Here is a 115,343-nt window from a genome sequence, read left to right on the forward strand (position 1 = left end):
CGTGGTGCGGCGGGCGAAGCAGGCGTGGTGAACATCTCGGGTGGCACCGTTCAGGTCAACAGCGGGAATACTGCTGCCAATACGAATATTAGCGGATTGGCGGTAGGTCTCAATAATGTTGGCAATCTCTACAGCGTCATCACGATCAGTGGTTCGGGTCAGTTCCTCACGCCCTCGCACACCGTCAAGCTGAACGACACGAATTTCGGCAACGCAGCCGGCGGCTCCGCGTCCAACACGTCTGTTTTGAACATGAATGGTGGCACGCTTCAGACCCTGGGCTTTGGAACCGCGGTCAACGCGGGGGGCGGTAACAACTTCGCCGTGCTCAATTTCAACGGAGGTGTACTCAAGGCGGGCACCGCGGGCAACACCTCGTTCATGAGCAGTCTCGGAGCGGTGAACGTCTACAGCGGCGGTGGAACCATCGACAACAACTCCCAGGCGATCACGATTGGCCAGGCTCTCCTGGCAGCTTCGGGCACAGGGGTCAGTTCGGTCGCTCTCTCTTCCGGAGGAGCCGGTTACATCGTTCCGCCGCGCGTGGTCTTCGTCGGTGGCGTCACGACGAGTGGCTTGTTGGCCAATACGGCCACTGGATACGCGACGATCGATCCGATCACGGGCGCGGTCACGGGTATCGTCATCACCAATCCCGGCAGCTACACGTCGACCGCCGGCTTGACCGTGCAGTTGGTGGGTGGCGGCACAGGCACTACAGGAGCGACGCTCGGCGCACTGACGACCAATGGTGGCAATACCAGCGGTGGTCTGACCTTCCAAGGCGCGGGCACGACGACGCTCACCGGCGCGAGCACCTACACCGGCGGCACCACGATCAGCGCGGGCACCCTGGCGTATGGAGCCTCGAACGCTCTGGCGGATACCGGTGCGATCAATGTCAACGGCGGCACGCTCAGCCTCGGCGCCTTCTCCGATACGGTCGGCGCGGTCACTCTCACCAGCGGAGCGATCACTGGCTCCACCGGCGTGTTGAGTGGTTCTTCTTATGCGCTGCAAAGCGGCACTGTCAGCGGCATCCTCGGCGGCACCGGTTCGACTTTGAGCAAGTCCACGGCGGGTTCTGTCACCCTCTCCGTCGCCAACACCTACACCGGCGCGACGCTCGTCAATGGCGGCACGCTGACCTTGAGCGGCACCGGCTCGATCAACAGCAGCAGCGGCATCACGATCAATGGCAGCGGCGCAAAGTTCCTGCATATCGGCTCGGTGGCGAGCACGCCTGCGATTACGCTCACGCAGGGCACCCTCGACGGCACGGGCACAGTCGGTGCGGTCACCGTTGGCGCCGGTACCGGCGGCGTCGTGACCAACGGCAACGGTTCGACCGCGAAGCTGACCATGAGCTCGCTCACCTTCGCCGGCGGCGGCACGCTGACCCTGAACCTCGCTGGCGGTGCGACAACTACGGAAGCCCTGACGGTGACCAACGCGTTCACCACTTCCGGAATCGCCGGCTCGGTCACGGTCAACCTGGTGCCCGTCACTGCCTTCAACAACATCACTTACAACCTCCTCGGTTACGGCAGCTTCTCGGGCAATCTCTCCGACTTCGTCGTGGGCACTGGATTGACGAGCCGCCAGACCGGCACGTTTGGCCTCAGTGGAAATTTCCTTACCCTCGCCATTTCCGGCGATGCACCGAAGTGGACCGGTTTGGATAACGGCAACTGGGTCGTCGGTACTACAGGACCGAACAAAAACTGGAAGCTGATCACCGGCGGCACCGCCACGAACTACATCGAGGGCGACACCGTCTTGTTCGACGACTCCGCGACGGGGACAACGACGATCGATATTTCGGCCGCCAATGTCGCTCCGACGCTGACCACCTTCAATAACTCGACCCTGAGCTATGTCATCGGCAGCTCGGGTGGTTTCGGGATTAGCACTGGCGGCCTCGTGAAAAACGGAACGGGTAGTGTGACGTTCACCAACGCCAACAGCTTCACCGGTGTGACGACGATTAATGCTGGCTCGCTCAATCTCCAGAATAGCTCTGCCCTGGGGGCGACCGCTTCCGTCACCGTCGCCAGCGGGGCGGCGCTCGAACTCCAGGGCGGTATCTCGGTGGATGCACGCCCGCTCACGATCAGCGGCGCCGGCCTTACGGCCAGTCCGGCGGGCGCTCTGCGCAACGTGAGCGGCACCAATTCTTTCGCAGGTCTCGTGACGCTCGCTGCCAATTCCACCATTGAGTCGGATGCGGGCACCCTTTCCCTGACCAATGCGGGGACGATCACCGGTTCGGGCTTCACCCTCACGCTGGCCGGCTCAGGCAATGGCAGCATCGCCAGCATTATTGGCACCGGTGCGGGCTCGGTCATCAAGAATGGCACGGGAAAGTGGACGCTTTCCGGTGCGAATACCTACACCGGCGGGACCGTGATCAACGCCGGCACGATCATTGTGGGCAATGCTTCCGCACTCGGTACAGGTACGCTGACCTTTGGCGCCTCCAGCAACGGCACGCTGACTCTCAACGGCAATTCCATCACCGTAGGCGCACTGAACGGCGACAACACCGCGACGATCAACAACAACAACGCCACGGCGGCCACGCTCACCGTCAACAAAGCCGGTGGCACCGATACGTTCGCTGGAACCCTCACCGATGGCACACTCAACACTCTCGGTCTTACCAAGAGCGGTGCGGGCACGCTGGTGCTGAGCGGCACAAATTCCTACAGCGGCGCGACTACGATTTCAGGCGGCACGCTGCAGTTCAATGCTGACGTCGCGATGAGTTCCGCTTCGCCTCTGACCATCGCGAACGGAGGGACGCTCAGTCTTGTTGCGGATGCGAACACCACTTTCACGCCAGGCAGCACGACTGGCTCGGCTGGCGCTGCGACCATCGCGGTGAACGAGATCACCGGCGCCGGCGCGGGAAAAACTCTCACGCTTGCCGGCGCTTTTACCATTGGAACGGCCAGCGGGAACAGCCTGACGGTGAGCAGCACCTCCGGCGATACGCTGCTGCTCAGTTCCCAGTTGGCTTTGGTGAACGCCAGTGGGCCTAATTCAACCATCAACTTAAGTGGTGCCAACATGACGTTGAACGCGGGGGTGAATTTCAATAGTGGCACAAACGGCCCTTTCCTTACGGTAAATGCGAATAGCAACACGTTGGTGATCAACGGCAGCTGGACGACAGGTGGTAATCGGTGGTCGGGAATCGTGCTCAACAGCGGCACCTTGACCATGGCGAATGGGCAAAATGGCGGCGGTAGCTTCAATAATGGTGTCTACGCCACTCTGAACGGGGGAACGCTGAACCTCAACAGCGCCAATGCCATCGGCGGTGCTCTTGCAGGCAACAACTTCACGATCAACGGCGGCACATTGGATAACACCAGTGGAACGGCTAAAACGTTGTCGACCAACCCGGTTCTGACGTGGAACGCCGATTTTGTTTTCAGCACGTCGGGCGGCACCAGCGCGAACGACCTGAATCTCGGTACCGGCGCGATTAGTTTGGGCACCACTGCGGGAACCAGCCGCACGATCACGACTAACGGCACGGCGACACTGACGCTCGGCGGCGTGATCTCCAATGGCACGACGGCGACCGGCCTGATCAAGGCCGGCACGGGAAACCTGGCACTCACTGGCGCGAGCACTTACACTGGCGTCACGACGGTGAGCGGCGGCGAGCTGATCGTTAAGGGTTCGCTGAATGGTACGGTGAACGTCAGCGTTGCCTCGGGCGCCACTCTGGCTTCGGGCGTTGCGGGTTCGATCACTACCGCGTCTGCGGGTAACGTTTCGGTGAGTGGCACGCTTGCTCCGGGAGACTTAGGGTCCGTGGGAACTTTGACACTCGCGCCTGGAACGGGTGGCCAGCTGAGCTTCCTCTCCGGCTCGACGGTCGATTTCACCATCAGCGGCGCGACCTCCGACGAAGTCAGCTTTTCGACCGCCGGCGATTGGCTGACCGGCAGCGGAAACGTGACCCTCAGCCTCAGCGGCATCACCGCGGCGGACTACGGGAATACTTACACCGTCTTCCATAATGCGAGCACCGCGGGTTTCTCGTTCGCCAGCATCTCCGGTTACGACTCGCTGGATTACACCGCCAATTTCACGCAAGTGGGCAACGACTATCAGCTTTCGTTCGCCGCCGTTCCCGAGCCCGGCATGCCGATCTCGCTCCTCGGCGGAGCCGGCGTGCTCTGCCTCCTGCGCCGCCGCCGCGGCCAGTCGCGTGCCTAAAAGCATTTCCAATTTGGCGGTCTGACTGGGGCGCCAAAACCAACGAACGATCGCGCGTCGGTGCTGTCACAACGCCGCCGCGAGGTCTTCACCCACCGGTAGCGGAGTCATTCAGGGGAGTGGCTCCGCTACCAACTTTTTTAGATCAATTCGCATTTCCGAATCGAAGTTTGGTCAACCACTGCCGCGACCGCGTTTTCCAGCCGCGCGGCTGCGCCGCTTTTTCGGGAACGGTCCCCAAGCGCCGGAGCACTATACACCTCATTCGCCGGCACGGCCCAGCCGGTGTGAGCCCACGGTGAGCCTTCCCGGCGATTTGCCATCGTCCACGTGCGGCGAATCTCGCGCGGGCGATTTTAAGCCGGCCATCGCGTATTGCGTTCTCGCGCCTTTCGTCATCATGGGACTTTGCCTCGCGTGTGTCGGCGATTTCGAGGCCGCGTTCCTTTTCGCTTTGCTGCCCGTCGTGCTTTTGTCTTGCGCGTGGACCGTAGGAACACGTCTCGGCCTGTAAGAATCGCTTTTCGCGAACGGCAAACGGCGGCACGCCCGGGCGGAAGCACGAGCTGTCACATGTCTATGTGACTTGGGAAGTAGCCGCCGCCGAACACATTATCCACGCATGGTTTTCCGCATACCCCCAGGGATGACAGCCAGCTCCCGCCGCGAAGCTTTCAGCCTCGTGGAATTGCTCGTCGTGGTCGCCATCATCGGCATCGTGACGGGCTTTCTCGCCCCGGCCTTTACCTCGATTAAGTCATCCAACGATTTGACGAACGCCGCCACCGGAATCGCCGGAACTTTGGAACGCGCGCGGGCTTATGCCATGGCCAATAATCTCTATGTGTATGTCGGCATCGCCGAAGTGAATGCCGACACCCCTGCGGATGCCGTGCCGCAAATTCCCGCCAACACCACGGCTGGCGGACGTGTTGCCGTCGCGACCGTTGCCGTCCGCGATGGGACGCGGGGCTATGACCTGACTTCGAATCTGCCTAATCCCGCGTGGACGAATTACAATAACGGCGCGTGGCTCGTTTCGCTCGATAAGCTGGAGGTTTACGAGAACATCCATCTCGCGAGTTCCCTTGGTAGCACGCCGGCGAATGGATCGATGGCCCGCCCTGCGGTGAGCGGCACCTATTCCTTGGGCGATGCCTCATGCCAGTCGGTCACTCCCTTTTCCTGGCCGCTGGCCACCGCCTTGCACTCCGGACAGTACGATTTCGAAAAGGTCATTCAATTTGACCCGCAGGGCGTCGCGAGGATTCAAACGGCGACGAATCAGGACACCATCGCCGCCCGAATGGAGATCGATGTTCAGTTGGCGCACGGCAGTTTGATTCCGCGGGTGCCGTCCACGCCGACGGGCGCAATCACGGCCATCCAGATCGACGGAATGACGGGCGCAGTTCGCGTCTACCGGCCATGAAGCAAGGAAACGATCGTCATTCTGGATTTTCGCTGGTTGAAGTGGCGCTCGCGCTGGGCATTGCAGTCTTTGCGCTCGTCGCGATCATCGGGCTGATTCCCGTCGGGTTGAACAGCAATCAAGCCAGCAGCGAACAAACGGTCGCCGCCGGGCTCGCCGCTGGGTTGGTGGCCGATCTGCGCACCACGCCTGTGGTGGTGCCGGCAGCGGAGGAGAATTCCCCGCGTTACCAAGTGCCTCTGCCTCTCTCGGGCAGCGTAACCCACTCCTTGTTTCTCAAGGAAGACGGCAGTGTGGCTGGAGGCATCGATGCGAATGCCGACCCGTCCCTTGATCCTCGTTATCGAGTCACGCTCTTCATCACGGCTCCGACCGACACTACGCAAAAGACCGCCACCACGGTCAGAATTTTGATCACCTGGCCGGCGATGGCCGACCCGAAAGGCGCGGTGGCGCCGGCGAAATACAGCGGGTCATACGAAGTCATCACAGCCCTCAATCGGAACTAGCGCATGAAGCGAATTTTCCCTCGATACCGTCATTTAGCCGCCTTCACCCTCACCGAATTGATCGTGGCCGTTTCGGTTCTCACGCTGATGATCACCTTTGTCGCCCAATTGGTGAATAACGCGACGCTCGTCACAACCTATAGCCGGAAACACGCGGATGCCGACAGCCAGGCACGACTCGTCTTCGATCGCATGGCGGGAGATTTCGCCAGTATGCCCAAGCGCACGGATGTGGATTATCTTTTTTCCAAGCAGGCTGGGAACGACCGCATGTTTTTTTATAGCGAGGCACCGGCCTACTACGATGGCTCGGCGAGCAATCTCGCCATGCGCAGTTCGTTGGCGCTGCTCGGTTATCGCATCAATTCCAGCTATCAGGTCGAGCGCCTCGGCAAGCAGTTGAACTGGGGTGGTGCCTCGAGCACGCAGCCGGGGAGTGCGGTCTTTCTCGCTTACCCCGCGCCGACCGCGACGACGCCGAAACCGACACCCCTTCCGGAAAGCCTGCTGGAAAACAATTGGGCCGGCGCCATCGGCAGCGCGCCCAATTACGATGGGACGGACGCGGATTTTCACGTTCTCGCGGATCAAGTCTGCCGGCTGGAGTTCTGTTTCCAGATGAAAGATGGAACTTATGTCCTGGATCCGACCGCCAGCGGGAGCCCGACCGTTCACAGCTTGAAGGATGTCTCGGCGATTGTCGTCGGGTTGGTCGTCCTGGATGCCGCGTCGCAGCAGATCGCGGATATCGGCAAAGTCAGCAAGGTGTTCGATGATCTGACGGCGGCGGATCTTTCGGCCAATCCGCCGGTCCTCATGGAAGCGCACTGGCGCCAGCAGTTACTCGCCCCCGGCTTCGCCCAAACTGCCGGTATTCCTCAAGCCGCTGCGTCCCAGATCCGCTTTTACGAGAAGCATTTCCCCCTCAATCCGCCTTAGAAGCCCCACCCATGAGCATGCAACGATCCGCACCGTCCGTCCGCCATCACAGCGGCATCGCCCTCGTCATTGTCCTGGCGTTTCTGGTTCTGCTTTTAGGATTGGTCGTAGCCTTTCTTTCCCGTGCGGTAACCGAGCGGCAGGTCTCGAACAGTAGTGCATCCCAGACCAAAGTGGATTTGTTTGCCCAAGGCGCCGTTGAAACCTTGATCGGAGATCTGAAGCAAGAGATCGCCGCTGGATCGAAGGCGCCCGCCGCAACTCCCAGTCCTGCTCCTAACACCGACCTCTACTTTCCGAAAACGAACGCTACGGTGGTGCCTTATCGCGTCGGTTTGCCAGCCACGGATCAGGCCCTTCCCAACCTTGTAAAACGCAGCTCTTATCAGCAGCCGTTTTACGCGGGCGCGGACTACGACACCGGCAATTATCCGGCCAGTAATCGAGCAGCAAACGTCTCGACGACCACCCTTTCGCAAAATTTCCGCTCCTGGAGCACAGCGCGGTGGAATAAGGCGCTTCTACTGCCCAAGCAGGATCCAACCAGTGATACCGATTTCACACCGGCCACAGGCGCCAACGGTTACACCGCGCCAGACTGGATTCTCGTAGCGCGCGATGGATCGAACCCGACGGCCTGGAATGCCGCCCTCGCCAGTGCGGCCGGCAATTCCTTTGTCGTGGGGCGCTATGCCTACAACATCTATGATGAAGGCGGATTGCTCGACATGAATGTGGCCGGCTTTCCCACCGGCGTAACCGCCGCGCAGGCCGGCGGCAAAAGCGCACTGGCCTTTGCCGATCTGACCCAACTCAAGGACACGACCGGCTCTTCCCTGTTCACTCAGGCGCAAATCGATGCCTTTATTGCCTGGCGTAACTACGCCACCACTCAGGCCCCCGCCGACTTCCCCACGCCCGCTTTCACCACCGCATCCGGACTCAACTACTTCAAAGCCGTTACCGCAAACACCAAAGGTTTCCTCACGACCAGCAATACCACGCTCTACAACAATCAGTCCGATCGCATGCTGGCTGGCCGCCAGCAATTGATGAAACTGCTCCTTTCGGGCATCGCCAGCCAGGACGCCGCCGCCAAGAAAGAACGCGCCAACCTCCAGAATGCCCTTCAGTATCTCGGCACCTTCAGCCGCGACCTCAACCAACCATCTTATATCCCCGCGGTGCAGACGGACCCTGCGGCACCTGTCGTGCTCGCGGCGAACCTCGGGGGCAACAACGCCTTCGGCGGCGACAAGTTCATCAATCCCAGCTTTCCGGCTGTGCGGGTCCCCACCTCCTTCACCCGGAACGACAAATCCACGGCGAAAGCAGGTGATCCGCTTGTCAACCAGCGATTCGCCCTCCAGCGCCTCGCTTGGATTACCTACAAGGGCCCGAGCGCGACCCGGGCGCAGGGCGACCCCGATATCCAGGTACTCATCAACAACGGCATCCCCTGGTCCTATCTCCAGCTTGGCACCGCTGCCTCCATCCAGAAGTACTTTGGTCTTACGTGGGATGGCGCAAACAACCGATGGCAATACGACATTCACAACGGCGGCAATACCGGCACCGGTATCATCATGCTCGTCGGCCGGCCGGCGGGCACGGTTGCGAACGCCGCCAAATACGTCCAGGATGCCAATCGTGAGCCCGATTTCTTCGAGCTACTGAAAGCCGGTATCACTGTCGGGTCGTTGGGCAAGGCGGCGGTGTCGTCCGCCACCGCGGTGAATAATGCCTCTTATATCCCTCCCGGCTATTTTGGTCCGCAAGTCCCCGCGAACCTGCGCTATAATTTCGATACTTCGGTGGATTATCATATCATCCAGATCGGGGCGAATATCCTCAGCGCGGTGAATCCGACGAGTTATCCAATGCGCATCACCTTTGATGACGGGAGCGCCCGCGGTGCATGGGAGTTTCAAGGCGTCACCGATTTGCCGTATCTTAGCTATGTCTTTAATGGCGTGCTTCGGACGAAGGCACCCATTTCAACTCCGCCAGTCAATTATGGGAATTATGCGGATCCCAATCCCTTTCAATATCCGAGGCCAGTCGCAAAAAAAATCCCTACTGATCCTGATCCAACCATTACTGATCCCGGGAAAGCTTATGCAATCCAGGTGCCCGCCGTGTGGAACCCTTATGATCCAAATGGAACGCAAAGCGTGCTGCGCCCCAGCAACTTCAGGGTCGTCATCGACAGCAATGATCCAGTCTCCCTTGCCAACGGAAGTCCAAACGAAAAGGTCTGGTGCGCTGCACAGGCGACCACGAAGACAACCGGCACCGCTGGAACCAATCAAGGTTTAGGAATCAGCCCCGGCGATTTCTCCTACAATGCAAGCACGAATCCCACTTCGACAACGGGCTCGCCGGTCAGCGATTCGGTTACCTTTACCGACACCACCAGCAATGGTTCTCTATTTCGGGAGCCGACACTCATTTTTAGGACATCCTATACCGGAGGCAGCGCTTCACGCACCGCGGGAAACGTCACCTCGATTGACGCCAATCCTCTTCCCACCGGAAACCCCAATCTGGACCCTGCCGGAACTCCTTTCGCCCCCCTCGTTTTGGGAAGCTTTCCGCTGGCGTTTAAGCAGAACAACAACCCCGACGTCCTGTGTACCGGAACAGCGGTCATCGGGCACGGATCTACAACCGCGGCTGGCAATAACCGGGTCTATTTCACTTATCGCCTCCAGTATCAGGACCCAAACAACGTCAGCAACTGGATCACCTATGATACCAAATACGCCCGGACGACGCAGGGGCTGTTCTCTTACCAATCAAGAGGCGGATTTTCGCCGTGTGTGATAAAAGGCCCGAACGGCTTTTCCCCTTTCAGTTGGGCGGCCGCCATCGATCCACGCTCAGCTCGCTTCGGGATGATGATGGGTATTATGAACTATGGGCGATCCCTCATGTATACCGCCGCGTCCCCGCCAGATAACGGCGGAGCCAATGGATGGGCTTATGATTCCGGTGGAAGTTCTGCGATCCCTCAAGGTATTACTTACCCAATTCGGCCGGATTTCTCCGCGGGCTTTTATTTTGCCGATGTGGATCGTGGCGATCTGCCCCCGGGAGGAGCGACGAAAGGTTCTGGCACCGATTTCCTGGATGGAATTTGGGCGCAAGATGTGCCTTTTCCTTCGTTTTCTGCCGGCTGGACGCGTCCTTTGATTAATACCCGAGGGACACATGGGCCATGCTTTGCCTATATGTTTGCTCCGGGGATGTATGCGCAGAACAATCCGGCTGTTCCATTCTATGTTGGGCGCTATAACAGTGACGCTCCTTACAATGACCCAACCTACGGCCCGGTCAGCCCCTCCTATTATGCTGACGCCGACGGAGTAGTCCGCCGCGCTTCCGGAGCGTATGTCCCGGTTGGCACCAATATCAGCGCCTCGTCACCAGTGGGATTGCCGACGACGGGTGTTCAGGGTTACCCGCTTAAACCGGCGTCCTTGATCACCCCGGCAAGCAAAGGTGCAGCGACGGACCCCGGATCGTTCGCCCAGTCCCAAAGCCGTCCGTTATTGCTTCATCGGCCGTTCCGGAATGTCGCGGAATTGGGCTATGTGTTTCGGGATCTGCCGTGGAAGAACCTCGATTTCTTTACACCGGAAAGCGGCGATGCCGCTTTGCTGGACCTCTTCTGCATCAACGAGACCAGCGATCCGAATGGCCTCGTTGCTGGGAAGGTCGATCTGAATACCCGTCAGGCGCCTGTGCTGGCGGCGATTGCCGCCGGGGCCTGCGTGGACGATCCAAAGATCACCAATACCACGATCGGTTCGCTTTCGAGCACCCTGGCGAATACTGTTGCGACCAACCTGACTGCGCGCACCTCCGACACGACGCCCGATTACGGCCCTCTTCAGAACGTCTCGGAGCTCGTTGGTAAGTGGAATGCGGCGGTCGCTTGCGCGCCACCAACTGGAGTTACTTATACGCCGGTCGTAGCGAGTGCCAACTGCGGTATCGATCTGGCGTCGCCAAATTATACGGACGGGAAACTCTCTTACATCGGATTCAGCGGCAATACGGTTGACACTTCCGGCAAGGATTTGAGCTCCGTCTTCACGCCAGCCAGTGCCGGCTCGCTGACGGAGAGCCTGGCCTACATCAAACGCCTCCGAGAGGCCCCGATCCGGGCGCTCGCCAATGTCGGCCAGACGCGGGTCTGGAATTTGATGATCGATGTCGTGGCGCAGACCGGCCGCTACCCTAAGTCGGCAAACGCCTTGGACAAATTCGTCGTCGAGGGCGAACAGCGCTACTGGGTGCACCTGGCTATCGACCGCTACACGGGTCAGGTCTTGGACAAACAAATCGAAGTCGTCAAAGAATGAAAACGTTTCCCGCTTTTTGTCTAGCCTTGGTCGTCACCGTCACGTTGCACGCGCAGCAGGCGGCGCCGGCACCCTCTCTTCCGGCACTTCCGCCCGGGCCCTTGCTCAAGCGCGCGCCCGATTACTCGACATGGACAGTCACCTGCCAGGGACATCCCATCGAGGGAAGGGAACCAGTGAAAGCCGCCACGACCGGTGAAGAAAAACCGAAAGACAAAGAGGGTAAAGAGCCGGTGATAATGGCTTCAACCGTAGTCAAGGCCGGTTCGACAATTTTGGAACTGAGCACGGACACAGGCGGGAAACGGACGGAGATCTGGCACGTCGGCGGCCTGATGGTGATGAAGCGGTCTGATGACGCAGAGCCCAGTGTCTGGCCCGATTCCGTGCAAGCGGACATTTACTCGGTTAACTTTGCGGTCGCCGACTTTGCCGGTCTCGACTGGATTTCACCGACTACCTATACGGGGATGGCGAAGTATCAGGGAAGAGATTGCATTCAGTTTAAAGGCGATGTGAGTCCCTTGAATCCCAAGGCTCGCGAGGAGGAAGCCATCGCCATTGGTCAGGCAATCGCTTTTGGACAGCCCGCGCCACAGGAAGTAAAAGTCGCCGCGGTCGCCTATATTGACCTCGAAACACGACTTCCCCTTTTCGTCACATTCGGGAAGGAAAAGCGTATCTATCAATACGGCACGCCTCCCACAGCGGAACTTACTTTGCCTGCGGAACTGGCCAGCGCCGTGAAAGAACGCGAGAAGCAGATGAAGAGGCTCTCGACCAGACCCGCAAAAGCTTATTGAGCACTTAAATGAAACTCCTCGCGCCGGCTTTCCGACGAGTTGGACGGATGACTCCCATTAATACTATGCAGCGGCTCACGGTCAACATGCTCAGGCTCGGTTTGGCTGGGTTATTTGCCTTCCTCGTCTTAAATAATACGATGCTTCGCGCTGCGGAGCAGGCAGGACAATCGATCAAGCAGGCTGACGATGGATCCGTCACACTAGGCGCGGCGGAGGTGAAAATTGAAGGCCCCAACGCCCAGTTGGAAGGCGGCGAGGTCAAGGACATCATGTGGTGGACGAGCGCGGACACGACTCTTCGCTGGACGGCAAGCGTGCGGATGCCCGGCCATTATCGCGTCGAACTGACTTATGCCATCATCGGCAACAATAACGGCAGTCCTTTGACCATCACGATCGGAGATCAGATCGTCAAAGCGGTACCGAGGGCAGGTAGTGGCTTTAACGATTACCAGACTGGCACAGCCGGTGAAGTCACGATCAGCAAGTCCGGCGATCTTCCGGTCATCGTCAAGCCGCTTTCGAAGTCCCACGAGTTTGTCATCACGATCCGCAGCGTTTGCCTGCTTCCTGCCGACGCGCCAAACGAGGCTAATGACATTGGAGGCAACGCCATCCAGCAATCCGCCGCTGGCTCCTTCAAACTCACCGCGGGCGAGGCGGACATCAATGGGATGAACGCCCAACTGGAGAGAAAGGGCGAAAAGAACATCGGTTTCTGGCGGGATGTGGGTACGTCTCTCATCTGGTGGATTCATTGCGAGAAGCCAGGCGATTACCGCGTGGAGTTGGACTATTCCCTCATGGGCAGTTACGAAGGCAGCAAGGTCGCCATCAGCGTCGGTGATTGGACGGTCAAAGCGAAACCGCAACCCACGAAGGCGTGGACGGATTACCAAATCGGCAACGCCGGCCAGGTCACGATCAGCAAGCCCGGCGATTTTCCAGTGGTCGTCAAACCCATCTCAAATCCGTTGGGATTCATCATGAATCTCCGCTCGATTATTCTGGTCCCGGCCGAGACGCCAACCGAAGCAATCGAAATCGCCGACAAACCTATTACCCAGGCCGCCGATGGCTCTTTGAAACTCACGGCTACCAACGCGGAAATCGACGGTCAGGCTGGAAGGCTGGAAGGCGGCGAGAAAAAATACATCGCATGGCGGAACAGCCCGGATGGGTTCATCAAATGGCCTGTAAGGATCGACAAGCCCGGCACCTTCAGTATCCAACCCACCTATTCACTGGCCACGAGCACCTCCACGCGGCAAGTCCAGATTGACGGTGAAGGACAGAAGGCTACCGTCACATTGCCGCCAACGGTCAGTGATAGCAGCAAGGTCAGCGTTACGGTCGCCGGACAGACGGTCGACAACACGCTGAAAGCGGGCAGCGGATGGGATGATTTTAAGACCGAGACACTCGGATCCGTCACCGTGACCCAAGGGGGCGATTTTGAAGTAATTTTCCGTTCGCCCGAACCGCTCGGCACGCTCGTGATGCACCTGCAATCCGTCTCTCTGGTTCCCGTCGGGAAAGAGTCATCTGAGGTCGAGGGCGACTAGCATTAACCACCGAATTTCGACCATGATTAATTTACGTACCCTGCTGCTGTTTTTCGTCCTGGCCATTTCTACTTATGGGGCCTCCGGGCCGATTCGCGTCCTCTTTCTTGGGCATGAGGACTTGAGAGTCCACAACAGTTGTTCGGCCGCGGCGTTGCTGATGGAGAAGCTCGGACGCGAGGCGATCTACTTCGATTACGTGACCACGCCCGACTGTCTGAATCGCGAAACCCTTAGCCACTACGATGCGCTAATGCTTTACGCGAACTACCCGAAAATTTCGCCCGACCAGTTCGCGGCCCTGAATGAGTTCGTCGAGAGCGGGCACGGCTTTCTGCCGATCCACAGCGCCAGCGCATGCTTCGGCAACGAACCGCGGTTCATCGCGCTGGTGGGCGCGCGCTTCAAAACGCACGCCACCGGTGTCTTCAAGGCGGCAATCGTGGACAAGGCCCACCCCATCATGCAGGGCGTGAACGAATACGAGACGTGGGACGAAACCTACATCCACGATCAGCATAACACGTTGGGACGGAAGCTTCTCGCCGAGCGAGTGGAAGGTGCAATGCGCGAGCCGTGGACCTGGGTGCGCGAACAGGGCAAAGGGCGTGTCTTCTACACCGCGAGCGGACACGACAAGCGCACGTGGGAAAATGCCGATTTTCAAAAGATGCTCCGCAACGCCATCATCTGGAGCGTAGGCGATACCCGCCGGAAGGATTGGGAACGCTTCCTGGCACAACGCGAACCGGAGAAGCGCGAGCCGAACCCGTATGTCGCCAATTACGAGAAGCGCCCTGAGCCGATCACGTTTCAACATCCGTTCAGCGTCAAGGGTTCGATGGACCGCACGCAGGTGCCGGCCGACATGCATCTCGAGCTTTTCGCCGCCGAGCCGAATATCATGAAGCCGATCGCCTTGGCTTGGGATGACCGTGGACGCTGTTGGGTCGCTGAGACGGCCGACTATCCGCACGGGGTGAGACCGGATGGCCAGGGAAATGACCGCATCGTGATTTGCGAGGACACCGATGGTGATGGCCGGGCGGACAAGTTCACGGTATTCGCCGATCATCTAAATCTCCCGACCAGCCTCGTTTTCGCCAATGGTGGAGTGATCGTCTCCCAAGCGCCGAAGCTGCTCTTTCTCAAATCCAGCAAGGGTGATGACCATGCCGACGTGCGTGAGGTGCTGATGGACGGGTGGGGCATCCGGGATACGCACGCCCAGGCCAATAACCTCCACTACGGTCTGGATAACTGGATTTATGGATGCGTTGGTTATTCGGGATTCAAAGGAACGGTGGGAAAGAAGCCGCTTAGCTTTACGCAAGGCACTTATCGCTTCAAAGCAGATGGCTCGACACTGGAGTTCCTGCATCAGTTCTCGAATAACTCATGGGGACAAAGTTTCAACGCGGCGGGCGATGACTTCGGCGGCACGGCGAACAACGCGCCGATCTTTTTCGGCGGCATCCCGGCGACGGTCGTCCCGGAGGGGATGCGCGTGATGACTGCAAAAAAGATCAACCTCGAAGACAAGGCGCACCCGATCACCACGAACTACCGGCAGGTCGATGTCTTTGGGGGCTACACGGCGGCGACGGGCAGCGCGTTCATTTACTCTTCGAAGCTCCCTCCGCGGATGCAAGGCAAGGCTATGGTCTGCGAACCCACGATGAAGTTGATCTCACTCATGGATGTGCGACCGAACGGCGCAGGCTATGTCGCAAAAGATGCCTTTAATCTCGTAGCGAGCAGCGATGAATGGATGTCCCCGGTCTTTGCGGAGGTCGGTCCGGATGGGGCGGTATGGTTTGTCGATTGGGAGAACTTCATTGTTCAGCACAACCCGACGCCGAGCGTGGCCCGCGGGGGTTTTGATGCCAAAACGGGGGCCGGCGGCGCACACGAGAATCCGCTGCGCGACCATTCGCGAGGTCGCATCTATCGCGTGGTGTGGGACAAGGCGCCGCAGCCGGCGAAAATCACTTCCCTTCGCGGCGCGAGCACCGCAGACCTCGTCAAAGCACTCGGCAGTGACACGCAGCAGTGGCGACTCACCGCACAGCGTTTGCTCGTGGATGGAAAGAAAATGGATGCCGTGGTGGCGTTGAAAAGGATCGTCGCCGCCAATGACGGCAACATCGCCGCGATTCATGCGCTATGGACGTTGCAAGGTCTTCAACAGCTCGACGATGCCACGGTGAAAGCCGCACTTTCTGCCAAAGACTCCGCGCTGCGGCGCAACGCCATTCGCGCGCTCAGCGCTGACGATAGAGGCTATAAATCACTTATCGGCACGGGTGTCATTTCTGATCCCGACCCAGCCACGCGGCTCGCAGCGATGGTGAAGCTTGGCGAAATGCCGACCACTCCGGATATCAAGAATCTCGTCGCCAAACTCGCGCCTGAACCGATCGTTCAGGGCGACGAATGGCTCAAGGAAGCGGCTCGCGTGCTCGTGCAAAAACACAAGGTGATCACCTACAAGGAAGGTCCGAATGTTCTCCCTAATCCCGGCTTTGAGATTGTGGGCACCAATGGTCTGCCCGAAGGCTGGAAGCGTCGCGACAATAACAAGAACGAAGGCACCGCGAGCGCCGAGTGGAGGGTGGTGAAGGATCAGCCACACAGCGGCGGCAATGCCGTGCGCTGTTTCACCCGAACCGAAGGCGACACCAGCCTGTTCACCGACGTGCCGCTCAAGCCAAATACGCGGTATCGTCTCTCCGGCTGGGTGAAGGTTCACGGTTTCACGGGCAGAGCGAGCTTGAACGACAATGGCACGCAAAACGAGACGGGCCGCATTACCGACAAAGAAGGCAATTGGACCGAAGTCGAGACATTCTTCGATAGCGGCAATCGCACGACCGCGAGCATCAACATCCTGCACGTCGGCAGGGGCGACACGCTCTATGACGACGTGAAGCTTTGCGAAGTCACCGCCGATACCGGCGAGGAGAAGCTCACGGCGGGCGATCCGAAACGAGGCGAGCAGATCTTCTATAAGCATCAGGTCGCCTGCGTGCTTTGTCACTCGCTACGCGGGCAGGGCAGCACGGTGGGGCCGCCGCTCGACGGCATCGCCAGGCGGGCCACCCCCGCTTACATCAAGGAATCGCTCCTTGAGCCAAACAAAGTGCTGGCCAAGGGTTACGAAAATCTCGGGACGTCTCCTATGCCACCCATGGGCTTGATTCTCAAGCCGCAGGAGCTCGAAGACATTCAAGCGTTTCTCCAAACGCTTAGATAACTCGCCGCATCTTCCGCCTGCGCGAAATCCCAAGCGACAGCACCCAAAGCATGATTGTTATAGCGAATTGCCCTCGTTGCGGCCAGGACATTGAATTATCTCAAGACCACTCGGGAATGGATTTTGATTGCCCGAAGTGCCAACAGCCGTTGAAAGCGCCTGATCTCGCAAGCTTCGCACCTCCTCGACAGGGCCCGCAAAGCGTGGAGAACTCCTCCAGAGGTGCGCACAAGCCTCGGCGATTTGTGCCGCCGAACCCGACGACGCCGAAGCGTCCGCGATCGGCTACTTCCATTCCGAATCCGGCACAGAAAATATCCGGAGGGAACAGGCGGCTTCTGCTCTTGTTCAGCCTGCTCGCGGTTGCCTCATACTGCTTTGTCACGTCGAAGGACGATGTGGCGCCGCAATTGGTGCGGGATCAAAGGGTAGCTTCCATCAAGGCACACTCGAATGCGAATCTAGCGCCTAAAACTGCAGTCGATTCCCGGCCTGCTACCACTCCGGTTCCGGTGGAAGATTCCTCAAAGAATTCCACGCCCGTGCCTGCTCCCGCCCCGGCGTTACCACAGACGGATCCGATTGCCTGGCTTTGCGATCACCGGGAGCGTGCGCCAAAGCAACTCGTTCTGCGAACGCCTGTGATTTTCGCGGTCACCGAGAACCATAAGGAAAGCGGCAAAGTGGAGGTTCCTGCGGGTGCGACCGCGCAGATAGTAGACTTCACAGCAACGACTGTGGACCTGCGGGTCGTCAATGCGACGGTTCGAATTCCGGTTGACATCACCAACCTGCGCATGCTCGCGCAGGCGGCGATGGAGGGGCGAACCCCCGCCGCTGTGGCTTCCGCAGAGGTTCAACCAATGCACGTAAACTCTCGCACGGCTGTCCTCTCGCGGCGATTCGCCCATCCCAGTGCTCCGCTCAATCTCGAGGATCTCAAAACGCTCAAAGCCAATTTGGACAAGGAACCATGGAAAAGCGGCTACGCTGCGCTGGCGGCGGATCCACACTCGCGAGTGGGAGGTCGAATGTCTGGACCGTTCGCGGAGGTGGGCCGGGCCCCCAACGTAAACCTAGGGCCGTGGCGGAATGACATGACTTCCATCTGGTGTCTTGCCCGGATGTGGTATTTTACCGGCAACAAGGCCTATGCTCAAAAGGCGCACGATATTTTAATTGCTTGGTCGACGACCCATAAGGTCTTTAGCGGTCGCGAGGCCACCCTGGATCTCGGCGATTATGCCTACAAGTTCGTTGGAGGAGCGGAAATTCTGCGGGGCACTTGGCCAGGCTGGACCGAAGCGGACACGGCCACGGTAAAAAACTATTTCGCCAAGGTCCTTTTGCCCGCCACGAACAAGTACGGTGAAAACATGTATGGCGCGGGTAACAAGGGCGCGCTTTCCATGGTTGCCGCCGCCTTGATGGAGATTTTCAATGACGATCCCGCCAAGCTGGAGGCCACCTTGTGGCAGTATCGTGCGCTTCCACACATCGGGATTCGTAATTCCAATCCTATTGGCGAGCTCGGCGACTCTCTTCGCGACCAAGGACACTTCCACGGCCAATTCCTCTCTCTTGCCATGTTGGCCGAGACGCTCTGGAAGCAAGGGATCGATCTCTATTCGGAGCAGGACAACCGCCTGCTCGCCGTGGGCGAATATTTCGGAAGAGTCAACTTGCAAGTTCCTACTCCCTTTCTCCCCTTCGGTACTACCGACGCATATTACACTGCCGATAATACCAACCATGGTTGGGATCATGGTAGGATGGTCCTCAACCTGGTCCACGGCGCGTATGTAGTCCGAAAGGGACTCCAAGCCCCCTATGTCGAGATGAGGCGCCAGCAGCTGCCTATCGACGGCGAAAGTTTCATGTTCGAAAAGGTGGTTGATCACTCCACCGCGCTGCCTCTTCCGGCCCTTTCGTTTCCCGGTACAGCTTCTGTTACCCGGGGCATGCATGATGTGGACATAGGACGTGCGGGGCCAGCCGGGACCAGCTCTTACTCCGGCGGGAACTGGAAGGTCAAAGGCTCGGGGGATCCACGCCACCCCGACCAGAGCTGTCATTTCACCTACAAGGCAGTTACGGGAAATTGCGCGATTATCGCCAAGGTTGAGTCGATCGAAGATAATAGCGGAAACGCCAGATCAGGCGTCATGCTTCGCGCCAGCCTCGACCCGAACGCCACTCGCGGCCTGATGTTAATCAACAAGAAAGGTCAGGCCGAACAGAACTTCCAGGGATTCAGCATCTACGGTGGGTCCAACTACGGCACCAAAGCTCTTGGCATCAATCAAACCTCCTATTGGGTAAAGCTTGAACGGGTCGGCAGGATCCTCGCTGGCTACATTTCCCAAGACGGAACCAATTGGGCGGCAACCGATGTGGGCCAGTACAACGAGATGCCCGAGACCGTCTATATCGGTTTGGCGGTATGTTCGGGAAGCAGCGGGGCGCTGAACTCAACCACCTTTACCCACGTGCAGATTACCGGTGGCGACGATGAGGCTCCGGCTACCATCCCTGCGCCTCCTGTGGCACTGCTGGCGTCGCCGGGCGAAAAATCGGTTCCCCTGCGCTGGCAGCCTTCACTCGGGGCGAGGTGGTATTTGGTCAAGCGCGCCACGACCAGTGGCGGGCCATACACGACCATAGCCAAAGCAACGGACTACTCCTATGTGGATACCTCTGTTACTGGCGGCGATAACTATTACTACGTTGTCAGCGCCGTGAATTCAGCCGGCGAAAGCGCCAATTCGCCCGAGGACACCGTCAAACCGGAGGGCTGGCGGCTCCGCTGAGCAACTGGAACTGACGGATATGAACGCTCCAAACATTCACCAGCGTCACCCTGTCCCCTGGCGCGAAGCAACCCGTCCTCGGCCACGGCTGCGGAATCGCGTTCGAAACTCCCGACGACTCGCCGCCTTCCACCGCATGCTCGCTAAGGGCCGGCTGAGACGACCAGAGCTTTCACTATAACCCAAAACCTAACCCACAACCTAACGCAGAACCCGCCCCCAAGAACATGAAACAAAAAAACTCAATTCTAACAGCCGTAGCATTCCTGCTTCTGCTAACGCTCGGATTGGCCCGGGCACAGGCTTATACTCATCCCTGCATTCCTGCGACCCTCGACGATATGGCCACCCTCAAGGCCAGCCTGAATCAGGAACCCTGGAAGTCTGGCTACGCTGCGCTCGCGGCCGACAGCCATTCCTCGCTGAACTACACCATGCAGGGCCCGTTCGCGACCGTCACCCGCAACCCCGACTCAAACCTCAACCAATGGCGGAGTGACATGAGTGCTGTGGATTGTCTCGCGCGCATGTGGTATTTCACCGGCAACACCGCCTACGCCCAGAAAGCCCACGACATCCTCATTGCCTGGGCGAACACCCAGACGAGCTTCGGTGGCCAGGAGTCCGGCCTCGACCTCGGTGACTATGCCACCTCTTATGCCGGCGGCGCGAGCATCCTGCGCGGCACCTGGTCCGGATGGACGGCTGCCGATACGGCGGCAGTTAAAAACCTTTTCCTGAATGTTTACTGGCCCGCGTGCTCGGCCGCGGGCAACACCGTTGGCCCCGCCAACAAAGGTTCTCTCAACATGAAGGCTGGTCTCGCGATCGCCGTTTTCTGCGCCGACACCACCAAGTTCAACCACGTTATTGACCTCTACCGCACCGTCCACAGCGCAGGCCTTTTGGATAGCCTGGCCACTGGCGAACTAGGTGAGACGGGCCGTGACCAAGGCCACTCTTTCGGTGAGCTTTTGAGCGACGCCTTCATAGCCGAAATCGCGTGGAAGCAAGGCGTGGATCTCTATTCCGAATTGGACAACCGGTTGCTTGCCTGCGGCGAATACTACGCCCGCAACACCCTCGCCACTGATAATCCTTTTGTTCCTTTTGGCACGATTGATTATAACTATTACGTCAACAATGCTGACGTGGGAACTTACACCGCGAATTCCTCCTGCATGTTCCTCCTTCAAAACGCGTATAAAAATCGCGAAGGCCTCGCCACCCCCTGGATGGACCGCAAAATCCAGTCCCAGCCGATTGATGGCGGCAATTGGATGTATGCCAAGACTGCGGACTTCACCACGGCCACTCCTGCGGCGGCCAATAGTTTTCCGGCGGTTTCACTGGCATCGGGCGGATTGACTTTGACAACCCTTGGCACGCAGACCGCGGGACGCAGCGCTTCTTATGCGAACGGCGTGTGGACGTTGACGGGACTCGGGGGCGGAGTCTGGAACGACGTGGGCAAGAATGACGATTGCCAATTTGCTTACCAAACGATGACCGGTGACTGCGCCATGATTGCCATGGTCACTTCCGCCCAATATTCGGGCACTAACAACGGCAAGGCGGGATTGATGATTCGCGACAATCTCATCAACACCGTTTCGCAGCGCGCTTGGATCGGAATCGTGCCCGCGGCCACAAACCTGCTCGAATCTCATCAGCGCGGCTGGACCGAAAACTGGGGAGGGTCCGGCTGGGACGACCGTTCGCAAGCGCTTCCTCCGGGCATGCCCTACTGGCTCAAAATCGAACGCCGGGGTAACCTTATTTGCACCTTCACTTCGCAGGATGGCACCAGTTGGGCGTCTACGATTTGTTCCTACTACGCCAACCTGCCGTCCACCCTCTACATCGGTCTGTTCGTTTGCAGTGGGACGGCGTCAACAAGCACCGCCACCTTCGCCAACGTGGCATTCACGGGCGGAAGCGGTGGCCTGGTGACGACTCCGGCCGCTCCGGCGACCTTGTTCGCTTCCGGCTCCAGCAAGGCCATTACCGTGCGCTGGCTGCCTTCTTTTGGCGCCACTAGTTATGACCTGCTGCGCTCCACGACCTCCGGCAGCGGCTATGCCGTCATCGCCAGTAATCTCTCCACGGCCACGACGAGTTATGTGGACGGGTCGGCGGCCGCAGGCACGGCCTACTACTATGTGGTTCAGGCGAAAAACTCCGCCGGCACCAGCGGCAATTCACCCGAGTTCGGCGCTGCTCTGCTCACGCCACTGGTCAACATTGCCTTCGGAGGCACGGCCAGTTCCAGCGTGACTGGTGCCCCCTCTTGGGAGGCACCCGCCCAAGCCTTCGACAGCAACCCCGGCTCAAAATGGTATAACGGCAACGCCACCAACCCCGGCCCCACCGGCTGGCTCCGCTACGACTTCGGCTCGGGCAACGCGCAGGTCATCAAGCGCTATACAGTTAACAGCGCCGACGTGGCGACGCGCGACCCGAAGGACTGGCAATTCCAAGGCTCGAACGACGGTTCGACCTGGACGACGCTTGACACGCAGAGCGGTCAGACCTTCGCCGATCGGTCGCTGCAGAACATCTACAACATCGGCAACACTACTGCCTACCGCTACTACCAGCTCAACGTTACTGCCAACAACGGCGCCGGCTCGCTAGCGATCGCCGAACTGGGTCTGTGGTCCGATACCGGTCGCACGATCCAGGACGGCACCTACCGCGTTGTCAGCCGCAAGAGCAACAAAGTCCTCGACCTCGTTAATGGCGGGACTGCCGATGGCACCGATGCCGTTCAATGGGGTTGGAGCGGCGGCAACAGCCAAAAGTGGACTATCACCCACCTAGGCAATGGCCAATATCAGGTCCAAGGTCTCGCCAGCGGAAAGCTGCTCGAAGTAACGAATGCATCCACTGCCAATGGCGCGATCGTGCAGATCTGGCCATCGAATAATAACAACTGCCAAAAGTGGACGATCACGCCGGCGGGCGATGGAGCCTACAGGCTTCTGAACGTGAACAGCGGCAAGGCTGCCGACGTCAGTGGCGGCAGCACCGCCGATGGAGCGGCCGTCATCCAGTGGCCTTACAGCGGCGCCACCAATCAGCTGTGGCAGCTGTCCATTTCTCCATAACACCTTCACCTCTTGCCCCGCGCTCCTTTGGAGCGCGGGGCGCTCTTTTCCGAACATGCTTTCAAATATGCTTCCTCCCCGCGGCATTGCCGTCGGAGTAGTTCTCGTGTGTGCGCTGGGCGTCACAGCGCACTACATCGGCACGCCTTTTCCGCTAACGTCGCCCGCCGCTTCCATTCCGACACATGCTTCTGCACGTCTCACGGAGTCCAGCCCGCCGCTCCTGTCTGAGCCGCAGCTCTCGTCCCTAACGGAGCTTCCTGGCGACGTTCCACTGTCATCATCCGGTGACGGAACTGATCCCCGCATCCTGCTAGAGCGCCGTTGCCTTGCTATCGCAGAACACGACCCATTCGCGGCGATGAAAATGGCGGTCGCCAACCACCTCCAAGAAGTCGATTCCGGTCTGTCCGCCAGCCTCATAGCCCAGTGGGCGACCCAAGACTTCGAGCACGCTTACGAGTGGACCAAAGCGCAGGAGCCCGATGCCTTGCGCGACGACATGCTCGCCCGCCTCGCCTATTTGCGGGCGCAATCCGATCCCGTAGCCGCCGCGCGCCTGGTGGCCACCGACATATCCGCCGGTCCCGCCCGCGACGAGGCGGTCATCTCGGTTATCCATCAATGGACGCTCCAAGACGCGCGGGGTGCGGCGCTTTGGGCTCAGTCTCTCCCCGACGAATCCCTCCGCCAGCGCGCCTCCGACGAAATCGCGGGCCTCGCCGCAGCCCCTTTCCCCGTGAAAGGGGCCCGATGAAACCGCTGCCGCGAGGGATACCTCTATTACCATCTCGGTAACTATTACTATGTTGTTACCGCCGTCAATTCCGCCGGCGAAAGCGTCAACTCGCCCGAAGACAACGCCAAGCCGCAGGGCGGGCGGCTCCGCTGAGCGGCTGGAACTGACGGATATGAACGCTCCAGACATTCACCGGCGTCGCCCAACCTTTGGCGCGAAGCAACCCGTTCTCGGCCACGGCTGCGGGACCGTGTTCGAAACTCCCGACGACTCGCCGCTTCCACCGCATGCTCACCACCCGCTAAGGGCCGGCTGAGACGACCAGAGCTTTCACTATAACCCAGAACCTAACGCAGAGCCCGCCCCCAAGAACATGAAACAAAAAAACTCAATTCTCACAGCCGTAGCATTCCTGCTTCTGCTAACGCTCGGATTGGCCCGGGCACAGGCTTATACTTATCCCTGCATTCCTGCGACCCTCGACGATCTGGCCACCCTCAAGGCCAGCCTGAATCAGGAACCCTGGAAGTCTGGCTACGCCGCGCTCGCGGCCGACAGCCATTCCTCGCTGAACTACACCATGCAGGGTCCGTTCGCGACAGTTACCCGCAATCCCGACTCGAACCTCTGGCCATGGCGGAATGACATGATTGCGGTGTTCAACCTCGCACGCATGTGGTATTTCACCGGCAACACGGCTTATGCCCAAAAGGCGCACGACATCCTCCTCGCATGGGCGAACACGCAGACGAGCTTCGGGGGGCAGGAATCCGGCCTCGACCTCGGCGACTACGCCTTCCGCTACGCAGGCGGAGCGAGCATCCTGCGCGGCACCTGGCCCGGATGGACGCCCGCGGATACGACCACCGTCCAAAACTATTTTCTGAATGTCTTTTGGCCCGCTTGCTCAGCCAGCGGCAACACCCCCGGCGAAGCCAATAAGGGCTCTCTCAACATGGTCGCCGGTATGGCGATTGCCGTTTTCTGTGACGATACGGCCAAGTTCGACCATGTGATCGACGTCTACCGCACCTACCCGGGCTCCGGCCTGCCCAACAACCTGCCCACGGGCGAGATGGGCGAGACGGGCCGTGACGCAGGCCACTGCCAAGGCGACCTCCTGTCCAAGGCGCTCCTCTCGGAAATCGCCTGGAAACAAGGCGTGGACCTCTTCTCCGAATTGGACAACCGGCTGCTCGCCTGCGGCGAATACTACGCCCGCAATACTCTCGCCCTCGATAATCCGTTCGTCCCTTACGGCACCGTTGATTACACCTACTATGTCAATGCGGCGGGATCCTACACGGCCAGTCGCTCGATGCTTTATATCATCCAAAACGCCTATAAAAATCGCCGCGGCCTGCTGACTCCTTGGATTGACCGCAAACTCGAACAACAGCCGGTGGACATGGACAACTGGATGTATGCCAAGACCGCCGACTTTACGACCGCCACTCCGCTGCCGGCGATTGTTCGCCCGGCGGTTTCACTGGCCTCGAGCGGCCTAACCCTGACCACCCTTGGCACCCAGACGGCGGGAAGCAGCGCTTCTTACGCGAACAATGTGTGGACGGTCAGCGGCCTCGGGAACGGAGTCTGGAACGCTACGGGTAGGGCTGATGACTGCCAATTCGTTTACCAAGCGATGACCGGCGACTGCGCCCTGGTTGGTCAGGTCACCTCATTCACATCTTCTGGAACCCAAAATGGCAAGTGCGGGTTGATGTTGCGCGATAATCTGTCCCCCACCGTTTCGGAGCGTGGCTGGATCGGAGTTACGTGGCAGAACTCCACAACCACCAACCTGATGGAATGCCGGCAGGATGGTTGGACGGAAAACTGGGGTGGAGCCGGCTGGAGCACACGTTCACAAGTGCTTCCTCCGGGACTGCCTTACTGGCTCAAAATTGAGCGCCGAGGTAACCTGGTTACCACCTACAGTTCGCAGGACGGCACCAGTTGGGCACCTATTATCAGCTCCTACTATGACAATCTGCCGTCCACCGTTTACATCGGCATGTTTATATCCAGCGGGACTACGACGGCCAACACCGCCACCTTCGCCGCCGTGGCCTTCACCGGTGGCGGCGGCGGCCTGGCGGCGACTCCACCGGCTCCGGCGGCCGTGTTTGCCGACGGCTCCAGCAAAGCCATTACCGTGCGCTGGCTGCCTTCCTTCGGCGCGACCGCTTACGACGTGCTCCGCTCCACCACTTCCGGCAGCGGCTATACCGTCATCGCCAGCAATCTTGGCACCGCCACTACCAGCTATGTGGACACGACGGTGGCCACTGGCACGACCTACTACTATGTGGTCCGGGCGAAAAACTCCATCGGCACCAGCGGCAACTCGCCCGAGTTCGGAGATTCTTTGCTTCCTTCGCCGATGGTTAACCTCGCCTTCAGCGGCGTCTCGTCGGCATTCGCCAACAGCGGCGCCGGCACCCAGGGCTCCGACCAGGCGTTTAACCGGAACCCTGGCTCCAAGTGGGTCGGTTCCTCGCCAACGGGCTGGATCCAGTATGACTTCGGGGCGGGCAACGCACAGGTGGTGAAGCGATATACGATCAACAGCGGCGACGTGCCCGCGAGCAATCCGACCAGCTGGAACTTCTGCGGCTCACAAGACGGCGTCAATTGGACGACCCTCGACTCTCAGAGCAACCAGTCTTTCGCCGATTGGTTCCGAGTGAATACCTATAACATCGGAAACACCACCGCCTTCCGATATTACCAGCTCCAGATTACGGCCAACAACGGGGACACCACCGTGCAACTCTCGGAACTCGGTCTGTGGGGCGACAGCGGACAAACCATTCCGAACGGCATCTACCGCGTCGTCAGCCGCAAGAGCAACAAGGTCCTCGACGTCGCGAACGGTGGGACTGCGGACGGCACGGATGCCGTTCAATGGGGCTGGAGCGACGGCAACAGCCAAAAGTGGACCATCACCCACTTGGGTAACGGTCAATATCAAGCCGTGGGCCTCGCCAGCGGCAAGTTGCTCGAGGTCACGGGGGCCTCCACTGCCGACGGGGCCATCGTCCAGATTTGGCCCTCGAACAATAACAACTGCCAGAAATGGACCGTCATACCCGTGGGCGACGGAGCCTACAAATTCCTGAACGTAAACAGCGGCAAGGCCGCCGACGTCAGCAGCGGTAGCACCGCCGACGGAGCGGCCGTCATCCAGTGGCCCTACCACAGTGGCGACAACCAGCAATGGACGCCCAGCCTCACTATCGGAACGACGGCTGGCAGCCTTGTTCACCAATGGAAATTCGATGAAACCAGCGGCACAACGGCGGCGGATTCAGTTTCAATCGGAGCCACTCCCGCCACGCTGGCTGCTGGAGCGACCTGGACGGCGGGCAAGGTTAACAACGCCGTCTCATTAAACGGCACCAGCACGAGCTATGTCAGTTATCCCAATGGTTTTATCAACACACTTGGAGATTTTACCATAGTGGGCTGGTTTAAACTGAATAGCGTCAGCTCTTGGGCGCGGATCTTTGACATCGGGTGGGGCACGTCGGCTTATATGTTCCTGGCACCGAGCAACGGCACTAATATTCGCTACGCTATTACCACCAGTGGCGGTGCGGGCGAACAGCGCATTGACGGCACTTCGATCCCTTCGACCGGCGTATGGCATCACTTTGCCGTAACCTTGTCTGGCACGCTTGGCATCTTGTATGTGGATGGAGTGGAAGTGGGCCGCAATAGCAACATGACTCTCCAGCCATCGAACTTGGGAAACACACCGCAAAACTACGTGGGAAAATCGCAATTCAACGATCCTTACCTGAATGGATTGGTTGATGACTTGCGAATCTATAACTACGGGTTAAGCGCGTCGGAAGTCTCTGCCCTTGCACAATAACCGGTAATTACGCAGCGGCAATCATTCAATGGCCCTACAGCGGTGACGCCAATCAGCTGTGGCTGTTTTCGATTACTCCATAAGACCTGACCCTTGCGCCCCGCGTTCCCTTCATCGGAGCGCGGGGCCATTTACAAACATGTTTTCGAAGATGCGTTCTGCTCACCGCCTTGCCGGCGGAATCGTTCCCGCTTGCGTGCTAGGCTTCGCAGTTTACTACATCGTTAGGCCTCTTCCGCCGACGTCGCCCGCCGCCACCATTGCGACAAACGCCTTTGCGCGCCATACGAAGTCCGGCAACCCGCTCCCGTCTGAGCCTCGGCCCCTAACGCAGATGGATTTCTCGGGCGACCTCCTGCCGTCATCATCTGGCGACGGAACTGATCCCAGCATCCTTCTCGAGCGCCGGTGCCTTGCTATCGCCGAACGCGACCCTCTGGCCGCGATGAAGATGGCCATCGCCAACCAACTCCAGGAGGTCGATCCCGGTCTGTCCGCCAGCCTCATCGCGCGATGGGCCGCCCAGGACTTCGGGCGCGCTTACGAGTGGACCAAAGCGCAGGAGCCCGGCGCCTTGCGCGACGACATGCTCGCCCGCCTCGCCTATTTGCGGGCGCAATCCGATCCCGTAGCCGCCGCGCGCCTGGTGGCCACCGACATATCCGCCGGTCCCGCCCGCGACGAGGCGGTCATCTCGGTTATCCATCAATGGGCGCTCCAGGACGCGCGGGGTGCGGCGCTTTGGGCTCAGTCCCTCCCCGACGAATCCCTCCGCCAGCGCGCCTCCGACGAAATCGCGGGCCTCGCCGCAGCCCCTTTCCCCGTGAAAGGGGCCCGATGAAACCGCTGCCGCGTGGGATACCTCTATTCTCTGCGGTCCTCGGCGTTAAAGGATGAGTAGGGTTGCAGTTTTGCCGTGCAAGGCGGAGGAAGTTTTCTGAGCGCACATCTTTTTCGCTTTCGCTCCACGTCGCGCCCAATAATCGTCGCCGTTGCCGGTAGTTCGCCGAAACGACACCAAAACGCCGGCCTTGCGCGGCTTTCATTCCCCCAGACCATGAATCCTCTTCCTCTCGATCACGTCCTTTCGCGACGTGAGGTCCTCAAACTCGCCGGTCTCGCCGCCGCAGGCATTTCGTTCCGCGGCGTTGGCGGCGCCGTCTCTGTGCACGCTGCCGAAACAAAAGCAGCTCCTGCCGCCGCGACCCTCGCGCCGCTGAATCATTTCCCGCGGATGGTGCAGGAGTATTTCGTCGGGCGCGTGCGCGAAATCCAGCGCCACGCGGACGAACGCCGGGCGGCGTTGCACTCGAAAGGCGACGCGGAAAAATACGTGGAGGAAGTGCGCGTAAAGATTCAGCAGTGCTTCGGCCCATGGCCGGAAAAGACCCCGCTCAACCCGCGTGTTACCGGCGTCGTCGAGCGCGATACTTACAAGATCGAGAAAGTCATCTTCGAGAGCCGCCCGGATTTTCCGGTGACGGCGAATCTTTATGTTCCCAAGGGCATCACGTCGCCCCGGCCCGGAGTGGTGGGGACCTGCGGCCACTCCGCGAACGGCAAGGCAGCCGAGGCGTATCAATCCTTTGCCCAGGGGCTCGCCCGTCTCGGTTATGTCTGTCTCATCTATGACCCCATCGGCCAGGGCGAGCGTCTGCAGTATGCGAATGCGGAACTGAAGTCGCGCCACGGCAGCGGTGTGAGCGAGCATCTCTACGCGGGCAACCAGCAATTCCTCGTCGGCGAATTCTTCGGTGCCTGGCGGTCGTGGGATGGCATTCGCGCGCTGGATTATCTGCTCACCCGGCCCGAGGTGGATGGGAGCCAGGTCGGCGTCACCGGCAATTCCGGCGGCGGCACCATGACCACCTGGTTGTGTGGCGTGGAGTCGCGCTGGAAGATGGCCGCGCCGAGCTGCTTCGTGACCACCTTTCTCCACAACCTCGAAAACGAACTTCCCGCCGATACCGAGCAATGTCCGCCACGAGCGCTCGCGCTCGGACTCGATCACTCGGATTTCATCGCCGCCATGGCGCCAAAGCCCGTGGAGTTGCTCACGCAGGAGAAAGATTTCTTCGATACGCGCGGCACTCAGGAAGCCTACACGCGCCTGCAGCAACTCTATCGCTTGCTCGGCGCGGAGGAAAACATCGGCCTCTTCCGGGGACCAACCTATCACGGCTACAGCCCGGAAAACCGCGAAGCGATGTATCGTTGGTTCAATCACGTCACGAAGATTTCCGATGCCAGGACGGAGCCGGCGCTGACCATCGAGAAAGACGAGACGCTTTGGTGCACGCCGCACGGCCAGGTTGCGGAAATGAAACCGCGCACCGTCTTTTCTTTTACCCAGGAACGTTCGCGGGCGCTCAAGCAGAAACGCGGCGCTGTGGACGGTGAGGCCTTGAAAGCCGCCGTGCGCGAAACGCTGCGCCTGCCAGCGCATGAAGGCGCGCCCGACTTTCGCATCCTTCGGCCTTCGAGCGGACGCCACTATCCGAAGAAATTCGCCGCGACCTACGCGGTGGAAACGGAACCCGGAATCCTTGCGCTCGTCTATCGCCTCGATGACGCGTCACTGGTATCGCGCCCACCGCGCGGAGTGAAGCGAGCGATTCTCTATGTCTCGCATCAATCGGCCGATGCCGAGTTGCGCAATGAGCCCCTGATCTCACAACTCATCGCGGCGGAGCCTGAGTCGGCCATCTACGCCTGCGATGTGCGCGGCATCGGCGAATCCCAGCCCGATACCTGTGATCCGAAATCCTTCCTCACGCCGTATGGGAGCGATTATTTTTACGCGATTCATTCCATCATGCTCGATCAGCCTTACCCAGGCCAAAAGACCCACGACGTCTTGCGGCTCATCGATTGGTTGCTGGCCTGCGGTCACGAGGAAGTGCATCTCGTAGGCAGGGGTTGGGGAGCAATTCCCGCTACCTTTGCCGCGCTGCTGGCCGATGGAGTGAAGCAGGTTACGCTGAAGAATGCGCTGACCAGCTACAGCGATCTCGCCGAATCGGAGGAATATCACTGGCCGCTGTCGTGTCTTGTCCCCGGCGTGCTGGCGAAATTCGATCTGCCCGATTGCTATCGCGCGCTCGCCGCGAAACAGCTCCAGCAACTGGAACCATGGGGCGCGCTGGCCGCGGAGGGCTAAGAGAATGTGAAAAAAGTGCCCGCGAATCACGCGAATGACACGAATGGAAAGATTTTTCCATTTGCGTCATTCGCGTGATTTGCGGGCCTATAGCCTCACCGCCGATTTCTTTCACCGTCTTTAAGACCATGTGGCGTGTCCTTTTACTTGTCTGTGTCCTGTCGGTTCGGGCCTTCGCCGAATCCCGCTATGAAGTCGTTCCCCATTGGCCGGTGCTGCCGGAAGGCCGGTCGCTCGGGGTCTGCGCGGGCGTGGGCGTTGATTCCCACGGCAACGTTTTCGTCTTTCATCGCAATGAACGAAATTGGACGGCGGCTTTCCCCGAGGAGCCCATCGCCGAACCGACGATCAGCGTTTTCGATGGCCAGAGCGGCAAGCTGCTCACCGAGTGGGGAGCAGGCGAGTTCATCATGCCGCATGGGTTGACGCTCGATCGTGAGGATAATGTCTGGCTGACGGATGTCGGCCGGCAGCAGGTCTTCAAATACGCCCACGATGGACATCTCCTGCTCACGCTCGGCGAACGTGGCGTGGCCGGCTCGGATCAAACACACTTCAATCTTCCCACCGACGTGGCCGTGCTGCCGGATGGTTCATTCTACGTGAGCGACGGCTACCGCAATACGCGTGTGGTGAAGTTCGACGCCGCGGGACACTATCAATTCGAGTGGGGCGGGAAGGGGACCGAGCCGGGAAAATTCCGTTTGCCGCACGGCGTCGCCGTGGACTCCCACGGGCGGGTTTTCGTCTGCGACCGCACCAACTCGCGCCTGCAAGTCTTCGACCCGAAGGGCAAATTCCTCGCCGAGTGGAAAGGTCCGCAGGTCGGGCGTCCCTATGGCGTGAGCGTGGCCGCGAATGACCACGTCTTCGTCATCGACGGTGGCGACCAATTGCCGAACCAACCCGAGCATGCGAAGGCCGTGGAACTCGATCCCGAGGGAAACGTCGTCCCCCGTTTCGGTTCCTACGGTCGCGACCCTGGGCAGTTTCAACTCGGCCACGACATCGCCGTGGCCCCGGATGGCTCGGTGTACGTCGGCGATGCCAAGGGGAAGCGCGTGCAAAAGTTCGTGCCGGTTCATCCCTGACCTCAGTCGGCACTCGGAGCCTCTCTTTCCGGCGCTCATTGGCTGAATTGGGGAGTCATCACACTTTGTGCGGGAAGCGGACGCTGCGTGCCGTCCATGGAAGCGGTTTGTCGCGATTCTCTGAGCACGCGATGAATCAATTCAAACTCTGGAAAGGGCGACCGAATCCCCCTCGGGGCCACTGTGACCGCCGCTTGGGGTGAATTTCGCCCTCTTCTCGGAGAATGCGACCGGTGTCGAACTCTGTCTGTTCGATGATGTTTCATCGCCCACGGAAACAGTTCGCCTGCCTCTATTCGAGTGCACGAATCACGTCTGGCATTGCCTCGTTCCGGACCTGAAGGAGGGGCAACTTTACGGTTACCGGGTGAATGGCCCGTATGAGCCGTCGCAGGGGCATCGGTTCAATCCGGCGAAACTGTTGCTCGATCCTTATGCGAAGGCGATTACCGGCCTCGTGAACTGGGGGCCGGAGATGTTTGGCTATGTCCAGGATGGCAGCGCCGACGCCGATCTACACCGCGACGCGCACGACAACGCCGCCTGCATGCCCAAGTCGGTGGTCGTGGACAATGCCTTCGACTGGGGCGACGATCATCTCCTCGATATCGCCCAGGCGGAGTCGGTGTATTACGAGGTTCATGTGAAGGGTTTTTCCAAGCTCTGCCCGCATATTCCGGAGGAGATTCGCGGGACGTACGCGGCGCTCGGTCATCCGTTTGCCATCGATTATTTCAAGAAGCTTGGGGTGACGGCCGTCGAACTCCTGCCGGTGCACCATTTTGTGAATGATGAATTCCTCGAGAACAAGGGGCTCACGAATTACTGGGGCTACAATACGATCGGCTTCTTCGCTCCGCATTCCTCCTATTCCAGTAGTGGCGTGGCGGGTGGACAGGTGCAGGAGTTTAAAGAGATGGTGAAAGCGCTGCACGCCGCGGGGATCGAGGTGATTCTCGACGTGGTTTACAATCACACGGGAGAGGGGAATCAACTCGGGCCGATCCTCAGCTTTCGCGGAGTGGACAACGCTTCCTACTACCGGCTCGTGCAGAACGATCGCCGCTACTACATGGATTACACCGGCACGGGGAATACGCTGAACACGCAACACCCCTGCGTGCTCCAGTTGCTGATGGATTCCCTGCGTTACTGGGTCACGGAGATGCATGTGGATGGTTTCCGCTTCGACCTTGCGTCCACCCTGGCGCGCGAGCTGCACGATGTTTCCAAGCTATCGGGCTTCTTCGACTGTATTCACCAGGATCCGATCATCTCCACGGTGAAGCTCATCGCCGAGCCATGGGATGTAGGCGAGGGCGGATATCAGGTCGGAAATTTCCCTGTCCTCTGGCAGGAGTGGAACGGAAAGTACCGCGACTGCCTGCGCGCTTATTGGAAGGGCGACATGGGGTTGCTGGGCGAGGTGGCTTATCGACTGACCGGCTCCGCGGATCTTTTCGAATCGGGCGGGCGTCGTCCCTATTCTTCGGTGAATATTCTCACCGCTCATGACGGCTTCACCCTCTACGACACCGTTTCCTACAATGAGAAGCACAACGAGGCGAACGGGGAGAACAATCAGGATGGCCACAATGACAATCGCTCCTGGAATTGCGGCGCGGAGGGACCGACGGATGACGAAAACATCAACGCCTTGCGCCGCCAGCAACTCCGCAATTTCCTCGCGACGCTGCTGCTTTCCCAAGGCGTGCCGATGATTGTCGGCGGCGATGAATTCGGTCGCACGCAGCAGGGGAACAACAATGCCTATTGCCAGGACAACGAGATCTCCTGGTTCAACTGGGAACACGCCGGCTGGCAGAAGCAACTGATCGCGTTTACCTCGCGGCTCATCGACGAGCGAAAGAAGCATCCCATTTTCCGCCGGCCCAAATACTTCCAGGGCCGGCGTGTGCCCCGGGCCGGTATCAAGGATCTCATGTGGTTCGACACCGATGGCAGCGAGATGAACAGCGAAGACTGGTCCTCGGCCAATCGTTGCCTCGCCATGCTCCTCTGTGGCGATGCGCTCGACGTGCGCAATCCCGAAGGAGAAGCGGTGCTGGACGATACCTTCCTTTTCCTGCTCAACGCCTATCACGAACCGGTCAATTTTGCGCTGCCGGGCAAGGAGCATGTGAATTGGGAAATGTTTCTCAATACGCATGAAGAGAGCGGTTTTCCCGCGGAACCCGCATCGCACAGTTCCGGCGATGAACTCGCGGTCGAGGGACGAACGATGTGCGTCCTTCGCCTGGTGAAGGGCACGCAGGATGACGCCCGCAGCGTGGCCTGGAAGCGCAGCCAGAAACTGGAACCGGTGGCGCCGCCCACTCCGCCGCGGCCTTCCAAACACGAGCCCATCGACCCAACCACGGTTGGACCACGCTTCCGGGCGAGGCACCAGGCGCCGCCGAAAATTTCCGATTTAGCGCAGGGCAAGACTGAGCCCGGAGATCCTCCGGTGAAATAGAGCTTCGTTGCAGATGCAGAATGGAACTCGACCGGCCAACGCGAAGGCAGGACGGGCGTTTCCATTCGACGACCTTCCTGCTAACGTGTCGCCAGTGATACTCTTGAAAATGCCCCTCACTCCCGCCTTCCGGTGAACGGACCGGTTGCGCACAGTTCTATCGCAATTCGCCAGTGGTCGCGTGGTGAGGAGTTGGCGAACAGTATCAGCCACGCGATTGGGTTCGTCGCCGCCGTCGTCGGAACGCCGTTTCTCTTCCTGGCCGCCGCTCACCATCCGAGTGTGCGTTCCTATCTGGGGATGGGAGTTTTCGCGGCGACGACGATGCTCCTCTACCTGAGTTCGGCGGTCCATCACTGGCTGTTGCCGGGGAAGGCGAAGGAGTTCTTTCTGATCATGGATCACGCGGCGATCTTTTTGATGATCGCGGGAAGCTACACGCCGCTTTCTCTCGGTATCCTTTGGGGCCCGTGGGGTTGGCTGCTCATGGCTGTGGTGTGGCCGCTGGCCATCTTTGGCGTGCTGTTGAAATGCCTGCGCGGGGTGCAGCCAAAGTCATTCACGATTTCGCTATATGTGCTGATGGGCTGGGTAGCATTGATCGCGTTCAAGCCGCTGCTCGCGCACATGCCAGAACCGGGGCTCTGGTTGTTGGTGGCGGGGGGCGTGGCGTACACGGGCGGATTGGTGTTCTATGTCGCGCGCCGTTTTCCCTACCATCATCTGGCGTGGCACATCGCCGTCCTTATCGGCACGGTTTTCCATTTCCTGGCGATCTGGCGATATGCTTTTTAGCTAGCTGAGTATTTTAGCGGGATAAATTGCCATCCTTTGGCTGGGTTTTCCCCAGTGTGACGTTGATTATGGAAAAGGTATCCACGTAGGTTTTGAACGGGAACGAGATAAGTTTTTCAGATGGAAAGCGATGATAAGTCGGGAGTTATATGTAGTGGCTCTTGGGATTAATTTGTCGTGGCATGTGTGAGCGGTGGTGTCGTTTTTGGCAGACATACTTTTCGCAAAGAATTATCTTTCCTCTACAGGGGAACGGGTGTGCAATTAGTGTTGTCGCGCATATTTTCAGGGACGTGCGACGTGCAGAATTTCACACTCCCCGTGTATGAAAAGCATGCGGTCTTCTGCCGGCGGATCCGCCACGAGGGGAAAGGTGTTGTCTATCGAGGTCGACGTATCGCTGCGCGCTGATTCGGCAGCGCTTCATCCCAGCGTCGAGTCAGTGCTCCGGAGTTGCGGGTCTTTCTTCAAAATCCATTTGCCGAATCGTAGTTGAGGAAAACGAAACTTATGAAAAGTAGCCTACGCTTTCTTTGCGGAAGTTGCAGTTGGCTTTGCACGATCGCGTTCGGAGTCCTGATCGTGAGCAGTCGAGCGGGAGAGCCGCCGAAGGAATTGCCCGAGAGCCTCGCCGCCCGGGAAGAGGCGCAAGCCTATTTTGAGGATAACCAACCGCGCAAGGCGGCGGCGGCACTGGCCGCGGCGGCAGCGCGCGATCCAGGGAACCGCGTGCTGGGAACGATGCTCTATGCGGCCGTTCGTGATCACGTGTGGAATCTCCCTGAGACGTTGCCGATCAAGCACGGCGGAGCGGTGGAGACGTTGGTCTTCAGTGCGGATGGAAAGAAGATCGCGACGGGCGCGGCGAGCGGAGAAGTCTTCATCTCCAGCACCGAACCGCTGGATGAAGCGGACGCGGCGAAGGAACGCCTGGCCCTGCCGAAGGAAGAAAGCGCCATTGTCGGTCTGTCGTTTACAAAGGACGAAAAGCGGCTGGCGGTGGTGACGAAGGAGGGAGGCCTGCGGATCTGGGATACCGCGGCGAAAAAGCCGGTGTTCGAAGAAGGCAAACCCGCGCAGCCGGTGACGGTGGCGCGGAGATCATCGCGAGGGGGAATCTTCGTCATCGCCACGGCGGGTGGAGTGATTCAGGCGGTGGATATCGAGGCGGGGAAAGTGATCGCGGAGTTTCACATGCAGGGAGGCGCGGTGACCGCACTTGCCATGTCGCGCAGTGGAATGAAGCTGGCCGCCGCGGGGAGCGATCATATGGTGCGGGTGTGGAACCTGGAGACGGCCAAGGAGATCGGGAAAGGCTTGCCGCACCAAGGCGCAGTGATCGCCCTCGATTTTTCCGCGGACGAGCGTTACGTGCTGACCGCCGGTGAGGAAAAGATCGCGCGGCTTTGGAATCCTGAGGAGGGCGTGATGGTGATGCCGGCCATGTCCTGTGGAGAAACGATCACGAAAGCGCGCGTCAGTCCCGATGGCAGCATGATCGGCACGCTGCTCGGCGACGGAAGCGTCCAGTTCTGGGATGCGCTCACGGGAGCGAAATTGCCCGTCTCCCTGCATGAAGAGGCGCCGATGAACGACTTCGTGTGGGCGCGCACCGGAATGCGCGCGGCCACTGCTTCCAGCGATGGGCACGCGACGATCTGGACGACGCGCAACGGCGCGCAGCGCGGCGAACGGATCCTGCACGGTGGGCCGGTGCTGGTCATGACCTTCAGCCCGGACGACAAGGTGCTCGCCACTGGCACAGCGGATGGCGAGGCGCGTCTTTGGCGCACGAATGGCGGCATGCCGCTGACCACGGTGCGGAATCACAATGCCCGGGCGCGCACCGCTTTCTACAGCGCGGACGGGCAACACCTCGTGACCGCTTCCGAAGACCACACGGCGCTGCATTGGATTTCGGGCCACGTCGATCCCTACGGTCCAGCGATGCAACAGCGGGGCAAGGTCACGTGTGCAGTTTTCAATGCGGATGCCTCGCGCATTCTGACCTCCGACACGAGTGGCGACGCGCAGCTGTGGGACGCCAAAAAGGGGAGAGTCGATGGAAAACCGTATCATCACTCTGCCGCGGTGAACTGGGTCGATTTCGCGCCGAACGAAAACCGATTGGTGACTGCGGCGGGGCCGCGCGCCACCGTCTGGAGCTTCACCGATCGCACCAAACCGCTGGCCGTGATCCAGCATCCGGGTAAAAAGAAATCGGAGTTGAAGTGTGCGCGCTTCAGTCCGGATGGGAAATTGCTGGTGACGGTGTCGACCGATGGCACGGCCCGCATTTGGGACGCGAAGACCTGGAGACCGGTGAGTGTGATCAATCGGCACAATGCGCTCTGGTGCGCCCGTTTCAGCCCCGACGGCAGTCGCATGGTGGTGACGGGGGATGACGTCCAGGCGGTGGTCTACGATACGAAAACGTGGAAGCCGGTCGGCACGCCGGTGCTGGCGCCCGGACCGGTCTTCTCCGCGGTTATCACCGAGGACAACCGTTTCCTGGCGATCACCTCATTGTTACTGGAGGCAGTGCAATTTTTCGAGATCGATAGCGGCCGCCCGCTGGGCGAAGGAGTGAACCTGCACACGCAGGCGACGTGCATCGACTATCTGGTGCAGGACAAGGTGGTGGTCGTGGCTTGTGATGATGGCACGGTGCGGGCGATCGAGGCGCCCTTTGTCGCGCAGGATGTGCCGGCATGGATGCCTGCTTTTGCGGAGCGGCTGGTCGGGTTGCATCGGACCGGGCCCGATACTTTTGAGCGCGTGCTCACCCATATGGCGCAACTGCACGCCATGGCGGACGATCCGGCGCTTCCCGCCGAGGCGGACTTCACGAAACTCGCGCGCTGGGAACTCGCCAGCGGCAGCGACCGCCATGGCATGCCGCGGTTTACCAGCACGCTGGCCGATAACATCGTGCATCGGGTGAACGAGCGTTCCCTCGGCGCTCTTTTCGAATGTTACGAGGCGATCTCGGCCGATGCACTCGTTCTGTCGGGAGTGAGTCTCTACCTTCCCAATGCACGTCACGGAGAATTCATTGCGGATATGGTATTGAAAATGCCGGACGCGACGCCCCTCGCGCGTTGCTACGCGGCCAGCACGCTGATCAATGCCGGGCGCGGCGTGGAGGCATTGGCGGTTGTGACCAAGGCCGTCGCCGACGCGCCGGGGGATGCGCGAGTTTTGCGTCGCGCGGCAAAAGTGGAGGCCCGGATGCAAAACATGGCCGAGGCCGTCGCGCTCTTCGACAAATCGCTGGAGATCGAGCCGGACAATTTCGAAACCCGCCGCGCCTACGGTTGGGTGTTGTACTATTTCCAGCGGCCCGCGCAGGCGGCCGTGCAATTCATGGCCGCCCAGGACCTGGCTGGCGAGATGGTGGACGACGTCATCGCCGGGCTTTGCTTGTGCGCGCGGGCTCAGAAAAACGATATGGAGGCGCTGGCCGACTATCACCGGCTGGTCGCTCTCGATCCCGCCTGGAAGGAAGCCAGTTACCTCAGCGACCTCCGTGGCTGGACCCAGGGGCAATTGGAGGAACTCGAGCGCGTGCGCCGCGCTTACGTCGCCAAAAAATAATATGAAAAGCATCGCATTACCCGCGCGCTCGCACGCGACCTTGCGGCAGAAGTTGATCACCGCGCTCATCATCCTGATGGCGAGCGCCCGGGCAATAGGGGGGGCCATCGACCTCGGAACCCCGACTTCGCGGACTCCCTACGATCAATATCTGGGCCCCCTTTGGGATGTATTGCACAGCCTCGGCGGCAATCAGCCCGACATGGGCACGGTGGAGCAACTCGTACGGGAGGGGCGGGCCTTCCGCTACGTCTTTAAAAAAGATCAGCCCTATGTGCCGCAAACACCGGCGGAAACCGAGTCGACCAAGAGCGGCGATTGCAAGGCGAAAGCCCTGTGGCTCGCGTCCAAGATGGGCTCGCGCAATGTCCGGTTCGTCGTCGGCAAAGCGAGCGTCGAGCGGAATGTCAACCATGCCTGGCTGATTTGGGAAGGCCCGCAAGGCTGGCTCATCCTGGACGCCACCATGTTCAGCAAGCCGCTTCAGCCCGACAGACTCTCTCCGTCGGATTACGTACCAAGTTTCTCCTATTCGCCTTCCGGCAGATACGCGCACGCGGTCGCTGCAATCATCGCCGGCAAGAAATACGGCGATCACCTCTAAACAAAACATCTATGAAACTCCAGCTGCCTCTGTCTGACATAGCCGCCCTTCTGGGTGGCGTGCTCGCTGTGGTGTCGTTCGCCGGCTGCGCCAGCTTCGATGCCTCGAACCAGGAATCGATGCTCACCGCCGCCGGCTTCAAGGAGCGGACTCCGCAGACGGCGAAACAAAAGGAACTCTACGCCGGTGCACCCTCCTACAAGGTCGAGCGCGTGGCTGTGAACGGCAAAACTTTCTATGCCTACAAAGACGAAAAGAAGGGGACCGCTTTCATCGGCGGCGAAGCGGAATATCAGCGCTACCAGCAGCTCGCCGTGCAGCAACGCATCGCACGGCAGAACTATGAAGCCGCGCAGATGAACCGCGAGATGGCGACGGGCTGGTACAGCGCCTATGGCCCGTATGCTTTCGGCCCCTATGGCTATGGGCCGCGTGTCCGGATGTGGTGAGGCCTTGCTCTGCGACGAAAATGAAACTCGCTTCGAAATCCGAAGCGAAATGTCGATTCACCCTGGTGCTGGATCAGCGGCGCCAGGTGAGGGGAGCGCGCAGGCGCTTTTCTGACGGAGAAGGGCGAACAAACATCCGGAGCGCCCTTTGCTGCGATACGAGTATACGCGGGGGTGTCCGAAGGCATCTTAACCGCATCACTTATTTACCATGCGCGTCGTTCCAGCCAGCAAGAGCCCCTGAAAATCGCGGAAAATGCCACCATCTCAAAACATCGATGCCGAAGCAGGCCTGCCACCGGCCGATTTCCTGCTTCCCGCCATTATTGATTCTTCCGAAGACGCGATCGTCAGCAAGAATCTCCATTCCATCGTTACGAGCTGGAACAAAAGCGCCGAGCGCATTTTCGGTTTCACGGCCGAAGAGATGATCGGACAGCCGATCAGCCGACTATTTCCACCGGATCGCATGGAGGAGGAGACGCATATTCTCAGCCGCATCACGGCCGGGGAGCGGGTGGAGCATTTTGAAACGATCCGGGTGCGCAAGGATGGAAAAGAGATCGATGTTTCCCTGACGATTTCACCGGTGCGGGACAAAACTGGCAAAATCGTCGGGGCGTCGAAGATCGCGCGTGACATCACCGGACAGAAAGACGCCGCGCGCCGGTTGGCGCAGGCCCACGAGGACCTCAAGCGCGCGGATCGCTTGAAGATCGATTTTTTGGCGACTCTTTCTCACGAACTGCGCACGCCGCTCACGGCCATTCTCGGCTGGATCCAAATCCTGAAAGAAGAGGCGACGCCTGCCGATCTCGCGCAGGGTCTCGAAGTCATCGAACGCAATGTCCGCCTCCAATCGCAGCTTATCGAAGACCTGCTCGACATGAGCCGCATTGAGGCCGGCAAGGTCAGCCTCGACCTGCAGCGCGTCGATCTATCTGCCGTGGTGAACGCGGCCGTCCAGACCGTCCGCCCTACGGCCGACGCCAAGGACATTCGCCTCACCTCGCTGCTCGCCGATGTGGATGGCGTGACCATGGGAGACAAGAATCGCTTGCAGCAGATCGTCTGGAATCTCCTGACCAACGCGATCAAGTTCACTCCGACGCACGGTCGCATTCAGGTCACCATGCACCGCGCCAAATCGAACGTGGAAGTGATTGTGTCGGACAACGGGCAGGGGATTGCCCCCGAGTTTCTCGATCACGTTTTCGACCGCTTTCGGCAGGCGGATGCTTCCACCACGCGCAAGCATGGCGGTTTGGGGATCGGACTGAGCATTGCCCGTCACCTTGCGGAATTGCATGGCGGCCACTTGAAAGTCTCCAGTCTGGGGCTTGGAAAGGGGGCGTCCTTCACGCTGAGTCTGCCGATGTTGTCGGCGCACCATCATACGGAGCCGCCGGGCGGCGAACATCCCAGCGCGACCGCGGAGACGCAGGCTGTCGGCCACCTCCAGGGAGTGAAAGTGCTGGCCGTCGATGACGACACGGATTCGAGAGGAGCGATCGAGCGGATTCTCGAGCGCAATGGCGCGGCGGTGCGCACGGCTTCTTCCATGGAGGAAGCGCTGAGCGAGTTTACGCAATTCTCTCCCGATGTGGTGTTGAGCGATATCGGGATGCCGGGGCACGATGGCTACGAGTTGATCGCGCGCCTGCGGGCGTTGCCAGGCGGGCGCACCGTGCCCGCGGTGGCCCTGACCGCGCTCGCCCGGAGTGAAGATCGCACCCGGGTCCTGCGCGCCGGGTTCCAGATGCATCTTGCCAAGCCGGTGGAATCGCATGAGCTCGTAGCGGTGGTGCAGAATCTCGCGGCGTTGCGAATGCCGCAGAATTGACAACGGAGGTGTCCTACTTGCGCAGCGCAAAGGCGAGCATGAGCACGGAGATTGCCAGGATCCACGAGCCGGCGACACGGATGCCGATCTGCAGCCACTGCTGTTTCTTCTCCGCGGCCAGCGAAGTGTAGAAGGCGAAATTCACCAGGTATACGAGCAGCCCGACCCAGGTGCCGGAGAGCGTTCCGAATACAGTCCACGCAGCGCCCTTTTCCACGCCGGAATCCAGGCCGATGGCAAGCGCGCCTGCGCCGAGCAGGATGGCTGGTACCGCGAACGGGAGTTTCTTTCCGAAGGCCACGATACCGCCGATGGCGAAAGCGATGCCCGAGAGAATGCCCGGATGGACACCGGCGATTCGCCCCGTAGTGGTAAGGGCGAGGCCGATGGCTGAGCAGCCGGCGAAGACTTTCAGCGGCGCCCCGAGCCGCAGGGGGATGTGCTGGCCCACGGCCAATCCCAAGGCGAGAAGGATGATCACGTGAGATGGCGTCAGGAGCGGATGCAGCGCGCCGGTCATGAAGCTGCTCATGCCCTGCACCGTCATATGGGCCTGGGCATGTGCTGGGAGCGCGAGCCCGGCCACGGGCGTGATCAGCCACGCGCGACGGCATGAGCCCGGACTACTCACGCCTTGATCGTTCCGGTAAGAAACAGGCACCCGATCACCGCGATGGCCGCGCCGCTCAGGCGCACCACCACGTGGCCCCAAGGCCAGCGAAGGAGCAGTCCCAGCGCGATACCGCTGAGATGGAGCAGGCCGGTGGCGATGACGAAGCCGATGGCGTAAGTCATCGCGTTTGCCGAGTTGGGCAATTCCGTGCCGTGGGCGTGGCCGTGAAAAATGGCGAAGAAGCCGACGATGGCCGCGGCAACCCATAGCGGAGGCCGGACGGCAAAAGCCACCGCCAACCCCAGCAACAACCCCGAAAGCGCGATGCATGTCTCCACCGCCGGCAGCGGCACGTGAAGCACGCCGAGGGCTCCTCCGAAAGCCATTACCACCGGGAACACGACAGGCAGCAGCCACATTGCCGGAGCGCGCAGATAGGCGCCCCAGAGGCCGACCGCGACCATGGCCACGATGTGATCGAGCCCGGTGAGCGGGTGTCCAAAACCGCTGACAAATCCACCGATGTTTCCCGCCGTGGAGTGCGCGCTGGCGTTGCCCTGCAGGAGCAGCAGGAGCGCGGTGGCGACAACGGCGGGGGCGATGGAGAAAGGCCTGGGCGGCTTCATGCGACGCACCGTATCCTGCCACCGTGCCCGGCGAAAGCGCGGATTCACCGGCCCCGCAAAGCGTCATCCCGACCTCGCAGTCGCGGGATCGGGATGACGGATTCGGGAAATGAGCCAATACGCGGATCGCGCGCCCATCTCCCTGCCGGCTGTGAAACAATATCCAGCCGACCTTTCTGCAAATACCACCGCCGAGCGGTTTATTTGCCGAGCATTTTCGCGACGATGAAAATGAGGATCGCGCCACCAATCCCGCCACCGAAAATCAGATAGAGGAGGGAATAGCCGGCGGCAGCCAACATCGTAGGGAGAATCAGCATAGCCATAAATAAAGAAAGTTAGTGAGTTAGTAGGTCCGGACGGTCGTCGTTTCGGTCGGCACCGCATGGTGGACCGTGGTTTCTTCCGTTGTGGTGGTTGACGTTACCGCTTCGTGGCGGTGATGGTGATGATGGTCGTGGTCCATGTCCTCGTCCTCGCACGCAGAGAAGAGAAGGATGGAAGAGGCGGCAAAGCACAGGATGAGCAGTGTCTTCATAGGGATAAATGTGGTTCACCACAGAATCGCTGACGAAGTGAGGGCTGCGTGTGCGGGCGGTTGGTACTTAATTAGCAATTAGTTAGGTCAGTGCTGGCCAAGGTTACGACCGCATCGATGGAGCAACGCGATTTCGGGGGCAAATCGATTCCTTTGCTGGTTATGATTCACACGCGCGAACGCCTGGCGGTTTTCATTGGTGACGTCTTGCACCGGCAAAACACCTGCCGCGTTTTCTCGCACGTTCTCTTCTCGTGCTGGCCGGTTCCTCCGGAAAAATTGCCGGAGGAAATTGCCAGCTTTGCCGTGGTCCACGGCTGGGAGGTGAGAGTCCACGAGCCGGCGGCGTACGGAGTCGTGGCGGATTTTCAGCGCGCGCAGACGAAGAAAAATTCCGAGGGCGCCGAGGATTGAGAGCGGTTGATATGTAATTTCCAAAAAACCGCCCACTTTTTACAAATCCGCGGTCGCCAAATGGGGCCGGGCTGCACTACTCTCCCGCCGCCATGAAGTTCATTCATTCGTGCCTGTTTGCCGGGTTGATGCTTGGTCTCGCGAGTTGTGCGCAGTATGCCACGGTCTCGGAGAGACGACCCCAATTTCGCCCCATCCGTTCGACGGTAGGCACGCTGGTCAAGGCGGAGCAAGCGATCGCGGTTGGCGTCGCCAAGGAGCGCAGTCATCCGCGGCAGGCTCTGGGTGATTTGCTGACTGCCGCGGACGAAGCGGCGCAGCAACTCGAGCACAATCCGCGCGACGCAGCGGCGCGCGATGCTTATAATTTCGCCGCGTCCCGGGTGTTCGAGACCATCCGCCGGGCCAAGCTCGACCCGTGGACGCAGCCGCTGCGGGTCCCGGCGCCGGGCGGCGATTACCTGCTCACGAATCGTCCGCCAAAGCAGCGGGTGGCCGACCCGAGTCTCTACGATTTCACGCCGGCTGATCAGTTTGATGTCAAGGGCACTTATGTGACCGAGCGTACGGTGAAGCCCGGAGTAGGGGCGCCGCTGGTCGCCGTGGGCAAAGCTCCGCGTCGGGATGCCGCGCAGCAGTTTGCGCCGGAGAGGACTTATTACGGGATCACCGCGGTGCTGCATTTCGAACCCGGACGCGACAAAACCGGAGCGCGCCACGTGGTGGTGGCGTTTGAAGATCCGCTCGCGGTCGAGACGACTTCGCTGGACGGCGGCATTTTTCCGCTGGCGGCGGATTTCACCGTGCCGCTGGCCGTGATGCTGGCGCGCGAGAACCCGAAAAAATTGGAAATCGCCCGGGTGTTATGGCCCGAGAGATACGCGGGCACCGCGCACATCGTCCGCCTGCAGGCTTATGACCCCAACAAGACCGTCGTCATCGTCACGCATGGCCTGATGGATTCACCGGCGACCTGGACGCCGATGATCAACAAGCTGCGCGGCGATCCGTTCATCCGCGCACATTACCAGTTTTGGTTCTACAGTTACCCCAGCGGTTACCCCTATCCGTATTCGGCGGCAATCATGCGCGAGCAGCTCGATGCCGCGGAAAAGCGCTTTCCGTTGCACAAGAAGATCGTGCTCATTGGCCACAGCATGGGCAGCCTCATCAGCCGGCTGATGATCACGGATAGCGGCGACAAACTCTGGATGGGAACCTTCCGCAAGCCGCCGAGCCAGACGCATTTTTCGCCGCATGCGCAGAAGATGCTGGAGGAGTCGTTGATCTTCAAACATCGGCCGGAAGTCGGCCGTGTTATTTTCATCTCCGGGCCGCATCAGGGCAGCGAAATGGCGACGGGCTGGGTCGGCCGGCTGGCCTCGCGGTTGATCAAGTCGCCGGCGATGCTCATGAAGATCGGCGGGGAAGTGAGGAATGCGATGTTGCAGGATTCCACCATCCTGCGACTGGGCAGCGTACCAAACAGCGTGGACACGCTTGCGCCGAACAATCGCTTCGTGAAGCTGATCAATACCGTGCCGCTGACGCCGGGCATCCCGTACCACTCCATCATGGGCGACCGTGGCAAGGGCGGGAATAAGGACCGCACGCCGCCGGTGAGCACGGATGGCGTCGTGCCGTATTGGAGCAGCCATCTCGATGGAGCGCAGAGCGAGTTGATCGTGCCGTCCAATCACAGCGCGCATCAGAATCCGCAAGCCATCGCCGAAGTGCGCCGCATCCTGCGCCAGAACGCCGGGGCCGCGGGAAACAACTAAAGTAGATTCCGTTGCCAATCCCCCTGGGCTGCCGTTAACTTTCGGCCTGCCCCATGGAAACCAAAACCAAAGAAAGCCCGATCACCCAGCGTACCCTCGACCTTTGCCAGGCGATCGTCGACCAGTCGGATTTTCAAGCGTTGAAGCAGAAGATCGATGATTTCATGAACAACGAGTTGCTGAAATTCGATTACCAGCAGCTCAACGGGCTCGGTGATCTCCTGCGGATGAAGCAAGGGCAGGGGCTCGAGCTGAAACCCGAGGAGATTGCGCAATTCGAGACGCTGCGGGAGAAGTTCATGAACGATCCGGTGGCGCAGGGATTTCTCGATGCGCAGGATCAACTGGCGCAACTCCACGAGACGGTGAGCCGCTTTCTCAACAAGACCTTCGAGCTCGGCCGCCGGCCGGAATACGAGGACGTGCACGATGGTTCGTGCGGCAATTGCAACTGCCACTAGAATTTATTTCTTCTCCTCGGGCAGAATCGGCGAATCCCAACCCGCGAGTTCTTCGGGCTTGATGTCCCTGGCACGTTTGGCGCCGCCGTGCCAGGTGGGGCGATACGGGCCGACGAGGCTGATGTCGTTGTCCGGCTTGATGTCGTTGTCCAGGCCCATGGTCCAGAGACAGGCATTCACCAGCAGACGGCGGAAGCCGTCGTTCACGAGATCGCCGCTGCCGCCGTAGGTAGTAGTGAAGACGCGGCCCATTTTGCCGGAAGCGCTTTTGTATTCGCGCACCCACGCGCCGGGCATGGGCGGCTTCGTTTCGTCGACCGGCGAAGTCGGCTCCATGCCGGTCAGCGGCTGGGCGTTCATGAGCACCTCGCTGCCTTCGATAGGATGAGCGTTGTAGGCGCCGACCTGTGCCCAGGCGTCTTTCACTCCGCGCAGGACGGGGTGGCTGGCATGCTCCGGCACGATCTCGAGGCGGGTGCTGGATTTGTGATTCGGCCCATAGTGACCGACCCAGGTTTCACCGAGGATCTGCCGGCCGAAGCCGTTTTTGAAATCCTCGCCTTTGAACTGGAAGTCAAACTTCGCATACGGACTGTCGGCCGGAATCTTGAAGCCGTGCGTCGCGGTGCGCAGGCCGATGACCGGGCCGCCGCGATCGAGATAATCGACGATGGGTTGCATTTGCTCGGGCGGCAGATTCTGGAAGCGGGTGAAGATAACGAGCAAGTCGGCGGTCTTGAGCGCCTCGGTACCGGGAATGTTGGAGTTGCCGTTTCGGATGTAGCCGGTCTGCGGATCGATGCCAAAGAGGACGGTGCATTTCGCGCCGTAGTGGCGGGCGAGGATGCGGCCAAGTTCCGGGAGGGTCTCTTCGGATTTGTATTCATGGTCGCTGGCGATGAGGACGACCTGCTTGCCCCTGGCGGGGCCATCGGTACCTTCGTAAGTGAGCGGAGCGGCCATGGAGCGCGATGTCATCATGGCGGCCAGGCCGGCGAGAAGTGGCAAAACGGGGAGGAAGAAGCGTTTCATAAGTGGAGAATGTTTTACTGTCCGAGCGCCTGGCGCAGGATCGGTTCGAAGATGGCAGTCTGGCGGACGAAGCCGAGGTCGTTCGGATGCGAACCGTCCGTCGACCCTTCCCCGTCGTCGCCGATCAGGTTATCTCCGGGAATATAATAGAGCTTCTTCACACCTTCCTTCTCCAGCGCCTCGAAGCTGTCGTGCAGCGCCTGGTGATTTTCATCGTGAAACTTCTGCCGCTCCGGGCGAATCCACGTGTTGGCCCAACGCCGGTCCTCGACGAGGATGATGGGCGTTTCCGGGCGCGCGGCGCGCAATTGCTTCACCAGCGGCGGGCATTTTTGCCGGACCTCGGTCGGGCTCATGTTGGGCTCGCAATCGATGACGTAAACCGCGGCGTCGATCTTGGTGAGCAGTTCGCCGACGGCGGCATCCATCTTGCCATTACCGGAGAAGCCGAGATTGATGACCGGGCGCTCGAGGTGCCGGCCGAGGATGGCCGTGTGCACCATGCCCGGGCGCGACGCGGCGGCGCCATGCGTGATGGAGGTGCCGTAGAAGACGATGGGTTTGGCCTCGCGCGGCTTGAGACCTTCGAATTGCGCGCCGGCACTGACGCCCACCTCCAGGGACTCGATGCCATTGTAGAGCGGCAGATAGAGGGCGTATTCGCGGGAGCCGGGAGCGAGACCGTTGATGATCTCGACACGCACTTCCTTCTTGTCCGGCTTGGCCACGCCGACCCAACGCCAGGCGCCGTGTTCATCCCGTGCATAAAGATCCAGGCCGCTGGCGCCGATGGCGGTCATGTTCACCCCGGCGAGGTGATCGGTCCGCAGGACGTAGTGCGCCCAGATGGCCCTGGCGTCGGTCTTGAAGCGGAACATCATTCCCGCGCTGTCGCGACTAAGCGTCCAGACGATGGGGGTGACTTTTCCATCCGCGATGGCGGGCAGGCGATCAAACCACCGCTCGCGTTCCAGGTCGCCCCAGCCGCGGCCTTCGACGCCCCATTTCGTGACGTCATACCAATCGAGCTTGGGCGCGGGTGTGGCCGCGGGGTGGGCGGGAGCAGGTTGGGCGTTCACGGAAGGTGCCGGGTTTTGGGCACGGAGGGCAACGAAAGAGACAGCGAGCCAGGTCGCGAGGAGAACGGGGAACTTCATGGTGATGAACCACCATGATGGGCGGTCTCACGGCGCTTGCCAACGATAGAGCGTCACGACCAATCGGCGGAATCTTCAAAAAAGAGGAATGGAGCAAATTCGACATCCAAGGAAGCTCCGGGGAGGAAGCGCGGAAGGGCTACCGCAGTCCGAGCCGCGGCTATCAACTATCAATTGTCCCCACGGCTCCACGGACTTCTCGCCAAGCCTCGAATATCGACTATCCGCTCTTCACTCGGCCGACGGGCGGAAAAGCAAGCGCGCGTAGCCATAAGCAATGGCTTCGCTAATCACCGACCGGACGCCTGCGCTGGTCTTCCACCAGTGGTCGGGATCGTAGTCGCGATCCGGGATGGCGATCATGCCGACCCTGGTCGCTGATCCGAAGGCCATCTGGTAGAGCAGGCGGCTGCGGCGCGCATGCGGGCCGATCGAGACCACGTTGACCTTGGCGAGGGAGATGCCCTCGGCTTCCAACCGTTTCTTCAAGAACAGCGCCGTGGTGTAGGTGCGGTCCTTGCCGACGAAAGGCGCGGGTACGGCGTGGACACTGCCGGGAGGCGCACCCGCCTGCTGGAGCTTCGCGGCGGTGAAGTCGGCATAGTTTCCGAAGCCGATATAAGGGTTGCCCTCTTCCAGAGGTTCGCCGGTGACGTAGATGCCCTGATAGGGCTGACGACGGAACTCTTCGAGGGTTTGCCGTGCGGCGTAGGCTGGAACCCAGCCCTCGACGACCAGCACACCGCCGGGGACGGAATCTTGAACGCTGAGAAACGCACACAAGCTGCGTCCAAAAACACACACGACGAACGAAGTTAAAACAAGCAACAGCGCCCAGCCACGCCAAGTGGGGACGATTAATGTTCGACTCTGGAGCAATCCGCCCAGCCAGAGGCGCGCAGAGGGGCTTGATTTGTGCTGGGGAGGGGTGATGGTGGTGGTTGAGACGTTGCCAGACGGCATGGGCGGTATCGCCTGTAACACGAATTGACGATGAGTGACGACAAAATCGTTCCCCAACCCCATCCTAAAGATTTAATTAATTTTATTGCGCACGAGGATCAAGCTGTGCGCGAATCCACGCACAATGCTGAGAAACGCCCCCCAGCTATTCCCCCGGCTCCCGCAACTCCCCCTCCGCACAAATCCCTCGCAATGAAGCTTGGTGAACTGTTCTCCGGTCAGTCGAAAACAGCGATCTTCATCGAGTGCCTCCTGTTCGCGATGGCGGTCGGCTATATCGATTTTCTGACGCCGTGGCAGTGGACGATGTCGGTCTTTTACGCGCCGCCCATTCTGCTCGCGGTGTGGTACGGGCCGCGCAAGTCGGGGTTGGTCATCGCCGTCTTGTGCGCCGTGATCTGGTATTTGGCCGGATTGAGGCAACATCCTTACCTGTCACTACATGCTTATGTCTGGGTGGCGTTCAACCGGATGGTTTATTTCCTTTTCGTCGCCATCGGTGGTATGGCCTTGAAAACGCAGCGCGACGAGATTCGTGCCCGCATGGAAGCGATGACCCGCGCGCGGACTCTCGAACAGGAGATCGTCCGCGTCGCGGAACGCGAACAGATGCGCATCGGGCAGGATTTGCACGATGGGCTTTGCCAGGATCTCGCGGCCATTGACTGTGCGGCCGCCTGCCTGAAATCGGATCTCGAGGGCCGGGAGATTCCCGAAGCGGCTGCGGCGGGAACGATCCAGAAACTCTTGCAGGATGCAATCGTCGAAGCGCGCAATCTCGCCCGCGGAATCTCCCCAGTGCACATGGATGCCGAGAATCTGCCCGCCGCGCTTGAAGATCTCGTCGCCTCCGCGAATCGCGCCAATCCGGCGACCATCACTTTCGATGTGCACGGTGAGATTACGATCGGAGATACCCAGACCGCGATTCATCTTTATCGCATCGCTCAGGAAGCATTGCGCAATGCCGTGCGGCATTCCGGGGCCAACCACGTCAGTGTCGAGTTGAACGAAGAAGGCGACCACTACACCCTCGTCGTTCGCGATGATGGCCGCGGGTTCGATGATTCCCCCGTTTCCCCCACCAGCACCAGCATGGGGTTGGGCACGATCCGTTATCGCGCCCGCCTCCTCGGTGCCACTTGCGAAATTGACAGCAAGCCCGATCTCGGAACTGTCGTCCGTTGTTCACTCCCCCTACATCATGCCAGTCAGAGCCCTCTCCAACATGCCGTCTAAAACCAGCCCAAAACCCATTAAAGTCGTCCTTGTCGAAGACCACCTCATGTTTCGTGAATGGTTGGGCGAGATGCTCGGCCGCGAGCCGGGGTTTACGGTCTGTGGCGAGGCGGACAACATTCAGCAAGGCCTGCGCATCATCCAGCAGACCGCGCCGGACATCGCCATCGTCGATATCACGCTGCGCGGTTCGAGCGGACTGGAGTTGGTCAAGGACATCAAGGCTCACGGGCTGTCCGTTCCCGTGCTCGTCCTTTCGATGCATGACGAGGCGCTGTATGCGGAGCGCGTCCTGCGTGCGGGCGCCAAGGGTTACATTTCCAAAAGCGAAGCTTCCGGCACTTTGACTGAAGCGATCCGCCAGGTTCTCGCCGGCAAGATCTATCTCGGCGAAAAAATGACGACCCTGATGCTGGAGAAGATCTCGAACCCGCGTGCCATTGGCACGACTTCGCGGATGGACCTCTTGGCTGACCGCGAGCTCGAGGTCTTCCAACTCATCGGCCGTGGCTATAATGGCCGCGAGATCGCCGAGCAGTTGCACCTCGGCGAAACGACGATCGATACCTACCGCGCGCGCATCAAGGAGAAGCTCCAGCTGCGCAACGCCGCCGAGCTCTACAGCCGCGCTGCCCAATGGGTGCAGGAAAACGGCGGATAGGGCGGATAGCCGCCTACCCATTCCCGCCCGTCCGCAACGCCTTCTCCAGAAAGGTATACGCCGCCGCGCGCGCGTCGTCGGTAAAATCATGCTCACTATCCGGATGCCGCACCACCAGCCCCTCGGGCGCCCCGAGGAGCGCATAGACCGTCCTGGCTGCCGCCGCGATACGATCGACGCTGGGCGGCCTGAAAATTGGCGTCGTGCAAAGGTGCGCTGAGCATCACGGGGCCGCGGGGCGAGGGCGGCAAGCAGTTCGTCGAAATCAAAAGGCATCTCCCTGGACCGTCCCTTAAACGCGGCGAGGCGCGGCATGTAGCGCGTGCTCGTCCAGCCGGTGATATCGCCGCCCTTGTAGTCGGCAAAGGAATCGAGCCCGCAGCTCGAGACGACGGCCTTGATACGGTCGTCAAATAGCGCGGTGTAGACGGAATTGTGACCGCCGAGCGAGTGGCCGATGGCCGCGTAATTGCCGCGCTGGACGAAGGGCAACGCGTCCAGCAAGTCGAGCCCGCGCTTGTTGTCCCAAATCGCTTTCATCGTGCCGCTGACGTAGCCGAGACCGGCGAGATCGGGCTGGTAATCGGCGAGCAGGGGATAAGCCGGCGAGAGCGTCACGTAGCCGCGCTCCGTCAACTCCACCGCGTATTGCCGATGTTCTTTTCCACCGAGACCAACCACTACTTTGCAGCCGATCTTGTTGTCGGTCGGATGCAGGCAGAGGACTGCCGCGGCCTTGGCTCCCGGTTCGTGCAGCACGCGTTTGGGGATTAGCAGATAAGCGGGCACCCGCGAGCCCGGCTCACTCGCGTAGGTGATCGAGCGCCGCACGTAGCTGCCGGCATCGACTTCCTCGCTGACCTGCACGTCGAGTGGGCAATGCTTCTCCGCTCCGGGCAGCGGTCCCATGATGGTCTGCGCCGCCGCCAGAATTGCCACGCGGCGCCGCTCCCAATCCGCGGCCGTTCGCACGGGCAGCCACGCGCCGCTGGCATCGGGATATTCCAGGAGCGGATGACGCGCCGGGCTTTCCGCGCGGGCTAGCGTGGCGCCACAGGTCATCCCCAGCACTTGCAGGAATGTGCGGCGTTTCATTTTTTGGCGGAGGAGAGGAATTCGAGCAGGTCCGCCATGTCCTGGGGAGTGAGGCCGGTTTCGATGCCATCGGGCATGAGCGAACGGCTCGAACGCTCGATCTGCACTACCTCACCGCGCGGAATGTCGCGCGAGAGTCCGCCCGGGGTGTGCAGCGAGATCGTGCTATCCGTGTCCGCCGCGACGATGCCAGCGACGCGCTCGCCGCTCTTCGTCTCGACGATCGCCATGTTGAACCCGGCGGTGATTTCACGCGACGGCTCGAGGATATTGCCCATCAGCTTTTCGCGCCCGGCGGAAGCCGAGGCGTCGAGCTCGGGTCCGACGCTGTTGCCTTCGCCATGGAAACGATGACACACCGTGCAGCGCGCGGTGAAGGTCGCGTGTCCCTTGAGTGGGTCGCCCTTCATGTTCAGTGCCGGACGATACGCCGCCATGACTTGCGTGCGAGAAGCAGCCGGGCCGAAGATTTCCACCGTCCGATCGCGGATCGCTGCCACCCGGCTTTCGCGCAGGGCGGCCAGGTCTTCCGGCGTCAGCTCGGATTTCGCGACCACATTCGCCGCAACGGCGTCCAGCAATGACGGCACCTGCTGCGGGCGGGTGCGCCAGAGCCGGATCGCTGCGCCTCGCGCTTCCGTGGGAATGCCCGGCCACGCGGTGGTGAGCACTTTCCCAAGCGTGGGCGGATTCAAGTGGGTGAGCGCCTCGAGCGCCGGCGTGGCCAGCGAGATCGGCAGGTGTTGCGCCAGCGAAGCGCCGATGAGCTCGACCGACTCCTGGGAACCCGTCACGCCGAGAATCGTGAAGTCCGACGGGCTGATGTTCGCCTGGTGTTTGATGTGATCGGCGGCCGTGCTGATCAGCGGCTGCAGCCTCTTGCCGGTGTCCGCTTTGGCGAGCGACGAGCCGCCGTGCGCGAGTCCGTCGGCCAGCGGTCCGAGCCATTCGGCCGGATGCTCCGAGCTCAGAGCGTAAGTGATCACCGCATCGACGTCCGCCGGTTGTTTGCGGGTGCCGATCGTCGTGGCCAGTTCGCGGGTGAAGGAAGGATCGATCTTCGCTCCGCCCGGCCGCACACAGGCCTGGAAGAGTGCGCCCGCCTCGTTGTTTCCTGCGGCCAGCAAGGCTGTGCGCGCCCAGGTGTCCGTCGCGTCGCGCTGGGCGAGTTGGAGAATGAGCCCCGGCTTGTCCTGCACGTTCAGCGTGCCGAGCGCCCAAGCCAGTTCGTAACGCACGAAACCCGACTCGTCTTTCCCGAGCGCATGCAGCGCCGCATCCACGCTTGCCGGTACCTTGCCGTCGGCGTAATGCGCGGTGGCAGTGTGAATGGCTTGTACTCGCACCTGGACATCCTTGTCCGCGAGCGTCTTGACCAGCACTTCATCGGAGAGATCGTTGTCACCGGCCAGCACGCGCAGCGCGGTGAGACGGCCAAGCGGAGAATCCGAATGCTCCGCGAGATCGAGCAACGCAGGAGTGACGCTGTGATCCTGCCGCTGGTGAAGCAGGCGGGCGGCGGTGTCGCGATGCCAGCCATTCGGATGGGCCAGCAAAGCGACGAGATCCTTGCTCGCCAGGTTGCCGAGCTTCGGCAGCGGACGCGGATTCGTGCCGTCCGGCACCAGCCGATAGAGACGCCCCTTGTCGTTGCCGGAATTCAGATCGAGGTGCGACTTGAGCGGCTCGGGAAGCGACCACGGATGCTCGATGACTTCGCGATACATGTCGCAGAACCACAGGGCGCCGTCGGGCGCATTGGTGAAGAAGACCGGCCGGCTCCAGTTGTCGCGGCTCGCGGCAAATTCGCTCTTCTGTTCGTCCGCCGCGCGCTCGGCGGTGAGGAGCACTTCGCCGTGCATCTTCTTGCGATGAATGAGATTGCTGCCGCAATCGGCGATGAAAGCGTCGCCCAGGTTCGACGGCGGAAACAGATCGCCGCGATAGATCGTGATGCCCGCCGCGCCGGTGAAATAACCGCTCGCACGTCCGCCGCCTTCGACGACGCCGGGCGAGGCCCCGCTGACCCGCCAGGCGGTGCGAATGACCCGCCACGGTTCATCCGGGCTGGTGCGGAAGACCTCCGCCTGCGGTCCATCGACGCCGATGTCCACGGCGGCGGGCGGCAGTGAAATGCCGGGCCGCAGCGCATTGAGGCCGTAGAGCAACTGGATGATGTGCCGGCTGTTGTTGCAGATGAATTTGCGCCCGGCGTTGTCGAAGCTCATGCCCCATTGCCCGCCGCCAACTTCCGCGCGCAGATGCAGGTCGCGCGGATCAAAGGAAAAATCGCGGCCGCGCAATTCGAGCGGCGGGTCGCTCTTGTGGACAAAGCTCGTGATGCGGCTCGCGTTGCCGCCGAGCGCGCCGTGGATGCGCTGGTCGGGGCCCCACTGCATGTAGTTTGGCAACGCCTGGACGTTGAGCCGCTCCACGAGATTGCCAAAGCCCGTCGCGACGAGCGCGTGCACGTCCGCATGGCCGTCGCCCTTGGTGTCCTTGAAATAGAAGAGATCGGGCGAGGCGAGGACGAAGACGCCGCCATCCCAGCACGTCACTGACGTCGCCCATGGGAGATGATCGGCGAAAATCGTCGCCTTGTCGTAGTGGCCGTCGCCCTTCGTGCTCTCGAGGAGCTTGATGCGGCTGAGCTTCTCGTCGCGCCGCTCGGAGTAGTCGATCATCTCGACGACGTAGAGCTTGCCGTTTTCATCGAAGGCCATGGCCACGGGGCTGACGATCGTCGGCTCGGAAGCCATGAGTTCGACGTGAAAACCGGGGCGGACGGTGTAGGTCGATGGGCCTTTTTCCGGCGGGGTCGGGGGAATGCGAGGCAGGTCGCCGGGCTTGATTTCGAGGTCCGCGGCGAGCAGCACGCAGGGGGAGAGAAGGAGCGACAACCAGTAGGGGGAAGGACGCATAAATGGTATTTTACTGCCAAATAAACCGCGAAGCGGAAAGATACTTTGTTGTTATTTATTTAACCTTTTCGCCAATCGTCTAAAGTCGATTCGCCGCACCCCAAAACTCTGTCGCCCTCCAAAACCATGCCTTCTTTCTCCCGCCGGAACTTCCTCTTCACTTCCGCTGCTGCGGCCGTCTGCACCTTGGTTCACGCGGAAAGTGCGCCTGCCGAACCGATTATCGATATTCACCAGCACACCGACTATTCCGGTCGCACCGATGAGCAGATGATCGCCCATCAGCGGACCATGGGCATCACCCACACCGTGCTGCTGCCGGCCGGGCGATTCTATGGACTGGAAGCGGGCGCCAGCGGCAACGATCGCGTCCAGGAAGTCGCGCGCCAGCACCCCGGCGAGTATTTCTTTTTTGCCAATGAAGTGCCGTACTTGAGCGATGCCCGGGACATCATCGTGGCGGCGTTGAAGGCCGGTGCGCACGGCATCGGCGAGCAGAAGTTCATGGTCGACGCGGATTCGCGTGCCGTGGCGATCGTCGCGGAGATCGCCCAGGAATTCAGCGTGCCGGTGCTGGTGCATTTTCAATACGGGCGTTACAACACGAGCTTCGAGCGCTTCCACACCATCCTGGAGAAATATCCGAAGGTGAATTTCATCGGTCATGCGCAGACCTGGTGGGCGAACATCGATGCGAAGGCGGATCAAACGGTGCTCTATCCGAAGGGCCCGGTTACGCCTGGCGGCATCACCGACCGTTTGCTGACCGACTATCCCAATATGTATGGCGACATGAGCGCCGGCTCCGGCCTGAACGCGATTCTGCGCGACGAAGATCACGCCCGCGGATTCTTTGCGCGGCACCAGGACAAGCTCATGTATGGCAGCGATTGTAGCGACTCGGTCGGGACCGGTGCGAAATGCAGCGGCTCGCAAATGCTCGCCACGATCCGCCGTCTCGCGCCGGACAAAGCCGCCGAGCGGAAGATCCTTTTTGAAAACGCGAAGCGTGTGCTGAAGTTGCCGGTGTGATTGAATGCCTCGCATGCAACTCGGCTTTGTCACCGCCATCCTGCCGGAACTTTCGCTCGAGGAAGTCCTGCGCTTCGCCCGCGACGAAGGCTTCGGCTGCATCGAGGTGATGTGCTGGCCATTCGGCAAGGCCGAGCGGCGCTTTGCCGGAGTGACGCATCTCGATGTGACGGGCTTCACCAAGGCTCAGGCGGAAGACACGCTCTCGCTCGCGCAAAAGTATGGCGTGGCGATCTCCGCGCTGGGCTATTATCCGAATCCTCTCGATCCCGACGCCGCGCATTCCAAGCGGGTCGTCGCGCATTTGCGCCAGGTCATTCTCGCCGCGGAAAAACTTGGGCTGAATGTGAATACTTTCGTTGGTCGGGACTGGACGAAATCGGTCGATGACAACTGGCCGCGTTTTCTCAAGGTCTGGCGGCCGATCATCGCGTTCGCCGAAGATCATGGAGTGAAGATCGGCATCGAAAATTGCCCGATGCTCTTCACGCGCCACGAATGGCCTGGCGGGACCAATCTCGCCACCACGCCGGTCATCTGGCGGCGGATGTTTTCCGACATCCCCTCGAAGAATTTCGGGCTCAACTACGATCCGTCGCATTTCATTTTGCAACGCATGGATCCGGTGTCGCCGCTGCGGGAGTTTCGCGACAAGCTATTCCATCTCCACGCCAAGGACATGCGCATCCTGCACGATCGCCTGAACGAAGTCGGCATCTTCGCGCATCCGAAGGAATGGCATCAGCAACGGATTCCCGGCTTCGGCGATGTCGATTGGCCGCACTTCCTCGGTGCGGTCATGGAAGTGGGTTACGACGGACCGGTGTGCATTGAGGTGGAGGACGATACCTTTGGCCAGACCCTCGCCGGTCGCCAGCGTGCGGTGAAAGTCGCGCGCAACGTGCTCGCGCCATTTTTCCCGCGCTGAACGCGCGTCCGACTCCGCTTGCGTTTTGGAGTGCGTGCGCTGCTGCGCCGCTTTCCGAAGCGATTCGCGTTGTCGCCGTCCACCCCGCGTTGCCATACACCCAACGTTGTAGACAGGGCGCCCCATCGCCGTACATCCTCCCAACCCCGCGGAGCGGACACAAAAAGCGGCCGCGCGGCCGCCTCGCAACTCTCAACCCTCAACTCTCAACTTTTGGCCCCATGAAATACAGCTACGTCGAACTCGCCGGCATGATCGATCATGCCTTGTTGCATCCCACGATGACCGATGCCGAGATGCGTGCGGGTTGCGAACTGGCCCGCAGTTACCGCGTAGCCAGCGTTTGCATCAAACCCTATGCGGTGAGTTTGGCCGTCGAAGCCTTGCGCGGCAGTGGCGTCGCCGTTGGCACGGTGATTGGTTTTCCGCATGGCAGTAACACCACCCACATCAAACGCGCCGAGACCGCACAAGCTTGTCGCGAGGGAGCTGCCGAAATCGACGTTGTCATCAACATCGGCAAGGCGCTTAGTGGTGACTGGAGTTATGTCGAGAATGAGTTGCGCGAAATTACGGACGAAACGCGTAGCCACCGTGCCCTGCTCAAGGTGATTTTTGAAACGGACTTTTTGTCGGACGATGCCGCCAAGATTCGGCTTTGCGAAATCTGCGATCGAGTCGGTGCGGATTTTGTGAAGACCTCGACCGGCTTCGGTTTTGTGCGCCAAGCCAGCGGCCAATTCAATACCGTCGGGGCGACGGCGCACGATCTCACGCTGATGCGGGCCAGCACATCCCCGAAGATGCAAATCAAAGCATCCGGCGGCGTGCGCAATCTCGAAGGATTGATCGCTGTCCGCGATCTCGGCGCCACCCGCTGCGGGACGAGCGCGACAGCCCAGATTTTGGACGAATATCGCCGCCAGGATGCGGCGGAAAACGGTGAGAATTTTGCCCCTATTTCCCATTCCGACACGCCCGCTAAGAGTAACTATTAAGTAACCTTACGCACGCGCGATCGTCAGTGCCGGCGGCACAACAATCGCTGCTAACTGTCGACGTGAAAGATCCAGCAAAACTGGTAACACAGGAGGGTGTCTCGTCCGCTTCGACGACGCGGCCGACGATGCGGATTTTGACGCTGGGGTGCATTGTTTTGCTGGGAATGAGTTGCGCCCTGGTCGCTTTCTTCCTGACCCGGAACAGCGAGCGTGAGCGTGCCGAGCAGGAATTTGCGTGGCGCACCCGCCGGCATCTCGAAGCACTGCGCGTCAATCTCGAGCGTTCCGAGGAATGTCTCTATACTTTGCGCGACCTCTTTCAGTCGACGGGTGGAGTGAGCTACTCGGAATTCCAGCGCACCGCGCAGGATTTGCGCCGGCGTCATCAAGGCGTGCAGCAGTTGCAATGGGTGCCGCGAATCAAGGCCGAGGATCGGGCAACGTTCGAAGCCTTTGCGCGCTCCACGGTGTCACCGACCTTCGAGATCATCGAGGGAGATGAAGAGCATCATGTGAACGTGCGCGCCGCACCACGAGCGGAGTATGCCCCGGTCATGTATGTCGACCCCAAGAGCGGCAACGAAGCCTCCTTCGGCATTGACAGTTATCGAGGCACCCACCAGCAGACCATCTTCCACGCCCGCGATACCGGCACGATTGCGGCAACACGCCGCATCTTGTTGCGTGGAAAGACCACCGAATACGGGTGGGCGTGTTTTCTGCCGCTCTATGCCAAAGGGCCGGGACCAACCACGACGGAGGCTCGGCGGGAGCGATTGCTGGGTTATATCGTCGGCACCTTTCGGCTGACCGATTGGATCGCCAGTAGCTTTCCCGAGACGAAGAGTTCGGCCGTCGAAGCCATGATCGTCGACGAAACGCCGGGCACGCCGGAGCGTTTTCTGGTGTCTTTCTCCGGAGGTGTGGCGCGCACTCCGCCGCCGAACGGTGAGGCGGCTTTCGCCACTGGATTGAGGAGCGCGGCCAAACTGAGCGTGGGCGGGCGGGATTGGACCGTGCTGTTTCGAGCATCGCCGGCGTGGCTTTCGGCGCAAGCCACTCCGTACTCGTATGCCGCTCCCTTCGTGGTGCTGCTCATCACCGCGCTGGTCGCTTTTCTCGTGCACCACATCCAGCGTCGGGCGGAGGTCGTCGGCCGTCTCGTGGAAGAGCGGACCGCGGCGTTGCATGCGGTCGAGGAGACTTTGCGCGGAGACATTCGCCGGCGCGAGCTCGTCGAAAGCGCACTGCGCAAAAGCGAGGATCGCTATCGCGCTTTCGTTGGACAAAGCACCGAAGGCATCTGGTGCTTCGAGCATGAAACGCCGATCTCCACCCATTTGCCGGCGGAGGAACAGATCGATCTCATGTATCGCAACGCCCGCCTCACGGAATGCAACGACGTCATGGCGCGGATCTATGGGCATGAACGCTCCGACCAGATCATCGGCGCGCCGTTGGATTCGTTCGCGCCGCGCGAAGATCCGCAGAACATCGCCTTTCTGCGGGCCTTCATCGAGAACCGCTATCGAGTGGTCGAGTGGGAAATGCGCGAGGTCGACAAGGACGGAACCCCGCGATTCTTCCTCAGCAACCAGACGGGGATTATCGAGGACGGTTTGTTGAAGCGAGTGTGGGGCACGCGGCGCGAGATCACCGAACGGAAGCGGGAGGCGGAGTTGCAGGCCCAGCAGGCGACGCGATTGCGTCTCGCGGTGTCGGCGGCCAGCCTGGGGACTTGGGATTGGGATCTCGCCACCCAGCGCGTCCTCTGGTCCCCGGAAACCGAGCGGATGTTCGGTCTCGCCCCGGGCACCTTTGACGGCACGCTGCAGACTTACATGAGCTTCCTCTTTCCCGAGGATCGCGAACGCATTGGCATTATCATCCGCCACGCGCTCGAGACTCCCGGCGAAACGGGGACGGATTACGATCTCCACATTCAGCGCCCCGATGGCACGACGCGGTGGTTGGTGGCCCGCGGCGCGGTGCTCCGCGACGTGACCGGCAAGCCGGTGCGCATGCTCGGGACGGTCATGGACGTCACGCACCAGCGTCTCGCCGAGGAAGAGCGCGTCCGCATGGAGCGCAAATTGCAGGAAGGTCAAAAGCTCGAGAGCCTTGGCGTGCTCGCCGGCGGCATCGCACACGATTTCAACAATCTGCTGACCGGCATTCTCGGCAACGCCAGCTTTGCGCGCATGGATATCCCGGCGAATTCGCCGGCGCAGCCGTCGCTCGAGCAGGTGGAGATCGCGGCGCAACGGGCGGCGGAACTTTGCAAACAGATGCTCGCCTATTCGGGCAAGGGCCGGTTCGTCGTTCAGCGACTTGATCTCAGTTCCCTGGTGCGCGAGACGTCGGATCTCCTGCAGGTTTCGATCAGCAAAAACTGTGTGATGAAATTCGCGCTCGCCGAGGACCTGCCGGCAATCAACGCCGACGCCACGCAGATTCGACAGATCATCATGAATCTCGTCATCAACGCCTCCGAGGCGATCGGGGACCGAAGTGGGTCGATCAGCGTGACCACGGGTGTGATGGATGCTGACCGGGCGTATCTCAGCGAAGCGCATCTCTCGCCGAATATTCCCGAGGGAGAATACGCCTTCCTGGAAGTGAGCGACAATGGCACCGGCATGACTCCCGAGACCCGGGCGAAGATTTTCGATCCATTTTTCACCACCAAATTCACCGGTCGCGGTCTTGGCCTCGCCGCGGTCCTGGGCATCGTTCGCGGCCACAGCGGCGCGCTGAAAGTGAATTCGGAAGTGGGGCGGGGGACTATTTTCAAACTGTTGCTGCCCTGCGCGGATGGCCCATCCGAAAACACTTCCGCGCTGCCGTCACCGCTCATTACCTGGCGTGGCTCAGGCACGATGCTCGTGGTGGATGATGAAGACACCGTGCGCGCGACGATGACGCGCATGCTCGAGCGCGTCGGTTTCGACGTGCTCCAGGCGGCCAACGGCCACCAGGCTCTGGAGATCTTCCATCGCGAGGAAGAGAAGATCGTCGGTGTGCTGTTGGACCTCACCATGCCGTTGCTCGATGGCAATGCCACCTTCACCGAGCTGCGGCGATGCGATCCCGATGTGCGGGTGCTCCTCATGAGCGGCTTCAACGAACAGGACGCCGTCCATCGTTTCGCCGGCAAAGGCCTCGCGGGTTTCATCCAGAAGCCGTTCAAGCCCGAGACGCTCTACAGCAAGCTGCAGTCGATTTTCGAGAACGAGCCCAGTCGCGAAAAGGCCGAGCCCCTGGCGTGAGGTTGGAGGCCTTCGGTCTTAATCCCCCGATCCACTTTCTGGATAAAGGTCAGGTTGGAGACCTGATCTTTATCCAGAAGTTGCGATATCCGACCGCGACTGCCTTGCCAGGCCGCTCTCTCCCCGCGGTCATTCTGAGCGGAGTGCCCCGAGGGCCGGGTGGCGGGGCACGCAGTCGAAGAACCCGGTCGAATAACCAGCGAGACGCCTCTGGAGCTGTGTGGTAAACGCAACCGAATAATCGACGAGTATCGCACGTCAGCGGCGGGGTCCTTCGACTGCGCACTCCCCGCTGGCCCACGAGCGCTTCGCTCAGGATGACACCGGGAAAGGACGCTATCCCTTCCCAAAAACAGAATCGCGCAAGATGTGTATAAAGATCAGCCCAAAGAGCGCCGCTACAGCAGTGAGGCGCTGCGCGAGCGGACCCATCGCGCTCGGAGATCGCGATCCACCATCCGTCCGACCGGGAGCGATCGCCATGGGTCGAGAGCCTTGAACGAACGGGCGGCGGTATCTAGTCTGCCGCCACCCCCAGGATGAACCTCTGCACACGATTGTGTCTCGCCATCGTTTTCGCCGGCGGCTGTCTGCGTTTCGCCAGCGACGCAGCCGCCGAGAGTGCGGTTGAGCCGGGTGGCCTGCCGGTGCTGACCACCACTGCCCAGGTGCACGCGCTTTCTGCGAAAGAAGCCCAGCGGGCCTACCCGGTGCGGGTGCGCGGAGTCATCACCTTTTACGACGAGAAGCATTTCGATACCGGTTTCATCCATGATGACACCGGCAGCATTTCGGTGCTGACCACTGGGAAGAAGTTTCGCCTGACGATCGGAGATGTGGTCGAGGTTCGCGGCGTGAGCGACGCCGGCAGTTTTGCGCCGATGATCAAGGTGCTCGAGGCGGATGTCATCGGGCATGGCGAGGTGCCGGCGGTTCGGAAAGTATCGTACGAAGAACTCATTACCGGCCAGGACGACAGCCAGTGGGTGGAACTCTCCGGCATCGTGCGCTCCGTGACGGAAGACAAAAAAGCGCCCCGGCTCATCATCGATATTGCCACGGGCGGAGGTCGGCTGATGACCCGGGTGCGCGACTATGATCCGACCGTGAATTACGAACACCTTGTCGATTCGGCAGTCCGGGTGCGCGGCGTCTGCAGCCAGCTCTTCAATCAAAAGCGGCAGATGTTCAATGTGCGGCTGTTGGTCCCGGGCCTGGAAGACTTGATCGTCGAGGAACCCGCGCCGGTGGATCCCTTTACCGCGCCGCTGCATTCCATTGTGAGCCTGTTGCAATTCGCGCCCACCGGCATCTACGGACGCCGAGTGCGCGTGCAGGGTATTGTCACGTTTCAGCAGCCCGGCCGCGCTATCTTCATTCGCGACGATACGGAATCACTATTTGTGCAGACGCGGCAGGCGGGAACGCTCGAACCGGGAGATCGCGTGGATGTCATCGGCTTTCCCAGCGCCGGTGAATGGAACCCCATTTTGCAGGACGCCACGTTTCGCAAGATCGGCCACACCGCGCCGGTCGCGCCGCTGGTGATCTCCGCCGGGCAGGCCCTGAGCGGCGCTTACGAAGACGCACTGGTGCAGATCGAAGGCACGATCGTGGATCGCGTGCGGCACTTGAATGAGGAAATACTGGTGCTGACTTCCGGAGGGCGGATTTTCGACGCGGTTTTGGACAATCCCACGCGGCCGGATGCGCTGGCCGACTTTCTGCCAGGCAGCAAAGTGCGGGCGAATGGGGTGTGCGTGGTCGAGGTGGGGGAGGAGCGAAGCCCTCGGGCGTTTCGGATGTTGATCCGCTCGCCGCAGGACATTGCGCTTCTCCAACGGCCACCTTGGTGGACGCTGCCGCGCCTGCTGTGGAGCCTCGGCGGAGTCTCGCTGGCCACGCTCGCGGGCTGGATCTGGGTGGCGGCGCTGGGGCGCCGGGTGCGCCGGCAGACGGAAGTCATTCGCCAGAAGATCCAGCGCGAAGGCGCCCTCGAGGAGCGGGCCCGCCTGGCGCGGGAGTTTCACGATACGCTCGAGCAGCAGTTCACTGGCATCCGCCTGCAACTCGAAGCGGTGAAATCCAAATTCGGCGAGGCACCGGCCGAGGCCGAAGAATACCTCGATGTCGCGAGGTCGCTCATGCGCCATAGTCACGACGAAGCCCGGCGCACCGTCTGGGATTTGCGCGCCGACGTGCTCGAACAGCATGACTTATCGACCGCGCTCGAAAAGACGGTTGCCGGAGCAACGAACGGCACACCACGCGCCCGGGTGGCCGTTTCGGGACAACCGCGACGGCTGCCCGGGTGGATGGAAAATCACCTGCTGCGCATCGGCCAGGAAGCGGTGACCAATGCCATCAAACACGCTCGCGCGAGCGAGGTGCACATCGAGCTCGACTATCGGCCCGATGTGTTGCAATTGCGGGTGCGCGATGATGGCTGCGGTTTTGATGCCAACGACACCTCCGCGAGCGATCGGGGCCACTTCGGGCTGCTCGGCATGAAAGAGCGCGCCGAAAAAATCCGCGGCCGGCTTCAGGTCTTATCGACCCTGGCCGCGGGCACCATGATCGAAGTCACCGTGCCGCTCGACACGCTCGATGCCGAACTCTGCTAGCCATTGCCTATGAAGCCGAAGAAGAAAATCAACGTCATGATCGTCGACGATCACTTCGTCATGCGCATCGGATTCAAGACCACGATCAATATGCAACCCGACATGCAGGTCGTGGCCGAGGCGGGCACCGGCAATGAAGCGCTGGATGTTTATCGCCAGCACCAACCCGATGTCGTCTTGATGGACCTGCGCCTGCCCGGCATGAGCGGATTCGAAGCCATCGCCGCATTAACCAAAGAGTTCCCCAGCGCACAGGCCATCGCGATCTCGACCTACGAAGGAGAGGAGGATATCTACCGCGCCCTGCAATTGGGCGCGCGGACCTATCTGCCGAAATCCGTGCTCGAAAAGGAACTCGCCGAGGCGATCCGCGCGATCCACGGCGGTGGAAGCTATGTGCCGCCGCTCGTCGCGGCGCGATTGGCCGAACGCACGCATCATCGGGAACTCAGCGAACGGGAAATCGAAGTGCTCCAGCGAATCGTCAAAGGCCTTTCGAACAAGGAAATCGCCGGACACCTCTTCATTACCGAGGCGACGGTCAAGCTGCACGTCGGCAATATCCTCACCAAGCTCGGGGTGCAGGACCGCACCCAGGCGAGCACCGTGGCGATCCAGCGCGGGATCGTGCATCTCGACTGACGCTTTAGAAGCTCTTCGTCTCCCCGCCGTCGATATCGATCAGCGAACCCTGGAAGAAACGTCCCTGCGGCGAGACGAGATAAGCGACGAGATGGGCGATTTCCTCCGGCTCCCCGAAGCGTGTCACACCCGCGGCGGAGATCATCTCCCGCTCGGCTTCCGCCGTGGCCAATCCGCGTTCCGCGGCGAGCGCCCCCACGCGCTTGATCAGACGTTCTGTCTTGATCCGTCCCGGATTGATGGCGTTGACCTGAATACCGTCGGCCACGCCTTGATCGGCCAGGGCTTTGGTCAGCGAGAGCAAAGCGGCATTGACCGAACCGCCGATGGTGAACTCGGCTCCGGGGGTCCGCCCGCCAATGCCCGCGATACTGACCACCGAGCCCTGACTCGTCTTCAAATGCGGCCACGCCGCTCGAATCAAGCGGACCGCTCCGAAAAATTTCAGCGCGAAGCCATCCTGCCAATCCGCCTCCGACAACTCCTGGAAGAGTCCGCGTTTGGTGGCACCGGCATTATTCACGACCACATCGAGCCGGCCAAACGCATCCACCGCCCGCGCCACCAGCTCCGCCGCCAGGTTCTGTTCCCGCAAATCACCGGCCAGCTCCAGCACCGTCCCTCCGCTCCCGCGAATTTCCTCGGCCACTTTTCCTAAAAGCACCGCATCCCGTGCCGTGATGACCACGCGCATGCCTGCTGCCGCCAACCGCAGCGCAATGGCTTTTCCGATCCCTCGATTGGCCCCGGTGACGATGGCCACTTTGGCCGGCAAATCCGCGGAAGAAGGAGAAGAGGCAGCAGCAGAAGAAGACGGGGAGTCGATCATCATCGCCCTACTCAACACCCCGCGTCATCGACGAGCAAGACCGCCCGACGCGTCGGAGCCCTTTCGGGCGGGAAGAAAATAGCCCGCACGCCAGTGCTGGGATCACTCCCCCCAAAAAACGAAAGTCCCGCGAGAGAGGAAAGAATTGATTTCTTTTGTGTCCTTTGTGCCTTTTTGTGGCCATCCCTGCTTCCGCTTTGAGGTTGAGCCCAGTTCGGCCGCAGCGTGGAGGGATCCTCGTCGAAACTCAGGCGCTGACGGCCGCGAGTCGCGTCGCCCATTCGGCCATGACGAGCGAGTCGCGACCATTGCGCTCGGTGATCTGCCTTACGTGGCTCCGGTCGCGCAGCCAGGCGAGTTGATCGGCGAAGAATGCGCGCAGGAGTTCGCTGTAGCGACGCATCTTTTCATCCGCGAGGCCGGCCTGAAGTTCGATCCGCTGCGAAAAATCCCATGCCCGGTGCCGGCCGTGAGCCGCGCGATCCGCACCACCGTAGGTCTGGAGCACATCCAGCCGCGCTCCGGGAAAGAGCGTCTCCAGGACCCGCGTTTGCTCTTCATTCACGGCCGCACGGATCCGCGCCCGCACCGGCACCCATTCCTCCAGCAGCAAGTCGCCGTGTTCGAACAGCAGGCGAAATTCCTGGCGATCCAGCCGGCCCGGTTGGGTGAAGCCGTGATGAAAATCGATCAGCGGTCCGCTGGCGTAACGCGCCGTGCATTGCACCTGTTCCTCGATCCCCGAGCCCGGCCGCAAGGTGCGTTGCGCGGCGACAATCTGGCCGGCGCCGAGCCAGCCTTCGAAGAGGTCGAAGAAATGCACGCCGTGCTCAATGAAGATTCCGCCACTCTTCGCCGGGTCCCAAAACCAATGATCCGGCCCGAGTCCCTCGTCGCCCGCGGCGTTGTCGAAAGATCCGCGCAGACAACACCCCAGCGCCCGCGACTCGATCAGCCCGCGGACGGCGTGGAAGAGCGGATTGTAGCGTTGCATGAGATTGGTCACGCAGAGCAGACCGCGCGACGCCGCCAGCGTGAGCAGTTCGTCGGCCTCCGCCACCGTGAGCGCCAGGGGCTTTTCGCAAAGCACATGTTTCCCCGCGAGCAACGCCGCGCGCGCTTGCGGAAAATGCAGAAAAGGCGGTGTGGCGATGTAGACCAGATCGACCTCCGGCCGCGTCAGCAGATTTTCCGGCGTTCCAAAATTCGTCGCGCCGAAACGCTGCGCCATGGCCAGGGCGCCGGGATTGCTGGTCCCGCCGATGCCCGCGAGGCGCGTGCCGGGAACCTGCAAAAACTGCTGAACGGCGAAATGACCGAAACCGCCCGCGCCGATGACTCCGATGGAAAGAGGCTGAGAATTCATCAATGGATTGGGAGAGTGATTAGCGAAGCTGGAGCGACGCCTTTGCGCGGGCGAATTTGGCCGCTGGCCAGGGACCGGGAAGGCGACGGGAAAAGGACCTCGCGAGCAGGGGAGATTTCGCGAAGAGGAAAGGAGGCGGGCTTCATAGGCACGGCGGAGCGATTCGAGATCTCGAACGCCTCACGACGGCAGCGACTGGGCTCAGCCGAAGGTTGAGCAGCCCTGAACGAAACACCGCCACCGTCGTGCCGTTCAAACCCACGGTCAAGCAATGAGCATTGCGGACGGAGTCAATCCGGTCGACACTGCACCATGGCAGTGGAAAAAGACCTCGTTCATTCCCGCAGTGACGAAAACTTTCGCAAGGGAGCTTGTCACGCGGCTCAGTGGTTTTTGCAGACGTGCCGGATGCTGGCCGACGAAGGGCGGACGGCGTCCGAAATCGCGGATCGTCTGTCCGCAATGCGCGATGTGCTCGCTGACTGGCGAAGCCAGACCGGCGAAATGCCGGACGGAAATCCGTGGGATTGGAGCTTCAAGGATCTGGCCAGCGTGATCAAGGAGCGGGAGGAGCCGTAGGCCGCAAGCCCGAGGTTCGGAACATGCCTGCTACGCCGCCTGATGAATATTTTCAGCCTCTCACACCTCCAATATCTGGCCCGCAAACTTCCCGATCCAGCCACTGCGACTCAGCGAGTGATTCGACTGCCCCTCGCAGAATGGGATCGTATCGCCGATGCCGATCATCCCGCGGGCGAATTCGAAGATCACAACAATCCCTACGTCGAATTTGAAGTCGTGCAGTGGAAGAATATCAAAGGCATCAGTTCGCCGCGCTGGGTTTTGCGAGGTTTGGTGGCGATGTAAACCGGGCGGGGGCCACCGGCTTCACGGCGAGGGCAAAAGGCCGATCGTGCTTTCCCGTGCGAGTGTCACAGGTATGATTGACCGTCGTTTAAGATGGTCGGGCTGGCTGGGTGGTGGTTCTGATTGGGGGAAAATTGGTCCAGTTGTCGAAAGAGTCCGAGTAGCGACACGTCAAAGGCGGGATTGAGGCCACGTCCCCGTCCTCCCTGCGGTATCCGCCTCCGGCGAGTTTGGAGGGACGCTCTGCGTTACGCAGTCGAACCCGCGGCAAGAGGCCGCTCGCGCTTTCCCGTGTGGGCGTCGTAAGTACGGTCGACCATCGTTAAGATGGTCGGGCTGGCGGGATTCGAACCCGCGGCCTCTTCGTCCCGAACGAAGCGCTCTACCAAGCTGAGCCACAGCCCGTTTACTGAAGGGGCGGCACACTAGGAGCAGGAAACGAGGGGGTCAAGAGAAAGGTTCAGGTCTTTTACACTACAGGTTTTCTCTCTCGTGGGAGGGTGTTGAAGACTCGTCCGTCCCTTCATTTGGCTTTCCATCGCGCCGAGTACTGCTAGACCGCTTTTCGGCGCTCGGTTTTCCATCTTCGGAAAAAGGTTTCGTACGGTGGTTTACGGAGGCCCGTTACTGAAACCGACCTTTGCCCATGACTCTCCCCTTAAATCTTACCGGTGCCTTTTACCCGACCTACAAAGGCCTCAATCCTACCTTCTCCGCAGACACTTTCGCCTGCGCAGAGCAGACCGTGCGCGAGCTACTGGAAACCGCCACCACCTCGGACCACCCCGGCATGCTCTTGGGTAAAGTCCAGAGCGGCAAGACGCGCACCTTCATCAGCACCCTCGCCCTCGCTTTCGATAATGGCTACGACATCGCCATCGTCTTGAGCAAAAACTCCAAGGCGCTCATTGAGCAGACGGCCAAACGCCTCAATAGCGAATTCGCCCATTTCGTTTCTGACGGCGAACTCGAGATCTACGACATCATGCACGCGCCGGAGAGTTTCGGCGCATTCGAGCTGGATTCGAAACTCATTTTCGTCGCGAAAAAACAGTCCGACAACCTGCGGCGCCTCATTGAGCTCTTCTCGGAAAAGTGCCCGGCCATGGCCCAGCGGCGTGTCCTCATCATTGACGACGAAGCCGACAACGCCTCCATCGGCTACAGCAAAAAGGACGGCCTCATCGAGGCAAAAAAGATCGCTACGCAAATCAGCGACCTGCGTTCCGCCATCAGCCAGACTTCCTTTCTTCAGGTCACCGCCACGCCCTACTCGCTCTATCTCCAGCCCAGCGAGATCGAGGTGGAAAACGTCACCACCTTCAAACCGACCCGGCCGAAATTTACCGCTCTTGTCCCTGTACCCTCGGCCTACGTCGGAGGCGATACCTATTTCGGCGAGGCGGCGCGCAGCCAAGAAGATACCTTGGAAAGCCTCCTCCACCACACCCTGGACCACAACGAATTCACCCGGTTGAAAAAGGAAGATCGGCGCTCTTTCAACAAGGAAGATGTCCTCACCACACCGGCGGTCAAAGGTTTCCGGCATGCCATCGTCACCTTCATTGTCGGCGGCTGCATTCAGCGCATCAATGGCGTGCGCGACGGGCAGAAGGAAAAAAAGCTGCGCTACTCTTTCCTCCTGCATTCCGAAGCAGGCCGTGAAGCGCACGATTGGCAGGAGGTGCTCGCCATTACGCTGAAGAAGAAGCTGATCGAAGCCGCGAAGACCGATGCGCCGATTCTGCGCGAACTCATCCAGGTTTCTTACGACGATCTGCGACGCTCCTTGCAACTCGCTGGTTCATCCGTTCCGTCCTTGGAAGAAGTGTTCGACGCCGCACGCAACGCCATCACCGGCGACCACATCTCTATCACGAAGGTGAATTCCGACGACGATGTGGCTGCCATGCTCGACAATTCCGGCCAACTCAGGCTGCGCAGTCCGCTACATATCTTCATCGGCGGCCAGGTCATCGACCGCGGTGTCACCCTGGCCAGCCTCATCGGCTTCTACTACGGGCGCCGGCCCAATAGATACCAGCAGGACACCGTGCTCCAGCACTCCCGTATGTATGGCTATCGCCGTCCTGATCTGGCCGTCACCCGCTTTTATACCTCGCCGGCCATCCGCCACGCCATGTTTCAGATGGAGGAGTTCGATACCTCGCTGCGAGCCGCCATCGAATCTGGGGGAGACCACGGCGTCCAATTCATTCGCAGCGGCGGAAACGGACAGATCGTCCCCTGCAGTCCCAATAAGATCCTCGTTGCCACCACCCAGACTCTGCGCCCCTTCCGCCGCGTCTTGCCCATTGGCTTCCAATCCGGCTACCGCACCGGCGCCAATGGCATCGGCGCGACCATCGAAGCACTGGATGTGAGCCTCTCCGAACTTTGCGGCTTCAATACCGACGAGCCCACACTCGTCCCACTCGAGACCGCGCTGGACTTACTCTCCCGGACCGAGCCCACTCTGCAGTTCGATGAAGACGACGCCCCGCCCTTTGAGTGGGAAGCGGCCCGTGCCATCCTGCGTCACCTGGCAAATCTCCATTCTGATCCCGACCAACGCGGCCAGGTCTGGCTCTGGGCGGCGCGGGATCGCAATTCCGCCCGCATGGCCAGCGAAAGCTCGCACGCCACCTACATCGAGACCCCCGACTCCGAAAAAACCGAAGGCCGGCTGACCCGGACTCACGCCATCGATCATCCCATCCTCTTCCTCCTCCGCCAGGATGGCACCACGGAGAAAGGCTGGCGCGGCACGCCATTTTACTGGCCACTCATCCGCGCGCAGCGAAATACCCCTACGGCAATTTACACTGCGGAAATCATCAGCTAGTCCTCGTCTCATGGCTCGTCCCTCGTTTTCTTCTCCCGATCCTTCCGGCTCCCTTCCCATCGGAGCGGTCGAAGGGCAAATGTTTGCCGAGCAAGATGTCACTGGTCTGCCGCCGGTGAAAAAGTCCGGCCGTGGCGGGAGTGTGCGCGAAGCCAAGACACCCAAGACTGAAGGCACCCCGGTGACCATTCACCAGTACACCGATTCCACGCGGAAGAATCTACCGCCCGCCGGTCTCGCGGTGTCCGACAAAGGCATTGTCGGCGAAAAGCAGCGCTTTGCCTACGACGCTCATCTCACGCCGGTTCTGCGTTTCGACGAAAGCGGCGCGACCGACGAGTTCACCGACGAAGCACAGGCTCTACTAACCAAGGTCCAGAGTGAGCCACTGACCGCGGAAGAGGCCGCCATCCTCGGCGCCGCGCTGCGTTCGGGCCAGCCCTGGTTGGAGTGGGCGGGCAAACGCGAACAGCCGACCTTCGACGTCGATCCCGTTGCCTTGCACATTCACGAGCGGGTCAGCGCCCAGGCCATCCTGGCCGGGGCACGGCGGGAGGACGTGCAGCGCGATCTCTTTGCCGACCCGAAGCTCGATGCCGCCCAGGCCAGTCAATTTTATCGGCACAATGTGGATTGGTCGAACCGGCTCATTCTCGGCGATAGCCTGCAAGTGATGACTTCCCTGTCGCGGCGGGAAGCGCTCGCCGGTCAGGTGCAGATGATCTATCTCGACCCACCCTACGGCATCAAATTCTCCAGCAACTGGCAGAACGAGGTAGGCAAGCGCGATGTGAAGGAAAAGGACGAAGACCTTTCTCGCGAGCCGGAGATGATCCGGGCTTACCGAGATACCTGGACGCTCGGGGTGCACTCGTACCTTACCTACCTTAAACAGCGGCTCTTGCTCGCTCGCGAACTCTTGACCGACACGGGCTCAATCTTCGTGCAGATCTCGGATGAGAATTTGCATCGAGTCCGCGCGGTAATGGACGAGGTTTTTGGGCCGGAGAACTTTATCGGCCAAATTGGTGTCCAGAAAACCGGCGGGCTTTCGGCGGACTTTTTGATTACCACAGTCGACTATCTCCTGTGGTATGCGAAGGAGCGAACGAGAGCTAAATACCGCCAGCTCTACCTTGCTCGTACAGCAGGTGACACTTCGCTAGACCGTTATGACATGGTAGAGGAGCATTCTGGCGTTCTCCGCCGGATTTCGTCGGAGGAGTCAAGAGCAGAAGAAATTCGGGATGGACGACGGCTGCAACTGACGTCGTTAGAGTCCGCAAATCCTACCACGGAATTTGAATGGTTTGATCGCGTTTTTAAACAGCGCTGGAAAACAAATGCAGAGGGTTTAAAGCGATTGGCGCTGTCCGAACGGATTGCTATTGGAGGAGAAAAGATTCGCTATCGCCGTTATGTGGCTGATTTTCCCGTGATTCCGATCACCGACCATTGGGAGTCGCTGCAAATCGGGACGGAGCTCCTATACGTAGTTCAGACCTCTTCCACAATTCTGCAAAGGTGCATGCTAATGTGCACGGACCCTGGCGACCTCGTTGTCGACCCGACGTGTGGAAGCGGAACTACAGCCTTGGTGGCCGAGCAATGGGGGCGGCGTTGGATTACCATCGACAGTTCCCGCGTCGCGCTAGCTATCGCTCGCCAGCGGCTGCTCACAGCCAGTTTTGATACTTACAAAACCCGCGATCCGCAGGCTGGCGTGGACCCGAACCACCCGCTGAATCCTAAGCACGGTTTTCGCTATAGAAGCGTCCCGCATGTTACCCTCAAAAGCATTGCCCAAAACACCAGCCTTGACCCAATCTTCGCCAAACATGAGCCCATTATCGCCCAGCGCCTAGTCGCATTGAATGCTGTGCTTAACGGCGTGAGCGATGCACTTCGAGAGAAACTCGTCGCCAAGCTCATCGAAAAGCTCCGCACTAAAGGCGCGCGCAATGTAACCGATGCCGACCAGCGGCGCTGGTTGCTGCCGGGCACTGATAAGCAACTCATCCAACAGCAGCGCGGAGGCCCCACGGCTACGCAAGCCCGCGATTTGCGTGACGCAATTCCTCCGAAAGCGGAGTGGCGCGAATGGGAAGTGCCTTTCGATATCGACGCGGATTGGCCCACGACGCTGCAAGACGCGCTGACCGCCTATCGCGAGGCCTGGCGCGCTAAGATGAAGGAGGTGAATGACTGCATCTCTGCCAATGCGGAACAAGAGGAGCTAGTCGACCAGCCTGAGCCATTGCGCGGAGTCGTGCGGGTGAGCGGGCCCTTCACCGTGGAGAGCATTCGCCCGCTGGAAGAGTCCATGGTCGGTCCTGAACACGACCCTTCGCCGATTGGCGGGGCGCCGGAGGAACTGGGCTCCGTCTTCGAAGACCCGGCGGAGGAAGGAACGCGGCGTGACGTGACCAATGCGGCCAATCACATCGATCGCATGATCGCTCTTCTGCGCCACGACGGGGTGCGTTTTCCGAACAACAAACACCTCATCTTCGAGCGACTCGATCCCGTGGATGCGGAGTTCATTCACGCCGAAGGCAGCCCGAAAGATCAGCCGGAGCGGCGGGTGGCCGTGGTCATCGGTCCCGAGCATGGCGCCGTCACCGGCTATCAAGTGGAGCGGGCCAAGATCAGTGCTTACCAACGCGGTTACGACGAGGTGATTTTCGCCGGCTTTGCCTTCGACGCTGCTGCGCAGGATCGCATCCAAGAAGCGGAGGCCATCGCCGAGAGCGGCAGCGGCGGTACCCATTTTCACATGGCCCACATCCGGCCCGACGTGCTCATGGGCGACCTCCTCAAAGGCAACCGTGCGGGCAAGAAAGCGGCGACCGCGCAAGCGAGCCAGCAGATCTTCACCGTCTTCGGTCAGCCGCGCACGCATCTCACCGAGAAGCAGGGCGAGTGGACTATGCATATGGAAGGCGTGGATATCTACGACCCGGTGAAGAATAGCCTGGAAGGTACGAAAGCCGACAAGGTGGCCGCGTGGTTCCTGGATACGGATTACGACGGGCGCACCTTTCACATCTGCCAGGCTTTCTTCCCCGACAAGAGCGCCTGGGAGAAGCTGGCGCGCGCCTTGGGCACGAGTGTGGAGGAAAGCGTGTGGCAGACCTTGAGCGGTACACAGAGCCTGCCCTTCAAAGCTGGCGGGCGGCAACGTGTGGCGGTGAAAGTGATCGATCCACGCGGCAACGAGGTCATGAGCGTGCATCGCCTGGAAAGCTCCCACTAAACGGCCCCGCGAAGTCCCCGTACCTCTATGCCGCGCAAAGCCAAGCCCGCTGCTCCTGTCCCGTCCGAAGCGCCGATCCAGGCCCCGGTCGAACAGCCGATTCTCAATAGCCCGTACTACGAGCCCAAGGAACACTGGGTCTACGACAAAGCGGGCAAAGCCAACCGCATCGGCGGGCGGCGCCCCGCCCGCTATTGGTGGACAACGCAGCGCACCGTCTCCGGGCAGACGGAGCTGGAAGGCATCGGTGCTGATTACGGCAGCGAGCCGCTACCCTTGGTCAATGCGCTGCGTGCCGACGTGGCTCGCTGGCGGGCCGCCAATTACGAAAACGCCACGGCAACGACCAAGGAACTGTTGCGCCACTGGCAATCGAAGGAGCGCAGCCGCCGCCTTTTCTTCTGCCAGATCGAGGCGGTCGAAACGGTCATCTATCTCACGGAGATTTTGGCGCCCAATCGCCGGACGCGCTGGACTCCGGAAGTGACGCACGAGGATTTCCAAAAGATGTTGCACGGCGAAAAGCCGGACCTTGCGCACATGATGAGCGAGGATTTTTTCCCCCGGCTCATCGATGGACCCAACGGGAGCACGAGCAAATCGCTGACCCGGCTGGGCTGCAAGATGGCCACGGGGTCGGGCAAAACGGTGGTGATGGCGATGATCATCGCCTGGGCATTTTGCAATCGCGGCCGCGTGCCGGGCGATACGCGCTTTCCGAATACCGTCCTGGTCTGCTGCCCGAATCTTACCGTGCTGGAGCGGCTGCAAGTGCTCCGGCCGGATAACCCGGGAGGAAACTATTTCGAGCAGTTTGACATCGTGCCCTCGCGGATGCGCGGGCTGCTCCAGCAAGGGAAAGTGCACGTGACCAACTGGCACGCCTTCGCCGCGGAATCACCCCACGCCGAAGGCGGCGCGACCTATGCCGTGGTCAATAAAGGTGAAGAGAGTTCCGATGCCTTTGCCCGCCGCGTGCTGCACGACCTCTACGGCCGTGGATCGATCCTGGTGTTGAACGATGAGGCGCATCACGCCTGGCGTCCGCCACCACCAGGGAAAGCAAAAAGCAACGGCGCCAAGACGGATGAAGACGAGGAGATCGTCGACAAAGTAACCACCGGAGAAGCTACGGAAGCCACCGTGTGGGTGGAGGGCCTGGACAAGCTGAATGAGGCGGTCGGCATCACTGCCTGCGTCGATCTCTCGGCGACGCCCTTTTACCTCAATGGGTCGGGGCACATTCCAGGTTCGCCGTTCCCGTGGTTGATCACCGATTTCGGCTTGGTCGACGCCATCGAGTCGGGCATTACCAAAATCCCGCGACTCCCGGTGTCGGATGAATCGGGCCGGCCCGATCCCAAATTTTTCCGGCTGTGGGACGATATCAAAGCGAACTGCCAACCGGCGGATAAGTATCGCGGCAAGCCGAAGCCCGAGGTCGTGTGGCGCGAGGCGCAGGCGGCGTTTCTCACCCTGGCCTCTGAATGGGAGCAACGATTCAAATATCACCAGGACGCCAAGCCCGGGCAGCAATTCATCCCACCCGTCATCATCGTGGTCTGCGACAATGTGCAGATCGCCCAGGTTTTCCATGAGATGATCTCTGGCGAGACGGAAGAAGAGATCGAAGGGGAAGACGGCAAGCCGCAGAAGGTGAAACGCTACAATCCGGGTGGCGTACCATTTCCTCTACTGGCCAATACGGAGCATAAGCAGGTCACCATCCGCATTGATTCCAAGCTCCTCGACGAAGCCGAAGCGGGCGTCGGCTCGACGAAAAGCAAGGACGCGGAGCGGCTGCGCGAACTCGTGGCCAATGTCGGTCGTAAGGGGACGCCGGGCGAAGATATTCGCTGCGTCGTCTCCGTGCAGATGCTGACCGAAGGATGGGATGCGAGCAACGTCACGCAGATCCTCGGCCTCCGCGCCTTCGGCAGCCAGCTGCTCTGCGAACAAGTCGTCGGCCGTGGTCTGCGCCGCATTGACTATACTCCCGATCCCGAGACCGAGATGCTCAGCCCGGAGTATGTCGATGTCTTCGGCATTCCCTTCTCCGTTATCCCCTTCAAGGGGCGGCAAAAAGACACGCCGGAGCCGGACGACAAGCCCAAGAATTTCGTGCAAGCGCTGGATGAGCGCGCGGCTTATGAAATCCGTTTCCCACACGTCACGGGCTATGTGGTGGATCTCGGTCGACCGGCCATTCGCTGCGACGTGAGCAAGGTCGAGCCGCTCACCATTCAGACCCTGGAAAACCCCACGGAGGTTTTCGTCTCCCCGCAAGTCGGCATCCGCACCGGCGATCTCGGTTCGTTCAGCTTCGAAACCACGAAGCTCGACCGCGAGGAGTTTTACGCCAATCACCATTTCCAGACGATCCTCTTCGAGATCGCCCGACTGATTGTTCATCGACTGACCGACACGGCGGCCTCGGGTTTCCGGATGTTCTCCCGGCAGCAACTGTTTCCCCAGGTGCTCAAAATCGTGCGCGAGTATGCGGATACCCGCATTCAATGGAACGGCGCGGATAAACGCGAGTTGGCGCTGGAAAAGTACGTCCGTCCCTTGGTGGAAAGACTCACCACCGCGATCCGCCCCGACGACGAGCGCGGAGAGCCGCCGATCCTTCCGGTGATCGATCGATTCGAGCCATGGGGCAGTTCTGAGGATGTCGAGTTTGCGACGCAGCGTCAGGTTCATCCTACGATCAAGAGTCACGTGGACCAAGTCGTTCTCGACACCGAGCAATGGGAGCGCTCGGTGGCCTTTCGCCTGGAGAGCAGCGAGGTGGTCGACTTCTACGTTCGTAACGATCACCTCGATTTCTCCATTCCCTATGAATTCATGGGAGTGTCGCATGCCTTTTTTCCAGACTTCATAGTTCGCTTAAAAAACGGCGCCAACCTGGTGTTGGAAGTGAAAGGTTTGCTCGGCGAGAAGGAGAAAGCGAAATTCGAAGCCGCCCGCCGTTGGTGTACTGCGGTGACCAATTGGGGTAAGGCAGGTCGCTGGCAATTTCATGTCAGCAAAGATCCGGAAACACTCAAGCTGGAGCTGAAACACCTTACGGCGGAGAGTGAAGCGTTCGCCACGCGTGGTGGGCAGAAACCAGAGATTCAAGTCATTGACGAGCCAACGCCTTCTCCCATGCCCTCCACACAGCGCTCTTCTTCTCCCACGGTCTTTCTCAGTCACAGCAGCCACGACAAACCATTTGTGCGTCGGTTGCAGCATGACTTTGAAAAAGCCGAGATTCCGGTGTGGCTCGACGAACAGGAAATCGGCCTGGGTGAATCCATTTCTCGCAGCATCGAAGTGGGCTTAGAAAAGTCCGATTATCTTTTACTCGTACATTCGACGCACAGCGCCGGGTCAGAGTGGGTAAAGAGGGAAGTGGAAGCCGCGATCAACATGCAGGTCAATCATAGCGGTATCGCCGTGCTGACGGCGGTGATGGACGATGCCCCGCTGCCGATCTTGCTCAAAGATCGCATCTTCGCGGATTTTCGGAAATCTTACGAAGCAGGGCGTGACTTCCTCATGCGCTTTTTCAAGCGAGAGGCGAGCAGCGTTGTCTGTAATCTGAGTTCGGGCGACGTTCCTCCTGGAACGGTTGGTATGCAGTTACCGGGAGGAGGAGATGACTGTCCCACACGGCTCTCGCGCCTGACGCATCGCGAATTGCGCAAGCGTATGCAGCAAAGACTGAGGCGTAAGGATGTCATCGTCGCATGGTACGATCTCTTCGAAGAGCAAATGGACGATCAACTGCCGGGGAAGCCCATTGACTTATGTTTGATCGAACTTCTCGACCGATGCAAACAGCGTCAGCTGACAAAGGACCTGCTCGAGATCCTCTGTGAAGACTGGCCGCACGTCGACCAGAGCTAGGCTATCGTCAATGCACAGAGCTGCGAATTCCCGTTAGATTCGCTTCGCTCTTCAACTCGCGATTCCGAAGCCGGCCGGCTTCTCCCCAATTCTCAGCAGAAACGACGCGGGCAATTTGTGTCGTCGCTCGGCGAAAGTCGAGTGTGTCGGCCTCCTCTCCGTTGTCCCCACGACATCGGCCCCTGTCGCTTCGCTTCCGTATCCACTTTCCCCGTCCTCTTCGTCGCCGATAGTCGGAAAAAGGACTGCGTAACGAAACATTCGCGCGCTGGCACAGGATTTTCCCTTGCTCGTTCACGGTTCCTCTCGGTATCCCAGTTTCCCCTCGCAACCGAGGCCCAAAACGTATGAGCGAAAAGCATCTCACCGAGTTGGCGTGGAAGACCTTGATCGTCAAACACAAGATCAAGGACACCAAATTGACCAAGGCGCTGGGTGACCTGGCCAAGTGCGCGGAGACCGACGCCGTCGCGCAGATCAAGATTCTCGACGTCATCCACAAGGAAGCGGATGCGCTCAAGAAAGAGCACAAGGCGGACAAAGAGATCGAGACTTACCTGGTCGAGATGCTCAAGGAAGTGGACAAGAGCCACAAGGCGGCGGAACTGCACAAGAACGCTCCCGCTCCGAAAGCACCAGTACCACCACCGGTGAAAGGTCCGGTGGGTAACACCGGCCACGGCAAAGAAGAGGAGGGGAAAGAGAAGGAGAGCGAGGAAGAGGCGAAGAAAAAGCAGGAAGCCGGCGACGCGATGGATCCGAAGGTCGACATCAAGTCGGCCCTGACCACCGGCATGACCCGGGTCAAGGCGCGCAAGCCGGGGGATCCGGCGATGGGCGCGATGATCTGCCAGGTCGGTAGGGACTTCGGCGTGCTGCTCTCCCGCAATGTCGGCTCCGCGCAGGCCAATGTCTTGAAGGAATTGCTGAAGGGCACCGGCCACAAATTTGCCAAGGCGACCTGCGAGTGGAGCAAGGACGACTTCTACACTTTCATCCTCCAGAGCCCGCTCAGCGGCGCCGCTCGTGGGCTGAAGCTCTTTCTCCAAAAGCATACCGGTATCGGCTACAAAATCCGCGTCGGCTCACCGGGTGGAGCCGTGGAAGAGGAGACTGGCGAGGGCGAGACGGAAGGCCAGACGGAAGGTCACCAACCGCCGAAGCCGACCACTCCGACCGGAGGCGTCAAGCCATCGACGGATAAAGCGCCGCCGCGCCCCAGCCAGGATCCGGGCAAGACCGGTGATCACGATGACGACGAACACGAGCCCCCTCCCAACCCGACGCTTACGGCCTACGTCAAGGCCCGGAAAGACTGGCATGGCGCCAAGGCCGCGGCCGAGAAAAGTATCACGACCCTCAAGGAGACGATTCTCCAGCATTGCGACCCTGAGATCGAGACGCTGGTCAAAGCCAGGATCGATGTGTGGGATGGAATCCTCGGCATCGTCGATGACAGTCTCTTCATCCCGCTGATCGAGGAGGCGATCAAGGAAACCGAGCCGGCGAACCATCCCGAGCATCATAAAAAACTGGCCGGCTCCGTCGCCACCATCACTTCGAACCTGGAAAAGCATCAGCTCGCTTCCGTCGCCGACGCCAATCCCTTCGGCAAATTCTACATCCACGGCCCGCTTCATCTCATGCTGGGCAAACTGAAAGAAACTTTCACCGCCTGAGCCGGCATCGCCCCATCTCTCACTGGAAAATCCCATGCCGTACACGCTAGAACAACTGGAATTCCTCGGTCTTCACCTGGGCGTCGTCGTTCCACCGGAGTTTCTCGAGAAGAAACGCAAGGGAGGGACCACGCCGCCTCCACAGCCTCAGCCGTCATCCAAAACGGTCACTCCCGAGCAGACCAAGATCATCGAAAAACGCCGGACCCTGCTCGTGGCCGCGTCGAAGCTCACCGACCCGCCCTTCGCCGCCACGCCGGCCCTCGCCGCGCTCAAGCTCGACCGCGAAGCCGCCACCGGCGCGCTGGCGGACGAATACCCCACGCCGGAGCAATTTGGAACCGCCGAGCGTGCCATTGCGGCCTTTGCCCAAAAGGTCGAAGAGGAAAAACAGCGCGTCATTGCCCAAAAAACTTCGCTCAAAAAGTTCGTGAAGGACTTTGTTGAGCCGGCCACGGCCGAAGACGACGAGAAGAATGCCATCAAGGCGGAGTTGAAAAAGGTCAGCGACGCGCTCAAGGACGAAACGCCCACGCCCGCCCAAATCAAAACCGCGGAAACCGCCATCGCTGCGGTCAAGCGCATGGTCAAGCAGGCGGCGATCACCGGCGTAATCGCTGGTCAAGATCCGACGCAGGCCCGTGAGGCGCGCACCGCCTTTAAGGAATTTGCCAAAGTGCTGGGGAATGAGGAACCGACGCCCGAGGCTATCTCCATCGCGGGCGATGAGGCGAAGGCCGCCGAAAAGGCCGTCGACGACTTGTCCAAGGAGCGGAAAGCACTGGCAAAAGGTCCGTCCGGCGAAACGGAAGAGGCGAAGAAAATCCGGAGAGCGGCGCTGAAAAAGAAGGATGAAGAACTCCGCGTCGCCAAAGAAACGAAAAAGAAGGCCGTCGAACGCGAGAACGCGCTTCTCGGACAAAAATATCTCACCGAAGCGCTCGAACACGGTCCGCTTTCGCTCGAATCCGGCCAGCGGCTCAAATCCGGTTCCTCGGAAATGGTGAAGGCTTTTGTCAAAAACCCACGCCTGGCGAACTCCGCGTTAAAATCCCTTTCCACCGCCCAGCATCCAGAAGTCATTGCCGCAAACATTGGCAAGATCGCGGATCTGGTCGGCGACAATTTCAAGGCGAGCAACGGGAAAAAGTTCATTAATGACAAATTCGCGCGGGAATACGGCGAGAATCTGCTGCGCATGGGGGGCGACGCGGGCCCGGAATTTTTCGACCGGCTGCCCGACTACGTCGCGTCCGGACGGCAATTCGAGCGCGATCCGCTGGGGCCTTCGAAAGGGAAGCCTCATGTGTTGGCGAAACACCGGGGGAATATTGTCGCGGAGAGCATGATTAAGCCGGACGGATCGATCGATCTGAACTCCGACAAGGCGAAGAATGCCATCGGCGATCTGCTCTTCAATCCGCAGGTTCTCAAGAGTCCCACGCCGTCGATGACGGCGCACGTCCTCCAGACCGTAAAATTCCTCGAGGATCCCGTCACCGGTCCCGAAGCCACCAAGGTGCTCAAGGCCACCAGGAAGCCGACCAACTCGGCCGCCCAAAAGCAAATTCGCCGAGCCTTGGGCAAGGGCGACACGGATGAAGTCGATGACAACGCCACTCGGACGGCGGTTCTGTCCGCCATGCTCAAGCCGCTGAATCAGGGCCAAGTGGGCTCTTGTTTTGCCACCGCGCCTTGTCGGCGGTTGCGGGAGACCGAGCCGCTGGATGCCATGAAGGTCTATTCGGAAATTGCGTCGAAGGGCACCTATAAGCCCCCCTTCGGCGAAAGGGTTCCGATCGTTACCAATACTCCCGAAGACGAGGACCCGTTGCAGCGCAGCTTCGAGTACACCCTGGCTACTTCCCATGCGCGGGCTGGGCGACAGCTTCGAGAAAAAGCAGTTGGTCAAAAAAATCTCGGGCGGCGCGGATCAGTTCCGCAAGACCGTCGGCGGTCTCCCGTGGAAATGGAAAAACAAAAAGGCGAAGTTGCTGAACGACGTCAAAGCCGGCTTCACTTTCGTTTATGATCCTGAGTCGAAGGTCACCGACTCCAATGATGGTTCGTCTTCCACCGGCCGCTTCATTACCATCCGCGTTTCCAGCGGGAAGGAGATTCGCACCAAGGAAGAGTTCATCAAGCAAATGGCCGAAGTGGCGTGTCTTTCGTTTGGCTTCGACCCGGCTTCCGACAAGGGGAAAGCGATCAAGGATATCGTCAAGTCCGACGCCTTCATCGACGCGGTCTGTCCGGATGGATACAAGCCTTGGGAGCTCGAAAGCGGCGGCTTTACCGACGAGGCCACCAAGACCCTCCTGGGAGAAGATATGAAGCAGCAGCGGCTTCTCGGGAAAGCGCCGAAGGATCCCCAACCCACCGAGGGCAAGCGCACCGCTCAGGTTCTAAACTCCTTCCTCAATCATTTGGGCGACCGGGACGAGCCCATGGTCACAGTGGCCACGGTTGGCCGGCATGGCTTCAACGCCCTCCCGAATCATCCTTCGCTCGACCGTCTCAAGGGGAAAAACCCCACCGAAACCGCGGAGAACGTGGACAAGTATCTGGTCAAAAAAGGCGAGACCCTGAAAAACACCGAACTCAGCACCGAGCGCGCCGCCTGGCTCTTCGATCAGGAATTGGACAACGCCATCGAGAACTGTGATTCCGAGTTCGAAGCGGATCTGGTCAATGGCGCTAGAACGCATCGTCCTACCGACAAGATGAAACCGGAGGCGGTCAACCGCGCCATCAAGGATGCGATGGCCACCTATTATGACAAGCTGGCCCGAAAGAAAGCGAATGCCTGGAAGGTAAAGGAAGAATCCGAAGGGCGCGCCGTTACGGCGGAGGATCTCAACAAGAAAAAGACGACGCTCGAAGGCGGCTACGTCACCTCCAGGGAGAATCGCGCCAAATCGGCTTTGATCCGCGATATGGGTGCGCCGGAATTTGTCATCGCCGACACCAACTGGGGTGGCCCCGGGGATAAGACTCTGTTTGTCATCGCTCCCGACCCGACCACCGGTGAACCCATCATGTGGAAAAAAACGCTGCCTCCCGGCTCCCTCCGGCCAGCCGGACGCCAATGGGTGGACGATGAGTGGGAGCAGATCTCCTAAAACATTTTCCGATCACCACGAACCAAAACTATGCCTGACGAAATTCCTCCGCTCTCGCTCGGACTCGGTGACAACAACGAGAACCTGGTCCTCCTCGATACCGCCGAAGAGGCCGCCCCGAGCGAGGCCGCCAACATGGCCGAGCTTCTCCGCCTCGTTCCCGGCCTGGCCTCGGACGCGCACGCTGTCGACCTCGCCCGCGCCGTCAACCATTTCAAACACGGCACGGATTATCGCGTCATCGAAAACCCCACCGAATTCGCCAACGCCTATCGCGCCCGGATTGAGCATGAAAATCCCTCCGCCGAATGGCAGGAAGGGGTCGTTCGCCTCCGCGACTACGGCATCCCTGATTTCAGCCAGATCCAGCCGCCCAAATTGACTGGCGGCAAACTCACCTTCTATGCGGCCGACAACTTCCTTGGCGTTCCCTACGAAGTCGAGGCCGAGAATCTCGAAGCCGTGCCGGAGTACAACCCCATGCCCCTCACTCCCTTGCCCCGCTCGCCCGCGCCCGCCGCGGGGAATCCCGAGGAGGAATATGAGGAGAAGCCCAGGGAGAAACCCGAGGACGAATCCGAGGGGGAAGCGGAAGAGGAACCCAACGCAGCTGCGGAAGATTGACCCGCCTCCCAGGATTCCCCCGGAGCCTGGCGTGCCGCTCGCCTCACTCCCAGCTCCGCCGTTACCAAGGAAAAAGCCAACGAAAGCGACGCGGAGTTCCCGCCCGACGAGTAGCGCTGCGGCCGGCCTCAATGAGGCCGGAAACGTCGGTGGATGCCGATCGCCGAGCGGCATAGGAAAAGCCGCCACGCCGGAGGCGTCCATCTGTGGAACGCGCGGTGGCATCTGCAGCCCAAGCATTCTCTCGCTTTCGTCTCTCGTTCCCAAAGTGGGGTGTGGGGAATGCCGATGCGGACGAAACTCCATTTCGGTGGCGGCGCGCGGAGCGATCCGACTTCCGCTGCGATTTGCGATCTGCCATCCACTCTCTCCAACCACCCCGCGGAGCGGACACCAACGCGGCCAAGCGGTGGACTATCAACTATCAACTTTTCCGCCCCCGAAGCAGCTAACATCTCCTCGCGATGCAGCATTGAAGGAGTATCCCCATGAACTTTGCTTCTCTCCTTCGCCTCCTTTTTCTCGGTTTGTTCGCCGTTTCGCTGAGGGCGGAAACGACCCCGCTTCAGCTCACGCTGCCGCCGACTTGGTACGGTGTGCCTGGTGTGCCCATCAGCCTTTATTACGACAATGTCGTGCTCACCGAGCACCCGGAGGCGTATCATTTCGAAGTGAAGTGCGACATCGGCACGGCCGAGGCCAAACGCTGGACGGTGACCCCGGCGGACAAGGACGTCGGCGATCACGCGATGGAAGTGGTGGTGAAGGATGCGAGCGGCAAGGTTCTCGAGCACGCGAAGACGACGCTGCACGTTTCACCGAAAAATGCCGGGGCCGGGCGTGAATTGAAGCTCCTCATCGTGGGGGACAGCCTGACCGCCGCGACGGCCTATCCGAACGAAATCGCCCGCCTGCTCAGCACCGAGGGAAATCCAAAGTGGACGATGCTCAGCGACAACAAGCCGGCCTCCGCCGCGCCGGGCGTCGCGCATGAAGGTTATGGCGGCTGGACGTGGGCGGCGTTTCTGCGGAAGTACGAACCGAAGCCCGAGCGCACGCCCGATGGCAAGGGCTGGAAAACGCGCGGCAGTCCTTTTGTTTACCTCGGCGCGGATGGCAAACCGGCACTCGATATCCCGCGCTATTTCAAGGAAGTTTGCGGCGGTCAATCGCCCGACGTGGTGACGTTTCTGCTCGGGATCAACGACTGTTTTCACACCGACCCCGAGGATGAGAAGGCGGTGGAGACGACGATCAAAACGACGCTGGATAATGCGGACCAGCTCCTCGCGGCCTTTCGTGCCGCGTCGCCCAGGACGGTCTTCGCCGTCGGCCTGACCACGCCGCCGAATTCACGCGAAGAGGGCTTCGAGGCGAACTATCACGGCAAATATCATCGTTGGGGATGGAAACGCATTCAGCATCGACTTGTGCAGCGCATGCTGGAGCGCTTGGAAAATCGGCAGGCGGAAGGAATCTACCTCGTCCCCACCGAGTTGAACCTCGATGCGGTGGACGGGTATCCGGTGAACAACGGCGTGCATCCCAACGGCGTCGGCTACGCACAGATCGGGACGAGCTTCTACGCCTGGCTCAAAATGTGGCTGGCGTCTTCCGCGCATTGAACTGCGGTCCCCGTCCTGATCTTTATACGTTTTTCGACTGGTTCCCTACTGTTTGAATAATCGGTTGTGGGCGCGCGATAGCGTTTCCCTTGGGGAGCGGCGACTTTCCAGTCGCCGACCGAACGAACGCGCATAGCGCCATCTTGTGGGCGTCGCTCCGCGACGCAGGGCGACTGGAAAGTCGCCCCTCCCAGGGGGCGCCCAAGTTCGAAAGCGCGCAGAGGAAGTGTGGGTAATGCTGAGGCTGCTGCGCCGCTTTTTAAGAGCCGTCAGACCCAATTTCAGTCCGCCAGTCCGGCTCCCCGCAAACCGGCTATCAACTATCAATTGTCCCCACGGCACCGCGGACCTGTCGCTTCGCTCCAGTATCAACTCTCTCCAAACGAACTGTCCACTTTCCGAACTAAGAACTTTCCCTAACTTCGGTCCTCCTACTGTAGCCTTTCGTCCTGGCGTTCCCCCCATCTACGACCATGAAACCGGCCCTCTTCCACCCGCCGATGAACCGCCGAACTTTCCTCGCGGCTTCCACCATGGGATTAGCCGGCCTGCGGTTCGCGCCAAGAGGGCGGGGAATGACCGCTCCGGCCCCCGAAGCACCCGCGATTCGGAAACCCGCCAAATCCACGATCCTCTTCTTCCTCTGCGGCGGCGCCTCGCACATCGACATGTGGGACATGAAGCCGGAAGCGCCTCTGGAATATCGCGGCGAATTCCAATCAATCCGCACGACCTCGCCGGACATTCATCTCTGCGAGCACCTGCCGCTGCTCGCCCAACAGGCCCATCGCTTCTCCCTGGTCCATGGTGTGACCGATGGCGGAAAGGCGACGGGGGATCATCACGCCGGCTATTACTACAACCTCACCGGCCACGCCCCGGATCAGACCTTCAAGCAACAAGGTAATGATCGCCGCCCGTATCCGGATGACTGGCCTTTCATGGGTTCGGTCGTCGGCTCGCGCCGTCCGCTCCATCGCAATCTGCCGCAAATCATCACCCTGCCGCACAAACCGAGCAAGCTGCCCTACACGCGACCCGGGCAATTTGCCGGGCGCCTGGGCACCGACCAGGATCCCTTTTATCTTTACGGCAGCTTCGCTGAGCCGCTGAAATTCACCGCGCCCACGTTGACGCTCGAGCGCAGCCTCGGTGCGGGACGCATGGATTCGCGACGGGAATTGTTGCAAGCGATGAACGCGGCGCGCCGTGAACTCGACACCGAGATGCAGGTGCAGAGCTATCTGCGGCAACAGGATCGCGCATTCAGTCTGCTCGCCTCGAGCGGAGCGGAGAGCGCCTTCGATATCGCGTCGGAACCGGAAGCCATCCGCGCCCGCTACGGAAATCACATCAACGGCACCAGCCTGCTCATGGCGCGTCGCCTGGTCGAGGCCGGGGTTCCCTTCATCACCGTGTTTTGGAAAGAGGACGAGAGCACGGCGAAGCAGTGCAAGAGCGCCGGTGGCTGGGATACGCACGCGGACAATTTCAATTGCTTGAAAAAATATCTGCTCCCGAAGTTCGACCAGGCTTTTTCCGCATTGCTCGAAGACCTCGCCCAGCGTGGATTGCTCGACGACACGCTCGTGCTGGTGACCAGCGAGATGGGCCGCAAACCGCGCGTCGGTGATGTCCGTTCCGGTGGCAACGTCGGTGGCGGACGCGATCATTGGACGACCTGCATGAGCGTGCTCATGGCAGGTGGGGGAATCCAAGGCGGCCGGGAAGTCGGCGCCACCGACGCGCGCGCGGAATATCCCAAGGAACATCCGATCGCCCCGGAGGATGTGGTGAAGACCGTGTATCACGCGATGGGGGTGACGGATCTGATGGCGAGGGACATGCTCGGCCGCCCCTACAATCTCCTCGACGAAGGAAAGCCTCTGCTGGAGCTGTTCGGCTGATCGGGTGATCGGGTGATCGGGTGATCGGGTGATCGGGTGATCGGGTGAGGTCCGGCAGTAGAGTTTCGGGGAGCGCGCCCGTCCCGGGTGCTGGCGGAGGCGTCCCCGCCTTCGCGAACTTTTAAAACTTCCGCGCTTCCCTTTTGCTCTATCCAGGAAAGTTCGTCTCGACGGAGCGCCGAAACCAGCTCCGGACCTCCGCTGCCTGGAGCATTTTAAACAAAACTGTAGCCGCGGCTGATTTAAGCGCAGAGAACGCCGAGAATGCAGAGGGCCGCAGAGGGAGAAAAAATGAAGGCGGAAGGGTGAAAAAGCGCGTTACCAGATAGCAAGTGTCGATCTCCAAAAACCGCGTAGCGCCTTCACTTCATCCTTCATCCTTTTGTTTCCTCCTCTGCGGCCCTCCGCGTTCTCGGCGCCCTCTGCGTTTAATCTGCCGCAGTTTCTCGGGACGATGCACGGCTACAGTTTAAGTTAAAATGCTATAACTACCCTCCAACGACCTTGAAATGGCGGACCATCATCCCGAGCCGAATGCCGACAGCCACCGCCAAGGCACCGCCCAATACCAAGGCCACGGCGGTGGGAAAATGCGGAGGGTGTGATTGAAAGTGGTGCCGGTGATCAGGCAGCTTTGCGGTCCTGCCAGAAGGATTCCCATAGTTGGTTGGCGCGGATGATGCGCAGTTGGGCGAGAGCATGCGCGTTGTGGGACAACCAAGCGCTGCCCGGCTTTTTGAGGCGAGCTTGCAGGACGTGTTTGTGTCCGGACTCGATCAAGCCTGAGCCGATCGGTAGTTCGCGAGCCAGCGCTTTCGGGTAATCGAGGTATGGCCGGCGCCTGGAGAGATAGCCATGAGCGCTCCGCACCGGAGCTTCCTCGTCTGGGACGGTGGCCGGCTCGAGGTCGGCGGCCAAAGACGCGAGCACCTTGTCCGCCGCACCCCGGCGCAACCGCTGCTGCTGGGTATGCAGCCACCTCCGCGGGGCCTGGGGGCGGCAGGATTCGGCGGCCGCGGCCAGATATTCACTGACGTGAAAGAAGTCGATGAGCAGCTCGGCTTGATCACCAAACGCCTCCTGGCATTGCCGACGGATCCAGTCCGCACCATCGGCCACCACATGCAGCCGGGCATTCAGCGACCAGCCGGCGTCACGCGCACAATGTCCCCAGCGCCGTCCGGTTTCCTCCACCGTCAGGAATCCCGCCGCATACGTCGTGTCGACACGACCATGGGCTCGCGCTGCGCTCAGGCGCATTTCCTTCCATTCACGCGGACGTGCTTGGGTGCGTTTGCGTCCCTCAGGCACCGTGCAGATCATGGTCCCATCAGCCTGCGCTACGATATACTCCGGCCCCGTCTTGGGCAGCACACGGAAGTTCTCGCGATAGTGAGCTTCCAACTGGGTCACCGCACGCGCCGCCTGTTGCAAGGTCGCGTCGCGCACGGCCGTCGCATTCAATTCGAACCCGTAATGTTCCTTGAGGCGCTGGCCGCATTGCCGAAAGGAATGCTCCGCGCCAAAATCGCTCAAGACCCGCTGTAAACGTCGGGACTTGCCACGGGCCGTGATGGCCGTCCGGCCCAAAAAGGGTCGCAGATAGCTCTGCCCTGGAGCCTGCCAAATCCGCTCCTGCAGGCAGACCGCTCCAAAGCTGCACCACCAACTCAGGGTCTTTTTTTTCGCACTCTCGCCCTTGGCGTCTTTTGCCGAAGATCCTCCGCCGCTTGCTCTTCGGCGCTCTGCGCCCAAGCCTGCATCGCCTTGTTCCCCAAGCGCCGCACTTCGGCGACCAACCACTCCTCAATCTGGTCCGCCGTGCCGCTCGGGGATTCCGTCAGGTCCAGAATCGCTTCAAATCGCTCCAGCAATTCAGGGTGACTGCGCAGTTTCTCCAACAATTGTTTCTCCCGCTGGGGATCGGACGACTGGCCATGAGTTGTTTGCATGGACGATCACATTTAAGCACCTGCACGCAAAAGTACACATCATTGTCAGGATGCCCAACCAGCTGGCACCACTTTCAATCACACCCAAATGCGGAGGAGTCAGCTGATTGGCATACACCACCAGCAGGTGCAGGATGAGCATGAACACGGCTTCCAGGCAGGCGACCCACAAGCAAAAATGGAACAAGATGGCGTCCACTTCGCCGCGACGTTCCGGGGTCAGCCAATAGTCGCGATTGGGGATCTTGAACGTCACCCGGGTGGCGGGCAGGAAGCGCACGACGTAGCCGATGGCGATGAGAAAACAAAAGGCCAGGCCCCACGCCAATGGAGGGAGTGAAACCAGCAGGTAGCGATGAGGGTGACATCCAGGCGTCGGGCCCGCCCCGTGAATATCGAAGTGGCTGGCCACGCGTTGTTGCGCGAGAAAGGCGTTTACGATGAGGGCCGCCGCGATCGCCATCTTCAAGCCGGTCATTTTGACCGTTCCTTTTGCGACGGCCAGGGTGGATGTCGCGGCGAGCGCCCCTTTGGCCAGGGCCGCGGCGGTGACGGTTTGCGCGAGAGTGGCCGGGGCGGCTTGCGCGGCGTTCGTGGAAATTGCCACGATGAGCGCTGTTGCGGAAAGAGCGACGCCGCGCCGGGTGAAAAACGAGCGTAGTTTTTCTACTGCGCGGGTCACGCGTTTCTTGGCTGCATCTTCGCTCGCGCCCAAGGCAGCACCCACTTGTTGCATACTGCATCCATCGAAAAAGCGCAGCACGATCGCGTCGCGATCCGTTGTCCCCAGTCCCGCCATCGCTTCATCCAACATTGGTTCGATCCTGGGCCAGGCGTCGGGTTCCGGTTCATTCAATCGTGTTTGCATATGAGCTTCCTGTTCCCGGTGGGCGCGCCGGATTTCGCTGCGGACCAAGGTCGTGGCCATCAGTCGCGCCGTTTGATACAGCCAGCCGGAGAGGATGACGTTTTTCCCCATGGTCGGGGATTTTTGCGCAAGGAGGACGAACACCGTCTGCGTGATTTCCTCGGCGTGATGCGGATTGCGCGTGTGGCGCAACGCCACGGAGTAGACCTTGTTGACATGTCGCGCGACGAGTTGGGCAAAGGCTTCCTCGGAATGGTGCTGGACGTATTCGTCGAGCAGGGCGTGGTCATCTGGATCTTGCATTTGCAGGTAAATGTCGCCGAACCCCGGAAGGGGACATTTTTTTAACGAGTCGTGCCGATCGAGGGAAGCCCGTGGATGCACACTGACGGAACACGGGAAGAGCGAACTGACTTTCAGGTGAAGCAGGATTTTCGTGCGCCGCGTCGCGCATTTGATATGCATGCGGGCTCATTTCCTCCCATCCATGACCCCATCCCCCATCTCCCGTCGTTTGTTTCTGAAAGCTTCCGCCGTGCTTACGGGTGGCCTGGCATCGGTGCTGAAGGTGTCGGCGAACGCTGCCGCCGCCAAGGCGCCGCTCATCGCTTACGTCGGCACGTACAGCTCTCCGCTGCCGATCATTCGCCCCGGACAGGTCGACCTGCCGGCAGGGAATGGCAAAGGCATCCATTGGTTCACCGTGAATCGCGAGACGGGCGCCATGGCGCCGCTCGGCGTGTTCGAATCGCAGACGAGCCCGAACTGTCTCGCCATCAGTGCCGATGGGACTCGTTTGTACGCCGGCAACGAAACGGAGAAGCTGCAGGACAACGAAGCGGGCTCGGTCAGTTCCTTTGCCATCGATCGGGCAACGGGCAATCTGACTTTGCTGAATACCGTCAGTTCCGGCGGGGCGGGTCCGGCGCACATTAGCATTCATCCCTCCGGCAAGTTCCTGCTGGTCGCCAATTACTTCGGCGGCTCCGTCGCGGTGCTACCGATTTTGCCGGACGGCAAGCTTGGTCCGGCGAGCGACTTCAAGCAGGACGAGGGAACGCCCGGGCCGAAGAAGGCCACGAGTGCGCCTCCCGGCAGTTTTGCGGTCAGCGGTCACGATCAAGTCCACGCGCACATGATCATCGGCGATCCGTCCGGTCGGTTCGTCGTCTCGTCGGATTTGGGATTGGACCAACTCCTCATTTGGAAATTCGACGATAAGGCGGGCAAGCTCACCGCGAACGATCCCGCCTCGATCTCCTTGCCGCCCGGCGATGGCCCGCGCCACTTCGGATTCCATCCCAAGAAGAATTGGTTCTATTGCGTTCAGGAGGAGGGCTCGACCGTCGTCTTTTTCGAATACGACCCGGAAAAGGGGCGGCTCACTGCGAAGCAGACCATCCCCAGCGTGCCGGCGGGTTTTGCCGGCAGTAATTTCACTTCCGAACTGATGGTGTCGCCCGATGGGCGCTTCGTCTACGTGCAGAACCGACTGCACGACACCACTGCTTGTTTCGCCATCAACCAGAAAACCGGCCAGCTCACCTTCGTTGCCGAGGAATGGACGCGCGGGGACTATCCGCGCAGTTTCAATTTCGACCCGACCGGGAATTTCCTCTACTCCTGCAACCAGCGCGGCGACGCGGTGGCCGTCTTCCGCATCGATCACAAAACCGGCAAGCTGAGCTTTACCGGCTACATTACGCCGGTCGGCAATCCTTCGAGCATCGTCTTCACCGATCTAGCCAAGCCGAAATAAACTCGCGCTTGAAACGCCGGCGTCCGCGGGTACGGATGCGCTGCAATGCAAGTCATGTCCCAATCCGCAACGCCCAGGCCTTTCCTCCTGCGGTTCGGCGAATTCATTCGCTTCAGCCATACCATCTTCGCGCTCCCCTTTGCCCTGGTCGCGATGCTGGTCGCGGGGCAGGGACATGTGCCGTGGCGGATCTTCGGCTGGATCCTCGTCTGCATGATCACCGCGCGCACGGCGGCGATGTGCTTCAATCGCCTTGTGGATTGGGAGATCGACAAGGAGAACCCACGCACCAAAGCGCGGCACACGCTCATCGGGAAATCGACCGGATGGCTGATCTTTGGTCTCTCGGTCGCCGTTCTCCTTTTCGCGACGTGGAAGCTGAATCCACTCTGCTTCTACCTGAGCCCGGTGATGCTGGTGATCATTCATTTCTATTCGCTGACCAAACGCTTCTCCGCCTACTCGCATTTCTTCCTTGGCCTCGCTTTGTCGGTGGCGCCGATGGGAGCCTGGGCCGCGGTGCAGGGGACCTTGCTGACGTTCACGCCCTACGTTCTCGCGGCGGCGGTGCTGTGCTGGGTTTTCGGGTTCGATCTCATCTACGCGACGCTCGACGTGGATTTCGATCGCCGGAAGGGCTTGTTCAGCTTCCCCGCACGGTACGGCGTGGCCGCGTCGTTGCGCACGGCGAAGATCCTGCACATCGTCGCCGCGCTGGCCTTTTTCGTCTTCGGTTGGCTGGGAAATCTCGGGCCGTTTTATTGGGCGGCCTGGGCCATCGTCCTGATTGCCCTGGTCTGGGAGCATCGTCTGGCCAACCCCGATAATCCTGCGTCGATCAATGCGGCCTTTTTCAATGTGAATGCTGTGGTCAGCATGTGCCTGCTGGCGGGGGTGTTGCTTAATTATTACGCGGGCGTGAGACTCGGATGAATCCGTTTCCCCTATGAGAATCCTCATCGTCGAAGATGATCGAAAAGTGGGCCAGTTCATCGAGCGCGGCCTCTCGGAGGTCGCGTATTCCGGCACCCTCGTGCGCACCTGCGCGGAGGCCCGGGATACGCTGGCGGACAGCCCGTACGACGCGATCGTCCTCGATCTCGGTTTACCGGATGGCGACGGCTTGCAACTGCTGCGCGATTGGCGGTCATCCGGATTCAATGAGCCGGTCTTGATCCTCAGCGCGCGCGATGCCTTGCAGGACAAGGTCAAGGGACTGAACCTCGGGGCCGATGACTATCTCGCCAAGCCGTTCAGTCTCGAGGAATTGATCGCGCGCATCCGCTCCCTGCTTCGCCGCCAGGGCGGCAAGAAAACCACCGTCTTCGAGCATCGGGCAATCAAGCTCGACCTGCTCGCCCGCACGGTGGAAGTGGAGGGCAAACGCATCGATCTCACGGCCCGGGAATTCTCTCTTCTCGAGTTGTTCATGCAGAATCAAGGGCGTGTGCTGACCCGCACGATGATCGCGGAGAAGGTGTGGGATTCGCACTCGGACCTGGATACGAATCTCCTCGATGTTTACATGCGGCGCCTGCGCAAAAAACTGGAGTCCACCCCGGACAAGCAGTACTTCAAGACCCTGCGCGGAGTCGGTTACGAGATGATATGATGCGGTCGCTCGGTTCCCGGCTCACCTATTGGTATGTCCTGGTGGTTTCGGTGACGGTCATCGTCGCCCTGCTCGTGGGTTGGTGGATGCTGCGGCGGCAGTTGATCCACGGCATGGACCTGCTGAACGCCGCGGAATTCGAAGAGCTTTCCAATCGTCTCGTCGGAAAGAACAAACACGATCCGGATGCCGAGGGAATGCGCCGGATCGCGGCCCATTCCAAGATCGATGCCCCGCTCTATTTCTTCCAGCTTAGCAAGAGCGGGGGAGAGGTGATCTTTCGTTCCGCAAATATGGGGGAGGCAGTGCTCCCGCCGAATCCGCCGGGGGTCGTGAATGTGAGCCGAAACGTGCCGCTTTTGAAGGATATGCGGATCAGCGAATTCCCGCTCGGGAAGATGCGCATGCAAATCGCCGCGAGCATGCGCGATGAGCGCCATCTGCTGGGCGGCTATTTTCAGGTGAGCCTCGGGATGTTGGGCGTCGTCATCGTGCTGAGCGTCTTCTTCGGCTACCGCCTCAGCCGTCTGGCGCTCGATCCGGTCCGGCGTATTCAGCGGACCGCGCGGAGGATCAGCGCCGAAAACATGGCCGAGCGCATTTCAGCGGATCCCGGCAAGGATGAAATTGCCGACTTGTCGCGTCTGCTGAATGAAATGTTCGATCGGCTGGAAGTCTCCTTCGACCGGCTCTGGAGATTTGCCGCCGACGCCTCGCACGAGCTGAAGACACCATTGTCGCTCATCAGGCTGCAATCGGAAAAGCTGCTTCTGCAGGGCAATCTTTCGGGGGCGCAGCAGGAGGCGGTGCAACAGCAACTCGAGAGCATCACGCACCTGGATTCCATCATCGAGAAGCTGCTCTTCCTGGCGAAGTCGGAAGTCGGCGCCATCACGCTCAATCTCAAACGCCAGAGCACGCTGGCGTTGCTCAACTCGGTGATCGAGGATGCGCAAGCGCTCTGCGACGAGGCGCGCGTGGAATTCCAATCGGGCGAGCTGCAGGACTGCCAGGCGAACTTCGATGCCACCCTGCTGCGCCAGGTGATTTTGAATCTGCTGACCAATGCGTTGAACGTTGCGCCGCCCGGCGGGCAGATCCGGATTTCTTCGACCGCCGCAGACGGTCGCTGGCGGGTGGCCATCGAAGACACGGGCCCGGGTCTTCCCGCCGATCGGATTGAAGATGTCTTTCAGCCCTTCGTGCGTGTGGCCCACGGGGGCACGGGCGACGCGCCCAAAGGGACCGGGCTCGGCCTCGCGATTTGCCGAAGCATCATCGATCTCCACAAAGGCACGATCCGCGCCGAGAATCGCTCCCCCGGCTTGCGGGTCGTTTTCGAAATCAACCTCGCCGAAGCGGCGTTGGAGAAGGCCGTCGCGTAGAGAAGGTTTACGAATCGCCTGTGGCGAAGTGTTTGGTGACAGCGTCTTGATGTGGCAGCCCTTTCTAAGCATTACCCACATCATGGAGCTATGTTCGGATATCGATACGGATAGTGCCCTGGGAGCGGCGACCTTTCCAGTCGCCGACCGAATCCAACGCGCGTAGCGCCATTTTTTGGGGCGTCGCTCCGCGACGCAGGGCGACTGGAAAGTCGCCCCCTCCCCCAGTGGGCCATGGTCGAACTCCTCGCTGTTCCTAAAACGGACAAAGAGATGTGGGTAACGTTTGGGTTGTGTTTACGAATGGAGCTGAGCGACGCGTCACGCAAGGGTCCTTGGTCTGTCCCCTTAAAACCGCGCGCTATTTGGCGGCGTACTCCGCCGGCAGGATGAAGGTGAAACGATAACTCGTCTTCACGTTCGTTCCTACCGTTAGGAAAGCCTGGCGGATTTGTGGGAGACCGTATTTGAGTGTGTCCAGGACCGTGTTCCCGCTGACGATGAGCCGGTCCTTTTCGCGCCAGCCTTGAGCCGTGCCGGCGACCGCCTGTTTGACGCCGTTGAGCGTGAGCGTGCCCGCCACCTGAAATCTCGCCGGGTGGGCGGCGTCCGCCTTTTGTCCGTCCCCTTCGATCGGTTTCACGCTTTCCAACGTGAAGGTGGCCTCTGGATGCGCATCGATCTTCAGCCATTCCCACATCTTCTTGTCGCGATCGTTATTGAACGTCGTTAGCGCCGCGGTTTTGAAGTGCAGCGTGGCCCTCTGCACCGGAGGGTTCGCGCCGGACTCGAGCGTGGCGCTCCCGGTGAAATTGCGCGCTTCACCGTGAAAGCTGTGCATGAACGCATCTCCGACAAAGGCCAGGCTGCTCGCCCTGGCATCCAGTGGCAACGTCTGGCCGGCGGCGAGCGATGTCGCGCTGCAGCCAAGCAGGACGCCGCAAACGATCGTGAGCAGAAAATGACGAAACGAAGAAGGAGACGCGGGCATATTGGGGACGAGCTCCTGGTAATGGGGTTGGTGCCTGATTCGAAACAGTAATGAAATCCGGTCGCGTCCATCATTTAGTTGGAAGGCGCGGGCAACCACTCTTTGCATTTCGCCCGAAGCACGGGCATTGTCGCGCGCCCTCTGCGGGTGCCAACCCTTCCCATTCATGTCCGCCGATCCGAGCATCACTCTTCCGCCGCTCTCTCCCTCCCCAGAGATTCCGCCATTGCCGGAGAAGAGCCCGGTTTCCCGTTCTCGCTGGGCCGTGCATCTGGTCATCATGGCGTCGCTGCCGATCATTGCCGGCTTTGCGGGCAAGGCCAGCAGAGGGGAAGGGCCGGCACTGACGGATAACGTGCGCGGCCTGCTCTTCGTGACCGGTTACGAGGTGCTTTTCTTCGCGGTGATCTTTGGGCTGGCGTGGTTGTTTTCCCGGGCCACGCGCGACGATCTCCTGCTGCGCTGGCGGCCGGGCTACTGGGTGGTGCCGCTCGGGGCTCTCTACTCGGTGGCGATTCGCCTGGCCGTCGGGGTCATCGCCCTCATCGCTGCTTCCATCTTCATGGTCATCACCCGGCCCTCGATGTCCGCCGTCCAGAACTTTGCGCAGGCCAACCGGCCGAAAGTGGAAGCATTGGTCGACTTCAACGCGCTCTCGCATAATCCGGTTTATTTCTGGCTCACCCTGGCTCTCGTCAGCCCGGTGGTCGGCGGCTTGCGGGAGGAACTCTGGCGCTCCTCTTTCCTCGCGGGCCTGCGGTCGATCTGGCCGCGGACGTTTGCATCGGAGCGGGGAGGCTATTTCGGTGCGGCGGTGGCTGCGCTCTTTTTCGGTCTCGGTCACTACCCGCAGGGCTGGCTCGCCATGGGCATGATCACCATCGTGGGCTTTCTTCTGGGCGTGATCATGACCGTGCATCGTTCCATCTGGCCGGCCGCCGTGGCTCACGGTTTGTTCGATGCGACCAGTGTCGCGATGCTGCCTTTTGCTCTGCACCAGATGAAATAGGCCACCGCGGATCGAGCGCCTCAGCGGCGAGGTGCACCCGAAAGCTGCAATCCACAACTCAGGGAAGCTGTGACGTTGAATAGACCTGTCATGGCACACGCTACGCACCCCGTGGGCTGCGAAACCGCATAAATTGGGCATCCGCCGTCGATTGAACATTGACCGTTAGTTCACGCGCGTTAACCTCGACCGTTCCATGAGTTCGCTGAACAAAAAGTTCCCGCGCTTGTTGCCCGAGCCGATTCGCAAGGGCATGAAAGTCGCGGACCTGATCGACACGTCTTTCAAAGCATACAACGGCGGACGCCTCGCCGAAGCCTGCCGCCTTTTCACTCAAAAGATGATCGCCGGTAACGGCACCGTGGGCATGTCGCTCACCGGCGCGCTCACCCCGGCTGGTCTCGGCCGCGCGGCGATCGTGCCGCTGATGAAGGCGGGCTTTGTCGACTGGATCATCTCCACCGGCGCGAATCTCTACCACGACCTGCACTACGGGCTGGGCATGCATCTCTACGCCGGCTCGCCGTTTCTCAACGACGTAGACCTCCGTCGCGACGGCGTCATTCGGATCTACGACGTGCTTTTCGACTACGATGTGCTGCTCGATACCGACGCCTTCGTCCGCCAGGTCATCCAGGGATCGGAGTTCCAGCACACCATGGCCACGGATGAATTTCACTACCTGCTCGGCAAGTATGTCTACGAGCGGGAGAAAAAATTGAAGATCAAGGAGACCAGCGTGCTGAGTGCTGCGTATCAATATGGCGTGCCCATTTTCACCAGCTCTCCCGGCGACAGTTCCATCGGCATGAATGTGGCCGCGATGGCCTTGCGCGACTCGAAGCTGCTCATCGACGTGAACCGCGATGTCAACCAGACGGCGGCCATCGTCTATGCCGCGAAGTCGAGCGGTTCGACTTCGAGCGTCTTCATCCTCGGCGGCGGCTCACCGAAAAATTTCATGCTCCAGACCGAGCCGCAGATCCAGGAAGTCATGGGCATCGAGGAACGCGGCCACGATTACTTCCTGCAGTGCACCGATGCGCGGCCCGATACCGGCGGCCTCAGCGGTGCCACCCCTGGCGAAGCGGTCAGTTGGGGCAAGATCGATCCGGAGAATCTGCCGGATTGCGTGGTCTGCTACGCGGACTCGACGATCACCCTGCCGCTCATCACCGCCTATGCGCTCAGCAAGGCCGCGCCGCGCAAGCTCAAGCGGCTTTACACGAAGCGCGACGCCCTCTACGCCGACCTGCGCGCCCAGTATTTCAAGCATGGAAAGGTGGAGAAGATCGAACACCGCACCGATCTCAGCAAGCCGAAGCGCGGCCGCTCCGGCCGATCGGTGGTAGGAACCTCTCGCAATGGCAAGACGACCTGACGCACGCGCGCTCCTCTTCGAAAAAATCCGCACATCCCCGAAGAAGTTTGTGCATGTGCGGGGTGTGCCTTACACCGTCGCCGTCGAGGAGAACGAAGACCCGCTCAAGGTCGACCACGTTTATCTCAATGTGGAAGTGCCGCCCTTTGGCCGGTTGCGCGTAGCGATCAATACCTGTTCGCGCCTGTGCCGGGAAGCGGGCTTCGACCCGCGGGTGCGGGTGGGGATCATTCGCTCGACTTACACGGAAAAACCCATGCCCAGCCTGGAGGAATGTGCAGGGCTCGATTACGCGAAGCAGGAGGAAAAGCATGGGGTGCAATATGAGATCTACGAGAAGGAGGCCTTGCAGGAGATGCTCGTGACGAAAATGAAAGCCGCCATTCGCGCGGAAATCTGGGGCGAACTTTACGCCCGCGACCACTTGGGCATTCACCAGATCCATGCCCGCAGTGCGAGCAAGGCCGTCCCCGAGGGCGTGCCGAATCGTGACGGTGCACTGAAGCTTTACTACCCGCAGGACAGCGCCACCGAGGCATTCCTCTTCAAGTTCGACGGGCAGGCGTAGACGAGGGCAACGCCTCGTTAGCAGATACCTAATGAATTAGTGACACGAGCGGTTGATGAGGGAAGATGCCGCGCCCGTGAGAAGCAGCTTTGCAAAATCCGCGCGGCGTCACTAGAACTTTCCCCCAAGTCTATGCGCACCCTCCGCCACAACAGTCCCGGCTTCAAATCGTCCCTCAATTCGCTGAAACGCAGCGCCGAGGCGCATCCCCAGGTCCGCAAGACCGTGCAGGACGTCCTCGAGGCGATCCGGACGGAAGGGGATTCCGCGCTCCTGGAATTCACCGAACGTTTCGGCGGCCCGCGTCTGACGGCCAAACAATTGCGCGTGACCGGCAAGCCAAAGGTCGATGCCGAGACGAAGGAAGCCGTCGCCACGGCGCACGCCAACGTGCTCGCCTTCGCCCGCAAGAGCTTGCGTGAAAACTGGACGATGAAGAACGCGCAAGGTGGCCTCGTGGGCGAGCGCTTCGATCCCTTTAAGCGCGTCGGAATTTATGTCCCGGGCGGCACCGCACCCCTCGTCTCCACCGCGGTCATGACCGTGACCCCTCGCCGCTGCCGCCGGCGTGCCGGAGATCGTGGTCACCACGCCGTCCGATGGGGAAGGCAAGGTGAATGAAGCGCTGCACTTTGCGCTCGAGCACTGCGGCGCCACGGAGATTTATCGCGTGGGCGGCGCGCAGGCCATTGGCGTCCTCGCCCATGGCACCGAGACGGTCAAGCCGGTGCAGAAAATCTTCGGTCCTGGTAACGCCTACGTCGTCGAGGCCAAGCGCCAGGTCTTCGGCCACGTCGCCATCGATCTCCTTCCCGGGCCGAGCGAGATCCTCGTTCTCGCCGATGCCAGCGCCGAAGCCGCGTGGGTCGCCGCCGATCTCCTCGCGCAAGCCGAGCACGGCAAAGGCAGCTCGATCCTCTTCGTCACGAATTCGTCCAAGCTCCTCAAGGACGTGGAAAAGAAAATCGAACAGCAGCTCCAGACGCTGAGCCGGCAGGAGCACCTCGCCGGAGTGCTGGAAAACGGTTGCACGCTCATCCTCGTCAAGTCGCTGCAGGATGGCATCGAGATCGCGAATGATTTTGCACCCGAGCACATCGCAATCATCGCCAAGGACGAGGACAAAATCGCCGCGCGGATTCACACTGCGGGTGCCATCTTCCTCGGCGGTTACTCGCCCGTGGCCGCGGGCGATTTCCTCGCCGGTCCGAGCCATACGCTGCCCACCGGCGGCGCGGGCAAGGCGTTCCCCGGCCTCACCGTCGATATGTTCCAGCGCCGCACCAGCCTGGTGAATTTCGACGCGAAGTCGCTCAAGAAATCGCTCCAGACCATCGCCAAATTCAGCGAGATCGAAGGCCTCGATGCTCACGGCCGTTCGGCCGCGATCCGCTTCGAGTAAGAATTCGTTTCATCGATCTTCGGATGCACAAGGCGATCCTGCCTCTCATCGCCCTGCTTTGCTGCCTGGCGGGATGCGTGACGGAGTCAAGTTCCTCGGCGCCGGAGGCGTGGCATGTTGATTTGCGCTACGCCTTCGATCACGAGCGCGTGGTGGTGTCGGCCAATGGCCGGCAGGTCTTCTCCGGTAGCGTCACGACCAATGACGGCACCGGCCTCGCGAAAGGCATCTCGATTCGCAATCAATGGGACCTCCTTCATCTTCGGATTGAGGTCCCGTCGACCGGCATCGTGCTCGAGAGAACCCTCGATGCGCGGCAGGGGCGGTTTGTCGGCGTCACCAAGCAATTCGACGGAGAGCTTTCCATGGATCAGCAGACGACGGATTTCTCGCGCAATTGAGCGCGGTGCGGTGCGGTGAGCGAGCGTTGATCCTATCGGAAAAAGTGTGCTCCGGCGGCATTTCGTGTATGCAGCTCCGCGGAATCCCCGAACATGAACTTCCCGTCTCTCCTTCGGTATGTCGTCATCATTGCGCTCCTTTGCGGATGCGATGTCCGCAGTCTCCATCCCAGCCTTCAGGGCGACGGCATTGGCAAAACGGATTATCGGCAGATTTCGAACTTTACCGAGGTGGAGATCGATGGCGCCTACCAGGTGCAATGGGCGAGCGGCCCGGCCTCGCTGACCATCACCGGCGACGAGAATCTTCTTCCGAACATCAAGAGCGAGGTGATGGGCAGTACCTTGAAGATTCGTTCGGAGAGTTCGTTCCAGTCGAGGCATGGCATCAAAATCGCGCTCCACAGCAGCGCGCTCGTCCGCGTTCAACTCCACGGCGCAGTGAACCTCACAGCCCAGCGAATCTCCGCGACCAACTTCGCTGTCGTGTCGGAAGGCGCATCCACCGTCCAGGTCGATGGCAACGTGACGAACCTCATCGTGGAGTTCAACGGCGCCAGCCGCTTCAACGCTCCTGCTTTGAATTCCAAATCGGCCGACATCACCCTCACCGGAGCCTCGAACGCCGACATCGCGGTCAAGGATACGTTAAAAGCCACCATCTCCGGCGCCGCCACGCTCACCTATTCGGGCCTGCCAACGACTGTGGAAAAGCAAACCAGCGGCGTCAGCAGTATCCACCATAAATAGACAGACGCTTTCTCTTTCACGGCCATCAGCATGTGAACTTCGAGAGCACCGTCGGCGGCACGCGAGTGATCGGGACCTATGGGCACCGCTTCTTCGTCATCCCCGATTAACCTGTTGCGTCGAGTTGCGAGCACCCTGGCCAGGCATGGAGCCGCGCGAGGTTTCCCCGTGCAGTCCGCGAAAATCCCCATACGCTGAATGATTGCCGGAAGACCGGGAAGGCATTACCTTCCCGCCCGGTTAATTGCCCCACAAGATGCCGCAATCGGAGAAATTTGAGCATTACGAGCTCCTGAAAAACCAGGACGGTTCTTTCGCGGAATTGGGCCATGGAGCCATGGGGGTGACGTACAAGGCCTTCGATACCAGCCTGCGTTGCACTGTCGCCTTGAAGGTCATCAGCGCGGCGCATCTCGATGATCCGACGGCGCACGAACGTTTCCTGCGCGAGGCGCGCGGCGCGGCGCAGTTACGGCACCGCAATGTGGCCTCGGTGTTTCATCTCGGAACCTCCGGCGACTCCTTTTTCTACGCGATGGAATTCATCGAGGGCGAAACAGTGGATGCACGGGTAAAGCGGGAAGGACCGCTCCCGGCATTAGTCGCGCTCGATATCGCCAGCCAGGTGGCCGCAGCCCTCATCGCGGCGGCAAAGCAGGGACTCATTCATCGCGACATCAAGCCCTCGAATATCATGTTGGTGCTCGAGGATGACGGCGAGTTGATCGCCAAGGTCATCGACTTCGGCCTCGTGAAAAGTGCGCTCGTCAGCTCCTCAGCCGGCGCGCTCACCTCCAGCGGCTTCGTCGGCACACCGTACTTTGCCAGTCCCGAGCAGCTCGACCAGCGCTCGGAGGATATCCGGTCGGACATCTATTCCCTCGGCGTTACGCTTTGGTTCATGCTCACGGGCAAGCCGACGTTCATGGGTTCCGTGGCCAGCGTCATCGCCCAGCATCTCGACAAGCCGCCGGCTTTCGAAACGCTTGCCGTGCTGCCGACTCCGGCGGTGAATGTCCTGCGCAAGATGCTGGAGAAAGACGTGGACGCGCGCATCCAGTCGCCGCAGGAACTGCGGGCGGAGCTCAAGCGCGCGATCGAAATCATGCAGGATGTCGGGCGTGCGCCCGAGCAACAGCCGGCGACGATGACCTTCGACGAGGCGTCGAAGACTCTCGGCCTGACCACGCCCCCCGCAGCACAGCCACAGCCGCATGCGGGATCGGTCTTGAGCTCGCGGTATCAATTGATCGACGACCTCGACCCCGCACATCCCGGCCGCAATTTCCACGCGGAGGACATCACGCAAAAACGGCGCGTGCGGGTAAAGATCGTCCAATGCCAGGCCGCGGCGTTTTCCGCGATGCGTGAGCAGGCCGCACAGGTGGAAGGTACGGTGCATCCCAATTTCATTTCTGTGCTCGCCGTCGAGCGCACCGGTTCGCTGGGCTATGTCGTCTCGGAATGGCTCGAGGGCTTTTCCTTGTGCGACCTGTTGCGCGCGCGGCGCGAACTGACCCTCCGGGAAACGCTCTCGCTGCTCAGCCAGATCGCGCCGGCGGTCGATGCGGCTCGGGACCTCGGCGTCCGCCTTGCGCTGGAGTTGCGCGATGTGCTGATTCATTTTCCCGAAGGCTTCGAGGAGCCCAACGAACAGGTGATCCTGCGCTGCCCGATCGCCGAGTGGCCGGTCTTCGTCGTGAAGCTCGATCCCCTCGGCGGGCTCGACGAAATCGACGAACTCAATGGCAGCGCCGAGCGCACCATGATCGGTGCACGTGATTCGATGCGCCCGATGGCGATCGCTCAACTGGCCTCCATTGCCTATGAATTGCTCGGCGGCAAGCCGGGCGCCTCGGGCCCACTGGCCAATGTCTCCGAGGAGGGTAATCTGGTTTTGCGTGCCGCCTTGAGCCGGTACGATCACTTTACCTCGGCGCACGATTTCGTCTCGCAGATCAGCGCGACGACGGACCACACGATGCGCGCGACGCAACCCATGGCGCCGCTGGATCCGGCGAGCGCCGCGGCCGCGGTGCCGGTCCCACGTTCGGCCCCGCCGGTGGAAAAAACTTTGCCGCCCGTTCCGGCTCGTTCCGGCCCGCCCTCGAGCCGCGTCAAGCCCCCGGTCCGCCTCAGCGAGGCCGATACCGCCCGCCCGCGTCCGTCGACAAACTATTGGCCGGTGATCGGCGGTGTCGGTGGGTTGGTTGCCGTGCTGGTGGGCGGCGCGTTCTTTTTCTCCAACGGTAAAAATGCATCGCAGAACCCTTCAGCGACGCCAGCATTGACGCCGACGAACAGTCCGGCGGCCATCGCGCCGCGCCAGCCGCCGCAGCCGGGTCGCCCTTGGAAAAACGGTCTCGGCATGACTTACGTGCCGCTTGGTCCCATCTGGTTCGCCGCGACCGAGACCCGCGTGCGCGACTTTGCGGCCTTCGTCCAGGAGACGAATTATGATGCTGTCGGCGGCATGGATTCGCTCCAAAAGGATGGCTACAAAGATCACGGTCATAGCTGGAAGGATCCTGGCTTCAAGCAATCGCCCGAGCATCCGGTCGTTGGCATCTCGCGTGAGGACGCGAACTTTTTCTGCAAGTGGCTCACTGACAAAGAGCGCTCGGCTGGCGCCCTCACCGCGGCGCAATTCTATCGTCTGCCCACCGATCGTGAATGGAGCGAGGCGGTCGGGTTGCCTGCTGAGACGGGAGCGACGCCCGAGGAGCGCAGCGGCAGGATCAAGAACCTCTATCCGTGGGGCCACATGTTTCCGCCGCCGGAAGATGCCGGCAACTACGCAGGCTCCGAGTCGACGGCCGGAGCGCCGTCGAAGTGGCCGGTCATTCCAAACTATCACGATCCATTTCCGCGGACCGGGCCGGTGCCCGTGTCGGCGGCCAATGAGCGCGGCATCTACGACCTGGGCGGCAACGTCTGGCAATGGTGCGGAGATTCCTTCGGGAAGAGCAATCCGCGCTGGGGCGTATTGCGCGGCGGTTCTTGGTCTACTTCGCGCCCCGAAGAAATGCTCTCATCGTATCGCAAGGATCTGGACCCAACCTTCCGGGAGGATAATGTCGGCTTCCGCTGCGTGATTGCGACCGACGCTGGTATTCGCTGAGTTATGAAATTGCTGAAATTCAACTTTGTCTTTCTTCCGCTCCTCGCCCTCGTGCTCGGCGGTGTGGCCTATGTCTCGCGGGACCTCATTGAGGCCAACGCCCGCGCTCAGGTGCTGGAAGTCGCGCGGCTCATCATGGCCACGGCGAATTCGAGCCGCCTCTACACCACGAAGCAGGTCGCGCCGCTGCTCGGCCACAAAAACTTCAAGCTGCAGACGGCGATCAGCGAATTCCAAAAGACGCTGAACGATCTGCCCCGGGAAGTGGATGCGAGCATCCCCAAGGACGTGCATTACAACAGCGCGAAGAAGGCATACCTGCTCGGCCAGCAAAAGGTGCTCGATGCGCAGAAGGAACTCGTGGATTCGGTGAAGAACAAACCCGAGGATTTGCTCGATGAGGAGTTTCACCCGGAATCCGTGCCAGCCTTCGCGGCCACGACGATCTTTCACAATCTGCCCGAAGATCCGTATCGAAATTATTCCTATAAGGAAGCCACGCTCAACCCGACGAACCCGGAGCACCGTTGCACCGACTGGGAAGCGGACATCGTGAATAACTTTCGGAAGAATCGCGATCAACCGGAGTATCGCGGCTCGCGCGCCACGGCCGATGGCGCGGCGCTCATTCTCGCCCGGCCGTTGAAGGTTGGCAATGTGAGCTGTCTCACCTGCCACAGCACGCCGGACAAGGCCCCGCCCGAGATGCTCAAGGTCTATGGCTCGGCCAACGGCTTCGGCTGGAAGCTGGATGACATCATCGGCGCGCAAGTGGTGACCGTGCCGCTGTCCGTGGCGGTGAAGGATGCCGACCGGACGTGGAATCAGCTCACCAACTGGCTGGGCTTCGCGTTCCTCGGGATTGCCATCGTCGGTAACGTTGCCATGGCCTTCGTTTTCTGGCGCCGGGGCTGAGGGCTTTTTATCGCTTTACTCCGCCACGCCGATGATCGGTCCCAAATCCATGTGGAAGTCGTGTCGGTTGAGCGTTTTCGAGTAGAGGCTCGAGATCGTGCCGTCGAGAAAGAGGGCATTCGGGCAGTGCAATTGGTCGCGGAAGAGCGTGGCAAATTCGTAGAAGTTCACCGGCACCTCGCTGATCACGAAAATTGCCGTGTCCGGCGAAGGCACACCGACGCCATTGCGGATGAGGCGCGATTCGGACTCGGCGCGAATGGCGGGATGCAGCTTCCCGGAGTGCACCAGCAGTGGGCCGGATTGCGTGGCGAGGATCACCCGGCCGCCGAGCTTGGGATATTCCGAGGATTCGACCACGTGCGCGCCACTTTCGGTGAGAGCGAAAACGCCATTGGGCTTGAGGAAGAAGTTGCCGTTGCCATTGGCGGTATTGAGCGGCACGAGTTCCCGCCCGCCGGAGACAAAAAGACCGACGGCGGAAAAGTCCGGATGATACATGCCGGCATTCATCGCGAAGACGAGTGTCCGATGCTGCGGCTCGAGCCATGCGAGGAGGTGATCGAAACGTTTGAAGGGCTCGCCGTGCTCGTCACGATGAAAGAGATCGAGATGCTCCTTGCGCACATCGACGCGGCAGACAGTGAAGGTCTTGCCGGCGAATTCGACGGTGCTGAATTCCACCGCCTCTGCGCGATGAACAGCGGTAGCGATGGCCAGGATCGCTATTGCCCACCAGACCTTCATCCAGCCGAGCCTAGGCAGACTTTTGTTGCCCCCCAGTGGACGCCTGCCAGACGGAGGCGATTTCCTGCGGCGTCAGCACTCCGCAAAAGGGGCTGCAGCGCCGAAGTTCACGGCTCTCGATGGTATCGGAAACCAGGAAATCGGCGATCTCCTCCGGGTTCCAGGCCATGAGGATGAGTTTCCAGCGCCGGAGCATGATTTTCATTTCCGGAGTCGCGGTGCGTTTCCAAATCCGCAGGTTATAGAGCGGGATGCCGAGCAAAGCGGAATCCTCGCGCAATTTCGCCGCGATCAGGACATGCAGCTCCCGCGACAGGATATCGATCCAGTCGGCTTCTCGATGATGAGCGAAGTCGATGAGCTTCTGCGAAATCACACGTAAAGCGTCTCACGGAACCGGGAATTTGCCAAGTCGCGCGATGAGGACCACTTACAGACAGGTGATGGTGCGAAAAGTAAGATTGATGCGTGGGGCGGTGACTTTCTTCGATTTCGGGAGGCTGTGCAGCCAGTGGGTCTGGGTTGTGCCCCGCATGACGAGCAATGCGCCGTGTTCCAGCGTGACCGAGGTCGTCGCGGAGGTGCGCTTGTGCTTGAAGGAAAACTTGCGTTCGGCGCCGAGGGAGAGCGAGGCAATGGCGGCGTCGCGTGCCAGTTCCTTTTCGTCGTCGCTGTGCCACGACATGCCTTCGCTGCCATCGTGGTAAAGATTGAGCAGGCAGGAATTGTAAATCGCGCCGCTGGTTTGCTCGATCAATTGCTTGAGCGCGCGCAATTCGGCATTCCACGGGAGCGCGTGCCGGGTCGTACCGGAATAGGTGTAGCCATACGCGGAGTCGCCGAACCACGCGACTTTTCGTGCGGTCTCGATGCGTTTGCCGAAGATCACAACCTCATCGCTTTTCCACGGGACGTCGGCGAGCAGCGCGGCGAAGTAACGATCGGCGTCTTTCACGCTCAGGATCGGTCCGTAATAATTGACGATGCCGTCGCCGGGCAGGAGGTTGGCGGTTGGATCGGGACCGAAGAGCTCGCTACCTGGAGGCGCGTCGGTATCAGGAAAGGGCGTCATGGAAGATGATGCCGAGGGTGTGGCGCTGGCCGGTGTGCACTTCGCTCACGCCATGCCGCATGCCGGCGCGATAAAATCCGCGCGTGCCTTTCACCGGCCGGAAATTCGTCGTGAAGAGCAGCATGTCGCCGCCGCGTGGACGGAGCACCATGGCCTTCGATTGCGCGCGCGGCGTTTGCTGAATGAGGACAAATTCGCCTCCGGTGTAATCCGCGTCCGGCTCGTTGAGAAAGAGCACCAACTGGATCGGGAAGAAGATATCGCCATACAAATCCTGGTGCATGGTGTTGTGCCCGCCTTCGCCGTAGCGAAGGATCAGCACGGTGGGCTTGTCCTGTCCGGCTTGGTGACACAATGCCTGCAATTCCGCGAGCGCAGCGGGAAAGCGCCGTTCCAGCCCCAGCCATTCCATCCATTGATTCGCGATCGGCGCGAGGTGCGGATAGAGCGTCTCGCGAATGGTCTGCAGGATCTCCGGCAGCGGATAGGTGAAGTATTTGTATTCGCCGAGCCCGAAGCGGTAACGCTCCATGGTGATGGTCTTGCGATAAAGCTGCGGGTCGTCGTAGGCGGCGATCAATTGCCGGCAGGCCTCGGCGGTGAGCACGCCGGGGATATGGGCGTGACCCTTGGCGTGCATGTCTTCGGTGACACGCGGCCAATCGATTTGCGAGAGGGTCTGATGGATGATTGTCATGCCGTCGTAGGGATGCGGATTCATCCTACATACGAACTGAGGTGCCTGCTATCGCGCCTTTCGGTCGACCCGCTACAGAGCTGCCTTATTCGGCGGCTGCCGTGCGTAAACGGCGCACGAAAGCAAAAGCCAGTGCAGCGAAAGTGAGGCCCATCGCCACGATGCTCAACCAGTTGCCGTGCCGCGTGTAGAAAGTGAGGCGCGCGTGCACCGGAACTTGCACCTCGCGCGCGACAAAGCCCTGTTGAAACGGCGGCAGCCACGCATCGACCTGCCCCGAGGGCAGGATCTCCGCGGTCACACCAGTATTGGTGCAGCGAATCAGCGGCCGGCGATTCTCGACCGCGCGGAACATGGCATTGGCGATGTGCTGGTCAGCCGCCGCGGTTTTCGCGAACCAGCCGTCGTTGGTGATGTTCACCAGCATTTGCGCGCCATTCTGCACAAAGTGCCGCGTCAACTCGCCCAGCGTGTCCTCGAAACAGACCAGCGCACCAAGTTCCGTCGGCGGATCGGGTAGATGGAGCAGCGTGTATTCGCGGCCGGGCGTGAAATCGCCGGGCACGAGCGCCCCGAGGAAATGGCCGAAGATCGGGCGCAGCGGCAGGTATTCGCCGAACGGCACGAGATGCATCTTGCGATAGCTTTGTTGCCCGGTGCCGTGGCCGGTGAGGAGCAGCGCCGTGTTGTAGTCCTCCTGTTTGGTGGGATCGAAATCGACACTGCCGAGGAGCAACGAGAAGTCACCCTGCTGGGCGATATCCATGACGAAATGGAAATTCTCCTCGCTGGCAAACATCCCGGCGGGCACGGCGGATTCCGGCCAGACCACGAGTTGGGGCGCCGGTTTGCCGAGGACGGCGAGCTCGGTGAGCTGGCCGATCTGCTCCATCACGCGCTGGTCGGCTTCCCGATCGAATTTGTCCGTCTGCGGAATATTCGGTTGCACGGCGACGACGCGCAGAGGAACGGTCTCCGCCGGCTCCGGATGCAGCAGGCGGCGAATGCCGAATGCGAAGACCAGCGCGATGAGCGCCATGGTGAGGCTGAATTCCCAACGGATGCGCCGCGAGAAATTCGGGCCAAGCTCACCGACGATGCGGCGCACGATGATCACGCCCATGAGATTGGCGAAGGCGACCAGCCACGACAGACCCGGCGTGCCGGTGATCTCCGCGATCTGGATCATGGCGAGATCGTGATGCAGCGCAACGCCGAGCGGGTTCCAGCCGAAGCCGCCGAAGAGCCACTCGCGCATCCATTCGTGGGCGACCCAGGCGCTGGCGCCGAGGGCGCCGAGGGCGAGATTGCGCAGCGAGCGATTGAACGTGCGATCCGGATCGAGCGCCGCGAGAACCTCGCCGAGAAACCATGTCCAAAAGCCAAAGTAGAGGCCCATGTAGAGCGCGAGTAACAGCGGGAGCGTGAGCAGCCACGGATTGCGATAGAGATCGGCCAGCGAACTCAGCCACCAAAATACGCTGGCGAAGAAAATGAAGCCCGCGACATAACCCAGCACCGCGCGCCGCCAGCGGCTCCCCGGTGCGAAGGCGGCGCCGATGAGGGGCATGAGGGCGATCCACGCCATCCAGCCTTGATCGTACGGCGGAAAGCAGAGCGTGAGGAGGACACCGCTGGACACCGCGGCCAGCCAGGGCCAGAGGCGGGAGAATGCGGGATGCGGATTGGGAAGGTCGGATGAAGTCACGCGCAGCAGGAGCGCGAGGTGCTAATCCAAATTTCGCGCGGACGCCAGAAATTCAGCAACTGGCAGACATTCCGCACGACGCCTTCCACCTTCCGCATTTGCCTTATTCGCGGCGCACGCGCTTGCTCTTCGGTTTTTCCGTTTGGGGATTGAGCGCGTCTTTCAGGTCCTTGGCGTAGCCGGAATTGATCCGGAAATAAATCGGACCGAGATCCTCCACGCTGTAGAAACCCGACTTGTCGGCGTCCACGTAACCCATCGCCATGAGTCCCTTGATCGTGTCGATCACCTCCGCCGCCGCGAGATCGATCGAAACCTTCTCGATCAGGTCCCTTCCCATCGTTTCGCTGCTGCTGCTGCCGAGCGCTTTGAGGATGGAAATTTCGCCGCCGTCGAGGTTGATGTCTCTGCTGCTCATGTTTTGGGAAGGGGCAAAAGGGGTAGGGGACGACCAGTATACACCCCGAATCGCCCTTCGCGACCGTTAGTTAGCAAAAAAAGGTGCCTGAATGCGCCGTCAGGCACCTCCATTAGTTACCGAAGACGCTGGTCGACATCCGCCTGCACCCAGGTCCAGAGGCGTTCGAGCGATGCCTTCACCTCGGCCTTGATCGATGCGAGTTCCGCGCTGGTGAATGCCTGGCCGGCCGCCGGTGACCGCCGGGCATACATGTAGAACTTGATCTTCGGCTCGGTGCCGGAAGGACGCACGGCCACGCGCCGGCCGTCGGCGAGGTCGATCATCAGCATCTTTTCCTTCGGAATGGTGTCGCCTTCCACGTCCTTGAAAGTCTCCGTGGCGAAATTGCGCGTGCCAGTCACCGCGCTGCCATCGGCGTTGGCCGGCGGTTGCCCGGCGTAAGATTCCACGAGACGCTGGATCTTCGCCGCGCCATCCGCGCCTTCGAAGGTCAGCGAGCCATTCTTTTCGAGATAGAAGCCGTAGGTCGAATACACCTCGTCGAGCAGATCGACGAGCGTGAGCCCGCGCGATTTCGCATACGCGGCGACTTCAGCGAAGACGACCGTCGCGCCGTTGCCATCCTTGTCGCGCACGAAATCCGCCGCGCTATAGCCGTAGCTTTCCTCGCCGCCGCACACGTAATAGCTGCTGTGCGTGAGGCGCAGGTTGCGCGTCTCGAGCTCGGAGAGGTCGCGATACTTCACACGCTCCGACGCCGGCAGCGCGGCTTCATATTTGCCGAGCTTTTCGCCGATGTATTTGAAACCGGTGAGCGTCTCGACACAGCGCAGCCCGTGCTTTTCCGCGATGGCCTTTTGCAGGTCGGTCGTCACGAGCGTTTTCACGATCACGCAACGGCTGGCGTTGGCCGGGGTGATGACGCCGTTGGCGAGCAGCTTTTGCACGCGATAGTAGGCCATGAGCGAACCGATCTGGTTGCCGGTGAGCAATTCCATCTGGCCGCTGCTGTTGCGTGCGGCCACGCCCATGCGGTCGCAATCCGGATCGGTCGCGATGACGAGATCGGCCGATTCCTTCTCCGCCAGCGCGGTCGCCTGGGCGAGCGCTTCGGCATTCTCGGGGTTTGGCGATTTCACCGTCGGGAAACGGCCATCCTCCACTTCCTGCTCTGCGACGGTGAGGTAACGGAAACCGAGGCGATCGAGCATCGGCTTGATGATGATGCCGCCGGTGCCGTGGATCGAGGTGAAAACGATCTTCAAGCCGCTGCGCGCGGCGTCGGCAACCATCGGGCGATCCAGCACCAGCGTCTCGAGCCGCGCCATGTAGGCATCATCGGCCTCCTTGCCGAGTACGGTGATCTGGCCCTGCTGATCCGCGGCGACCGGTTGATAGACGTCGCTCTCCACGGCATTGACCTTGGCGATGATCCCGCTGGCGTGCGGTTCCACGACCTGCGCGCCGTCGCTGAAGTAAACCTTGTAGCCGTTGTCGTGCGGCGGATTGTGGCTGGCAGTGATGACGATGCCGGCGCTGGCCTTCACCATACGCACGGTGAAGCTGAGCTGCGGCGTGGAGCGCGGCCCGGCGAAAATGAAGACGTCCACGCCATTTTCCGCGGCCACCTTGGCGGTGAGTTCCGTGAAGTCCTTGGAAAAGTGCCGCGTGTCGTGTGCGATGACGATGCTCGGCCGGCCCGGCAGGTTGTTCTTCGCGAACCATTCCTTCGCATACGCGATCAGCCCCTGTGTGGCGCGGCTGATGTTGTAGTAGTTCATCGCGTTCGTGCCTACGCACGGGCGCTGCGGACGGCCGAGCGGCTGCGGTTCGCCCTGCTCGGCGGCGGTCACGATCTTGCCGATGGTCCGTCCACGCAGGCCGCCGGTACCAAAGGCCAGCGTCTTGAAAAAGCGGTCGTTGAGCTCCTCCCACGCGCCCTTTGTGACCAGTTCCTCCACGCTCTGCGCATAGGTTGGCGAACTGCCCCGGGCGAGGAGTTGCTCGATGTTTTTGGCGCTGCTGGCCAAAAGGCTACCGGCGGAAACTGCTTGGGAAAGTCGAAGGCTGAGATCGCTCATGCGGGGAGTTTAACGAGGGCCGTCGAAAGACGGGAAGCCTCATCTTCTTCTCTTAATCGTAATCTTACTCTTAATCTTAATCCCGCTCTCCAGCCGTCAGAGGGATTAAGAGTAAGATTACGATTAAGATTAAGAGCTCCGCCTCCTTGAGCCTTTCCGCTTGAGAGCCAGCGCGAGCGCTTTACACTCCCGCTCCTTTTCCTCATGGCAAAAAAGCGCAAACGCATCGTGATCAAGTTCGGCTCCGGCATCCTGGCGAATGCCCAGGGCACGTCGCTGGACGCGCCCCAGTTTCGCCGGCTCTGTGCGGAAATTGCCGCGCTCGTTGAGGCGGGGCATGAAGTGATCGTCGTCTCGAGCGGCGCCGTTGCCGCGGGGCTCGCGGAACTCGGCCTAAGGGAACGGCCGGAGGATTTGCCTGGTAAACAAGCCTGCGCGGCCATCGGCCAGTCGAAGCTCATGCAGCTCTACGGCAAGATGTTTGTGAAGCACAAGCTGGTCGTCGCCCAGTTGCTTCTCACCTACCGCGACCTCGACAGCCGGGTGAGCCACGCCAATGCGCGCAACACTTTCACCCGCCTTTTCCAGCAGCGAGGTGTGGTCCCGATCGTCAATGAAAACGACTCCGTGGCGGTTGATGAGTTCGGCAAATTTGGCGACAACGACAAGCTCTCGGCCGAAGTCGCCGTGCTGGTCGAGGCGGACATGCTCATCCTCATGACCAGCGTGGATGGCCTGCTCGACGCGAAGGGCGAGACCGTGCGCGCGGTGAAGGACATCGAGAAAGTCTTCGAGCTCGTGAAGCCCGAGAAAGGCAAGTTTTCCGTGGGCGGCATGGCCTCCAAGCTTCAGGCGGTGAAGGTTGCGGTGGAAGCCGGGATCACCACTTATATCGCTGGAGGGCGCTGCCCGGGGCGTATCCCGGAAATCGCCGCCGGCAAGGCCGTTGGCACGCGCTTCGTTGCCAAAGCCCGAACCTTGTAGGAGATTCCCGACTCACATGACGGACCTGAAATCGCAGATCGAAGACTTTGGCCGCCGCGCTCGTGCCGCGGCGCGTGTCCTCGCGCGTACCAGCGCGGAGCAGAAGAATCAAGGCCTGCTGGCCATGGCGGATGAAATCGTCGCCGCGGCGCCGTCGATTCTCGAGGCCAATGCGAAGGACGTCGCCAAGGCCACGGCCGAAGGCCTTTCCAAGGCGATGATCGACCGCCTGACGCTCGATACCAAGCGTCTCGAAGCCATGGCCGACGGCATTCGCCAGGTGGCCGCGCTGCCCGATCCCGTGGGTGAGCAGATCCGCGACTGGACGCGCCCCAATGGCCTGCGCATCTCGAAAGTCCGCGTGCCGATCGGCGTGGTGGGCATCATCTACGAATCCCGTCCGAACGTGACCAGCGACGCCGCCGTGCTTTGTACGAAGACCGGCAACGCCACCATTTTGCGCGGCGGTAGCGAATCGATCCATTCGAATGTCGCCATCGCCGCCGCCCTCAGTCGCGGCGCGGCCAAAGCCGGCCTGCCCGAGGATAGCGTGCTGCTCATCCCCACCACCGATCGCGAAGCGGTGAAGCATCTCTGCGCGATGGACAAGTATCTCGACGTCATCGTGCCGCGCGGCGGCAAGGGGCTCATCGAGACCGTGGTCAGCCACGCGCGCATGCCGGTCATCAAGCACTACGACGGCATCTGCATCATCTACGTCGACAAGGAAGCCGACCTCGCCATGGCGGAGAACATCGTGCTCAACGCCAAGTGCCAGCGCCCCGGTGTGTGCAACGCCATCGAGACGGTGCTCGTGCATCGTGACATCGCGGACCAATTTTTCGCCACCACCGGCAAGGCGCTGCTCGAGCGCAATGTGGAGATTCGCGGCGACGATGCCACGCGCGCCGCGCTCGGCGACAAGGCGAAAGCGGCGACGCCCGAAGATTACCGCACGGAATTTCTCGACCTGATCATCGCCTCGAAAGTCGTGGGCGGCGTGGGCGAGGCGATCGATCACATCGAGCTCAACGGCTCGCATCACAGCGATGGCATCGTCACGGCCAATGAGCAAACCGCCGAACGGTTCCTCGCCGAGGTGGACAGCGCCACAGTGTATTGGAACGCGTCCACGCGTTTCACTGATGGCGGTGAATTCGGCTTCGGCGCGGAGATCGGCATCTCGACTGATAAACTGCACGCGCGCGGGCCGATGGCCCTGGAAGAACTGACCACGTATAAATACCTACTGCGCGGCACCGGGCAGATCCGCAATTAGCCTGCGCAGAGGATAGTCCGTCACTTCGAGGCTGGCCAAACAAGGCGCTACCTGTAGACTGGTTGCCACTCCCCCAGCGCATGAGCCAGCCAGATCCACATCAAGGTTCATTCGATGCTCTTTTGTGGCGGGCGTTGGTCTTCGATCACATTTACGAAGCGCTCGTGGTGACGGCGGAGGATGACACGATTCTCGACTGGAATGCCGGCGCCGAGCGGTCTTTCGGGTGGTCGCGCGGAGAGGTGCTTGGCCAGCCTTTGCACGCGGTGCATCGGCCGATGGCGGCTTCGGGGACGGATGGCACGCTCGGGGCAATCGTGCAGCAAGTGGGCCGGTGGAATGGCACCGTGCAGTTTGTTCGCAAGGACGGCACGGCCGCCATGTGTGAGGTCGTCGGCATTCCACTGCTCGATTCGGATGGAAATACCCGCGGCACCCTTTTCCTGCATGCGGAACCGGTCGCGCCCGAATCCGCCGCGGTGGAGGAGGAACCGATTCTCGAGGCGACCCCGACGACGCTGGCGGTGAACCAGCAATTGCGCGACGAGCGGTTCCTGCTGCGCAAGTTGATCGATGCCGTGCCCGATCCGATTTTCTGCAAGGACCGCGAAGGCCGCTACCTGCTGCGCAACGCCGCGGACCTCAAGATGTTCGAGGTTCCAAATCAAGGGCCGGCGATCGGTCACGATGTTTTCGAATTACCCGGCCTGAAAGCGCACGCGGACATCTATTACGCGGACGACATGGAGGTGGTGAAGACGGGCAAGGCGGTCATCAATCGCGAGGAACCGTTCGAGACCCCGATGGGGGAACGCGGCTGGTTTCTGACCTCGAAGTTTCCGCTGCAGGATGAATCGGGCGAGGTGATCGGACTCGTGGGGATCGCGCGCAACGTCACCGACGTGAAGCGTGCTACCGAGGAGTTGCGCGCCGCCCAGTTGCGCCTCATCGATCACGTGGAGAATTCGCCGCTGGCCGTCGTGGAGTGGGGGCCGGATTTTCGCGTCACGCGTTGGGCTGGGCAGGCGGAGCACATGTTTGGCTGGCGGGCGGATGAAGTCGTGGGCAAGCACCTCGGCGATTGGCCGTTCGTCTATCCGGATGAAATGGAGCGCGTTGGAGAGATCGTGCAGCGCCTGCTCGATGGCACCGACTACCGCAATACCTGCCAGTATCGCAACCTCACCAAGCTCGGGCGCATCCTGCACTGCTCGTGGCAAAACTCCGTGCTGCACGATGTCGCCGGCAAGACGGTCTCCATCCTTTCGCTCGTCCAGGATGTGACGGATCGCGTGCTCGCGGAGCAATTGAACAAGAAAGCGACGACAGAAAAGCAATTGCTCGAACGGAAGCTCCAGGAATCGCAAAAGCTGGAGAGCCTCGGCGTGCTCGCCGGCGGTATTGCTCACGATTTCAACAACCTGCTCACCGGCGTGCTCGGCAACGCCAGCCTGGCGCGCATGGATCTGCCGGAGGATTCGCCGGTGCAGCCGTATCTGCAGCAGATCGAGGCCGCGGCGGCGCGCGCGGCGGATCTGTGCAAGCAGATGCTGGCTTAC

General features: G+C 60.6%; 79 protein-coding genes, 1 tRNA gene and 1 pseudogene (2 of these 81 only partly in view). 61 read left to right on the forward strand and 20 right to left on the reverse strand.

Features of this window, described 5'->3' with window-relative positions; translation table 11 throughout:
- The 21 genes from CFE428DRAFT_RS08660 to CFE428DRAFT_RS08765 all read left to right on the forward strand — a co-directional run.
- Positions 1–4,236 carry the 3' portion of an autotransporter-associated beta strand repeat-containing protein gene (locus CFE428DRAFT_RS08660; protein ID WP_006979133.1) on the forward strand. The gene continues 2,769 nt to the left of window position 1, outside the view, so the window shows 4,236 of its 7,005 coding nt (coding positions 2,770–7,005); its start codon lies off the left edge, out of view; its stop codon occupies positions 4,234–4,236.
- Positions 4,237–4,882: 646 nt separating this feature from the next.
- Positions 4,883–5,668 (forward strand): prepilin-type N-terminal cleavage/methylation domain-containing protein, encoded by a 786-nt coding sequence (locus CFE428DRAFT_RS08670; protein WP_006979134.1) that lies wholly within the window; start codon positions 4,883–4,885, stop codon positions 5,666–5,668.
- Entirely contained in the window at positions 5,665–6,177 is a 513-nt protein-coding gene (locus CFE428DRAFT_RS08675; RefSeq protein WP_006979135.1) for a hypothetical protein, read from the forward strand. The genes CFE428DRAFT_RS08670 and CFE428DRAFT_RS08675 overlap by 4 nt, the downstream gene beginning before the upstream one ends.
- A gap of 3 nt (positions 6,178–6,180) precedes the next feature.
- Positions 6,181–7,116: a PulJ/GspJ family protein gene (locus tag CFE428DRAFT_RS08680; protein ID WP_006979136.1), complete on the forward strand. Its 936-nt coding sequence runs from the start codon at positions 6,181–6,183 to the stop codon at positions 7,114–7,116.
- 11 nt (positions 7,117–7,127) lie between these two features.
- The gene (locus CFE428DRAFT_RS08685) at positions 7,128–11,486 is read left to right on the forward strand and encodes a hypothetical protein (RefSeq protein WP_006979137.1); all 4,359 of its coding nucleotides are present in this window, start codon (positions 7,128–7,130) and stop codon (positions 11,484–11,486) included.
- Positions 11,483–12,289 (forward strand): hypothetical protein, encoded by an 807-nt coding sequence (locus CFE428DRAFT_RS08690; RefSeq protein WP_006979138.1) that lies wholly within the window; start codon positions 11,483–11,485, stop codon positions 12,287–12,289. Before CFE428DRAFT_RS08685 ends, CFE428DRAFT_RS08690 begins: the two co-directional genes overlap by 4 nt.
- A gap of 140 nt (positions 12,290–12,429) precedes the next feature.
- Entirely contained in the window at positions 12,430–13,857 is a 1,428-nt protein-coding gene (locus CFE428DRAFT_RS08695) for a hypothetical protein (protein WP_157447462.1), read from the forward strand.
- Between the two features lie 22 nt (positions 13,858–13,879).
- A complete protein-coding gene (locus tag CFE428DRAFT_RS08700) occupies positions 13,880–17,113 on the forward strand; it encodes a PVC-type heme-binding CxxCH protein (protein ID WP_006979140.1) in 3,234 nt (1,077 codons plus the stop codon).
- A gap of 344 nt (positions 17,114–17,457) precedes the next feature.
- Entirely contained in the window at positions 17,458–19,923 is a 2,466-nt protein-coding gene (locus tag CFE428DRAFT_RS08705; protein WP_207910715.1) for an alginate lyase family protein, read from the forward strand.
- A 341-nt stretch (positions 19,924–20,264) separates the two neighbouring features.
- Complete coding sequence (locus tag CFE428DRAFT_RS08710; protein WP_049975589.1) at positions 20,265–23,033, forward strand: RICIN domain-containing protein; 2,769 nt, start codon at positions 20,265–20,267, stop codon at positions 23,031–23,033.
- A gap of 361 nt (positions 23,034–23,394) precedes the next feature.
- Complete coding sequence (locus CFE428DRAFT_RS08715; RefSeq protein WP_006979143.1) at positions 23,395–23,790, forward strand: hypothetical protein; 396 nt, start codon at positions 23,395–23,397, stop codon at positions 23,788–23,790.
- 355 nt (positions 23,791–24,145) lie between these two features.
- The gene (locus CFE428DRAFT_RS08720; RefSeq protein WP_006979144.1) at positions 24,146–27,655 is read left to right on the forward strand and encodes an RICIN domain-containing protein; all 3,510 of its coding nucleotides are present in this window, start codon (positions 24,146–24,148) and stop codon (positions 27,653–27,655) included.
- Between the two features lie 334 nt (positions 27,656–27,989).
- Positions 27,990–28,496, forward strand: coding sequence for a hypothetical protein (locus CFE428DRAFT_RS35560; RefSeq protein ID WP_131989638.1), 507 nt, complete (start codon positions 27,990–27,992; stop codon positions 28,494–28,496).
- Between the two features lie 216 nt (positions 28,497–28,712).
- On the forward strand, positions 28,713–30,815 hold the full coding sequence (locus tag CFE428DRAFT_RS08730) for an alpha/beta hydrolase family protein (RefSeq protein WP_006979146.1): 2,103 nt from the start codon (positions 28,713–28,715) through the stop codon (positions 30,813–30,815).
- Positions 30,816–30,943: 128 nt separating this feature from the next.
- A complete protein-coding gene (locus tag CFE428DRAFT_RS08735) occupies positions 30,944–31,906 on the forward strand; it encodes a peptidyl-alpha-hydroxyglycine alpha-amidating lyase family protein (RefSeq protein WP_006979147.1) in 963 nt (320 codons plus the stop codon).
- A gap of 199 nt (positions 31,907–32,105) precedes the next feature.
- Positions 32,106–34,382: a glycogen debranching protein GlgX gene (gene glgX, locus CFE428DRAFT_RS08740; protein WP_006979148.1), complete on the forward strand. Its 2,277-nt coding sequence runs from the start codon at positions 32,106–32,108 to the stop codon at positions 34,380–34,382.
- A gap of 132 nt (positions 34,383–34,514) precedes the next feature.
- Positions 34,515–35,177, forward strand: coding sequence for a PAQR family membrane homeostasis protein TrhA (gene trhA, locus CFE428DRAFT_RS08745; protein ID WP_006979149.1), 663 nt, complete (start codon positions 34,515–34,517; stop codon positions 35,175–35,177).
- A 582-nt stretch (positions 35,178–35,759) separates the two neighbouring features.
- Entirely contained in the window at positions 35,760–38,774 is a 3,015-nt protein-coding gene (locus CFE428DRAFT_RS08750) for a WD40 repeat domain-containing protein (protein ID WP_237705461.1), read from the forward strand.
- A 1-nt stretch (position 38,775) separates the two neighbouring features.
- Complete coding sequence (locus tag CFE428DRAFT_RS08755; protein WP_006979151.1) at positions 38,776–39,378, forward strand: hypothetical protein; 603 nt, start codon at positions 38,776–38,778, stop codon at positions 39,376–39,378.
- A gap of 11 nt (positions 39,379–39,389) precedes the next feature.
- Positions 39,390–39,827 carry a hypothetical protein gene (locus tag CFE428DRAFT_RS08760; protein ID WP_006979152.1) on the forward strand — a complete coding sequence of 146 codons (438 nt, stop codon included), beginning with the start codon at positions 39,390–39,392 and terminating at the stop codon, positions 39,825–39,827.
- Between the two features lie 256 nt (positions 39,828–40,083).
- A complete protein-coding gene (locus CFE428DRAFT_RS08765; RefSeq protein ID WP_006979153.1) occupies positions 40,084–41,670 on the forward strand; it encodes a hybrid sensor histidine kinase/response regulator in 1,587 nt (528 codons plus the stop codon).
- 13 nt (positions 41,671–41,683) lie between these two features.
- Here the strand turns inward: CFE428DRAFT_RS08765 and CFE428DRAFT_RS08770 are convergent, their stop codons facing one another.
- From CFE428DRAFT_RS08770 to CFE428DRAFT_RS08780, 3 genes are all read right to left on the reverse strand, one after another.
- Positions 41,684–42,301: a HupE/UreJ family protein gene (locus CFE428DRAFT_RS08770; protein WP_157447463.1), complete on the reverse strand. Its 618-nt coding sequence runs from the start codon at positions 42,299–42,301 to the stop codon at positions 41,684–41,686.
- A complete protein-coding gene (locus tag CFE428DRAFT_RS08775; RefSeq protein ID WP_006979155.1) occupies positions 42,298–42,909 on the reverse strand; it encodes a HupE/UreJ family protein in 612 nt (203 codons plus the stop codon). Before CFE428DRAFT_RS08775 ends, CFE428DRAFT_RS08770 begins: the two co-directional genes overlap by 4 nt.
- 346 nt (positions 42,910–43,255) lie before the next feature.
- Positions 43,256–43,447: a hypothetical protein gene (locus CFE428DRAFT_RS08780; RefSeq protein WP_006979157.1), complete on the reverse strand. Its 192-nt coding sequence runs from the start codon at positions 43,445–43,447 to the stop codon at positions 43,256–43,258.
- Between the two features lie 162 nt (positions 43,448–43,609).
- Here CFE428DRAFT_RS08780 and CFE428DRAFT_RS08785 point away from each other — a divergent pair, with 162 nt between their 5' ends.
- The 3 genes from CFE428DRAFT_RS08785 to CFE428DRAFT_RS08795 all read left to right on the forward strand — a co-directional run bounded on the left by CFE428DRAFT_RS08785 (position 43,610) and on the right by CFE428DRAFT_RS08795 (position 46,103).
- Positions 43,610–43,861: a hypothetical protein gene (locus tag CFE428DRAFT_RS08785; protein ID WP_042724667.1), complete on the forward strand. Its 252-nt coding sequence runs from the start codon at positions 43,610–43,612 to the stop codon at positions 43,859–43,861.
- Between the two features lie 92 nt (positions 43,862–43,953).
- On the forward strand, positions 43,954–45,642 hold the full coding sequence (locus tag CFE428DRAFT_RS08790; protein ID WP_006979159.1) for an esterase/lipase family protein: 1,689 nt from the start codon (positions 43,954–43,956) through the stop codon (positions 45,640–45,642).
- A gap of 53 nt (positions 45,643–45,695) precedes the next feature.
- Complete coding sequence (locus CFE428DRAFT_RS08795; RefSeq protein ID WP_006979160.1) at positions 45,696–46,103, forward strand: YlbF/YmcA family competence regulator; 408 nt, start codon at positions 45,696–45,698, stop codon at positions 46,101–46,103.
- A gap of 3 nt (positions 46,104–46,106) precedes the next feature.
- On the opposite strand, the gene CFE428DRAFT_RS08800 is transcribed toward CFE428DRAFT_RS08795, so the two are convergent.
- The 3 genes from CFE428DRAFT_RS08800 to CFE428DRAFT_RS08810 form a co-directional block, all read right to left on the reverse strand.
- Complete coding sequence (locus CFE428DRAFT_RS08800; protein WP_006979161.1) at positions 46,107–47,135, reverse strand: ThuA domain-containing protein; 1,029 nt, start codon at positions 47,133–47,135, stop codon at positions 46,107–46,109.
- A 14-nt stretch (positions 47,136–47,149) separates the two neighbouring features.
- Positions 47,150–48,292 (reverse strand): SGNH/GDSL hydrolase family protein, encoded by a 1,143-nt coding sequence (locus CFE428DRAFT_RS08805; RefSeq protein WP_006979162.1) that lies wholly within the window; start codon positions 48,290–48,292, stop codon positions 47,150–47,152.
- 231 nt (positions 48,293–48,523) lie between these two features.
- A complete protein-coding gene (locus CFE428DRAFT_RS08810) occupies positions 48,524–49,075 on the reverse strand; it encodes a YdcF family protein (protein ID WP_049975591.1) in 552 nt (183 codons plus the stop codon).
- Between the two features lie 372 nt (positions 49,076–49,447).
- Here CFE428DRAFT_RS08810 and CFE428DRAFT_RS08815 point away from each other — a divergent pair, with 372 nt between their 5' ends.
- The 3 genes from CFE428DRAFT_RS08815 to CFE428DRAFT_RS36620 all read left to right on the forward strand — a co-directional run bounded on the left by CFE428DRAFT_RS08815 (position 49,448) and on the right by CFE428DRAFT_RS36620 (position 51,929).
- Entirely contained in the window at positions 49,448–50,494 is a 1,047-nt protein-coding gene (locus CFE428DRAFT_RS08815) for a sensor histidine kinase (protein WP_006979164.1), read from the forward strand.
- A complete protein-coding gene (locus tag CFE428DRAFT_RS08820; protein ID WP_006979165.1) occupies positions 50,484–51,155 on the forward strand; it encodes a response regulator transcription factor in 672 nt (223 codons plus the stop codon). The genes CFE428DRAFT_RS08815 and CFE428DRAFT_RS08820 overlap by 11 nt, the downstream gene beginning before the upstream one ends.
- Positions 51,156–51,590: 435 nt before the next feature.
- On the forward strand, positions 51,591–51,929 hold the full coding sequence (locus CFE428DRAFT_RS36620; protein WP_157447464.1) for a hypothetical protein: 339 nt from the start codon (positions 51,591–51,593) through the stop codon (positions 51,927–51,929).
- 317 nt (positions 51,930–52,246) lie between these two features.
- Here the strand turns inward: CFE428DRAFT_RS36620 and CFE428DRAFT_RS08830 are convergent, their stop codons facing one another.
- Positions 52,247–55,171, reverse strand: coding sequence for a PVC-type heme-binding CxxCH protein (locus CFE428DRAFT_RS08830; RefSeq protein WP_006979166.1), 2,925 nt, complete (start codon positions 55,169–55,171; stop codon positions 52,247–52,249).
- Positions 55,172–55,297: 126 nt separating this feature from the next.
- Here CFE428DRAFT_RS08830 and CFE428DRAFT_RS08835 point away from each other — a divergent pair, with 126 nt between their 5' ends.
- From CFE428DRAFT_RS08835 to CFE428DRAFT_RS08860, 6 genes are all read left to right on the forward strand, one after another.
- Complete coding sequence (locus CFE428DRAFT_RS08835; protein ID WP_006979167.1) at positions 55,298–56,203, forward strand: amidohydrolase family protein; 906 nt, start codon at positions 55,298–55,300, stop codon at positions 56,201–56,203.
- A gap of 13 nt (positions 56,204–56,216) precedes the next feature.
- On the forward strand, positions 56,217–57,131 hold the full coding sequence (locus CFE428DRAFT_RS08840; RefSeq protein ID WP_042724670.1) for a sugar phosphate isomerase/epimerase family protein: 915 nt from the start codon (positions 56,217–56,219) through the stop codon (positions 57,129–57,131).
- A gap of 221 nt (positions 57,132–57,352) precedes the next feature.
- Complete coding sequence (deoC, locus tag CFE428DRAFT_RS08845; protein WP_006979169.1) at positions 57,353–58,129, forward strand: deoxyribose-phosphate aldolase; 777 nt, start codon at positions 57,353–57,355, stop codon at positions 58,127–58,129.
- A gap of 167 nt (positions 58,130–58,296) precedes the next feature.
- On the forward strand, positions 58,297–61,401 hold the full coding sequence (locus CFE428DRAFT_RS33300) for a CHASE domain-containing protein (protein ID WP_049975592.1): 3,105 nt from the start codon (positions 58,297–58,299) through the stop codon (positions 61,399–61,401).
- A 539-nt stretch (positions 61,402–61,940) separates the two neighbouring features.
- Complete coding sequence (locus tag CFE428DRAFT_RS08855) at positions 61,941–64,025, forward strand: sensor histidine kinase (protein WP_006979171.1); 2,085 nt, start codon at positions 61,941–61,943, stop codon at positions 64,023–64,025.
- 9 nt (positions 64,026–64,034) lie between these two features.
- Positions 64,035–64,667 carry a response regulator gene (locus CFE428DRAFT_RS08860; RefSeq protein WP_006979172.1) on the forward strand — a complete coding sequence of 211 codons (633 nt, stop codon included), beginning with the start codon at positions 64,035–64,037 and terminating at the stop codon, positions 64,665–64,667.
- A 4-nt stretch (positions 64,668–64,671) separates the two neighbouring features.
- On the opposite strand, the gene CFE428DRAFT_RS08865 is transcribed toward CFE428DRAFT_RS08860, so the two are convergent.
- Both CFE428DRAFT_RS08865 and CFE428DRAFT_RS08870 read right to left on the reverse strand, forming a co-directional pair.
- A complete protein-coding gene (locus CFE428DRAFT_RS08865) occupies positions 64,672–65,499 on the reverse strand; it encodes an SDR family oxidoreductase (RefSeq protein WP_202797396.1) in 828 nt (275 codons plus the stop codon).
- Positions 65,500–65,743: 244 nt separating this feature from the next.
- Positions 65,744–66,862 (reverse strand): Gfo/Idh/MocA family protein, encoded by a 1,119-nt coding sequence (locus CFE428DRAFT_RS08870; protein ID WP_006979174.1) that lies wholly within the window; start codon positions 66,860–66,862, stop codon positions 65,744–65,746.
- Positions 66,863–67,174: 312 nt separating this feature from the next.
- Between CFE428DRAFT_RS08870 and CFE428DRAFT_RS08875 the strand changes: the two genes are divergently transcribed.
- Positions 67,175–67,441 carry a hypothetical protein gene (locus CFE428DRAFT_RS08875; RefSeq protein ID WP_006979175.1) on the forward strand — a complete coding sequence of 89 codons (267 nt, stop codon included), beginning with the start codon at positions 67,175–67,177 and terminating at the stop codon, positions 67,439–67,441.
- Between the two features lie 42 nt (positions 67,442–67,483).
- Positions 67,484–67,729 carry a hypothetical protein gene (locus CFE428DRAFT_RS08880; protein ID WP_006979176.1) on the forward strand — a complete coding sequence of 82 codons (246 nt, stop codon included), beginning with the start codon at positions 67,484–67,486 and terminating at the stop codon, positions 67,727–67,729.
- A 328-nt stretch (positions 67,730–68,057) separates the two neighbouring features.
- Here the strand turns inward: CFE428DRAFT_RS08880 and CFE428DRAFT_RS08885 are convergent.
- A tRNA-Pro gene (locus tag CFE428DRAFT_RS08885) sits at positions 68,058–68,134 on the reverse strand.
- Positions 68,135–68,375: 241 nt separating this feature from the next.
- On the opposite strand from CFE428DRAFT_RS08885, the gene CFE428DRAFT_RS08890 reads away from it, so the two are divergent.
- From CFE428DRAFT_RS08890 to CFE428DRAFT_RS08930, 10 genes and pseudogenes are all read left to right on the forward strand, one after another.
- A complete protein-coding gene (locus tag CFE428DRAFT_RS08890; RefSeq protein ID WP_006979177.1) occupies positions 68,376–70,574 on the forward strand; it encodes a Z1 domain-containing protein in 2,199 nt (732 codons plus the stop codon).
- A gap of 10 nt (positions 70,575–70,584) precedes the next feature.
- Positions 70,585–73,830, forward strand: a complete 3,246-nt coding sequence (locus tag CFE428DRAFT_RS33305; protein WP_157447465.1) for a site-specific DNA-methyltransferase — start codon at positions 70,585–70,587, stop codon at positions 73,828–73,830.
- Between the two features lie 27 nt (positions 73,831–73,857).
- Positions 73,858–76,917: pseudogene (locus CFE428DRAFT_RS08900) on the forward strand (DEAD/DEAH box helicase); the annotation flags it as partial.
- A 63-nt stretch (positions 76,918–76,980) separates the two neighbouring features.
- Positions 76,981–77,724 (forward strand): toll/interleukin-1 receptor domain-containing protein, encoded by a 744-nt coding sequence (locus tag CFE428DRAFT_RS41015; RefSeq protein WP_420196879.1) that lies wholly within the window; start codon positions 76,981–76,983, stop codon positions 77,722–77,724.
- 347 nt (positions 77,725–78,071) lie between these two features.
- Positions 78,072–79,403: a hypothetical protein gene (locus CFE428DRAFT_RS08910; RefSeq protein ID WP_006979180.1), complete on the forward strand. Its 1,332-nt coding sequence runs from the start codon at positions 78,072–78,074 to the stop codon at positions 79,401–79,403.
- Positions 79,404–79,437: 34 nt separating this feature from the next.
- A complete protein-coding gene (locus tag CFE428DRAFT_RS08915) occupies positions 79,438–81,435 on the forward strand; it encodes a hypothetical protein (RefSeq protein WP_006979181.1) in 1,998 nt (665 codons plus the stop codon).
- A complete protein-coding gene (locus CFE428DRAFT_RS37140; RefSeq protein WP_006979182.1) occupies positions 81,395–82,525 on the forward strand; it encodes a hypothetical protein in 1,131 nt (376 codons plus the stop codon). The genes CFE428DRAFT_RS08915 and CFE428DRAFT_RS37140 overlap by 41 nt, the downstream gene beginning before the upstream one ends.
- A gap of 30 nt (positions 82,526–82,555) precedes the next feature.
- Positions 82,556–83,149: a hypothetical protein gene (locus tag CFE428DRAFT_RS08920; RefSeq protein ID WP_006979183.1), complete on the forward strand. Its 594-nt coding sequence runs from the start codon at positions 82,556–82,558 to the stop codon at positions 83,147–83,149.
- 488 nt (positions 83,150–83,637) lie between these two features.
- On the forward strand, positions 83,638–84,774 hold the full coding sequence (locus CFE428DRAFT_RS08925) for an SGNH/GDSL hydrolase family protein (RefSeq protein WP_006979184.1): 1,137 nt from the start codon (positions 83,638–83,640) through the stop codon (positions 84,772–84,774).
- Between the two features lie 473 nt (positions 84,775–85,247).
- A complete protein-coding gene (locus CFE428DRAFT_RS08930; protein WP_042724674.1) occupies positions 85,248–86,681 on the forward strand; it encodes a DUF1501 domain-containing protein in 1,434 nt (477 codons plus the stop codon).
- Between the two features lie 624 nt (positions 86,682–87,305).
- Here the strand turns inward: CFE428DRAFT_RS08930 and CFE428DRAFT_RS08935 are convergent.
- Both CFE428DRAFT_RS08935 and CFE428DRAFT_RS08945 read right to left on the reverse strand, forming a co-directional pair.
- Positions 87,306–88,217 (reverse strand): UPF0236 family transposase-like protein, encoded by a 912-nt coding sequence (locus CFE428DRAFT_RS08935; protein ID WP_006978742.1) that lies wholly within the window; start codon positions 88,215–88,217, stop codon positions 87,306–87,308.
- Positions 88,218–88,556: 339 nt separating this feature from the next.
- Entirely contained in the window at positions 88,557–89,966 is a 1,410-nt protein-coding gene (locus CFE428DRAFT_RS08945) for an RNA polymerase sigma factor (RefSeq protein ID WP_006979186.1), read from the reverse strand.
- A 22-nt stretch (positions 89,967–89,988) separates the two neighbouring features.
- Here CFE428DRAFT_RS08945 and CFE428DRAFT_RS08950 point away from each other — a divergent pair, with 22 nt between their 5' ends.
- Genes CFE428DRAFT_RS08950 through CFE428DRAFT_RS08965 form a run of 4 tightly spaced genes read left to right on the forward strand, consistent with a single transcriptional unit; the run spans position 89,989 to position 94,257 of the window.
- Entirely contained in the window at positions 89,989–91,260 is a 1,272-nt protein-coding gene (locus tag CFE428DRAFT_RS08950; protein ID WP_006979187.1) for a lactonase family protein, read from the forward strand.
- Between the two features lie 54 nt (positions 91,261–91,314).
- Positions 91,315–92,193, forward strand: a complete 879-nt coding sequence (locus tag CFE428DRAFT_RS08955; protein WP_042724715.1) for a UbiA-like polyprenyltransferase — start codon at positions 91,315–91,317, stop codon at positions 92,191–92,193.
- A 13-nt stretch (positions 92,194–92,206) separates the two neighbouring features.
- Positions 92,207–92,872 carry a response regulator transcription factor gene (locus CFE428DRAFT_RS08960; protein ID WP_006979189.1) on the forward strand — a complete coding sequence of 222 codons (666 nt, stop codon included), beginning with the start codon at positions 92,207–92,209 and terminating at the stop codon, positions 92,870–92,872.
- The gene (locus CFE428DRAFT_RS08965) at positions 92,869–94,257 is read left to right on the forward strand and encodes a HAMP domain-containing sensor histidine kinase (RefSeq protein WP_006979190.1); all 1,389 of its coding nucleotides are present in this window, start codon (positions 92,869–92,871) and stop codon (positions 94,255–94,257) included. The genes CFE428DRAFT_RS08960 and CFE428DRAFT_RS08965 overlap by 4 nt, the downstream gene beginning before the upstream one ends.
- A 361-nt stretch (positions 94,258–94,618) precedes the next feature.
- On the opposite strand, the gene CFE428DRAFT_RS08970 is transcribed toward CFE428DRAFT_RS08965, so the two are convergent.
- Positions 94,619–95,248 (reverse strand): YceI family protein, encoded by a 630-nt coding sequence (locus CFE428DRAFT_RS08970; protein WP_006979192.1) that lies wholly within the window; start codon positions 95,246–95,248, stop codon positions 94,619–94,621.
- A 166-nt stretch (positions 95,249–95,414) separates the two neighbouring features.
- Between CFE428DRAFT_RS08970 and CFE428DRAFT_RS08975 the strand changes: the two genes are divergently transcribed.
- The 9 genes from CFE428DRAFT_RS08975 (at position 95,415) to CFE428DRAFT_RS09010 (ending at position 104,795) form a co-directional block, all read left to right on the forward strand.
- Positions 95,415–96,257, forward strand: coding sequence for a CPBP family intramembrane glutamic endopeptidase (locus tag CFE428DRAFT_RS08975; RefSeq protein ID WP_006979193.1), 843 nt, complete (start codon positions 95,415–95,417; stop codon positions 96,255–96,257).
- 196 nt (positions 96,258–96,453) lie between these two features.
- Entirely contained in the window at positions 96,454–97,638 is a 1,185-nt protein-coding gene (locus CFE428DRAFT_RS08980) for a homospermidine biosynthesis protein (RefSeq protein WP_006979194.1), read from the forward strand.
- Entirely contained in the window at positions 97,622–98,206 is a 585-nt protein-coding gene (locus CFE428DRAFT_RS08985; protein ID WP_006979195.1) for a DUF2278 family protein, read from the forward strand. The genes CFE428DRAFT_RS08980 and CFE428DRAFT_RS08985 overlap by 17 nt, the downstream gene beginning before the upstream one ends.
- A gap of 132 nt (positions 98,207–98,338) precedes the next feature.
- On the forward strand, positions 98,339–98,827 hold the full coding sequence (locus tag CFE428DRAFT_RS40365) for a histidinol dehydrogenase (RefSeq protein ID WP_006979196.1): 489 nt from the start codon (positions 98,339–98,341) through the stop codon (positions 98,825–98,827).
- A complete protein-coding gene (hisD, locus tag CFE428DRAFT_RS08990; RefSeq protein ID WP_006979197.1) occupies positions 98,775–99,608 on the forward strand; it encodes a histidinol dehydrogenase in 834 nt (277 codons plus the stop codon). Before CFE428DRAFT_RS40365 ends, hisD begins: the two co-directional genes overlap by 53 nt.
- A gap of 23 nt (positions 99,609–99,631) precedes the next feature.
- Complete coding sequence (locus tag CFE428DRAFT_RS08995; RefSeq protein ID WP_006979198.1) at positions 99,632–100,009, forward strand: hypothetical protein; 378 nt, start codon at positions 99,632–99,634, stop codon at positions 100,007–100,009.
- Positions 100,010–100,102: 93 nt separating this feature from the next.
- Entirely contained in the window at positions 100,103–100,759 is a 657-nt protein-coding gene (locus tag CFE428DRAFT_RS09000; RefSeq protein WP_006979199.1) for a GIN domain-containing protein, read from the forward strand.
- Between the two features lie 256 nt (positions 100,760–101,015).
- Entirely contained in the window at positions 101,016–103,880 is a 2,865-nt protein-coding gene (locus CFE428DRAFT_RS33310) for a protein kinase domain-containing protein (protein ID WP_006979200.1), read from the forward strand.
- Between the two features lie 3 nt (positions 103,881–103,883).
- Positions 103,884–104,795 carry a Tll0287-like domain-containing protein gene (locus CFE428DRAFT_RS09010; RefSeq protein ID WP_006979201.1) on the forward strand — a complete coding sequence of 304 codons (912 nt, stop codon included), beginning with the start codon at positions 103,884–103,886 and terminating at the stop codon, positions 104,793–104,795.
- Positions 104,796–104,810: 15 nt separating this feature from the next.
- Here the strand turns inward: CFE428DRAFT_RS09010 and CFE428DRAFT_RS09015 are convergent, their stop codons facing one another.
- The 7 genes from CFE428DRAFT_RS09015 to CFE428DRAFT_RS09045 form a co-directional block, all read right to left on the reverse strand.
- The gene (locus tag CFE428DRAFT_RS09015) at positions 104,811–105,542 is read right to left on the reverse strand and encodes a phosphodiester glycosidase family protein (protein ID WP_006979202.1); all 732 of its coding nucleotides are present in this window, start codon (positions 105,540–105,542) and stop codon (positions 104,811–104,813) included.
- Between the two features lie 10 nt (positions 105,543–105,552).
- Positions 105,553–105,918, reverse strand: coding sequence for a hypothetical protein (locus tag CFE428DRAFT_RS09020; RefSeq protein ID WP_006979203.1), 366 nt, complete (start codon positions 105,916–105,918; stop codon positions 105,553–105,555).
- Positions 105,919–105,972: 54 nt separating this feature from the next.
- Positions 105,973–106,614, reverse strand: coding sequence for an alpha-ketoglutarate-dependent dioxygenase AlkB family protein (locus tag CFE428DRAFT_RS09025; RefSeq protein ID WP_006979204.1), 642 nt, complete (start codon positions 106,612–106,614; stop codon positions 105,973–105,975).
- Positions 106,598–107,335, reverse strand: coding sequence for a 2OG-Fe(II) oxygenase (locus tag CFE428DRAFT_RS09030; protein ID WP_006979205.1), 738 nt, complete (start codon positions 107,333–107,335; stop codon positions 106,598–106,600). Before CFE428DRAFT_RS09030 ends, CFE428DRAFT_RS09025 begins: the two co-directional genes overlap by 17 nt.
- 61 nt (positions 107,336–107,396) lie before the next feature.
- On the reverse strand, positions 107,397–109,019 hold the full coding sequence (gene lnt, locus CFE428DRAFT_RS09035) for an apolipoprotein N-acyltransferase (RefSeq protein WP_006979206.1): 1,623 nt from the start codon (positions 109,017–109,019) through the stop codon (positions 107,397–107,399).
- Between the two features lie 103 nt (positions 109,020–109,122).
- Entirely contained in the window at positions 109,123–109,437 is a 315-nt protein-coding gene (locus CFE428DRAFT_RS09040; protein WP_006979208.1) for a hypothetical protein, read from the reverse strand.
- Positions 109,438–109,553: 116 nt separating this feature from the next.
- Positions 109,554–111,521: a phospho-sugar mutase gene (locus CFE428DRAFT_RS09045; RefSeq protein ID WP_006979209.1), complete on the reverse strand. Its 1,968-nt coding sequence runs from the start codon at positions 111,519–111,521 to the stop codon at positions 109,554–109,556.
- Positions 111,522–111,725: 204 nt separating this feature from the next.
- On the opposite strand from CFE428DRAFT_RS09045, the gene proB reads away from it, so the two are divergent.
- From proB to CFE428DRAFT_RS09060, 3 genes are all read left to right on the forward strand, one after another.
- A complete protein-coding gene (gene proB, locus CFE428DRAFT_RS09050; RefSeq protein WP_006979210.1) occupies positions 111,726–112,505 on the forward strand; it encodes a glutamate 5-kinase in 780 nt (259 codons plus the stop codon).
- 16 nt (positions 112,506–112,521) lie between these two features.
- Entirely contained in the window at positions 112,522–113,784 is a 1,263-nt protein-coding gene (locus CFE428DRAFT_RS09055) for a glutamate-5-semialdehyde dehydrogenase (RefSeq protein ID WP_006979211.1), read from the forward strand.
- Between the two features lie 80 nt (positions 113,785–113,864).
- On the forward strand, positions 113,865–115,343 hold the 5' portion of the coding sequence (locus CFE428DRAFT_RS09060) for a hybrid sensor histidine kinase/response regulator (protein ID WP_006979212.1). Its footprint extends 951 nt past the window's final position; the window shows 1,479 of its 2,430 coding nt (coding positions 1–1,479); its start codon is at positions 113,865–113,867; its stop codon lies off the right edge, out of view.

The sequence above is a fragment of the Chthoniobacter flavus Ellin428 genome, from assembly GCF_000173075.1.
Taxonomy (GTDB): Bacteria; Verrucomicrobiota; Verrucomicrobiia; order Chthoniobacterales; family Chthoniobacteraceae; genus Chthoniobacter; species Chthoniobacter flavus.

Excerpts from the sequence above, each read along its gene's own strand:
- CFE428DRAFT_RS08670 (WP_006979134.1), top strand. The coding sequence starts at position 4,883 with ATGACAGCCAGCTCCCGCCGCGAAGCTTTCAGCCTCGTGGAATTGCTC.
- CFE428DRAFT_RS08675 (WP_006979135.1), top strand. The coding sequence starts at position 5,665 with ATGAAGCAAGGAAACGATCGTCATTCTGGATTTTCGCTGGTTGAAGTG.
- CFE428DRAFT_RS08680 (WP_006979136.1), top strand. The coding sequence starts at position 6,181 with ATGAAGCGAATTTTCCCTCGATACCGTCATTTAGCCGCCTTCACCCTC.
- CFE428DRAFT_RS08685 (WP_006979137.1), top strand. The coding sequence starts at position 7,128 with ATGAGCATGCAACGATCCGCACCGTCCGTCCGCCATCACAGCGGCATC.
- CFE428DRAFT_RS08690 (WP_006979138.1), top strand. The coding sequence starts at position 11,483 with ATGAAAACGTTTCCCGCTTTTTGTCTAGCCTTGGTCGTCACCGTCACG.
- CFE428DRAFT_RS08695 (WP_157447462.1), top strand. The coding sequence starts at position 12,430 with ATGCTTCGCGCTGCGGAGCAGGCAGGACAATCGATCAAGCAGGCTGAC.
- CFE428DRAFT_RS08700 (WP_006979140.1), top strand. The coding sequence starts at position 13,880 with ATGATTAATTTACGTACCCTGCTGCTGTTTTTCGTCCTGGCCATTTCT.
- CFE428DRAFT_RS08710 (WP_049975589.1), top strand. The coding sequence starts at position 20,265 with ATGGCCACCCTCAAGGCCAGCCTGAATCAGGAACCCTGGAAGTCTGGC.
- CFE428DRAFT_RS08715 (WP_006979143.1), top strand. The coding sequence starts at position 23,395 with ATGAAAATGGCGGTCGCCAACCACCTCCAAGAAGTCGATTCCGGTCTG.
- CFE428DRAFT_RS08720 (WP_006979144.1), top strand. The coding sequence starts at position 24,146 with ATGAAACAAAAAAACTCAATTCTCACAGCCGTAGCATTCCTGCTTCTG.
- CFE428DRAFT_RS35560 (WP_131989638.1), top strand. The coding sequence starts at position 27,990 with ATGGATTTCTCGGGCGACCTCCTGCCGTCATCATCTGGCGACGGAACT.
- CFE428DRAFT_RS08730 (WP_006979146.1), top strand. The coding sequence starts at position 28,713 with ATGAATCCTCTTCCTCTCGATCACGTCCTTTCGCGACGTGAGGTCCTC.
- CFE428DRAFT_RS08735 (WP_006979147.1), top strand. The coding sequence starts at position 30,944 with ATGTGGCGTGTCCTTTTACTTGTCTGTGTCCTGTCGGTTCGGGCCTTC.
- CFE428DRAFT_RS08755 (WP_006979151.1), top strand. The coding sequence starts at position 38,776 with ATGAAAAGCATCGCATTACCCGCGCGCTCGCACGCGACCTTGCGGCAG.
- CFE428DRAFT_RS08760 (WP_006979152.1), top strand. The coding sequence starts at position 39,390 with ATGAAACTCCAGCTGCCTCTGTCTGACATAGCCGCCCTTCTGGGTGGC.
- CFE428DRAFT_RS08765 (WP_006979153.1), top strand. The coding sequence starts at position 40,084 with ATGCCACCATCTCAAAACATCGATGCCGAAGCAGGCCTGCCACCGGCC.
- CFE428DRAFT_RS08775 (WP_006979155.1), bottom strand. The coding sequence starts at position 42,909 with ATGAAGCCGCCCAGGCCTTTCTCCATCGCCCCCGCCGTTGTCGCCACC.
- CFE428DRAFT_RS08780 (WP_006979157.1), bottom strand. The coding sequence starts at position 43,447 with ATGAAGACACTGCTCATCCTGTGCTTTGCCGCCTCTTCCATCCTTCTC.
- CFE428DRAFT_RS08785 (WP_042724667.1), top strand. The coding sequence starts at position 43,610 with ATGATTCACACGCGCGAACGCCTGGCGGTTTTCATTGGTGACGTCTTG.
- CFE428DRAFT_RS08790 (WP_006979159.1), top strand. The coding sequence starts at position 43,954 with ATGAAGTTCATTCATTCGTGCCTGTTTGCCGGGTTGATGCTTGGTCTC.
- CFE428DRAFT_RS08795 (WP_006979160.1), top strand. The coding sequence starts at position 45,696 with ATGGAAACCAAAACCAAAGAAAGCCCGATCACCCAGCGTACCCTCGAC.
- CFE428DRAFT_RS08800 (WP_006979161.1), bottom strand. The coding sequence starts at position 47,135 with ATGAAACGCTTCTTCCTCCCCGTTTTGCCACTTCTCGCCGGCCTGGCC.
- CFE428DRAFT_RS08805 (WP_006979162.1), bottom strand. The coding sequence starts at position 48,292 with ATGAAGTTCCCCGTTCTCCTCGCGACCTGGCTCGCTGTCTCTTTCGTT.
- CFE428DRAFT_RS08815 (WP_006979164.1), top strand. The coding sequence starts at position 49,448 with ATGAAGCTTGGTGAACTGTTCTCCGGTCAGTCGAAAACAGCGATCTTC.
- CFE428DRAFT_RS08820 (WP_006979165.1), top strand. The coding sequence starts at position 50,484 with ATGCCGTCTAAAACCAGCCCAAAACCCATTAAAGTCGTCCTTGTCGAA.
- CFE428DRAFT_RS08830 (WP_006979166.1), bottom strand. The coding sequence starts at position 55,171 with ATGCGTCCTTCCCCCTACTGGTTGTCGCTCCTTCTCTCCCCCTGCGTG.
- CFE428DRAFT_RS08835 (WP_006979167.1), top strand. The coding sequence starts at position 55,298 with ATGCCTTCTTTCTCCCGCCGGAACTTCCTCTTCACTTCCGCTGCTGCG.
- CFE428DRAFT_RS08840 (WP_042724670.1), top strand. The coding sequence starts at position 56,217 with ATGCAACTCGGCTTTGTCACCGCCATCCTGCCGGAACTTTCGCTCGAG.
- deoC (WP_006979169.1), top strand. The coding sequence starts at position 57,353 with ATGAAATACAGCTACGTCGAACTCGCCGGCATGATCGATCATGCCTTG.
- CFE428DRAFT_RS33300 (WP_049975592.1), top strand. The coding sequence starts at position 58,297 with ATGAGTTGCGCCCTGGTCGCTTTCTTCCTGACCCGGAACAGCGAGCGT.
- CFE428DRAFT_RS08855 (WP_006979171.1), top strand. The coding sequence starts at position 61,941 with ATGAACCTCTGCACACGATTGTGTCTCGCCATCGTTTTCGCCGGCGGC.
- CFE428DRAFT_RS08860 (WP_006979172.1), top strand. The coding sequence starts at position 64,035 with ATGAAGCCGAAGAAGAAAATCAACGTCATGATCGTCGACGATCACTTC.
- CFE428DRAFT_RS08865 (WP_202797396.1), bottom strand. The coding sequence starts at position 65,499 with ATGATGATCGACTCCCCGTCTTCTTCTGCTGCTGCCTCTTCTCCTTCT.
- CFE428DRAFT_RS08870 (WP_006979174.1), bottom strand. The coding sequence starts at position 66,862 with ATGAATTCTCAGCCTCTTTCCATCGGAGTCATCGGCGCGGGCGGTTTC.
- CFE428DRAFT_RS08875 (WP_006979175.1), top strand. The coding sequence starts at position 67,175 with ATGGCAGTGGAAAAAGACCTCGTTCATTCCCGCAGTGACGAAAACTTT.
- CFE428DRAFT_RS08880 (WP_006979176.1), top strand. The coding sequence starts at position 67,484 with ATGAATATTTTCAGCCTCTCACACCTCCAATATCTGGCCCGCAAACTT.
- CFE428DRAFT_RS08890 (WP_006979177.1), top strand. The coding sequence starts at position 68,376 with ATGACTCTCCCCTTAAATCTTACCGGTGCCTTTTACCCGACCTACAAA.
- CFE428DRAFT_RS33305 (WP_157447465.1), top strand. The coding sequence starts at position 70,585 with ATGGCTCGTCCCTCGTTTTCTTCTCCCGATCCTTCCGGCTCCCTTCCC.
- CFE428DRAFT_RS41015 (WP_420196879.1), top strand. The coding sequence starts at position 76,981 with ATGCCCTCCACACAGCGCTCTTCTTCTCCCACGGTCTTTCTCAGTCAC.
- CFE428DRAFT_RS08910 (WP_006979180.1), top strand. The coding sequence starts at position 78,072 with ATGAGCGAAAAGCATCTCACCGAGTTGGCGTGGAAGACCTTGATCGTC.
- CFE428DRAFT_RS08915 (WP_006979181.1), top strand. The coding sequence starts at position 79,438 with ATGCCGTACACGCTAGAACAACTGGAATTCCTCGGTCTTCACCTGGGC.
- CFE428DRAFT_RS08920 (WP_006979183.1), top strand. The coding sequence starts at position 82,556 with ATGCCTGACGAAATTCCTCCGCTCTCGCTCGGACTCGGTGACAACAAC.
- CFE428DRAFT_RS08925 (WP_006979184.1), top strand. The coding sequence starts at position 83,638 with ATGAACTTTGCTTCTCTCCTTCGCCTCCTTTTTCTCGGTTTGTTCGCC.
- CFE428DRAFT_RS08930 (WP_042724674.1), top strand. The coding sequence starts at position 85,248 with ATGAAACCGGCCCTCTTCCACCCGCCGATGAACCGCCGAACTTTCCTC.
- CFE428DRAFT_RS08945 (WP_006979186.1), bottom strand. The coding sequence starts at position 89,966 with ATGCATATCAAATGCGCGACGCGGCGCACGAAAATCCTGCTTCACCTG.
- CFE428DRAFT_RS08950 (WP_006979187.1), top strand. The coding sequence starts at position 89,989 with ATGACCCCATCCCCCATCTCCCGTCGTTTGTTTCTGAAAGCTTCCGCC.
- CFE428DRAFT_RS08955 (WP_042724715.1), top strand. The coding sequence starts at position 91,315 with ATGTCCCAATCCGCAACGCCCAGGCCTTTCCTCCTGCGGTTCGGCGAA.
- CFE428DRAFT_RS08960 (WP_006979189.1), top strand. The coding sequence starts at position 92,207 with ATGAGAATCCTCATCGTCGAAGATGATCGAAAAGTGGGCCAGTTCATC.
- CFE428DRAFT_RS08965 (WP_006979190.1), top strand. The coding sequence starts at position 92,869 with ATGATGCGGTCGCTCGGTTCCCGGCTCACCTATTGGTATGTCCTGGTG.
- CFE428DRAFT_RS08970 (WP_006979192.1), bottom strand. The coding sequence starts at position 95,248 with ATGCCCGCGTCTCCTTCTTCGTTTCGTCATTTTCTGCTCACGATCGTT.
- CFE428DRAFT_RS08975 (WP_006979193.1), top strand. The coding sequence starts at position 95,415 with ATGTCCGCCGATCCGAGCATCACTCTTCCGCCGCTCTCTCCCTCCCCA.
- CFE428DRAFT_RS08980 (WP_006979194.1), top strand. The coding sequence starts at position 96,454 with ATGAGTTCGCTGAACAAAAAGTTCCCGCGCTTGTTGCCCGAGCCGATT.
- CFE428DRAFT_RS08985 (WP_006979195.1), top strand. The coding sequence starts at position 97,622 with ATGGCAAGACGACCTGACGCACGCGCGCTCCTCTTCGAAAAAATCCGC.
- CFE428DRAFT_RS40365 (WP_006979196.1), top strand. The coding sequence starts at position 98,339 with ATGCGCACCCTCCGCCACAACAGTCCCGGCTTCAAATCGTCCCTCAAT.
- CFE428DRAFT_RS08995 (WP_006979198.1), top strand. The coding sequence starts at position 99,632 with ATGCACAAGGCGATCCTGCCTCTCATCGCCCTGCTTTGCTGCCTGGCG.
- CFE428DRAFT_RS09000 (WP_006979199.1), top strand. The coding sequence starts at position 100,103 with ATGAACTTCCCGTCTCTCCTTCGGTATGTCGTCATCATTGCGCTCCTT.
- CFE428DRAFT_RS33310 (WP_006979200.1), top strand. The coding sequence starts at position 101,016 with ATGCCGCAATCGGAGAAATTTGAGCATTACGAGCTCCTGAAAAACCAG.
- CFE428DRAFT_RS09010 (WP_006979201.1), top strand. The coding sequence starts at position 103,884 with ATGAAATTGCTGAAATTCAACTTTGTCTTTCTTCCGCTCCTCGCCCTC.
- CFE428DRAFT_RS09015 (WP_006979202.1), bottom strand. The coding sequence starts at position 105,542 with ATGAAGGTCTGGTGGGCAATAGCGATCCTGGCCATCGCTACCGCTGTT.
- CFE428DRAFT_RS09025 (WP_006979204.1), bottom strand. The coding sequence starts at position 106,614 with ATGACGCCCTTTCCTGATACCGACGCGCCTCCAGGTAGCGAGCTCTTC.
- CFE428DRAFT_RS09030 (WP_006979205.1), bottom strand. The coding sequence starts at position 107,335 with ATGAATCCGCATCCCTACGACGGCATGACAATCATCCATCAGACCCTC.
- CFE428DRAFT_RS09040 (WP_006979208.1), bottom strand. The coding sequence starts at position 109,437 with ATGAGCAGCAGAGACATCAACCTCGACGGCGGCGAAATTTCCATCCTC.
- CFE428DRAFT_RS09045 (WP_006979209.1), bottom strand. The coding sequence starts at position 111,521 with ATGAGCGATCTCAGCCTTCGACTTTCCCAAGCAGTTTCCGCCGGTAGC.
- proB (WP_006979210.1), top strand. The coding sequence starts at position 111,726 with ATGGCAAAAAAGCGCAAACGCATCGTGATCAAGTTCGGCTCCGGCATC.
- CFE428DRAFT_RS09055 (WP_006979211.1), top strand. The coding sequence starts at position 112,522 with ATGACGGACCTGAAATCGCAGATCGAAGACTTTGGCCGCCGCGCTCGT.